The following is a 115343-nucleotide window of genomic DNA, read 5'->3' on the forward strand; positions in this document are numbered from 1 at the left end:
ATAAAAAAACGTGTAGATGAAGAAAAAAAGCAATGGCAAGAAGAAGGCTTGGACGACAAACAAGCTAATGAAAGAGCTTTGTACAGAGTTTTTGGTTCGAAACCTGGTGCTTATGGAGCTGGATTACAAGGATTAATTGATGGTAAAAACTGGACTACTTCTGATGATTTAGCTCAGGCATACATTAACTGGAGTGGTTATGCCTATTATGGTAAAAAAAATAGCGGAAAATCTGCTCACGAAACCTTTAAAAAACGATTGTCTTCTATAGAAGTCGTAATGCAAAACCAAGATAATAGAGAACATGATATTTTAGATTCTGATGATTATTATCAATTTCAGGGAGGAATGACAGCAGCTGTGAATACCATAAAAGGTTCACAACCTGAAACGTATTTTGGAGATCACTCTCGCCCCGATAATCCGAAAATTAAATCTTTAAAAGAGGAATTATTAAAAGTATTTAGATCGAGAGTTGTAAATCCGAAATGGATGCAAGGGATGCGAGATCACGGTTATAAAGGTGCTTTTGAAATGGCCGCTACAATGGATTATCTTTTTGCGTATGATGCTACTACCAATTTAATAGAAGATTTTATGTACGAACAAATTACCGAAACTTATTTGTTTGATGATGAAAATAAAGCTTTTATAGAGGAGCATAATCCTTGGGCATTGAAAGATATGTCTGAACGTATGTTAGAAGCTATTCAAAGAGGTATGTGGGAAAATCCATCTGAAGAAACTATAGAAGATTTAAAGGCCATTTATAAAAAATCGGATGCTGTTATGGAGTAAATATTGAAAGGGAACTTAATATTCGACACTATCCTAAAAACTGTGTAAGTTCAAAAAATCAGGGTTAACTTATTTATAGTTTAATCCTGTTTTCAAATATAGCTAAAAATTGGTTTAGAATAATTCCCCAATTTCTAATTGGCATTTTCCATTTTTTAGTGCTTTCTCTTACTGCTAAATATACAGATTTCATCACTGCATCATCAGTTGGAAAAGAGAGTTTATTTTTGGTGTATTTTCTAATTTTTCCGTTTAGATTTTCTATTAAATTTGTGGTATAAATAATAGTTCTAATTTCCACTGGAAAATCAAAGAATACGGTAAGTTCATCCCAGTTATTCTCCCAACTTCTAATGGCGTAAGAATATTTAGATTCCCATTTGGTTTTAAAGTCTTTTAAGGCAGCTCTTGCAGCTTCTTTTGTTGGAGCTGTATAGATTTGTTTCATATCTTTTGTAAAGGCTTTTTTATCTTTCCAAACAACATAGCGACAAGAGTTTCTAATTTGATGAACTACACAAATTTGAGTAGTTGAATTCGGGAAAATGGTTTTTATAGTGTCTGTAAAACCGTTTAAATTATCGGTTGCAGTAATCAGTATATCTTGAGTTCCTCTGGCTTTTATATCAGTTAAAACACTCATCCAGAAAGCAGAAGATTCATTTTTACCCAACCACAAACCTAAAACTTCTTTTTTGCCATCTGTTCTAAGCCCAACAGCAATGTAAATGGTTTTGTTAATTACTTTAGAGTTTTCTCGTACTTTAAAAACAATTCCATCCATCCAAACAATTAAATAAGTAGTCTCTAATGGTCTATTTTTCCAAGCGATAACATCAGTGGTGATAGCGTCAGTTATTCTTGAAATTGTGGAAGTAGATACATTAAAATTATAGAGTTCTCGGATTTGTTCTTCGATATCAATATTGCTCATCCCTTTGGCATACAATGAGATAATAACATTTTCGACACCATCCGCAGTACTTTGTCTTTTCTTTATAATCATTGGATTAAAAGAACTATTACGATCTCTTGGCACTTGTATTTCTGTCTCCCCTAAAGTAGTTTTTAGCTTCTTTTTAGTGTAGCCATTTCGTAAGTTATTTGCTTTACTTTTTTGATGTTTATCATAATCTAAATGAGCATCGAGTTCGCCTTCTAAAATCTTTTCAACTCCTCGTTTGTGAAGTTGTTCGATGAAGCTGGTTAGCTCTGATCCGTTGTTAAATTGTTTTAAAAAATCATCGTTTAATAAATCTTCTGGTCTCATAAGTATATAAAATTTAAAGTTAATAAAAATAAAAAACTTACACACTTTATGAGACAGTGCCTTATATGTAACTAACTACTGACCTCTATAATTATAACTTTTACTATATACTTAACAACGATTTTTTATGATAAAACTCTGCAAACTTTATTAATAAATAGTTTTCAACCTCTTTTTTTGTTTTATCATTTTCTAACATCTCAAATACTTTAGATAGGTATATTCCTTTAAACTCAGATAAAATTCCTTCATCATTTACTATGTCAAGATATTTTAAGGTTTTTAGTTGCTGTAACATATAAACATGTCCTTTGTATTTCTGCTCTCGTCTTTCTAGGAACTGTTTATCCTTTTCTAGAATTTTATCACCCTTTTTTTCATAAGATTTCATGAGATTTGATAACCTTAAATAATATTTTTGCACGGTAGCATCTAGTTTACTAGCATCAAAATATAATTTCTTTAAACTTTTAAATGCTAATTCATGATAGGTATCTATAAAAGATTTATTATCATGTAAGTACTTTAAATAATTTAGGGCTACACGTTTATAAGATTTATTTTTTTGCCCTTCATTGGTATGCATATCTATTTCTAATAAATTTAAATTATTTGCAATAGAAGTAATTTTTGATAACTCTTTAAATTTAGTTGAATTTGTTAAGGCTACAATTTCTTCACTAATTTTGGCATGATTACCGGTATAAGTATACTCTTTGTATGAAAACTGAAACTCTTTACTTGGTTTCTCTATTTTAACATTTGGCGCTCTTTTTCTTTTCTTTAGTTTAGGCATACCAAGATCAAATGCATATGCATAACCAAAAGTTAGAGTTAATTCATTTAAACTACTATTATTGGTGATACTTCTAAACAACTGAACAGCCGTTAAAGTTAAATTATGTTTTTCTGCTATGGTAGTAGATGCATTTGCTCTAAAGTTTAAAACACCTGTTTTTATTTCTTTATTGGTGTTTTTATTATAAATAACACCAAATGTAGAGTTTAATTTATTTTCAAAAAACCTTTTATTAGCACTTACTCCAGTACCCCAAGATTTACTATCGTCTCTACCAATGTCGCTATAATTATAATTAAATGAAGTAGAAATATTTAGTTTATTTTCTGGAAAACCAATTGTGTAAACTGCATTTCCATTATGAAAATTATTGGCTTGCCCTACCCTAATAATATCATTTTCTTTGTTTGCAGAAGAAGCTAAAGAATAATTTAAATTAATGTTTTGAGTATTCTTTTTTGTTTTTGGAAGTTGCCAATTTAAATTGATATTAGAGTTTTGAGATAATTGCTTATAATTTAAAGCCTCTAAATCTTCATCGGTTAAATCACTATCATTAATATCATCGAACTGATTTAAACTTTTATTTGTAAAGGTTGAAAAATTAGAATACGATCCTGTAAGAACAATAGCGTCTGTAATTTGATATGTAGCATTTAAAGCACCTATATTTCTGTTTGTTCCTTGTGTTTTTTGATTGTTTAAATTATCTTTTTGATACCCAACATTAAAAGATAAATTTACTTTATTGTTAAATAAAGTTCTTGAAGCATTTAAGGTAATATTTTCAAAATCGTTATTAAAATAATAGGCTCCTAGAGTTTCGTAGCCAGGTTCTATACGCTCAAAACCAACGCCTAATTTCATTTCTGCTACATTTACCTCTAAACCCGCTTTTAGTGCCGAATAAAATTCTGTTGATGATCTATTGTTAAACAAATAGCTTGCTAAACCAGAACCTTTATCTGTACTTTTATCGGCACGTAAGTCTTGTGTAATAGCGGTAGATGCATATTCTGCATATAACTTATAATCTTTAGCAATGGTGGTTTCTCCTTCTATACTAACCACTAAATTTTCTCTTGGTTTTATGTTTCTTTCTTCTGGAATGTTTGAAATAGAATTTATAGCATCTTTAGCATAAAAACCTGTAACACCTAATTTATATTTGTCTTTATTCCATTCTAATTTAGTACCATACCCCATTCTTTTATATGCAGGTAAAGTTCTTTCTTCGCCATCATCTTCTGTAGCTTTTAACAACCTACCATACATGGCACTAATTTTAAAACTTCCTCTTGGTGTTAACTCTACTCCTCCACCCGTAAATTGATGTCCATTTAATGTGTAAGGAGAAAAATTCATGTTTACATCTCCTAAATGTGCTTGTACCCATTTGTATTTTGGGTGAATACTTAACCTGTTAAATTTAAAGGGTGTTTGATACCCAAAATTGCTACCTTGGTTAGAGAAACTATAACTTAAGGGCATGCTAAAGGTTAGCCAACTTATATTTATATTACCTTGTAAAAAATAAGTAAACGGAGCTCTTGCACTACGTGAATTAGAACTATAATATACTCCATTAGTAGAAATAGCGCCGTTTATTTTTAAAGGGCTATTTCTAATCTTATCTATGGTTCTACTACCTATATTTTCTAGGTCTTGAGCAACTGTAAATGTTGTTATAAAAAGTATTAAAATAAGATAAAATATCTTACTTGTAAATTGGTTTCTCAATTCTCTTTTTTTTAGTTATTGAAAATGTTTCAATAAATAGTTTACTCTACTCTTAAAAAAATAAGCAGTAAAATAAAATTACTTGTCATTTCTTTTTTAATTTTCGTAACCTAACTCTATTATTATCTTAACAAACTATATTATGCTACCTTTTTTTAATTCCCTTATCCTTGTCAGGATTAAGAAATGTAATTCTCTTCTTTCTTAAAAACAAATAAGTTTCCATTGTTATCTAATTGATACAATTCGGTTTCTGTTAATTTAGGAATATTTGTTCCTAAGTTCTGTTCTTCAAAAATATGCAACCAATCGATTTTATGTGTAATTCTATTTAAAGCAAATAAGCAGTCTTTAGACCATTTTTTATCGTTATCTTCTTGCTGCATCATGGCAGTTAAAAACAGATGGGTATCCGTAAATGGGTTATTATTTAGTTGCTTAATAAAAATAATTTTGTTTTTTTGTAATTCTTCAGTAATATTTACAAAATGAATAGCATTAGTTTTTAAATCTAGTTTTATATAATTATTGTGTAATGCACCAATTAGTTTTTCAGAATTTTTATCTAAAACAAAGTTAACCCCGTCAAGAGTAAGACCTTTGGTTTGAGAATCCAAACTTATATTTGAAAGATCAAACCAGCTGTTTGTTATTACGCCTTTTTCTATATTTACAGCTATTAATTTGCTGTTTGATGTTATTAAAAAAACTTCATTTTTATGGATTCCTATAATTTTACTTACATTATCACCTAACTCTAAGTCCCAATTTAACTCACCATTTTCATAGTTAATAGATGCAAAACGGTCTTTATTAAAGAAACCAATAGCGTTGCCTTTAAAAACTAATTCTGAATTAAAATTTTGAATTTCAAATTCTTTACTCAAAAAATTTCTATCCATATCATATACACCAAATTCCCATTTCCATTTTCGATTTTCTCTTCTAAAGTTCACTTTACATAAAATTTTATTTTCAAAAATTGAATTCGTAAAAAAAGGAGTTTTAACTTCAACAAATTTTTCATTTTTCATATAAAATCTCACACCTTCTTTATTAAAAAAGTATAGTCCTTCATTAATGAACCAGAAACAATCACTCTCAACATCATTAAGTATAATATTATCCTTTTCAATCAAATTACCATTTTCATTAAAATAAACTATATTTTTATGACTTTTTAAACCTGAAATATTTTTCCATTTTTTTATTAATCTATACATATTATTCAACTTTAATAAATTTAAAAAGATTGTTATCCATAGTTTCTATCATATCCAAAAAATCATTTTTCATTTCTACTTTAGTTAAACTTGAATCAAATAAATCATTCCTTAAGCTAGCATTACTCCATATTGCATCAAATGCATTTTGAGCATTATTACCATCTTGAAACATTTCTTTAAATTGAGTTTTCATATTTGTTAATGCAGTAGCTTCATCTGCCCAACCGTGTGCTTTCAATTTCTTAAAATTAACTATCCATTCGAAGTTATCAAAATTTGATATATTTCTAAAATAACCATCTATAAGTTGGTTCACAGTTTGTGTACTGTTTTTTAATTTATTACTTATAAAATTTACGTTTTTAAGTTCTATATATTTTCCTGAAGAAGTCAGAATGTCAAATTGTTTAAAAACTCCATTAATTCCATTTGTAAAATTAGCACCTAAACTAGCTACATTAGAGCTATTTAAACCTTTTCTTTTTAGAACTTCTAAAGTTTGATACATTTCTGCAAGAATACCTAACCCTTCATTTGAAATAGGCGTACCATCTAATTTACTTCTCTTCATCCAACTATAAAACTTTTTCGCACCAGCTTGGCTTACATCAAAATTTTTGACAAAATATTCAACTTCTTCTAGAAAAACATCCATTTTTGAGTAATATCTACCTAAACCACTTGCCGTACCTGCTGCATCACAATGAAGTATTTTATTTTTCTCTAAAATTATACTTAACTCATCAACCCAATTACCATCTAATCTATTTCTAAAAGGCAAATCATCTATTAAAGTTTTTAGCTTATTTAATGTAGGTACATCTTTTGTAAACACTCTTGTTCGTTCAAAAGCATCAAACATAAATATCCATGATTCTAGCCCATTATTATCATCTATAAATAATTTTAACACTTGCCCTACATCATCATCTGCTAAATCATCTGCCAGACCTGAAATTGGACAAGTATTTTGAGCGAAAAACTGAAAACTTAATAGATATAATATTAATAATACTTTTTTAAAAATATTTAATTTCATCTGCATAATTTTTTAGTTACAAAATGGTCTATTAGGAAAATTTTCTCTCAATCTTTTCCAAGAGTTCGCTAAATTAAGTTTTCTAGCATCGTTTTCAGCTGCATTAAATATTGCTTTAAAGGTATCTCCACTTTGATTAAACTCTAATTTAAAAGCATCTATTTGTGAAGATGACCAACCAGGTGAATTATCAAGAAAACTAAATAACCTGTTATTAGCAGCAAGTGCTTCATCAAAATGCTTTCCAATTTGCTCTTTTACTTCGGTTGTATTTAATGAATTATATACATCATCAGCCTTTGCAGAATATTCTGTTAAAGGAGAAGTAACAACAACTTCATCAGCATGGTTTACTTGATTCTTAAGTTTTTTAAATAAAACTACTTCATTATCTACTTTTTTTGCTGCTATAACAAAAACATTACTACCTGCTTTTAAATATGCTGTTCCAACTGGTAAAGCCAACCCTAATGCAAAAAAGGAAGCTTGTGTAGTATCTCCTCGTGCAGTTGAATAAACTAACCCTAAAGAATCACCAACTGAATCAACATATGGTATAGGTATCAGACTCAAAACGTCAGCTAAACCATAAACAATTGGATCGATTACACTAAAGCTATCGAAATCATAAAAATGTAAATTAGCATCTAGATTATTAAACCCACTTAAAATTGTGAAATTCTGGCCAAAACCAAAATATGACGTTTTACTAGCAAAATAAGAATTAGCCGCATATTCATCTAAAATATATACTTCTCTAAATGTCCCTATATCATTTAAAGTTGGTGTTGTCCACTCACTTTGTTTAGTTATATCTTCATGTTCTGAAGCAAACTTATACTTTTGTTTAATTTCTTCTTTTTTAGCATTATAATCATCTATAAATGAAGATATTTCATCATCTGTAGGAGACTCTTTCATGGAAAAACTAGAAATAATAGTTGATAAATTAGATTTTAAATTTTTAATTTGTTGAACATATTTAGATTCAAAAATATTTAGAACATTAATTGCATTTTTACCATTTTCATTAATTCTTTTAACAAGAACTTGTACATGTTCTCCACTTGCTTTTATATAATATTGTCTTACATAAAGAGGTTTCTCAATAGCTTTAAAAACTTCTATCACTCCTTCAAAAATACTATTTCCTGAGTTTTGACTGTAAGTACTAGTAACAATTCCCTGCTCACTCTCTGCATAACCTATGTTATAACAAGAATCTCGATTAAATAGTCCAACACCAAAAATTGATTGATAATCAGAAACAGGAATTATTATATTAACAACTTTTTTATTTCCTACAAAACTAGAATTAGTTATTGCTTGTTGAGCCATATCTTGTAATAAATAATCTAAATAATATAAATTATTTTCAATTTTAAGAAAGGTTACAGTTACAAATGTATCTGGTTTATTAAATGATAATAAATGTAGTTTATCTTCAAGCATATCAAGTTGTGTTGGATCTATATACTGTGAAGTTTCTGAATTAGCAAATTGAATATGTTTATAATTCCCTTTTGACCTAATTTCAGTATACATGGTACTTTCAATGCCATTAGGAGATAAAGCTCGGTCTAAGGCATCATTAACTAAAGTTTGATGACTGTTCATTATTGTTTGATGCTCTGGGTTTGTTTCTGGCTTTAAATAGGTAAATTGATTACAAACTCCTCCATCTGTATTAGTGCTAGAATCAGCACAAGATATATTACCTTTCAATTCTATATTACTATCAGTAAACAAAAAATTATTTTGTTTGTTTTTTATATAACCCCAAGTTGTTTTATAATAAGTATCATCTCCACATCCACCTGCATCTCTAAAGAGATATACATCTTCATTATCATCTAAATTAGGGAATTTAGTTATTAATAAAGGTGAAAAACCTGCTTTTAAATAATCATCTTCTTCCGCAACATAAACTCTATTATTGTTATTAATATCAACAATCCCAGGAACAGAACCATTTGATATTTGAGAATTTCCTGCTGGATCATATATTTTATTAGAACTATTAAACGAGAATGGTGTCCAGTTAGCTGTTAACCAAATTTTGCCAGCTAATTCAACTTCCCCATCACCCTCAAAAATACCAATATGTATATTTGGGTTGTGCATACTTTGCCACTGAACATATGGTAAATGGGTTGCCAAATTGGTATAATCCATTAACCAATTGGTAGCGTTTTCACTCCAACCATAACTATGTGTAGAAAATGGGTGTTTTAGTTGGAAAGCACCATGCCCTAACTCATGCGCAATTGTTTTTGTAGTTGCTGCATAAATATAACCAAACTGTCTGCCAATTGGCATAAGTCCTTTTTCACCAGGAGTACTAGGGTTTTTATCTGTAATAATTAAATAATAGGCTGTTGCGTTGTAATCTGGTCTTGTTTTTAAAGCAGTATTAATAGTTTGTTGTTGACTTGTATAATTGGCTAAAAACCCGCTTTCGCCACTTTCTATGGTAGTACCAGAAGCGTAACTATCTAGATTAAAATCGTTAACTATGGTAATATTTAAATTTACCATGGCTTGCTGGTAAACTGCTCTTACTTCATCTTTTAAAGTATTTATGTTTGTAGTATTTGATGTATTTACAAGAACAACATCTACTTCTTTTTGTTTTGCTTGGTATTGTATAAAGGCACCTGCAATTTCATATTTTTCGCCTTGTTTTATGACTGCTTGGGTTTCTATACTTGCATCGGTAAAAACACCTCTTAATTTTAATTTATACGTAGTTGTACTATTCGTAAAAGTACTATCTACTTTAGGGATGCTAACACCGTTTTTAGTTTTAAAAATAATGTCTTTTGGTGCAATATTACTATCACTAATATTTAAATTAGCTATAATATAATCATCTGCATCTTTAGCAACAGATTTGTAAGGAACATAGTAGCCACTTCCTAAATTTTTATACAAATTTTGGGTTTCGCTTTGGTTGCTTTCGTAAGCATCAAAACCAAACACATTATCTGAAGACTTTGTAAACGTTACCGTTACACCTTGTGCACTAATACTTGTTGCCTCTCCAGAACTATTTACTCCGTTTGTATTTTCTGCAGTAGAGCTTCCGCCTTCTGCTTGCGGTCCTAGGTTATTTACATTTCCTTCTTCATCTACAGTCCAAACTTGCCCATTGCTATCTGTAATTGTATAATCTTCACCTCCTGGAAATTCTATAATTTGTCCGTTTGTTCCAATCACTAAAATATCTCCATTAGGATCTATTTGTATATCACTTATAGGAAAATCTATTTGCTTAAAATTTTCTTGCCCATTAGCGCCATTAAATAGATCACCTACATCTTCTACATTACCCCAAGTTGGGTCGTAGCTTGTTTTTATGATACCATCGTATAATTGATAATCTGTATTAATTTTTATTCCGCTAAACTCTACGGCTATTTTGGTATCTGCTAAATAAGGGACTACAATAAATCCTTTACCTGTAAAATTACCATTACCGCCTTCTATTACTTTTATTGTTACCGGAAAATCACCTGCAGTAAAGGTTTCGTTTACACCAATATTACCTAAAGGAGTAGAATTTGTAACTTCTATTACTGGTACAATACCACAACTATACGTTATAGATTCATCTAACGTAGGTGTTGTAAATTGGTTAATTGTACTATAACTATAAGCTTGGTTAAAATCTACCAATTCATTACAAGTACCTCCTACTCTAAAATCGTAAGTTACACCGTCTTGTAAATTAGAAATTTGTGCTTGGTTATTATATGAAAATATTTCGAACCATTCTGCATCAGGTACATCTGATCGTTTGTATTGTAAATGATATTTTTTATGCTCAGTGCTTGTTTGCCAGGTAATTTTTACACTACCAGAATTTAAGGGTTCTGCTAATACAAAACTAGGAGGATAACAAACATTTGTATACGAAAAGTAATGTATTTCACTATAACCGTTATTTCTAAATACAGAATTTTCACTTAAACCAGTAGTAGATTTAGCACGTACACGCCATGCATATTTTTTACCGGGTAATAATGTAGGCTTGCTTATGTTGTATAGTAACGTGGTAGCATTTGTAGTTTCTGTATAGTAATTTGGTGATGCTAAGAAAGCTGCTTGCGGATCCATTTGGTTGTCCCAAAGTTCTCTCAATTCAAACTCGTAACTTACATTCGTTGCGTTTATATGTCTTGGAGTCCATTGAAAGATAATATTCATGGGATCTATATCTGACAACTGATCTCCATTATTAGGTAAATTTAAAATAGGCGGATCGTTTAATATTAAAAACGTACTAGTACAACCTGTATTTGGGTTTGCTATTTGTTGGTTTGTTAAAAAATCATACACTTCCCAACAAAAGCTATAAGTACCATCTGGTAACGGATTATTATATTGTTGAGGAGATATGCCTACTAAATTTTGTAACTGAAAATAGGCAGATAAATCTAAGTTAGAGAGTTGATTTAAAGTTCCTCCGTTTAAAAAAACTAAAGGAGCTCCTATTACTGTATTTGTAGACTGTATATTACGTCCATTACCTGTAATATGTAATTTTAAACGAACTTGTCTATTGCTTATACTTATATCTGTTAATAATAAGTTTAATCTAAATTTTACTTCTTGAGAAGTTACATAATCATTTAATTTTGTGGGATATGGAGGTAGAATTGTATGCACAACTTGCACAGGATATTGCTGTGCAGATGCAAAAAAAGTAAAAAGTAAACAATAAAAAGTAAACCCTTTTTTAACAGACCATTTTCTTGCCATAGAGAGACTGTCTGTTAGAAGTTGTTTTTTTATATTTTTAAAAAATTGTATCATTTGCAGATATTTTTTTAGATGCTGAAATAAGTTTGGTTATACATATTCTAACTTCTTTATTCTTTTTGTACTTTAATGTCACAAATTATATATGAATTTGTTCCATCTACTACATATTCTTTTATTTTAATAGCTCCTTTACGGCCAGTATAAGTTTCAAAAAGCACCACCCTTGGCACTAAAGAATTATCAAACTCTTCTAAACCACTTGGTGTATCTGTAATTACCAAATTATCTAATAGAGTGTCTTCTGTAATACTATTAAATTGTTCTGTTGATAAAGAAACATTGCATTCACAAGATTCTTGAACATTTATAAACTTTGTATAAACTGCATTTGGTATAGCATTAAATGTTGTTGTTTGAGCTTGTGTGGGTGAAACAAATTTATTGACATTAAAATTTTTATTAAAACCAAAGAAAGGAATATCAATTAAATGTCCATTTTCTAAAGTAACTTCATCTTGCGTATACACACTTCTTGTTATTGTAGAAAAGAATGCGCCAATAGTATTTGAACTATGTGCTGTATTTATACCTAATTTAACGTCTGTAAAAAGTCTAACATTTGTGTTGGCATAAACTATAATTTCTTTTGTTTTGGTTGCTGTTTTTTTTCCGTTATCTCCAATTAATTTTATAGTATAAGTACCCGGAGTATTAAATGTTACAGTTGGTGTTTGATCTACCGAATTTATTGGCACACCGTTAGAAACTTCCCATTGATAACTTGTAACACTTACAGAGTTATTAAGCATTGTTATGGTTACAGGTGCTTGATAATCATCATCTTTAAAATCTACCTCCCAATCAAAATCTACAAGAATATCTGGGGCTACGGTAATTATTGATTCTTTAGAGAAAGTTTCTAAACCATTAGATACAGTTACTTTAATTAGATGATCTCCTGGTGTTTCATATACAATATCTACTGGATTTTTCTCGTTAGAACTTTCTGGTATACCACCTATAAAAGTCCAATTATAGGTTAAATAGTCTCCGGCTGTAGAATTTTTTATTTTAACACGCGCTGCAGGATAATTATTTTCTATTATTTCAGTAGAAAATTGAATATCGATCCCTTCTAAAACTTTAATTTCTTTTTCAAAAAAGGCCTCTTCTCCATCAACATTCGATGCTTTTAATCGTATTAAATATGTCCCTGCTTTAGAATAAGTTATGGTACCCGGATTCTTGTCTGTAGAATTCTCTGGTGTTCCTCCAGTAAAAGTCCAACTAAAAGTATCTGCATTTTCAGTTTTATTACTAATATAAACCTGAACGGGTGCAGAAGCATCTTCATTAATTAAAGTTGTTACAAATGACGCATTTACTACTAGCGCAGTTTCTTCATAACAACCTACATTTAATATAAGTATTATTATTAACAAAAAACATCTTTTTAATATGTGTTGTTGCAACTTCATTAATTAATTATTACTTTTTTAATTTGTGTTTTATTTGCTGTTTCTAATACTAGAAAATAGGTTCCGATAGCTACATTTGTAGAGAATGGTATAGAATATTCTTCTCTAATTTCTGTTACGGGTTTCTCTAAAATAAATTCGCCATAAACATTAAACATTCTAAGCAATATAGGACTCGGTTCTGCTAATAGAATGGTTGCTTCAAAAATACCATTATTGGGGCTCGGAGAAACTGTAAAATCTAAAATAAATGGTAAATTGGTATCTCCTGGATCTGGTAGATTGCTACTTTCTTCAATAACAATATTTTTAAATTTTTCTTGATAGCATGATCCGTATATAGACCTTAAACCAATTTCATAAGAATTTACTTCTGTAAAAATAAGTGTTATAGAATTCTCATTTTCTTCTACAATTGTAGCACTTTGAGGAACTATCCATTCCGATGAATCTCCAATAGGACTGCTAACATTAAATATAACTACTTCTTGATTTACATAAGCCTGAGAGGTCATTAAAAACTCTGAGCCAACAATTGTATTTGAATTAATAATTTCTATACTATCGGAAACCACACAGCCTAAACTATTAGTAATGCTAGCCGTATAAACGCCTGTTTCTGTTAAAGATACATTTGAACTTGTGCTAAAAAAGCCTGTATTTGATTCCCAAAGGTAAGTTACATTTGCTTCATCTACAGCTATATCTAGTTCTAGAGATTGTCCTGTGCATAACGTTTTATCTTCACCTAAATTTATCATTATTGGTTCTAAACTTTCAATGGTAAATTCTTTTATTACCTCGCATCCTTTCTGATCTGTTACCGAAACAGTATAAACGCCAGAGCATAAATTACTAATAGACGCAGTTGTATCATTTGTATTCCACAAGATTGTGTATGGAGCAACGCCATCTGTAATTGTTAAATTTATTTCACCGTTACAAGCGTCAAAACAACTTATTTGCTGTACCTCCGATTCTACATTTAGCACTATCGGTGCTTCAATTCTATAAGATTCTGTTAATCTACATCCAGCAGCATCTACTACAATAAGTATATAATTACCAGGCGTAACATTCGCTATTGTTGCCGTATCATCTCCAGTATTCCAACTGTAAGTGTAAGGCATAGTACCTCCTGTAATTTGGGCTTCAATAGTCCAGTCATTATCTATTCCGCAAGATGTATAAGAAGAAGTCAAAGTACTTTCTAAAACCATCGGTTCCGTCAGTTCAAAAAGAGCACTTTCTTTACTATTTCCATTAGCATCTTCAACTACTACATAATAAGTACCAGCTCCAAGATTATTCTTACTTATGCTACTACCGATACTGATGGCAGATCCTTCTTTAAACCAATTATAAATATATGTAGAAGCGTTAAAAGGAATTCCGCCTGATACGGTAGCTCTTAAACTTCCATTTTGAGAACCATTACATAAAATTATATTTTGAGCATTTATATTTACGGCTAATGGTGTAGGTTCGGTTATTGTATAACTGCCTGTTGTTGTACAACCTTCTGCATCAATAATACTTACATTGTAAACTCCTGCACTTATATTTTCTAAAAATGCTGATGTAGAAGCTTGTGTTTCTCCTGCTTCATTTTTCCATACAATGGTATACGGAGCTGTTCCTCCAACAATTTCTAAAGCTATAGATCCGTTTGATAACCCAAAGCCAGTGACTGCTGTTTCTGTGTAAGAATCAATTTCTAAAAGAGTTGGCTCAGTAATTTCTATCTCAATAGTTTTTCTTAAACCATTACTATTAAAACTACAGCTACTATTATCTTGAACCTGAATTTTATACAATCCGCTACTTAGGTTATTAATAAGTGTGGTGTTTGTGCTATTAAAAGAAATCCAATTACTAAATGAACCTGTGTTTTCTTTTATTCTGTATTGATAAACTCCAGATCCTCCGGCAGCAGTCAACCCAATAGAACCATTTGCAGATTCAAAACAAGTTAAATTTTCAGAGCTACTTGTAACTTGTATTTCACTTGGTGCAATCACCTCAAAAACGGCACTTTCAATTGTGTTTCCTCCAGCATCTGTTACAATTACATAATAATTACCTGCAGATAATCCGTTTATTCTTTTTGTATTTCCTATTTCATTTCCAGAAATATTGTCATACCAAACAAATGAATATAATTCTGATCCTCCTGTAGCAAATGCTTCTAAACTTGTAGTATCATTAAAACACAAAATAGTGTTCTCTTGAACTACATTTACGGCTAATGATGTAGGTTCAGTTATTGTATAACTGCCTGTTGTTGTACAACCTTCTGCATCAATAATACTTACATTGTAAACTCCTGCACTTATATTTTCTAAAAATGCTGATGTAGAAGCTTGTGTTTCTCCTGCTTCATTTTTCCATGCAATGGTATACGGAGTTGTTCCTCCAACAATTTCTAAAGCTATAGATCCGTTTGATAACCCAAAGCCAGTGACTGCTGTTTCTGTGTAAGAATCAATTTCTAAAAGTGTTGGCTCAGTAATTTCTATCTCAATAGTTTCTCTTAAACCATTACTATTAAAACTACAGCCACTATTATCTTGAACCTGAATTTTATACAATCCGCTATTTAGGTCATTAATAAGTGTGGTGTTTGTGCTATTAAAAGAAATCCAATTACTAAATGAACCTGTGTTTTCTTTTATTCTGTATTGATAAACTCCAGATCCTCCTGCAGCAGTCAACCCAATAGAACCATTTGCAGATTCAAAACAAGTTAAATTTTCAGAGCTACTTGTAACTTGTATTTCACTTGGTGCAATCACCTCAAAAACGGCACTTTCAATTGTGTTTCCTCCAGCATCTGTTACAATTACATAATAATTACCTGCAGATAATCCGTTTATTCTTTTTGTATTTCCTATTTCATTTCCAGAAACATTGTCATACCAAACAAATGAATATAATTCTGATCCTCCTGTAGCAAATGCTTCTAAACTTGTAGTATCATTAAAACATAAAATAGTGTTCTCTTGAACTACATTTACGGCTAATGGTGTAGGTTCAGTTATTGTATAACTGCCTGTTGTTGTACAACCTTCTGCATCAATAATACTTACATTGTAAACTCCTGCACTTATATTTTCTAAAAATGCTGATGTAGAAGCTTGTGTTTCTCCTGCTTCATTTTTCCATACAATGGTATACGGAGCTGTTCCTCCAACAATTTCTAAAGCTATAGATCCGTTTGATAACCCAAAGCCAGTGACTGCTGTTTCTGTGTAAGAATCAATTTCTAAAAGAGTTGGCTCAGTAATTTCTATCTCAATAGTTTTTCTTAAACCATTACTATTAAAACTACAGCTACTATTATCTTGAACCTGAATTTTATACAATCCGCTACTTAGGTTATTAATAAGTGTGGTGTTTGTGCTATTAAAAGAAATCCAATTACTAAATGAACCTGTGTTTTCTTTTATTCTGTATTGATAAACTCCAGATCCTCCTGCAGCAGTCAACCCAATAGAACCATTTGCAGATTCAAAACAAGTTAAATTTTCAGAGCTACTTGTAACTTGTATTTCACTTGGTGCAATCACCTCAAAAACGGCACTTTCAATTGTGTTTCCTCCAGCATCTGTTACAATTACATAATAATTACCTGCAGATAATCCGTTTATTCTTTTTGTATTTCCTATTTCATTTCCAGAAATATTGTCATACCAAACAAATGAATATAATTCTGATCCTCCTGTAGCAAATGCTTCTAAACTTGTAGTATCATTAAAACACAAAATAGTGTTCTCTTGAACTACATTTACGGCTAATGATGTAGGTTCAGTTATTGTATAACTGCCTGTTGTTGTACAACCTTCTGCATCAATAATACTTACATTGTAAACTCCTGCACTTATATTTTCTAAAAATGCTGATGTAGAAGCTTGTGTTTCTCCTGCTTCATTTTTCCATGCAATGGTATACGGAGTTGTTCCTCCAACAATTTCTAAAGCTATAGATCCGTTTGATAACCCAAAGCCAGTGACTGCTGTTTCTGTGTAAGAATCAATTTCTAAAAGTGTTGGCTCAGTAATTTCTATCTCAATAGTTTCTCTTAAACCATTACTATTAAAACTACAGCCACTATTATCTTGAACCTGAATTTTATACAATCCGCTATTTAGGTCATTAATAAGTGTGGTGTTTGTGCTATTAAAAGAAATCCAATTACTAAATGAACCTGTGTTTTCTTTTATTCTGTATTGATAAACTCCAGATCCTCCGGCAGCAGTCAATCCAATAGAACCATTTGCAGATTCAAAACAAGTTAAATTTTCAGAGCTACTTATAACCTGTATTTCACTTGGTGCAATCACCTCAAAAACGGCACTTTGTTCTTGAATATTTTCGGCATTTTTTACAATTACATAATAACTACCAGCTGAAACATTGTTTAAAATTTCACTATCTTCTCCAAGAGATTCATTGGTTTCTGAATTCATCCAAATATAACTATTTCCTCCTACTCCTCCTGTCGTTACAACCTGTAAGATTGCATTTGAATCCCCAAAACAACTAATGTTTTCGGTTTGCTCTATATAGGCTATTAATTCACCTGGATTTGTTAAACTATAAACTTCTTCATGAATACATCCTGTATTATCAGTTATAATAATGGTATACACTCCTTCTGATATATTGGCAATTCCGTTGGTGATTTCATTAGAATTAAAAGTTTCTACCAAAACTGTACCTGCGCTATCTAACCATTGATAAGAATATGGAGCCTCTCCTCCAATTATCTGAATAGAAATACTACCATCAGCATTACCTTCAGAAGCTCTAATTAAGCTTACAGAATCTACATCAAAACGTGTTGGTTCTGTTATTGTAAATGATTTGGTTACAAAACATTCTTCTGTGCTATCTGTTACGGTTACTACATAAGTTCCGGCTGATACACCTGAAATGTCTTCTGTAGTTTGTCCTGAATCCCATGAATAACGATAAGATTCTCCAGATGCTAACGTACCTCCTGTTACAGAAATATCGATAGCACCTGTATTCCCTCCATAACAAGATACATTTTCAGTTTCTCCTGTAATGATGATTTCTAAAGGAGCTGCTAAATTAAAATCTTTTCTAACACTATTATCATTACTATCTTTTACAATAACGTAATAATCACCTGCATTTAAGTCATCTCCAGATGTAATTGAAACATCATCAATAGTAAACCAACTGTATCTATAATCTTCTCCAGGAAGTAAAACTCCACCAGATCCGGTTGCTGTTACTTGACCTGTACCATTATAACATAAAATACTTGTTTCTTCTAAAACAACTGATAAAGCTGATGGACCTTCTAAATTAAATTGTTGTGTAATCTGACATCCGGTTCCGTTATTATCTTTTATTAAAACGGTATAAATACCTTCTGGTAGGTTTTCTAAATTACCATTTGTATCAGAAAGTGTCTCTCCCAATCCATTTGTCCAATTGTAAGTATAACCTGCAATTCCTCCTGAAACCGTTAAAGAAATACTTCCATTAGAAAGTCCGTTTGCTGTGGGCGTAACTATAGTAGAAGCACTTATTAAAAGTGCACTCTCTGGTTCTGTTATTGTAAATGATTTGGTTACAAAACATTCTTCTGTGCTATCTGTTACGGTTACTACATAAGTTCCGGCTGATACACCTGAAATGTCTTCTGTAGTTTGTCCTGAATCCCATGAATAACGATAAGATTCTCCAGATGCTAACGTACCTCCTGTTACAGAAATATCGATAGCACCTGTATTCCCTCCATAACAAGATACATTTTCAGTTTCTCCTGTAATGATGATTTCTAAAGGAGCTGCTAAATTAAAATCTTTTCTAACACTATTATCATTACTATCTTTTACAATAACGTAATAATCACCTGCATTTAAGTCATCTCCAGATGTAATTGAAACATCATCAATAGTAAACCAACTGTATCTATAATCTTCTCCAGGAAGTAAAACTCCACCAGATCCGGTTGCTGTTACTTGACCTGTACCATTATAACATAAAATACTTGTTTCTTCTAAAACAACTGATAAAGCTGATGGACCTTCTAAATTAAATTGTTGTGTAATTTCACATCCGGTTCCGTTATTATCTTTTATTAAAACGGTATAAATACCTTCTGGTAGGTTTTCTAAATTACCATTTGTATCAGAAAGTGTCTCTCCCAATCCATTTGTCCAATTGTAAGTATAACCTGCAATTCCTCCTGAAACCGTTAAAGAAATACTTCCATTAGAAAGTCCGTTTGCTGTGGGCGTAACTATAGTAGAAGCACTTATTAAAAGTGCACTCTCTGGTTCTGTTATTGTAAATGATTTGGTTACAAAACATTCTTCTGTGCTATCTGTTACGGTTACTACATAAGTTCCGGCTGATACACCTGAAATGTCTTCTGTAGTTTGTCCTGAATCCCATGAATAACGATAAGATTCTCCAGATGCTAACGTACCTCCTGTTACAGAAATATCGATAGCACCTGTATTCCCTCCATAACAAGATACATTTTCAGTTTCTCCTGTAATGATGATTTCTAAAGGAGCTGCTAAATTAAAATCTTTTCTAACACTATTATCATTACTATCTTTTACAATAACGTAATAATCACCTGCATTTAAGTCATCTCCAGATGTAATTGAAACATCATCAATAGTAAACCAACTGTATCTATAATCTTCTCCAGGAAGTAAAACTCCACCAGATCCGGTTGCTGTTACTTGACCTGTACCATTATAACATAAAATACTTGTTTCTTCTAAAACAACTGATAAAGCTGATGGACCTTCTAAATTAAATTGTTGTGTAATTTCACATCCGGTTCCGTTATTATCTTTTATTAAAACGGTATAAATACCTTCTGGTAGGTTTTCTAAATTACCATTTGTATCAGAAAGTGTCTCTCCCAATCCATTTGTCCAATTGTAAGTATAACCTGCAATTCCTCCTGAAACCGTTAAAGAAATACTTCCATTAGAAAGTCCGTTTGCTGTGGGCGTAACTACAGTAGAAGCACTTATTAAAAGTGCACTCTCTGGTTCTGTTATTGTAAATGATTTGGTTACAAAACATTCTTCTGTGCTATCTGTTACGGTTACTACATAAGTTCCGGCTGATACACCTGAAATGTCTTCTGTAGTTTGTCCAGAATCCCATGAATAACGATAAGATTCTCCAGATACTAACGTACCTCCTGTTACAGAAATATCGATAGCACCTGTATTCCCTCCATAACAAAATACATTTTCAGTTTCTCCTGTAATGATGATTTCTAAAGGAGCTGCTAAATTAAAATCTTTTCTAACACTATTATCATTACTATCTTTTACAATAACGTAATAATCACCTGCTATTAGGTTGTCTCCAGACGTAATTGAAACATCATCAATAGTAAACCAACTGTATCTATAATCTTCTCCGGGAAGTAAAACTCCACCTGATCCAGTAGCTGTTACTTGACCTGTACCATTATAACATAAAATACTTGTTGTTTCTATAACAACTGACAAAGCTGATGGACCTTCTAAATTAAATTGTTGTGTAATCTCACATCCGGTTCCGTTATTATCTTTTATTAAAACGGTATAAATACCTTCTGGTAGGTTTTCTAAATTACCATTTGTATCAGAAAGCGTCTCTCCCAATCCATTTGACCAATTGTAAGTATAACCTGCAATTCCTCCTGAAACCGTTAAAGAAATACTTCCATTAGAAAGTCTGTTTGCTGTGGGCGTAACTATAGTAGAAGCACTTATTAAAAGTGCACTCTCTGGTTCTGTTATTGTAAATGATTTGGTTACAAAACAATTATTACTATCCGTTACTGTAAGTGTATAATCTCCTGCATATACACCTGAAATATCCTCTGTAGTTTGTCCAGAATCCCATGAATAACGATAAAATTCTCCTGCTGTCAAAGTACCTCCTGTTACAGAAATATCGATAGCACCCGTATTCCCTCCATAACAAGATACATCTATTTGGATAGAAGTAATATCTAATTTTTCAAGCACATTTAAAGTAACATCACTACTAACAGAAACACCATTACGATCGGTAACCTTAACCCCATAACTTCCTGATATAATTTCTTCAAGTATTTGCTCTGTACCAATAGAAATACTTGGTTCATCTATTTTGTACCAAATAAATTCATACGGCTCTTTTCCTCCTGTTGGTTTTGCTTTTAAAGTAGCATTTTTATCGTCAAAACATAAATTAAAATGTGTTTGCTCTATTTCTACTGTTAATAAATCAGGCTCTCCTATTTCAAAGGTTTTAGTTATTTTACAACCATTCCCTAAATTATCTACGACTTCTAACTTATAAAGACCTTTACTAAGATCTGTAATTTGATTACCAGTAGCGGCAAGCACTTCATCTTCTAAACCTTCAAGTATTTTTGTCCATTTATAAGTGTAATTCGGTATCCCTCCAGCTACTACCACTTCAATACTCCCATCATTTGCTTGAAATTCTGTGACATTCGTAACGGTTTCAGCATCAATTTTTAAAATTGTTGCTGGTTGATTAATTACAATATTTTCGAATTCTTTATAACAACCATTGCTATCTGTAACCCTAACTTGATAACTACCAGGAGAAAGATTCTCAACGATATTGGTCGTTGAAGGAATAATATTTGTTGTACCACTTTTTGTCCATAAATAAGTATAATCTTCATTTAAATTAATAGTACCGCCAGAAACATTTATTACTATTTTACCAGAAGATTCTCCAAAACAACTAATATGTGTAAGTATAGGTGCTGCAATAGTAATTTTTACTGGTTCTATAAATGTAAAAATTTCAGATGTTTTACTAATATAATCATCGCTAATTTTTACTTTATAAAGCCCCGAATTAATCCCAGAAATAAATGCTTCTGTTTCAGTTAGTTCAGTTTCTACACCTTCTTCTATTTGATACCATTGATAAGAATAATTACCAATACCTCCGTTTGCAGAAGCTATTAAACTACCAGTACCTTCGAAACATCTAATATCTGATTGTACTTGTACAGAAACCGTTAATTCAATAGGTTCAATAAGTTGTATTATTTCAGAATTGGTAGCACATCCATTACTATCTGTAGCAGTTAATTGATAAAAACCATCACCTAAACCACTAACATCTTTTGTTGTAATACCTAATGGAGTTCTAATTCCTTCTTCAATTTTAAACCATTCATATAAATAACCTTCAGAACCACCAGCTACTGTAACATTATTTATAGCCCCATCTGTACTATTATAAGCCGTTGGGTCTATTACATCGTTATCTAAATCGATATCTATTGTTATCTTAGTTTGTGGTTCTAATATTTTAAAAGACACAATTTCTTCGCAAACATTAGCGTCTTTTACTGTTAAGATATATGTATCTGGTTTTAAATTCTCAATATTTATTGGGTTATTAATTGTTATTTCATTGGCAACTTCAAAATCATCACTTCCCTTAAGAATGTAATTATATATTTCGATTCCTTCGTTTATTATTGATGAACCTCCAGATACTGAAAATGTTATTTTACCATCTTTAGAATCTTTACATAACACATCTTGCTTTGTATATGAAATAACTATTTTATTCGGTTTTGTTATCGTAAAAGTATTTTCTGCAGAATACTCGTTAAAATCTTTAATGATTACTTTATAAACACCAGCATCTAAACCTGTAGCTGTTATAGAATATTGATTAATACTTGTAAAAGTTCCTGCAATTTGCTTAAACCATTCATACGAATAATCGGCACTATCCACTAAAATACCTCCTGATCCTTCTGCTTTTAAAATACCATCAGTAAGATAAGAACAAGAAATATCTTGTTCTTTTATTATTTCTACAAACATTGGCTCAGGATCTTCAATAATAAATGTTTCTGTAGTAGAGCATTCTCTTGTACTGTCGGTAACAGTTACCATGTAGATACCCTGTTCTAAACCAAATAAATCTTCTTCCGAAGCAAACGGGACACCATTTTTAGACCAATTTATACTGTAAGTATTACCTGTTCCACCAGAAACGGTAATTGCAATAACACCGTCATTTCCATTGGCAACACTGGTTGGTTGAAAAATGTTTGTTATGATTTTTACAGCAGACTCTGGCTGTATAACATTAATACCTTCTTCATCTAAATTAACTGCTTTCTTAACCGTACAACCATTTTTATCGGTAATAATTACATTATAAACACCTCCTCTTAATTGGGTTCTGTCTTCATTAAACTTTTGCTCACTTTCATCACTCCATTGATAAGTATATGGCGGTGTACCGCCAGAAGTGGTAATATTAATAGCACCATCTTCTCCGTCAAAACAAGTAACATTTGTTACATCACTCGTAAATTTTAAAGCAGAAGGTTCTTTTAAATTTCTAATTTCTGAAATAGCTGAAACACTTATTTCAACATTACCATTTCTATCGGTTACCTCCACTTTATAATCACCAGCTACTAAATTATTTGCTGTTTGCCCAGTTTCTGAAAGCAACTCGCTAGAACTTCCATTTACTTTATACCATTTGTAAAGATATGGAGCTATACCACCAGATGTTTGTGCTGTTAAAGAACCACTATCTCCAAAACACTTTATTTGTTGTTCTGTTGTCGGTTCTAAAATAGTGACTAATAATTCTTCTGGTTCGTCTAATGTATATCTTTTAACACTAGAAGTACACCCTAAATTATCTGTTGTTTTAGTATAATTAACATCTTTTACAGTTAAACGATACTCACCTGCTTTTGCATTTTTTAAAATTATATTCCAATAATCTATACCTGTTGGATTTTCTTCATAAACATATTCAAAATCTGACCAATCTTCCCAAGTTGTTGTATTTGGATTAAAATATTGCCAAGTAAAATTATAATAATTATCATTTACTATATCAAAATCTTCATCAAGTTCTCTAAAAGTTGTTCCGCCACTAATTTTAGCTGTAATTCTACCGTCTGACCTACCAAAAGCTGTTGGTTCTGCAACACCACCGTTAGCAATAGTACCCATTGTTATACTTACAGGAAAATCTGGTTCAGTAACAATTATTGAATCTTCAAAGACATCAGGTCCATAAGCAATAATTACATTACTCGCATTTCTTGTAATAACTTTAGCAATACAGCCATTGGCATCTTTTACCTTAATTATATATGAACCAGCACCTATAGTAATGGTTTCTTTAACAAAACGTCTTTTTATAGTTATTGGGTCTATTGGATCAATTGGGTCTATTGGACCAATCGGATCTATTGAATCAATTGAGGTAACAGCATTTGCCTTATTTTTTGAAGTTTTAGGTAGATATGGACCTATCGGATCTACTGGGTCGCTAGTTTCTATTGTTATTACTCTATTTGTAAAAGGTACCCAACAATCTATGGATGTAGATGTTTTATTTAATCCCGTATTACCAACTTCTGTAATACAATAATAATATTGATTGGTTGCAGCTGTAAACTCACCTCCCCAAGCTTTAATTTCTAGGGTTCCATCACTACCTCCATAACAATACACTTGTTTTATTACTTCTGCCTCAAATTCTACAGGTAATGGTTTATTTATTGTAAATGTTGTTGTATGGTTTGCATCTCCTGTATATAATTGATTTGTTTCTCCTGTACTAAAATTCGTAACATAAGTTCCAAAAACTTTAAATTCGTAATTACCCTGAGATAAACCACTTATAGTGTATGAGTTGTCACCTTCTAAGGTATAATTTACTCCATCTGGTTGATAAACCAAACTAACCGCATCTGGAAGATTAAAATACTCATCTGTTGTATTATTCTTTAAAACGTAGGTAATCTTTTCTCCTTCTACTAATGAGCGATCAAAGTTAATTTTTACAGATCCATCTAAAGAATCATAACACAAAACATTACTAGACTGAGAAAAAACGTACGGAGCAGATTTTTTTATATCATAATAAATCTGATTTTCTGAATATAAATTATCGCAAGAATTCACTCGAAAATAAATTTCTTTTCCTAACACAGTATTTTCATCAGAAATAAAGTCTGATAGTTTTATTCTAAAAGAAGATCTACCATTTACAACAGTACCATTTACTGTATTTGGCATGTCAATCCAACTACCTGGTAAAGGATATCCATTACCTACTATTTGATATTCCCAATTATAAAGTGTATTATAAAAACCGCTTGAATTGTAAGCAGTAGTTACAGTAAAATCATTATTAAACCCAATTAGAGTATTATTGGGTTGTGTTAAATTGATTATTGGACGAGAAGAGTAATCAAAATTTATTTTATCATTTTGAAAACCACTATGAGAGTATGTATAACGCTGTTGTAATCTACAGCCGTTATTTAAATATAAAGAATTGTTCCAATTAGCATTTCCTGTTGAACCAAAATTTACAAAACCAGAAATATGAAACCTTATTGGCCTTTTATTTCTTTGTAAAACAATGTTTGTAGCAGCCTGATACGTATCATCTCTTATATCCCTATAAAAAACTTGTTCACTAGTATTGTCTGAATAATATAATTTAATCCTCATATTTGAGGATGTCTTATTTTTTACATTACGATCAACTTTAAACCAAAAATTTAATTTAATTTCATAATTCTGCTGACTATATATATTATTAGCAAAAAAAAGTAAAACGAAAATAATAATCTTATTTTTCATAGCCTTAAAATTTAACTTCAACTTTTTTTACTTTAGAATATGAACCATCATTTTCTGTAGCTCTAAAGTGATAAATATATACTTGATTTGGGTATACATCCTTATCTACTGTTCTTTTTACCGTTACAGGTAACACACGCCAGGTAGTAGGTTTTTCACCCTCTACTTGCTTATATATAGTATATTCTGCTATTTTTTTGGTATCTGCTCTCCAAAATAATTCTATATAATTATTTTCTCTGTTTACAATAAAATTAATCTCTTTAATACTACTAGCAGGTGTTAAGTTTACTACTTTAATGGTTAAAGGAGAGGAAGGTAGTGACTCTAAGCCGCTTTTATCAATAGCTTTTATAGCATATCTATATGTTTTATCTGCCTCGACTTTGGTATCTTTAAAACTCTGAATTGTACCATCAGTTACTCTATATATTTCTTTCCAGGCAAAAGCATCAGTCATGTTTTTACGCAATAAAATATGTGTTGCATTCTCTTCGGACGAGTTTATCCATGTTAATTGAACAGCTCCTTGATCTATTTTATAGTTTGAAAAAACAGGAGCAGTTGGTGGTATTACATCTGGTTTTTCTAATATTAAAACTTCTGACATTTCAGAATGATTAAAACGCTTGTCTACAGCTACCACTTTATAATACACCTTCGCATTTAAATTAGCAACAATTACCGTATCTATAAATTTATTATTTTTAATCGGTGATATTGTTATTTGAGACGGTTCTTCTTTTTCCGTAAAACCTCTAAATACACGATACCCTAGAATATCTTTTTCCGTATTTGCTTTCCAATTAAAACGGACAATTCCTAAACTATCTATTTTCCCTTCTAAACCAACTGGTTTCACTGGTGGTGTAGTGTCTATAGCTTGAACAAGTTTACTAAACGATGTTTTTTGTTGTTTAGCAGTAGTACCAACAGCAGTTATTGTAAAGTAATTTGATGGATCTAAATTAGAATACGTAAGACTACGCTGGTCTGCAGGAATATTGTCTACAACTACTTTGTATGGACCAGAATCTTTTTCTGCATGGTTTAATTGAAATTTTGCCGTAACTTTTTCTCCCTCTTTAGGAAATTCCCAATAAATAATGGCTTCATTTTCTGAGTTGGTAAACTTAAAATCACTAATTTTTGGTGTAAAAGGTAAAACAGGTTTACCTACGCCCGAAATTGTATCTGAATAAGCTCCGGTTTCACCAAATGAAGAAATACCATTTACTCTATAAAAATATTTTTTATCATTTTGTGCTAAAGAATCTACATAATACATTCGTTTAGCAGGTGCGTGAGGCTTGTCATTTATATTTAATAAAGGCTCTTTATTTAACTGTTTAAAATCAATTCCATTTTCTGAACGCTCTAAATTATAAGAAGTATAAATGGTTTTATACAAAGCATATTCCCAAGTAACAATTACATTTTTATCACCAAAAATACCTTGTAAATCAGTTGGAGAAGGCAGCGGCTCATAATCTTTTAACCCTGCTATAATTGCAGAACTTTTTACATTTAAGACTTCTTTAGGTAGCGCTATTTTTATTTTATAAACATATTCTTCATTTTCTAATAGTTCTGTATCTTCAAACCCCCAACCTGCTTTTTTAGCTGCATCAAAATTCATATCTGCAGCAAAAAGAGCAAAAGAAAAACGTTGTTGTATCTCTTGAGATTGATTTACAATCTTTGATAATTGTCCTCCGGAAACACCTCCAACTTCAAAACTTTCGCCATAAATAGCTTGTGCTATTATTGCTGCATAATTATTGCTAGCTACAATATTTTGCCAAGTTTCTAATGGCGCTGCCTTTATTGTTTTTTGCCATAATATTTTAGGTATTGGTAAACGATTACCATCTTTAGAAAATAAATATTTTTCTAAAACAAAACCACTTTTATTTGTTTTTTGCCACGCAATTGGTTGATCTACTCCCCAGCGTAACAAAACTTTATTTTCTTGTACTCTAGATAATATTCTTACCGTAGGCAAACTATCTTTAAGTTTATTTTGCTGAGCATTACTTATAAATGATAACAATAAAATACTACTTACTACAAAAACCCTATTTATTAATTTTCTTACTTTCATTTCTATCTAAAATCATTAGGGTTTTTAAACTTATATATGGCACTAGTACCATTTAGACCTCCAGGTAACTTGTATTTTAAAGTAGTTTTATAGAATCCATAACGCATAAATAAATAATCTTCATCTAAAAAATTAAGAATAGGACTTCCTGAAGGAATTAATCCATTTGTCTGATTATTTACAATTTGAGACCTTATATCTACCCAATCATGTTTATAAGCTAAACCTAAATTATATCTAAAAGGAAATGTTGTTCTTAAACTATTTTGATTTATTTCGTACTCTAAATTATTAAGGTAACTAGATATTATTGGCAAAGCGAATTTAGGAGGTGTCCCTAAAATTTCATCATCTCTATTAATAAAAGTATATTGACCTCCAAAAGGGTAATTGGAATATAATGGAGGATTAATATCATCTGTAAAGTATGCATCATCTAATGTAGCTTCTATACCAACCAAAGCAATATTATCTGTATAGTTTGTTCCCAAAAGTTCTACTACATCAAAAGGTTCATGGTCTTGTATACTCGTAAACAAATGAATAACATCAGAATAATAAATATCCCAATTATAATTCTGTGTATTGATTGTATTTATTTTTTTCTTAAATGTTTTATGTTTAGACGTTCCAAATTGATATGTTAATCGTTCAATTTCTCCGTCTTTAGATAAGTTTTCTGCATCATTGTTTCTAATAATTGTTTCTACTTCTGCTACCGTATTATCATAAGAGCTAGAACTTTCTTCTTCAGGATTATTATCTGAATTACTAGTGCTTGTATTAGAACTACCTTTTGGCCTACTCGCAACTTGCATAGTGTATTGAGATTCTTGATAAACATTTGGTAAATCGTATGTTATTTTATTATCAGTAGTGTCATAATTAAAAACAATATCACTAGATGGTGGGTCGTTTTCTTTTTTAAATTTAACAAAACTCTCCCACTCTTGATCTTCAAATAGATAATCTTGCCCTCTTGTTAATTGAATATATCCTTGATCGTACTCATCTTCAAAAAAGTATTTTTGATCTACAACTGGATACGAATATGTAATATTACTTAAAGGTATATAATTTGGTGCACCACCAGTAGTAAAGGTTCGTTCTTCGGTTTCTATTGCTGGTTGACCATCTATCATTATTGGTTTAAAAATACCATTAACTCTTTCTTTAAAACTAACTTTAACACGTACGGTATATACTTCATTTGGAGGTAGAATATCTGAAGAGACAAAACTAACTCTGTCATTATAATTAGACCATTCTTTTTCTCCTACTACTTCTTGTCCGTTATGCAACAGCACAAACTCTTCTAAATCTATTCGATATAGTTTATCTCCATCATCTTCTGGTATTATTATAGGCTCGCCAACTTTCATGCTAAAAGCAGCTTGTGGTATTGCAAATACATCAATATCACTTGTACCGTCTTCAGGAGAAACATCTGTTATAATTTTCATTCCACCTAAAGGTGAAGCTCCTTCAAAAATACATTCTTCTCCAATAGTCAGTTTAAATCTAAATTTACCTTTAATTAAGCCACCTAAAAGGTTATAATGTCCTCCTAAATATCCTCGCATCCAAATAGGATTTGGCGCTTTTGCTTGTAATAACATTGCTGCACCAGCTTGAATTATTGGGATTTTTTTATTGATAAAAAACAGTTTTATTCTAATACCTAACTCACCTTGTAAATACACATAAGCTTGTCCGTTTGCATACCACCCATTAATACCTACTTGATCTCCTGTATTAGAACACTCTGCTTCTCCATAATCTCTTAACATAACATCAAAACCAGCACCGGCTTGAAAATTTGCATAAAAAATAAGGAAATTTAAATCTCCTGTATTAATACTCAAATGAGAGCCAAAAGCAAATCCACCTCCTTGAGCTATTAAAGCTTGTGAGTTTTCACTTCGCATATAATCTAACTCGCTAGCATCTACTCCTAAAATTTGAGCTACCATTGGGTCTGGTGGCGGAGCACTCGGTAAAACAGAACCTACCATAAAATATCCATCTGTTCCTACTTGTAAAGACCCAACTCCTATACTTAAACTTATCGGGCTTGTAGGTGTACCTATATAGATATACCAAAAACCATCTGGAGCAAAATGTAAAACAGCATTACCTCCTCCGGTTATTAAACCTCCTGGAGCATTCACCGAAGCGTCTAATTCTCCATGAAGAACATCATTGTTAAAATCATAAGTTATACCCAGTTTAGCACTTATTGCCATTTGGTCTGTAGCTGTTTGAGGAAAATCAGTTTCTGCTTTATCTAATAAATTTTGCCCTACCCAAGTACTAGCTACATTCTCGTTAGTTACTCCTAAAAATTTGGTTTTAGCTACAGTATTAGCTTTTAACTTAGTCATTAAATCATTTACGTTAGACAAGCCTGGTATGTCTACATTCATAAAAGTTCCTTGACCATAAAATCCTAAAAAATCGATACCTCCATTGGTATTAAAAGCTATTTCAAAACCAGCTCTACCTTTAAAAACTTCATCTTTTACAGCATTAAAAATCACCATAGCTTTTAATCCTAAACCAACGGTTTCATCTGGAGTATACCCGATGCCTGTAGGTGAAAAAGAAGAACTAAAATCTGTACGTTTCATTTTGTAAGATGCGCCACCAGAAAAACCACTCAGGTTTAGAATACCGGTTCCTACCGCTAAACCATCTACCATTGCCTCAAATTGCCAATACCTAAATGTTGTTTTACCAAAAATTCCCTTAGCTCCTACTTCAATCCCTAAACCTTTAAAATTTGCTGTTAAATTTCCAGAAAAACCATCACCATACTCAGGATCATCATTCATTATATTTAAACCTCCTTTTAATGTAAAACCGTTTAAATCTGCATCAATTAAGATGGCATCTAATTCTACACCCTGAAATTTCCATTTTTGACGATAATCTTCTTCTTCAAATACTCCTTTTACAGCTAAACTTGTTTCTGCAGAAAACCCATTATTCTCACCCATTAAATTAAGAGCTAAATCAAAATGTAAATCGGCGTTAGTTTCATTTGAAGTAATACCAATATTGGATATAGAAACAGGAAAACCAGCAACCTTAACGTCTCCATTATACCCCATAAAATCTACCGCAAAGACAGGCGATTCTGTTTGTAATATCAAATTTTGAAACTCTACACCTTTAAACTCAACCAACTTTGGTTCTGTAGTATTAGTAGATGTGGTTTCTTCTTCTTCAGTACTTTGATTGGCACTTATAGATATGTTTCCATGTAATGTTGCTTTTGGTCTAAACTGCCCATCTCTAACGGCTAATACTATTTCACTATTTGGTAGTAATTGCCCCTTTGCTTTCCATAAATTAAAATCAATAATAGAATCGCTACTAACTGTTAACGAATATTCCTCTTCAGAGATTAATCCATCATATCTAAGCCCCACATTATCTGGAGTATTATTTTCTCCTTCTTTTTTTGAAATAGGTAATAATATCCGTCCGTCAAATGCGGCACCCATTAGTTGACTGGCTGCTAATGAAACTTCTATATGGTCTAAAGAATAAGCCCAAGCTTTACTAACATTGGTTCTACCTTCATCTAAGGTAAATAAATTATCTCCATAAAATGTACCAGAAACCCCGTAATTATCTATAATTAAATGATGAGCTCCAAAAGTTACACGTTCATTATCTCCTCTAGATATAGTACCAGAAGTCATAAATTCGGCAGGCATTTTAACTTCTACAGAATTTACATAAACACCTCTCCAAGTATCTACATTAGGCAATAACAAACCATTTTCTTCATAATAATCTGGAAATTCTACAGTTGCATCATTTCTTAAATCACTAAAATCTAATACGGCCTGATTTACGGCAAACTGAAAGTTACCTTTATAGTCTTCATTATTACGTTTTTGTGCTAAAACAAAAGGCTGTAAATCAATAGGTACCAAGATATCATTCCATCCGGTTGCTGTAACATTAAACTCACCTTTTACACGATACGGAACTTGTAAAACTTGTGTGCCATTTTCTGTTATGATCGTTTTATTAACCATTGTTTTAGATTCATCTACCGTACCAGCCTTTACACCTTCTGTTTCAACAGGTATAACCAAATCTCTAGAGAATTCTACAACACCTTGTATACCCATTTTCTTAACACCTTCACAACCAATGGTTACATATGTTTTATTTTCTATATCACCTGTTGTATAATTAAAACCGCCTTTAAGTGTCAATAGCCATTTACCAGCATTAAAAGGTATATTTAAATCTCCTAACAATACTAAATTTGCATCACCAACAATTCCTCCTTGATGTGACAATTTAACATTATCTGCACCAAAAAATAATTCAATTGGTTGAGAGTTGCTATCTGTTTGTGGTAACTTAACTCTAGCAAATACGGTTAACTCTGTATGGTCTTTGGTAATTATCGCTTTTGTAATACCTATAGAATATTCTATACTATTTTTTATGTGCTTAACTCCAACTGGTAATTCTTTTATATCTTCATTAGTAAAAGAATCTACCCAAGAATCATGTTCTTCAATAACAGTAAAAGAGGCACTTGCTAAATCTCTATTCTGAACAATAGTATCTGAAACAGGGAACCACTTTTTAATATTACTCCAACTAAATTCTGGTTTAGAATCCTTATGTAGTTGTTTTTTTATCCGATAAGAGCTATCTAAAATAACAAGCTTTTTTTTAACCAGCTTGTAATCTATTTTAGATTTAGTATTAGTAAAATTGGTTTCTCCGGATATTTGGAGTACAAAAAAAAACAAAAAGATAGAAAATATTTTTTTTTTCATAGTCTCCATTAAAAAATTAGATTTGCTAAAATAAATGTTTTAAACTTTATCAAAATTTTAACTTATCCTTTTTTATTAACATTAAATTTAACCGTTAGGTCGGTATCTATTCCTAAAAATTTTATCGATTTAGATCTTTTATAAATTTTGAAGCCTTATTTTTTTTGTAAAGAATGATTGTTCTTGTTTACTTTTTTTAACATTAAAGTATAGGAACAGATGCTTAAATTAGCATAAACACAATGGATCCTAATATATGTAGTGCTATGATTTATGATAAAGATATGCCTGAAATTAAATTTTATATACATCAACGTAAAAGACATCTTAGAAAACGATAATTAGTTTTAAAGATAGATATTCTAAAATTTTCAAAAAGACCTAGTTATTCTAGCTGATTTTTTAGTATTTTAAATATAAAATATGATTGAGGTTGGTATGCTTATCAAATATTTTTCGCTATTTATTTAAGCTGATAAAAAGAAGAACTAACCTCTAAGAATTAAATTATTCTAGAGCAATAAAAATTTTGATAACATTTCTGGGATTAAACTTACTTGTTTAAATTTCTCTATTTTATCACTCGTATATTTTTATACTATTTATATCAACATAAATAATTATACATTGTAATTATAAGTATATAAAATATGAATATTTTATACTACAATAACTTAGCCATACCTTCTTTAATAATTTCTGTATTTCTAATTTTATTCGCAGTGTTTTTAGACTCTTGATCTTGTATCATTTTTCTCATTAAATTAATCACCACTTTATCAAAATTAAACGATTTGTATTGGTTTCCTTTTACCACCATATCGTCTACGATATTCTGTATTGCTTCAGAATTATTACTCTCTGAGATTTGTTTAAATGCTTTTTGATACAAAACTTTGGTTGCATCATCTCCCGTTAAAAACATACCAGACAACACGTTTTTTGCGATGAAAGGCAATTCTTTTTTATCATTTTCTTCAATATAAATTCGTGTTAAAGGCGTTGCTAAAATCTTTCTAATTTCGTCTGGTAATTCTCTAGATTTAGCTATTGCCATTGGCTTGTCTACATAATACATAGCTACCAAAGCTTTACCAATTACAGAATATGATTTACTTTCTAATCCTTTTACAAAAATAGATTTTAACTCAGGATCTGTTAATTTCCCTAACGTTTCTATAGCCGTTGCTTGTACCAATGTTTTTTCGTCATTATTGGCTATTCTCATAATTTTAGCAATCGCATCTTTTTTAGAAAACTTGTTTATTAAATCGATGTTTTCTAAGGCTAAGATTCTAATTTTAGAAGATGCATCGCTCATAGCAGCTTCTACAGCATTAAAAGCATCTTTTTCTTCTTGTTTTTTAGCTACTTCTAACAATGCCTCTCTTCTATGTGCATAGTTTTCTGCATTTTTTAACTGAAAAATATAATCACTCAGTACTTTGTTTTCTGTAATTTCACACAATAAAACGCCGTCTGCATTCACCTGAATTAATGTTGGTTGTTTTGTATACGGAAAGGTAAAAGAAGCATCATTTTTATCTACAAAAACATTATGTCTTACTTTTTTACCATCTTCAAAAATATCAATGGCAAAAGGAAACTTAAACTCATTTGCATTTAATTGTTGTAGGTTAACCGTTACTGTTTTCTGAATGGTATTATAATCATAAGAAACTTCTATTCTTGGATGTCCTGCTCCAAAATACCATTGGTTAAAAAACCAATTTAAATCTTTACCCGTAATTTTTTCAAATACTAAACGTAATTGATGTACTTCTGCAGCTTGGTATTTATTTTCTGTTAAATAGGTTTTTAAGCCTAAGAAAAAAGCATCGTCACCTAGGTACTTTCGCAACATGTGTAATATTGCTCCACCTTTGTTATAACTAACTAAATCGAACATATCTTCTTTATCGACATAATTGTAACGTACCAAATGTTTGTCGTTATTTTGTCCGTTTAAATAAGACTGACTATCCTCGTACAAATGCATATCTGCATCTAATTTTCCGTATTTATATTCTCTCCATAAATACTCGCTATAATTAGCAAAAGATTCATTTAGCGTTAAATTAGACCAACTTTCTGACGTTACTAAATCTCCAAACCAATGATGAAAAAGCTCATGTGCAATGGTGTTTTCTTGTATATTTTCATCAATTAATTGTCCTGGTGTTTGGTACGCTTGTTCTCCATGAATTACTGCTGTTGTGTTTTCCATTGCCCCAGAAACGTAATCTCTACCTACAATCTGGCTATACTTGTTCCAAGGATATTCTACGCCCAATTTATCAGAAAAGAAACCCATCATTTCTGGTGTTAAGCCAAAAATATCTTTAGCATACGGTGCATATTCTTTTTCTACATAATAGTTTACAGGAATATTTTTGTAAGAATCTTCTATAACTTCATACGCTCCTACTCCCATAAAGAATAAATATGGCGCATGTTTCTGATCCATTTTCCAGTAGTCTGTTCTATTGGTTCCGTTTTTAGTCTGAGTTACTAATTTACCATTAGAAAGTGTTACAAACTTATCTGGAACGGTCATATAAATTTCTTGGGTTGTTTTCTGATTCGGACTGTCTATTGTTGGAAACCAGCAGCTGCTTGCTTCCGTTTCACCTTGTGTCCAAATTTGGGTAGATTTATTCTTGTCTAAACCATCTGCATTTATAAAATACAAGCCTTTTGCATCGGTGATAGCAGCACTTCCTTTTTGTTGTACTTTTTCCGGACGAGCAGTATATTTTATATAGATAGTGTATTCTTCGTCTTTTTTATAGGTTTTTGGTAAATCGATTATCATTTGTAAATCATCGTAATGATACTCTAATTTCTGATTATCTATAGAAACTTGATGAATAAGCATTGCTTTGGCATCTAACGTAAGTTTGTTAGTTGTATAAAAATGAGGTTTTAAGGTAACCCAAGCTTCTCCGTTTAGTTGTTTTTCTTTAAAATTAAAATCAACCTTTAATTTTGTGTGAACGAGATCGTTAATTTTATCTCTTTCGGGTTTGTAGGTATCATAAGTTTGTGAAAAACTAACCAAACTCATCAAAAGGAAAACAAAAAACAGCACTTTTTTAATCATCATATATTGCATTTTCATAATTTCCAAAAGTAAGAAATATTAACAATGTAGCTGTTAATGAGCAGTTAAAAATAGTTGGTAGTTACAATAGCCGTTTTTAGTAAAAAAGAATATCTGCTTATTATAAATATACAGCATAGAAAATATGCAATTTTATTATTTCGAACGTAGAGAGAAATCACATAAAGTTATCTACACATTGGTTTTCTTTATTACGAGATTTCTCCTTTCATCAAAATGGCAATTAGAAGTAGTATTCATTTTTTTTTTAAGATTTTAATAACTTATACTTGATAAGTATTAATAAAAAAGCTGTAACCTCATAAGAGATTACAGCTTTAAATTAACTATTAAAAAGATTTATTTTCCACTAAAAATAGCACTAAATTTTTCTAAATCTAAATTGTCTTTATCAAATTTAATATTGTTCATCATTGCTATAATCTTAGCAGGATTCATGTGATCGCCTAATAAACGAGCAACACCTACTCCAACTTCGTCTCCATAACCAAAAGCAATCACTTCGTCTATAGAATCTGTATTTCCAGTATAATACAAGTTTACATGCATTCCTTTTGTTTTCATAGACATTAAAGATTTATACTCTTTGTTGTCTTTAAAAATACTTTTTAATGTTGTTTTTTCAATTTCATACGTTGGTTCATTTCCTTTAAAGGGCAATGCAACCACGTTTATTTTTCGAATACTTTTTAGCGTTTCTTTTACATCTTCAGAAACAGCCTCTGATTTTAATTGTAAAAAACTAGTAGGAATATCAACAGTGATAAAACCAGTTTTTTCTTGACTTTCTACTAAGTATCCTTGTAATGATTTTTCATTTTTACAAGATGTTATCATTAAAACAAGTAATAAAAGAGAAAATATTTTGGTGATGTTTTTCATAATAATGTAGTTTGGTGTGATAAAATTTAAATTGCCGTCTCCTTGAGCGCAGTCGAAAGGTCTTGTTTATCTAAAACTTCATAAGTTCTCGACTGCACTCTAACTGACATATTTTTACTTTTATTTTCCTTTAGAAAAAGTATCGGCTAATTCAGACATTTTATTAATATCTATGTTACCCGTTAAAGAAACCACTACAGCCTCTGCGTTTCCTTTTGTTTTTTTATCAATACCTTTAATAAACATTAAAACTTCACTCACAAAATCTTTATTCTTTGTTGTTTTTACATAAATTTTAACGTGAGAACCTTCATCTTTAATTCTCATTAATTGTGTTAAATTCTGTTTTTTAATGGCGTCATTTGCCATTGCCTCCATTTTGTTTGCGATACCAACATCTTTGGTAGAAAACATTTTAAATTCTTTTAAATCTTGAATCATTTGAAAGACTTTCATCCCTTCATTATCATCAATTTCTACATTTTTAAACTTAGAGATTAACTCAAAAGCATCTTTGGTAACAACTACCATATCTATGCCATCCATATCTTCTAAAGAATCAAAAAAGGACTGTGCGCTGGTTACCATTGGTGCAACCACTAACGCTATTAATATTGCTATTTTTTTCATAATTTCTGTGTTTACTTAATTTTACTATTATCTACTTGGTTTATTTTAAGATCTTGTTTACGGTGTTCTCATAAGTATATAAGGTGGCAACGGCTTGTTCTCCTTTTTTAAGGTTTGCAGATAAAAGTCTTAACCCTTTACTTATTTGATCGAATTGTTTTTTTGCTTGGTATCTATCGTATTCATTTTTACCAATAAATACACTAAATAATAAGACTATTGATGCTGCTACAGATAACCATTTTAAGTTTCTCTTTTTAGATCTCTTAGGTTCTAACTGAATGGTTTTTGTAAAAGTTTCTTCTTTGCTAATAGCAAAATAATTAAACATGTACTCATATTCTTGCAAATGTGGTGCAACATTACCTCCTGTAAAATAGTTTCTTAAGGCTGTTTCTTCTTGCAAAGACGTTTCCGCGTTTTCGTATTTTTCTACTAATTTTTCTATGTTAGCTAACTCCATAGTTATGTTTTTTAATTAATTGTTCTCTTATTGTTTTTCTTGCTCTAGATAATGCCACTCTTACTGCTGTTGGTTTCATATCTACCATTTTACAGATTTCATCAAAATCATATTGTTCAATATCTCTTAACTGAATAATAACTTTTTGTTGCTCTGGCAAGTTTTCTATCAATTGGTGCACTTGGTTTACACTGTCTCGATGTTCTACTTGTTTATCTAAAGACGTATCTTTTTCTTTATAATTACTGTGTATTAATGTTAAATTACTTGCCTGCTTCGATTTTAAACGATCATAACAATAATTTTTAGTCATGGTCATTGCAAATGCTTCAACATTTTTATAATCAGCAATCTTCTCTTTACTTTTCCACAATTTAAATAACAATTCTTGCGTGGCATCTTCTGCTTCTTCTGTAGAAACTAAAAGTCTTTTTGCTAAACGAAAAACCTTGTCTTTAAACGGCAAAACAACTTTTAAAAAGTCTGACTGTTTCATTTGGTTTGGTTGATTTTTTTGTTGCAAACAGATCTTTATTATCGGGTTTACATAATTAAGACGATACAACATATATTTTGTTACAACATATTTTAATAATAATACTATTTCTGTTTATATTGCGTTCTCTTTTATAAATAAGAAATATATGAAGTTAACATTTCTCCCTAGAATACTAATTGTTTTTATAATTTCTGCACTCTTTTACAATTGCTCTAAGACAGAAGATAACATACCTAAAGATATCGAAGTACAAGACTTTGTTTGGCGAGGTTTAAACGCCTATTATTTATGGCAAAGTGATGTTCCTGATTTGGCCGATTTACGTTTTAATAATCAAAACGAATTAAATAGCTACTTAGAAGGATTTTCATCACCAGAAATTTTATTTGACAATTTATTATACACAGAAGAGAATGGTTATCCTGCTAATGAAAAGGGATATGACCGTTTTTCTTGGATTGTTGATGATTATATTGCTTTAGAAAATGCTTTTCAAGGCATTACGTTGAGTAACGGAATGGAGTTTAATTTATTTTTTGAAAATGGAAGTACCACCAATGCTTATGGTGTAGTAAGATATGTAGTACCAAGTTCTAATGCAGAAACACAAGGTATTTTAAGAGGGATGGTTTTTAAAGCTGTAGATGGTACTCAAATAACCAATACCAACTATAGAGATTTACTATTTGGTGCAAATACAGATTACACCATTAATTTGGCTGACTATGATGGAGGAAATCCTACTTTAAACGGTACTTCTATTGCTTTAAGTAAATCTCAATTACAAGAAAACCCTGTAGCAATTACAAAAACGTTTAATGAAGGTGGTAAAAAAATTGGTTATTTATTATACAATCAGTTTGCAAGTTCTTTTGATGGTCAATTAAATGCTGCTTTTGGAACCTTTAAAGCTAATGGAGTTACAGATCTAATTATAGATTTACGTTACAATGGTGGTGGTTCTGTACAAACAGCCACTTATTTAGGTAGTATGATTGCAACAGAGCCTAATACAGCGGTTTACTCTCAACAAGTATGGAACGAGAAAGTAATGGAAAAAAATAATGCTAGTGATTTTTTAAATTATTTTACAGATAATATTACAAATACAGATCAAAATGGCAATGTTATTTTAGACGAACCTATTAATAGTTTGGGCCTTTCTACCGTTTATTTTATTGTTACAGAAGATACCGCTTCTGCATCTGAATTGGTTATAAATGCCTTAAGTGCTTATATTGATGTAAAATTAGTAGGTACACAAACTGTAGGAAAACAAGTAGGTTCTATTACGTTATATGATTCTGAAGATTATAGAAGAAATGGTGCAGACTTAAACACCAATCATACCTACGCAATGCAACCGATTGTATTAGAAATAAAAAATGCAAACGGAGAAAATAATCCTAACGGATATACCCCAGAGATTGGACTTGCAGAAGATTTTGGGCAAATTTCTGGTAACGTTAACTTAGGTGTTTTAGGTGATGTTACAGAGCCTTTATTAGAAAGAACAATTAATTATATTGTTTCAGGATCTAAATCTACTGGTAAATCTGTTATTTCTATTAAAAAAGAACAACTTACCAATTCTAAATTACAAAAACCTTTTGCAAACGAAATGTATGTAGATTTAAAGTAATTAAAATGATACTTATAAAAAAAATCCAGTTTTAAACTGGATTTTTTTTATGCTAAAAAGTTTGGTTTTAGAGTTATTATTTTTTTTTAACAAGTTTCGATTAATTTAATTAAAATATGTTTTTCAGCTAGCTCGAGCGTCTCTCGTGTTCATACCTCAATCAAATCTAAATCTATCTCTAAAATTGTTGAATCGTCTTTACCATAATTTGTGGCACTACTTATATATACAATCAAATACATCTATCCTATATTTATGGTAGCAATAACTAATAAAATAAACTTCAGGTTTTTCTCCAAATTTATATTTTCTGCTCATTTGTTTTTTTATTTATGCAATTTTTTAATCTGGATATTGCACGAGCGAGACGCTCGCGCTAGCAGATATTTATTGAAAAGATAATTTGTTCAGCTAACGCGAGATTACTCCGATTTTAGAGTGGTTATTTTATTAAAAATTTTGATTAAAGTTTGTTATCGCTAGCGCGAGCGTCTCGCTCGTGCCCACACAATACCTAATTCAAATCTATCTCTAAGATTGTTGAATCGTCGTTACCATAATTTCTTGCGCTGCTATATTTCCAATCTATAGGATCAGTTACAAATCCAGTTTCTACAGGATTATGATGTATATATTTTAACTTTTGTTCAAATACTTTTAATGACCAAATTTCAATTGGCTGATTATGTTGTTGCCAAAACTGTTTATGGGTAATATTACTATTCTTTTTTCCTGCACGCTCAAACATCCAAAGCATCCATTCTTTCCTACTTTCTTGTGGATTCTCTTCAATCAGTTTCAACATTTTTTTTGAAGTGAACCCTTTAAAATCTCGAATTAACCCCGAAGGATTATTTAATGCAGAACGAAAAATTAAATGAATATGACTTGGCATAATACAATAACCATAAATTTCCATTCCTTTATGCTTTCTACAATAATCTAAAGATTCTATAATACACCAAAAATAAGCGTCTCTTGTAAAAACATCTATCCAGTTTATGGTAGTAAAACTAATAAAATAAGCTCCAGATTTTTCTCCAAATTTATATTTTCTGCTCATATATATAAGTTTATTATGTTTATCCGCTGGCGCGAGCGTCCCGCTCGTGCCCACAAAATATAAACATACTATTTTAGAAAAAATACAACCACTATCAATGACTCAAACAAGCGTTGCGAAAATCGTTTGTTGTACTTTATTTGTTATTTCACGAGCGGGACGCTCGCGCTAGCAAATGATTAATATAAGTACGATAATCAATTAAATATCATAAACATTATATCTGAAGGCGTAAAAAAACAAACTAATTAACTTACAAATTTAAGTCCTCTAAATCATCTAAACCAACTTCTATTTCTTGATCCGTTAAAACATCAGGTCTAAACTCGCTCATTAATTCTTCTTGCTTAGATTTTGCGTATTTATAACCAGATTTCCACCATTTTCGCATTAAAACTTCATCAAAAACTAAAGAATTTGTTGTTAAAACGGTTGGTGTATAATATAAGTTTAGTTTAATACCTTTATTGGTTGCTGCTAATTTACCAATGGTAATATTATGACGCTCTACATGTACCAACATAAAATCGAATACATCAAATAATAAAGAAAACGGGTTTGTAGCTGGTAATTTATTAAACTGAGTAACTTCTGTTTCTAAAATAATGGCATCTATTTCGGTAGCTCCACGTAAAATGGCTTCTCTAATAGGTACTAAAGAGCCAAAACCACCATCTGCATACTGGCAATTGTTTTTTTCTAATAAACTCATAAACGGCACATAGTTGCAAGAACCCCAAATCCAATCGCAAAAATCATCATAAGTACACTCATTTATAGATTTATATTCTATTTGGTTTGCTGTTAAATTAGAAACCGTAACCACAACCTCTTTGTTATTTTTTCTAATTTCCTCATACATTTCTCGGGTAACCTTCCTTCTAATTAAAGAACGTAGGTTTTTACTTTCCCCAAATGTTTTTCTTCCATTTAAAAAATTCCAAAAAGTATTTAAATGTCGAATGCTAATTACTTTTTCTCCGGCTACTTTTTTAATTTTAAAAGGATTATTACTAAAAATAGTTTTCTGATTTACATTGGTGTATAATTCTTTTAAATCATCTAATCTCCCTAAAGCCAAGTGAGACACCATTAAACTACCTGTAGAGGTACCTATAAATAAATCATAATCTTTATTTTCTTTCTTCATTAAATATTGCGCAACTCCACCTGCAAATGCTCCTTTACTCCCTCCTCCAGAAATTACCAACGCTTTTTTCATTATATAAAAATGATTTGTTTAATTTAGTCCTATAAAAGTATCAAAAATGAAGAGAATAATCCTATTTATTTTTGGTTTCCTAGTTTTTATCTCTTGTAAAGAAGATTATCAACCTAGAAAAATCAATGAAATAAGCGTAAAAGAGTATCTAATAGACAGTGTTAGCATTCGTGCAATTCATGCTATAAATGAATTTGAAGTAATCTATGCAGGCTCTAATGGTAGCATTGGTTTCTTTTCGGATGCAACAACAACTAAATTAAAACCAACTGTTTTAAAAATTAAATATCAAGATAGTATCATTCCTAATTTTAGAAGTATTGCTTCTAACGGAAAAGCCATTTTTGCTTTAAGTATTACAAACCCTGCTTTGTTATATCGTATTTCTGTAGGACAAGCAAATTTAAAATATACAGAAACGCATGATAAAGTTTTTTATGATGCACTACAGTTTTTTGATGACAACATACATGGAATTGCGGTGGGAGACCCAACAGAAAATTGTGCTTCTATTCTTTTAACTTTGGATGGTGGAAATACTTGGCACAAACTACCATGTTCTAAATTACCAATTTTTAATGAAGGTGAAGCCTTTTTTGCCGCCAGCAATACCAATATTAAAACCATAGGCAGCTCAGTTTGGATTGCTTCTGGTGGTACTAAAGCACGTATTTTAAAATCGGAAGATTACGGAAATACTTGGCAAATTTTTAATACTCCTTTTATTCAGGGTGATGGACCACAGGGAATTTATTCTATAGATTTTGTTGATAAAAAAAACGGAATAGCAATTGGTGGCGATTACTCTAAACCATTAGAAAACAAGGCAAACAAAGCTATTACGAAGGATGGCGGCCTTACTTGGACTTTAGTTGCCAATACCCAAAACCCTAATTACAAAAGCTGTGTACAATATGTACCAAATACTAACGGAAAAGAGGTCTTTGCTGTAGGAAAAACAGGAATATCATACTCAAATAATGGAGGTCTTAGTTGGGCAAATGTTAGCAATGAAGCTTATTATTCCATTCAGTTTGTAGATAGAAATATTGCGTGGTTATCTGGTAATAACAAGTTAGGGAAATTGGTTCTCAAATAAAAAACATCCAAAGAAAATAGTGCTATAAAATTCTTATTAAAACAAACACCTTTTAAATTTTTATTTCACTTTAAAGTAAAAAAATAAAACTAGTAATTACAACTCTGTTTAGTTAACAAACATGAATAACACAAAGGTATTTACATGATTATAAGCATCTTATAATTATATGAAATTTCTAATAAAATTCTTAAAAATAAATGCTCTAATTAGTCCCAAAATCTTTACCTTTAATATACGTAACCAACCTTATTAAAAAAGTATATTTGCCGTCGATTTAAATTTGTGGCACTACTAAATACCACTGTATCCTTAATAATCGGATGCAAAAGTAGTATCTGTTTTAGCCTCATTTTTTTATACTATGAATCATTTAAAAACAATTTATTATGAAACAATTAATTACAGCTTTAGCAGCTATTTTAATTAGCACAATTACTTATGGACAGTTTCAAATTTCTGCAAGTACTGGATATTCTATGAGTAGCGCAGGAATGAAATTAGGAGAAAAAATTAATACAACAGGTACAGAAAACACCTACGGAAGTTATGGTGAAGGTTTAAATTTTCAAGTAAGAGGAACGTATTATATTACTAATAAATTTGGAGTAGATTTAGCTCTTGGGTATTTAAGAGGTGCAGACAAAACCGTTTCTGAAGTTAACTTACCTAGTCAGAATACAAAAGTTGATGCCATAGCAAGAGCACGTGCTTTTGGTGCAGCAGCTTCTATGGTGTATAAATTTACAGATAATTTTTACGGACGTTTAGGTGCTCTAGTAAAAGTTGGTGGAAAAACAGAAGCTATTGTGTATAGTAAAACCCCTTTTACTAATGAAGCTGCTGCTAAACAAGGATTACCTAGCGGATCTTATTCTGAAACCAATTATGTAGAAGATTTTCACGGGCATTTTCCTTTAGGTGTTGTGGCTGCTTTGGGGTATGAGTTTAACTTAACCAACAATCTTAATCTTTTTGTAGAGGCCGAGTATTATGGTATCAGTTTAAAAAGAAAAGATTCTGAAATTCAAGAATTTAACTTAGATATTTTTACACCAGATGGTAACATTGTAGCTAATAAAACTTTAGCAGATTTACCATTAACAGATCAAGGTATTTATAAAAACACCACTTATGTAGATGAATTATCACATACTGAAACTGACAAATCTAAAAAGTTATCACAAAAAGTACCTTACTCTTCTTTCGGTATTAACTTTGGTATTACTTACAAGTTTAAAAGTTCTGATAAATAATAATTACCCTTATTAAATATCAATACCCAAGAACTATAATGTTTGTACATTATAATTCTTGGGTATTTTTTTTGAAATAATTAGAAATGATAACTTAGGTTAGCTCTCCGTTACTTCTAATCTATTTTTCATTTTTTGGATGTCTAAATTTCTTAATAACACCAATAAATTGGGATATCGGCGCTTATGATATCCTAAATCATCTATTAGAAACTCTTTAATTGCTTGCTCTTTAGACCAGATATCAACAACCATTCTGTAAGCTACTATAATTGTTTCTGTTCTATCAGATCCACGTCAACAATATCACTATTGTATATTTTTTTGGGAATCGAAATCAATATTAGTAATGTCTTTTTGCATCGTTTTATTATTATTATTTTACATCCTTTAAAGTTTTTCGAATCAATTCACTATCCCAATGCTTGTCGTATTCTACAATACCTCTTTTAAAATCTTCATTTAAGAATTTTTCTTGCTGTTCTAATTCCTTTTTGGCTTTAAAAATATAATTACCATCTTGTTTCGGTTCAGAAGCTAAACGCCTTAAACTATCCTCATCGTATTTGATAAAGTTTTTAACTTGCCTGCTAATGGTATATTTTCTAAAGCCCATTTTACTCAGCACATCTTTTGCTAAAGTTAACGAAGTTTCTAAAGATTCTCTATATACATTTTCATTACCAAGATTCAATAATTCATACGCATCGTACCTGTTTTTTGTACGAATCATTAATTCTACATGTGGATATTTATCTTTAATTATTTTACCAATCGCTTTAGAAACAGACAGTTTATTGGTGGCACAAATAACAATTTTGGCTTCTGCAATACCTGCAGATTCTAATAAATCGAGACGAGTTGCATCACCATAATACACTTCAAAGCCCATTTTTCTAAGAAAATCTACACGATTAGAATCGTGATCTAAAATGGTAGCTTCTACCCCATGCGAACGTAAAAAACGTCCAATAGTACTTCCAAAGTGCCCAAAACCAACCAATATAATTTTTTGAGATTTTGCAATATGATCCATCGGTCTTTTTACAGATTCTTTGGTACCTATTTTTGGTAGAACAAAACGTTCATTAATAATACCAATAATTGGTGTTATAGACATACTTAGTGCCGTTATTACCAACATCATATCCATTTGATCTTGCTCTAAAATATGGAGTCCAGAGGCAAATGAAAGTAATACAAATGCAAATTCACCAATTTGAGCCAAACTAAATGTAAGTAACAATTTTTGATCTAATTTTAAGTTAAAAATGCGTCCTGTAATAAATAAAACAAGGGCTTTTATGATAATAATGGCAATTAAAATTCCGCCTATTTTTAACGGATTATTTGCAATTACAAGAAAGTTAATAGAAGCACCTACAGCCATAAAAAACAACCCTAAAAGTAAATTTTTAAAAGGTTCTAATGTACTTTCTAATTCGTGTTTAAATTCACTGTTAGATAATACAACACCTCCTAAGAAAGCTCCTAAAGCAGGACTTATCCCTACAAATTCCATTAAAAATGAAATTCCGAATACAATTAAAAAAGCCGCAGCAATTAATAGTTCTCGTACGCCTGTTTTTGCCACTTTACGTAACATAGGTACAATTAGATAGTTACCCGCGACTATAATTAAAACTACGGATAAAATAATAGCCAAGGTTTGTAACCCCATTGGAAGTTGATCTAATAAATTAGCACTTTCACTATGTGCTTCTGTGGATACATTTGCATCTGTATTGGCTAAAAGCGGAATAAAGCCTAACATGAAAATAACAATAATATCTTGAAACAATAAAATAGAAAATGAAGACGTACCAAAGTTTGTTTTCATTAATCCTTTTTCTTTTATCGTTTGCATAGCAATGGCTGTAGATGATAAGGCAACAGCCATAGAAATTACCAAAGCTACTTTCCACTCAAACCCCAATAGCGTAAACAAAAAATAAGAGAGTAACATGGTGCCACCTACTTGTATACCTCCCATACCTACAATGGTTTTTCGCATTTTCCAGAAATTTTTGGGTTCAATTTCTAATCCTATTAAGAAAAGCATCATTACCACTCCAAATTCTGCAAAGTGTAAAATATCTTCCCCTTCATTTCCTATAAATCCTAGAACATAAGGACCTATTAAAACACCCGCTAATAAATAGCCAATCACAGAACTTAGTCCGAATCGTTTTGCTATAGAAACACAAATAATGGCTCCTGCTAAAAATATAATGGCTTGAAAAAGTAAACTTCCTGTCATTTGTTATGATGTTTTTAGTGCTGGAATATCATTTAAAAAAGTACGATCCATACAGTTTTCTATAGTAAAACCTTGCTGTAATAAATCTATTAACTTACTATATTGATTTGCATAGTCTGCCAAAGCTTCCTTATTTAAGTTATGAGTTCCCATAACTGCAAATGGCGGTAAATAACTCATACCACAAGAGTTTGCGGTTTGCTCAAAAGGTCTTAAAAACTGATTTACGGTAAAACTATTGGTTCCTTTAGAACAATAAACTTCTTTAGAGCCACCAGTGGTAATTACATTTAAGCAAATTTTATCTTGCAAGGCATTGGCATCTGGCCCATAAGCCCAACCAAATTCTAAAACCATATCAATCCACTGTTTCATTAAAGGCGGACAACTAAACCAGTAAAAAGGATGATGCCAAATAATAACATCATGCTCTTTTAATAATTCTTTCTCTTTAGCTACATCAATATGAAAATCTGGGTAACGTTCATATAAATCAACAAAGGTTACTCCTTCTTTATCTTTAATTTGATCTACCAAAATGGTGTTGGCTCTCGATTTTTCAAACTTCGGATGTGAAAACAGAATTAATATTTTTTTCATGTGGTAAATTTAGCTGAAAATAAATAAGCGAATAAAATTAATAACAAAATAACAAAATAACAAATCACTTAAAAACAACTGAAAATGAAGATATTAAAAACACAACACCTGTTTAAATCGTTTAGACAACCGATTATTTTTTTTTAAAACATTGTTATAAAAGAAAGTTTATAAGTTACAAAACTATAAGATTACACTTAACTTTACCTATTTAAAACACAAAAGACAACCAAATGGTTGCCTTTTAAATATATATAGCAGAAGAAGGTTTCTAAATTACTTTATGATGATTAAAACTACGCTCTTTTCTTTTGGTTCTGTATAAAGTAAAGGTTGCCATTACACTCCATATTAAATTAGAAACAAAAGACGGTATGGCGTTATAATAATAACAATTAATGGATATTAAAAGGGCTCCAAATAAATTTAAATATTTAGAATAATTTACATATTTATTGTTTTCTACGAGTGTTAACCCGTAAGCAAGAATTAAAAAGCCCGATCCAGACCATCCTAATACATCAATTACAATTTCATTTCTTTTAATTTTTATCAATAATTGTGATTGTAACATGCCGCAAATTTGCAGCAATACAATAAATATTTTATGATAAAAAAGCAGCTATAAATGGTAATTTTTAGCCATTAAATAAAAGTGGTTTAAAACTTATTTCTAAATTCTTTAGGTGTAATAGTTTGATGTTTTTTAAAAAATTTTACAAAATTAGTAGGTTCCTCAAAACCCAGTGTATATCCTATTTATTTTACACTATCAGTGGTATGTACAAGCAATCGTTTGGCTTCTAATAAGATTCTGGCACCTATCATTTGTTTTGGTGTAATTGCCATTATTTTTAAAGTTGCACTACTTAAACGCTTTTGAGTAACATTTAATTGAAATGTATATTTGCTAACCGATTTTTGTTCTTTAAAATGTTTATCTAGCAAGTCTCTAAAGTTAATAACATTCTCTAAATCAGCTCCTTTATTAATTTGTGTGCTGTTTTGATTTTGTCGCTCTCTTTCTGATAAAAGTAACAAATTTTGTAAATAATTTCTAAGAATATCCGATTGATAATTGTCGGGGTTAGTTGCTAACTCTTTTTGCTATTAAGTCAAAAAAACTACTAAAAACAGGTATTAAATCGTTTACTTCAATGGTAGAGATTGTATGTAAATCATTAAAAAGCATACTACTTCTTAAAAACTTAGTATCATAATCCGTTTTACAAAAAAAGTTATCTGTAAATAAAAGCGCAATGCCTTCTATAGGCTCTAAAGCATCAAAACATTGTACGCTATTTTTATCAACGAATAAGATAGAATTTGGTTGTATTTTAATAGGATTAAAATCTACGATATGTGTAGGGCTTCCTTTTTTAAACCATATAATTTGATAGAATCTGCTCTGTGAGGTATCGTTAAATCATCAAAATAATTGGTATATAATTCTGCTAAGTTTACAAGCTCAAATTCATAAGGTAATCCTTTTTTAAAAACATATTTTTTAATTTCCGAAATCACTTTTTAAATCATTAATTACGATAACAAATGTATGTTATTTTGAATCAAAAAAAAGAATTGTTTTTTGTTAATAGAACCAATATTAGAGAGACTTACCATAAATCTAAAATTTAATTTTAGTATCTTAAATTTAAAAAAGATATTTAATTAACACAATTTTAAATACTTCTTAGAAATAATTCTTAAATTTGTATTTAATTATGAAACAAGTATTCCATAAAATAATGTCTTTTGTTATGGCAATTGTAGTGTTATTCTCTACAATGTCTTTCACTTTAAGCATGCATTATTGTGGCGAAACTTTAGTAGAAACTGCTATGTTTCATAAAGCAGAAGGTTGCGGTATGGAAATGCAAAAACCTGCCACTGAAGATTGTGTAATTACAAAAAAGGATTGCTGTAATGATGAGCAAGTAGTTGTGGAAGGTCAAGATGAATTACAACTTCAAACAGACACTATTTCTTTTGAACAACAACTTTTTATTGCATCATTTGTTTATACATATATCAACCTTTTTGAAGGTTTAGAAAACAATGTATCTTCATACGAAGCCTATCAACCACCTCTCATAGACAAGCAACTCTTTAAGCTTGACGAGACGTATTTAATCTGATTTTTTTAACAATAGACTGTATTGTCCAATGATTCACTTCATTTGGATGATTTCTTGTATTCGATGTTTTTCTAACATCACTTTCTAATTGTTTTAAATATCAGGCTTTATGCTAAATAAGATTATTAAATATTTAATAGAGAATAAAATCGTATCGGTTTTATTATTGGTCCTTTTTATTGGATGGGGAACTGTAAACGCTCCTTTTAATTGGGATACTGGCTTTTTACCAAGTAATCCTGTGGCTGTAGATGCCATTCCAGATATTGGCGAAAATCAACAAATTGTATTCACAAAATGGGATGGTCGTTCTCCACAAGATATTGAAAATCAAATAACCTATCCTTTAACAACCACTTTACTCGGTATTCCTGGAGTAAAAACCATTCGTAGTTCATCGATGTTTGGTTTCTCTAGTATTTACATCATTTTTGAAGAAGACATTGAGTTTTATTGGAGCAGAAGTCGAATTTTAGAAAAACTAAACTCCTTACCTAGCAATTTATTACCAGAAGGAATAAATCCTGCTTTAGGGCCAGATGCTACAGGTTTAGGACAGATTTATTGGTATACTTTAGAAGGACGTGATACCGACGGAAACGTTACTGGTGGTTGGGATTTACAAGAATTACGCAGCATACAAGATTACTATGTAAAATACGGTTTATCCTCTGCAAGTGGTGTATCCGAAGTGGCTTCTATTGGTGGTTATGTACAAGAATATCAAATTGATGTGAACCCAGAATTGATGCGTCAATACAACATTGGATTGAATCAAGTTGTAAAAGCGGTTAAAGAAAGCAATAAAGATATTGGAGCACAGACTTTAGAAATTAATAAAGTTGAATATCTAGTTCGTGGTTTAGGCTATGTAAAATCGATTGAAGATATAGAAAATGCAGTCGTTACTTCTAAAGACTTTACGGCTATTAAAATTAAAGACATTGCTAAAGTTTCTTTAGGTCCTGCCGCTAGACGCGGGATACTAGACAAAGAAGGCGCAGAAGTTGTTGGTGGTGTTGTAGTGGCAAGATATGGCGCAAACCCTATGGAAGTCATCACGAATGTAAAAGCCCAAATAGAAGAATTAAAAGGTGGTTTACCTTCTAAAGTTTTAGCAGACGGACGCACCTCTCAATTAACAATCGTTCCTTTTTATGACCGATCAGAATTAATTGCAGAAACTTTAGACACACTTAGTGAAGCATTGACTCTTGAAATATTAATTACCATTTTGGTGATTATTGTGATGGTCTTTAATTTAAGAGCTTCTATTTTAATTTCTGGCTTGTTACCTGTGGCTATTTTAATGGTGTTTGTAACCATGAAACTCTTTAATGTGGATGCCAATATTGTGGCATTATCTGGTATTGCCATCGCTATTGGAACCATGGTTGATGTTGGCGTCATACTCGCCGAAAATATGATTCGCCATCTCGATGAGGAAAGTGAAAAGTGGAAAGTGAAGAGTGAAAAGGTAAAAGTGGAAAGTGAAAATGAACGAGATAATGTTATTCCGACAGAGCGAGGTACGAGCGACGAGGAATCTTATAACAACAAACTATCCATAAACGAAGTTATTTACAACGCTACTTCAGAAGTTTCTGGCGCTATTTTAACTGCTGTTTTAACAACTATTATCAGTTTTGTGCCTGTATTTACAATGATTGGTGCCGAGGGTAAATTGTTTAGACCTTTGGCGTTTACAAAAACAATGGCGTTATCAGCTTCTTTAGTGATTGCTTTGTTTATAATTCCTCCATTTGCTGCTTTTTTATTCCGTAAAACAACGCTAAAAAACTCATTTAAATACATTGTAAGTGGTATTTTAATTGTTGCAGGAATTGTAATTATTATCAGCGGATTTTGGTTAGGAACTATTTTAGTCGCCTTCGGAATTTTGTCTTTATCGAGTTTGTATTATAATAAAACTGAAATTAACTTTTCTTTTTTCACTTTTCATTTTTCGCTTTCTAAAAACTTTGTAAATATCATTATTTCATCAATTGCCATTGTATTTCTCTTAGCCGAATATTGGAGACCTTTAGGTTTTAATCGCAGCATCTTTATCAACCTTATTTTTGTAGCTATTATTTGCTTCGGAATTTTAGGAATATTCTCTGTTTTTAGAAAATATTACGGACAAATTTTACAATGGGCTTTGGCCAACAAAATGTTGTTTTTAATGGTTCCAATAACAGTTCTTATTTCTGGAATATACATTATGAAAAACACAGGAAAAGAATTTATGCCTTCTTTAAATGAAGGTTCTTTCCTACTAATGCCTACTTCTCTTCCGCATGCTGGAGTTGAAGAAAACAAACGTGTGTTACAGCAATTAGATATGGCGGTTGCTACCATTCCAGAAATTAAAACAGTGGTTGGTAAAGCTGGTAGAACAGAATCTTCTTTAGATCCTGCTCCTTTGTCGATGTATGAAAACATGATTCAGTATAAATCGGAATACATGCGTAATTCCGAAGGAAAAAGACAACGTTATAAAGTGAATGCCGATGGTTTGTTTGAGTTAAAAACGAATGTCATTCCGACAGAGCGAGGAACGAGCGACGAGGAATCTCATAATCTTGCTAATAACAACAAAACAAAACGTTTTATTACTTCAGGAACATCCGTTGAAAACGCTCAATTAATAGAAGACAACGACGGAGAATTCTATAGAAACTGGCGACCAGAAATTAAAAATCCAGATGATATTTGGAAAGAAATCATTAAAGTTACCAAGTTACCTGGTGTTACTTCTGCACCGAAATTACAGCCCATAGAAACGCGATTGATAATGTTACAAACAGGTATGCGTGCACCCATGGGAATTAAAGTAAAAGGACAAGATTTAAAACAAATTGAAGCTTTTGGGTTGCAATTAGAAAGTCTTTTAAAACAAGCTGAAGGTGTTAAAGTAGAAGCTGTTTTTGCGGATAGAATTGTTGGGAAACCTTATTTATTAATTGATATTGATAGAGAAAAAATAGCACGCTATGGCATTTCTATAGAGGATGTACAAAGTATACTAAAAGTTGCTATTGGTGGTATGGCTTTAACTCAAACGGTTGAAGGCCGAGAACGTTACGACGTTCGCGTACGTTATCCTAGAGAATTACGTGGCAATCCAGAAGATATCAAAGACATTTATATTCCTGTAGAAAAAGGGAATCCTGTGCCATTAAGTGAATTAGCAACTATTAAATATGAACAAGGTCCGCAAGTGATTAAAAGTGAAGATACTTTTTTAGTGGGTTATGTTTTGTTTGATAAAATAGATGGTTTTGCAGAAGTAGATGTGGTAGAAAATGCGCAAGCTTTATTTCAACAAAAAATAGATTCAGGGGAATTAACGGTTCCTAAAGGCATCAGTTATAAATTTACGGGTACTTATGAGAACCAATTGCGAGCAGAAAAAACACTAGCAGTTGTTGTGCCTTTAGCATTGGCTATTATTTTCTTGATACTGTATTTTCAGTTTAAATCGGTAACCACTTCTTTAATGGTATTTACCGGAATTGCAGTTGCATTTGCCGGTGGTTTTATTATGATTTGGTTATACGGACAAGATTGGTTCTTCAATTTCAGTTTCTTTGGCGAGAATATGCGAGATCTTTTCAATATGAAAACCATCAATTTAAGTGTGGCCGTTTGGGTTGGTTTTATTGCCTTATTTGGAATTGCAACAGACGACGGAGTTGTCATGGCAACCTATTTAACGCAAACTTTTGATCGTGAAAAACCATCAGATAAAATGAGCATTAGAGTTGCTGCTTTAGAGGCTGCTAAGAAACGTATTCGTCCGTGTTTAATGACAACTGTAACTACTATTTTGGCATTATTACCTGTTTTAACATCCACAGGAAAAGGAAGCGATATTATGATTCCGATGGCAATACCGATTTTTGGAGGAATGGTTATTGACATTACCTCCTACTTTATCGTGCCGGTTTTATATAGCTGGAGAGAAGAGGTTCTTTTAAAAAGAATAATGAAAAAAGAGAATAGAAAATAGACTTAAAAAACAAACCATGAAAAATAATAATTATATCGTACAGAAAGTAGTCTTGCTTCTTGGTTCTTTATTCTTTGCTCTACAAGGAAATTCTCAAGAACTAGAAACTTACATTAATAAGGCTTTAGAAAATAATCCTGAAATTCAGAAATTCGAGTTACAGTATCGGATTGCTTCCGAAAAAGTAAATGAGGTAAACACCTTACCAAACACCGAATTTAGTGCAGGTTATTTTGTGTTAGAACCAGAAACACGAACAGGAACGCAACGTTTTAAAGTATCGGCAAAACAAATGTTGCCTTGGTTTGGAACCATTACTTCTCGTGAAAATTATGCGAGTTCTTTGGCAGATACCAAGTACGAAGACATTGTAATCGCCAAACGAAAACTGATGGTTTCCGTATCTCAATCGTATTATAAATTATATGTAAACAAAGCCAAACAAGCTATTTTAGTTAAAAACAGCAAACTGCTTAAAACTTATGAAACATTGGCATTAACATCGATTGAAGTCGGTAAAGCTTCTGCAGTAGATGTTTTAAGATTGCAAATGCGTCAGAATGAATTAGAACAACTCAAATTGGTTTTAGAACAACAGTATTTAGCAGAACAAACCGCTTTTAATAAGCTTTTAAATAGAGAAAATACTATTAAAATTGATGTTGTTGATGCGTTAATAATGCCTTCCGAAGATTTTGAAATCAATACTAAAAACCTTGCTTTGCATCCCGAATTGTTGAAATACGACAAACTGTTTCAATCTGTAGCACAATCCGAATTAATGAATCAAAAAGAAAGTCACCCTTCCTTTGGTTTTGGGTTCGATTATATCAATATTAATGCAGGACCTGACATCACTTTTAGTGAAAAAGGTAAAGATATTTTGATGCCAACTGTGTCGTTATCTATTTCGCTTTTTAATAAGAAATATAAATCGAAAACCAAGCAAAACGAGTTGCAACAACAAGAAATTGAAGCACAGAAACAAGAACGTTTAAATACTTTAGAAACGCTATTAGACAAGGCTGTAACCGATCGAGTTTCTGCAAGCATTACGTATAGAACACAAGTTAAAAATATACAGCAAGCCAAAGATGCAGAAGATATTTTAATTAGAAGTTATGAAACCGGAACCATTGATTTTAATGATGTTTTAGACATTCAAGAATTGCAATTAAAGTTTCAAATGAATCAGATTGAATCGATCTATAATTACTACATTCAAACAACAAGTATTAACTATTTAATTCAGTAAAAATGGGACATACATTACTTATAAAAAATATGGTTTGTGCCAGATGTAAATCAACTATTATAGAATTATTGGAGCGTCATGGTTTAGATATTGAATCCATCGAATTAGGAAAAGTGGTTGTAAAACAAGAGTTGAAAAATAATTATGATGCGATTAAAAATAGACTTAAAGATTTAGGTTTCGAATTGATTGAAGATGAAGTTAAAGTTTTAATAGAGCGAGTTAAACTAACTGTAATTCAATGTATTTCAGAAAACAATTCTCATCATATTATTTCAAAAATAACAAAAGAGATTGGCAAGAATGATTCGGCTATAAGTAAACTTTTTAGCAAATCGGAAGGGATTACACTAGAAAAATACATCATCAATTTAAAAATTGAAAAGGTAAAAGAATACATTCAATTAAATCAATTAAATCAATTAAACTTTTCTGAAATAGCATACAACCTCAATTATAATACTAGTAGTCATTTAGCAAAACAGTTTAAATCGGTAACAGGAATGTCTATGTCTGAATATAAAAAATCACAAGATTGGGACCGGAAAGAATTAGACCAAATTGTATAAAATATAACCAGAATTAGAAAAACTTATGCTTTAAAACAGCGATACATTTGTTACTAAAATATAAAGAACACATAAAATGAAACATACATATCACATACACGGAATGACTTGTAACGGTTGCCGTGGACACGTTGAAGAAACTCTTTCTAAAGTTAAAGGTGTTTCTAAAGCTATAGTTAATTTAGAAAAAGCAGAAGCTACTATAGAAATGGATTCTCATATTTCTTTAGAAACCTTCCAAGAAGCATTAAAAAACGATGGAAACAGGTATAGTATTCATAAGTTAGGCGATCATAAATATACCGAGAAGGAAGTTTCCACTTCCGCAGAAAACGAAATGAAACATACCTATCACATACATGGAATGACTTGTAATGGTTGTCTTGGACACGTTGAAGATATTCTTTCAAAAGTAAATGGTGTTTCTAAAGCAACTGTAGATTTAGAAAAAGCAGAAGCTACCATAGAAATGGATTCTCATATTTCTTTAGAAACCTTCCAAGACGCATTAAAAAAGGATAGTGATACTTATAGTATTCATAAGTTAGGAGAGCATCACCGTATAAAAGAGGTTAAAAAAGAGCTTCCAAAAGGAAAAGGAACCGGTGTATTTTATTGTCCGATGCATTGCGAAGACGATAAAACGTATGACAAAGCGGGAGATTGTCCTGTTTGCGGAATGGATTTAGTTGAAGAGCAAAATTTATCCATTAACACCACAGAACAATGGACTTGCCCAATGCATCCTGAAGTTGTAAAAGATGAAGCAGGTTCTTGTCCTATTTGCGGTATGGATTTAATACCTATGAAACCAGATCTTTCTGCAGAAGAGAAAACCTATAATAAGATACTAAAAAAGTTTTGGATTGCAGTGGCATTCACATTACCAATATTTTTTATTGCGATGAGTGAAATGATTCCGAACAATCCATTATACACTATTTTAGAGCAAAAACAATGGAATTGGATTCAGTTTGCATTGTCTTTTCCTGTGGTTTTTTATGCCACTTGGATGTTTTTTGAACGTGCTTACAGAAGTATCAAAACGTGGAACCTGAATATGTTTACACTTATCGGAATTGGTGCAGGTGTATCTTGGTTATTTTCGGTATTCGGACTATTTTTTCCGGATGTTTTTCCTGCGCAATTTAAAACAGAATCAGGCGCTGTACATGTTTATTTTGAAGCAGCAACGGTTATTTTAACATTGGTGCTTTTAGGTCAATTATTAGAAGCGCGTGCGCATAGCAAAACAAATTCAGCCGTAAAAGAATTGCTAAAACTAGCGCCTAATAAGGCGATAAAAATAGTAGATGGAGAAGATGTAGCAGTCAGTATTGATAAAATTGAATTACACGATATTCTAAAAGTAAAACCAGGAGATAAAATTCCTGTAGATGGAATTATAACTGAAGGAAATACCACTATCGACGAATCTATGATTTCTGGAGAACCGATTCCTGTAGATCGCTCAGTAGGCGATAAAGTAAGTGGCGGAACCATTAATGGAAATCAAGTTTTTTTAATGAAAGCAGAGAAAATTGGTAGCGATACCCTACTCTCTCAAATTATTAAAATGGTAAATGATGCGAGTAGAAGTCGTGCACCCATTCAGAATTTAACCGATAAAGTCTCTGGTTATTTTGTCCCAGTTGTCGTTTTTATTTCAGTAATCACTTTTGGAATTTGGGCCATTTGGGGGCCAGAACCTGTTTATGTTTATGCCTTTGTAAATGCTATTGCGGTGTTAATAATTGCTTGTCCTTGTGCCCTAGGACTCGCCACACCAATGTCTATAATGGTTGGCGTTGGTAAAGGCGCACAAAATGGTGTATTGGTTAAAAATGCCGAAGCACTAGAAAGAATGGCAAAAGTAGACACCTTAATTATTGATAAAACAGGAACTATTACCGAAGGAAAACCTACGGTAGAAAAAGCAACTGCTTTCAATACCATTTTAAGTGATAAAGAAGTGTTACAATATATTGTGTCTTTAAATTCTAATAGCGAGCATCCTTTAGCCGAAGCCACAGTAAAATATGGTAAAGCTAAAAATACTGAAATTCTAAAATCGGAAGAATTTAGTGCCATTACAGGAAAAGGTGTTGAAGCTACTATTAACAATAAGAAAGTGGCCTTAGGAAACCCTAGAATGATGGTTTATGCCCATGCAGAAATCACTTCTAAAATGGAAGAAGAAGTTAAAGCCTATCAAAAACAAGGTAAAACGGCTTCCTATTTATCAGTAGATAAAAAAGTTGTTGGTTATGTGGTTATTGGTGATAAAATAAAGGCAACCAGTGCAAAAGCAATTAAATACCTACAAGATAAAGGGATTGCAGTTATTATGCTTACTGGTGATAATCACGATACGGCACAAGCAGTAGCGTCAGAACTTCATCTTGCCGATTTTAAAGCAAGTATGTTGCCTGAAAACAAACTAGAAGAAGTGACTAAATTACAAGAGCAAGGAAAAGTAGTTGCGATGGCCGGAGACGGAATTAATGACGCACCTGCATTGGCTAAAAGTGATGTTGGTATTGCCATGGGAACAGGAACAGATGTAGCCATAGAAAGTGCAATGATTACTTTGGTTAAAGGTGATTTACATGGTATTGTAAAAGCACAACATTTAAGTGAAGCTGTTATGAAAAACATCAAACAGAACTTGTTTTTCGCCTTGTTTTATAACACTATTGGAATACCAATTGCAGCAGGTGTTTTGTTTCCATTTTTCGGTATTTTATTATCACCAATGATTGCTGCTTTAGCCATGAGTTTTAGTTCGGTTTCTGTAATTGCAAATGCCTTACGTTTAAAAAATATTAAAGTTTAACTATAAAATTAAATTCAAATGGAAAATTCAAATCAACATTCAAACAAACATAACGGAATGAGTAATTACACAAAATTCTTTTTAATGTTAGGGCTATCTTTTATAGCAATGTACATTACAATGTATTTAAATACGTATGAGTTTGACCACGTGTATTTTAGTTTAACTCGTTTTTATATGTCTTGTTTAGGTATTTCAACTATGGCAGTTGTAATGTGGTTTTTTATGCGAAACATGTATCAAAACAAAAAGAAAAACATAATTATTTTATTAGGTAGCTTGGTGCTTTTTTTAGGTGCTTTAGGGTTAGTGCGTAACCAAAAATCTACAGTTGATGATGTTCTTTGGATGAAAGCAATGATTCCACACCATTCAATTGCAATTTTAACAAGTGAGCGAGCAGACATTAAAGATCCAGCAGTTAGAAAATTAGCAGATGATATTATTAAAGCACAGAAAAAAGAAATTGAAGAAATGAAAACGATGATTAAACGATTAGAAAATGAAAAATAAAAATATAGTAATTTATTTAGGAATACTTGCTTTTGGGTTGATATTAGGGTATTTTTTCTTTGGAAACTCTTCTAACAAAACAACTCATAAACATACAGAAGCTACAGAAACAAATCAAATGTGGACTTGCTCAATGCATCCTCAAATTATGCAACCAGAGGCTGGAGATTGCCCTATTTGCGGAATGGATTTAATTCCTGCTGCAAGCAGTGCAAAAGGATTATTATCAGATCAATTTAAGCTTTCTAAAAACGCGATGGCTTTGGCCAATATTCAAACATCAATAGTAGGCAAAAATGTTTCTAATGAAGATTTTGGTGTTGTTTTATCAGGAAAAATTACCGAGAATGAGGATGAAACAGCAACAATGCCTGCCCATTTTAATGGTCGGGTAGAAAAATTGTTTGTAAATTCTTTAGGAGAACGTGTTAAAAAAGGACAAGCAGTTGCTCAAATTTACTCACCTGAATTGATTGCAGCACAGCAAGAATTAATTACAGCTTATAAATTAAAAGCATCGCAACCACAATTGTATAATGCCGTTAATAACAAGTTTAAAAATTGGATGATCCATGGTAAGCAATTAGAGGAAGTGGAACAAACCGGACATGTAAAAAATAGCTTCACCATTTATTCGCATGTTTCTGGAGTGGTTACCGAAATCGCTATAAATGTAGGTTCTCATATTATGGATGGAAAACCAATTTTTAAGGTTTCAAATCTAAATACTGTTTGGGCAAATTTTGATATCTATGAACATCAAATTAGTCAATTTAAAAAAGGTCAGGATATTGTGGTAACAACTAAGGCATATTCTAATAAAGAATTTAAAGGAAAGGTCGATTTTATTGATCCTATTTTAGATAGTAAAACAAGAACGGTAAAATTAAGAGTTGTACTAAATAATAAAAACGAACTTTTTAAACCAGGCATGTTTGTGGAAGGTAAAATTAAAGCAGTTGATTCTTCTGATAAAAAAGAAGTATTAACCATACCTTCTTCGGCTGTTTTATGGACAGGAAAACGCTCTGTAGTCTATCTAAAAACAACCCCCAATGAACCTCTTTTTGAAATGCGTGAAATTACTGTAGGGAAACAAATAGGTGAAAATTATCAGGTTTTAGAAGGGCTAAATAATGGTGATGAAATTGTAACCAACGGAACCTTTACTGTAGATGCTGCTGCCCAATTACAAGGCAAAAAATCGATGATGAATAAAAAAGGAGGTAAAGTAATGACGGGGCATGAAGGTCATTTAGGTATGAATAATAACTCTTCCGAGGTTAAAAAACCTTTAAATAAAAATGAAAGAATAAAGGTCTCTAAGGAATTTAAAAACCAATTGCAGGTCGTTTTTAATGATTATATTAAAATAAAAAATGCGTTAGCAATAAATGACATTAAAGAACTTAAAAATCAATCTAAATTATTATTAAAAAATGTAACTAACGTTGATATGAAGTTGTTAAATGATAAAAAAGCACACCAACATTGGATGTCATCAGAAAAAGAAATAAAAGCAATGGCTAATTTAATGTTAAATACTGCAGATATAACAATGCAAAGAACTTACTTTAAGCATTTATCATCTAAAATGATAAATATTTTAGAAGTTTTTGGCGTTAATAAAGAAGTATATCTTTTATTTTGCCCAATGTCTGATAATAATAAAGGTGCTTATTGGTTAAGTACAACAGAAAAAGTAGTAAACCCTTATTTTGGTGGTGCTATGTTAACTTGCGGAGAAGTAAAACAAGTAATAAAATAATAAAAAATTAAATACTAATAATTAAATCTAAATCAATGAAAAAAGTAATTTTAAGTTTAGCTATTATAGCTACAGTCGGTTTTACAAGCTGTAAAAACGAAACCAAACAAAAAACAAATACTACAGAAGTTTCTAAAGAAGTAGCAAATGCTACGCTAACTTTTGGAGTTAGAGGAAACTGTGGAATGTGTAAAAGCACCATTGAAAAAGCTGCCAATGCTGTAGAAGGTGTTGCCAATGCTAATTGGAGTATTGATAAAAAGAAAATAGAAGTATCTTTTGATGATGCAAAAACAGATGCTACTGCCATTCATAAAGCTATTGCAGCTTCTGGTTATGATACAGAAAAAGAATCTGGAAGCGAAGACGCATATAAAGGTTTGCCTGCTTGTTGCCAATATGATCACGAAATGGCAATGAATCAATAAAATTGATTCTATAAAAAGCGTAAAAAACCTATCAATATAAATGATGACACTATCCTAAAAACTGTGTAAGTTCAAAAAATCAGGGTTAACTTATTTATAGTTTAATTCTGTTTTCAAATATAGCTAAAAATTGGTTTAGAATAATTCCCCAATTTCTAATTGGCATTTTCCATTTTTTAGTGCTTTCTCTTACTGCTAAATATACAGATTTCATCACTGCATCATCAGTTGGAAAAGAGAGTTTATTTTTGGTGTATTTTCTAATTTTTCCGTTTAGATTTTCTATTAAATTTGTGGTATAAATAATAGTTCTAATTTCCACTGGAAAATCAAAGAATACGGTAAGTTCATCCCAGTTATTCTCCCAACTTCTAATGGCGTAAGAATATTTAGATTCCCATTTGGTTTTAAAGTCTTTTAAGGCAGCTCTTGCAGCTTCTTTTGTTGGAGCTGTATAGATTTGTTTCATATCTTTTGTAAAGGCTTTTTTATCTTTCCAAACAACATAGCGACAAGAGTTTCTAATTTGATGAACTACACAAATTTGAGTAGTTGAATTCGGGAAAATGGTTTTTATAGTGTCTGTAAAACCGTTTAAATTATCGGTTGCAGTAATCAGTATATCTTGAGTTCCTCTGGCTTTTATATCAGTTAAAACACTCATCCAGAAAGCAGAAGATTCATTTTTACCCAACCACAAACCTAAAACTTCTTTTTTGCCATCTGTTCTAAGCCCAACAGCAATGTAAATGGTTTTGTTAATTACTTTAGAGTTTTCTCGTACTTTAAAAACAATTCCATCCATCCAAACAATTAAATAAGTAGTCTCTAATGGTCTATTTTTCCAAGCGATAACATCAGTGGTGATAGCGTCAGTTATTCTTGAAATTGTGGAAGTAGATACATTAAAATTATAGAGTTCTCGGATTTGTTCTTCGATATCAATATTGCTCATCCCTTTGGCATACAATGAGATAATAACATTTTCGACACCATCCGCAGTACTTTGTCTTTTCTTTATAATCATTGGATTAAAAGAACTATTACGATCTCTTGGCACTTGTATTTCTGTCTCCCCTAAAGTAGTTTTTAGCTTCTTTTTAGTGTAGCCATTTCGTAAGTTATTTGCTTTACTTTTTTGATCTTTATCATAATCTAAATGAGCATCGAGTTCGCCTTCTAAAATCTTTTCAACTCCTCGTTTGTGAAGTTGTTCGATGAAGCTGGTTAGCTCTGATCCGTTGTTAAATTGTTTTAAAAAATCATCGTTTAATAAATCTTCTGGTCTCATAAGTATATAAAATTTAAAGTTAATAAAAATAAAAAACTCAGGATTTGAACAATCCTGAGTTTTTAAAACTTACACACTTTATGAGACAGTGCCTTATATTCATTTATTTTTTTATTTTATATTAATTAAATATTTAAACAATACCAATTAAGGGTACTTTTACATCATTCCATACACATTGCCACTTCACCACTATCGTCGCTTAAGGCAAAGCGTATTCCATTACATTTTTAAAAAAACTTCTAGAAAGAAAAAATCAAAGAAAAATAGTAGTTTAAACTTCTCTTTTACCAAAGCAAAGTAACATAACGCAGAACATTATAGTACATTTTTAATTATGGATTATCCAGTGGATGATTTAGCAACCAAGACAGAACCATCTATTACAGTTACTTTTTTATAGCCTAAACCAATTTTGTTTTATTAGGTTGTTTTCTAGTTGAAGTTCTGATTGTTTACTCATATTCTTTATTGTCATTGCGTTTATTCTCGTCATTGCGATGCACGAAGCAAACTCAAGCAATCTGTTTGTTTTCTTACTTAAATTTTTAATTTATCAAATTTCCAAACAAGAAGTTGGTACTTATACCAAAAATATTTACACTTTTATCAAATGTACCAATGTTTTTATATTGAAATTCAAAATTTATAGTTGGTTTACCTTCATTGTCTTTTAAACTAATTGGTATTCCAACTTTCCAGTTTGTTCTTTTGTATTTACCAAAATTAAATTCTACAGCAGGACTAAAACCAAAATCACCAAATTTTGAAGTGATAAAGAAAAAAGCCGGTTCTAAAATTAAAGAAGTAGTAATAAACTCATCATAACTTGTTACATAAACATCTTCTGTAGTAATGATTAAATTATTGTTTGTTGCAGCAGTTGAAGTTTGAAACTTTTTTGCTGATAAATTATTTACCATTATTGTGTTGTTATTTTTAACATTAACAATGGCTTTAAAAAACATACTTTTTCCACTAGAATAAGCTCTCATATAATTACCAGAAAGAGATGCATTAATATTATAAAATCTGTTTTCTTGATATGTAGTATTTTCATCTGAAGTAATGTTATAAGTTAATCCTCCAAAGGGTGTAAAAACTTCTAAAGAAACCCATCTATTAGAAATAAAATTATACATTTTGTTTTCTTCTAAATAGTCTATTTCTTTTTGTGCTAGTTCTTCATAATCAGTATTATGTTTTTCTTTTAAAACTTTATCATAACATTCTAAATCATCATCAAACTCTCTACTTTCTTTATGTTCTTTTTTAAAATTATTTAGTTTTTCTTTATTATTTTTTACAGCTGCTTTATTATAAGTGTCAAAAAGTTTTTTTCTATTATTATCAATGGCCTCTCGTCGTTTCTTTTTACTGCTAGATGTAAAATCTATAGTACCATTACCTATTAAGGTAACCTTGTAAGTTGCTCCAATATTATCATTTAAAAACTTACCTTCTCCATCAAAAATAGTAGCAAATTTATTTGTTGCTTTAAATTTTAAGGCACCAGAGAAAATCCATTTTAACTTGTCTAATTTTTCTCCTTTTCTAGAATCTATATTAAAACCTAAAGTAATAGATTTATCATCATTATCTAAACCAAAGAAATACTTTTGTAGTGAAAGATCGTTTGAACCACCAAAAGAAGTGCCTACTTTATCTGCAAATAAAAGATTTAACATTTTATCATTAAATAGTAGAGTGTCCTTATCAAAAATTCTATCTAAATTATATTGTTTTACAGGACTTGTATATTGCTCATATACCTGCGCTTTTGTGTTGAAACTAATTACTAAACAGGTTATTAATGTTAGTATTAATAACAAATAATTATTCTTTTTCATTTTAAGTAGGTTTTTTTGGTTAGCTATAAAGATATTCTTTTACTTTGCTTATTTTATACCTACAATTAAGTGTTTTTTTTAACAAACATCTGCTGCAACAATCCTTTTTTTAACCCTTGTGTTTTTTCTATTTGTGGTTTGTACGTTTTCTATTTTTTGTATCTATAGTACTTAAATAATTAGCTGTTTTTTGTTGTTCTTTTAGGGATGGAATTTTTATTTTTTCTTTTGAATAATCCTTAAAATAAATATGTAAAATATTGCTTCCAATTGAATATTTTTAAAATTGATATTATTTAAAACAGAGTATAAAAAATATAAATTAACTTTTATTTTTGGCTTAATTTCGTCTAAAACACTTAAAAAAGAAGACTTTGATTCGCACAATAAAGTTCTTCCAACTCCAGCTCCATCTTTTACAATTGATATAAATTGTTCCTTTTCTCTATAAAAATCTATACTTTTTATAGAGCCAGAAACTCCATATAATTTATAATCTCCAAAATTTTCTTCTATCGCATTTGCAGAAATATTTGATGATTTTTTTGTTGCTATTCTTTCCAACTTCTTCTCTTCCCAATCAGGAAAAACCCGTTTCATTTTGTGAGATTGCTTCGTTATTTGTTCTCGCAATGACGTCTGGTTAAAACGCAATTGCTGACTACACAATTGTTGCATTACTCCTTTTTTGTAGTTTTCTAATAACTGCTTTTTAGTAACGTCTATAAATTAGTGTGATAAACAAGCAATTTATTTTTTGTTTAAAATTAGAGATTTTGAAGGAACAAACAAGAGAAAATTTGATTCCTTTTTTAGAGGTGTAAAAATAATAATTTTGGTATTTATGTATTAACTTATAAGGAGTCTGCTTATACTGAACAATAGTATATAACAGACTCCTATTTATAAATAATACTTGTAAATTAATAAAAACTATTTTTTAATTTTATTAAAGGTCCTAACCACTTTTTAATTAAAAAATTATATTTTAATGATTCGTTTAGTTATTCTGTTAGACTTAGATTCTATAACTAAAATGTAAGTTCCTTTTTTAAGATTACTTATATAAAGTTTGTATGTTTTCTTAGGCGTACTAGGTGATAAAGTTTTTACTAAATTTCCTAAAATATCATAAATTAAAATTTTGGATACATCTGCACTAATATTTGTAAGGTGTAAGATTCCATCTTCAACTGGATTTGGATATATTTTAATTTCTGCTGCACTAGTTTCTTCCAGAGTACTTTTAGAGAATGTAGCTTCTTTATTTAAAGCGATACAACTTGGTGCTATATTGCTATTACTACAGTAAATTGTATGCGTACCAGATTTAGAAACGAGTACTAAATTACCAGCATCTTCTGTAACCCAGTAATCATCATCAAGTCTTGCTACACCAGAACCAGAAATGGTAATATCTGGTTGAGCATTATTAAAATTTGCCGTACTTACATTTCTTAGATCAATATAAGATGAAGGTTGTCCGTTATTTGTATTCATAGAAAAAACATAAAGTCCGTTTGCACCAGGAATCCATTTAATTCTAATTTTTTTTATGTTTGATGAATCTGGACCTCCTGAACCTAAAACATAAATAGTATTAAATGTAATGTTATCATAAGCTGGTAAAGTATTTACCCTTGGCGTGTTAAATTTACAATCTGAAGTAGCATTACCATCACTATCTACTGTAACTTGCACTGTTGATGATTTTGTTGATGCTCCTTTATCATCTATAGCTACAACATTAAAAGTATAAGTTCCTGCAGCTATATTTGATAAAGTATATTTAAAAGGGAACGAGCTATCTTCTCCTAATTTAGCAGCCCCACTATAAAATTCTACCTTACTAATAACACCATCAGCATCATTTGCTAAAGCACTAATTTGTAAATTACTACCCGCATTTACTGGAGTGGTACTAGTTGGAGAAGTTATTGAAACCGTTGGAGATTGATTGTTATTTTCTGTATCCGAAGGCATACCTATTCTAGTTGTAGCTACTTTAAAATCATCAAAATAAGCATAGACATCCTTAGTAGGTTGAAAAGTTTCATCAGAGCCTCCAAAAAAGGAAGACAAATAAAATGAATTTATATGGATATCTTCTTCGCCAACTTGTCTGTAATCTTCAGCATTTGTAATATTTAAGGCTAATTTACCATTTAACCAACCTTTCATTATACCGTCTTTTTTACCTGGTGTATTCAGTTTATAATACATTTCTACATGTTGCCAAGTACCTTTAGTAAACTTAACTTGATCTTCTTGCGGCGCATTATTAGGCTCTATAATAGGGTCTAGTAAGCTCCAATTAATAGATGCTTTGTATCCTGGTCTGGTTGGTTTTGTATTATAATGAACATAAGTTTCTATAAGCCCATTATTACGCCACATTAAACGTAAGGACATGTTTTTTTCTCTAGTTTGATAAGATAAACCTGGTAGTTTTCCGCCCGCTCTAAATTCAAAATCTGATGGAAAATAAATCTTATAACTAAAATATAATTCGTCATGCTCCTTACCATCATTAAAATATACTTTCGTATGAATACCGCTTTCTCCTGTTTTTACTTTTCCCTTTGGATAGTTTACCTTTAAAGAATTGCCTTGATTTTCTAAGCTAACTATAGACACACGTCCTTCATCTGCACCTTTGCAGAAAGAAACTGCTAAGGCCTCTTTTATTTGATCTTGGTTATATAGACCTGTAGTTAAATCATTTAAATTATTTTGGTATACATCTACTGTTTGAGCATTTGCATTTGTTACTGTAAATAGTAACAAACCAATGGTTATTACCGCAATTGAAATTTTTTGTTTCATAATAATTAGTTAAAGTTAGTTGATAGTTATTAGTCTGGTTTTTACTATTTTTAAGTTTGGATTGTAGTTAGGTTATTTGTAAAAAATAGTTTTTAATTTTTTATACCAGTATTTTACAAAAATAATTAATTTCAAATAGAGCTTATGATTTTAGTTTTTTAATTTTTAGATATATACAAAAACTTTACTAAACACCCATTAAGTATCTTTTAATCAACTTATTAATTAATTTTTTTAAAACAAAAAACAATAATATTACTGTATCTACAAATACTATAAAAAAACACGAAACTCGCTAGATAATTTTCTTGTTTAAAATGACCAGTATTTGTCAATCATATCTATATCCAAACTATTTTGAATATAATACTTGTAGTCATAACCTTATGTTTTAAAAGAAATGAAACATTTTCTAGCCATATTTTTTATTAGCAATTTAAATAGTTAAATATAAAATAGGTTATAATTAAGTTTCTTATTATTAGTGTTTTAAAATAGGTTATTAACCATTAATAACTAATTACAGCCACATCCCACTTCTCTCCTATCGTTGTTTTATATCTTATAAAATAAATTTATTGGTTCCGCCAGAGTTTCCTCTTTTGGCTAATTGGTTGCTTCAGATTTCTTCGTTCATCGCAACAAGACTTCGCAATTTCGTTTATAAAAATAGTTTTATAAACAAGCAATTTATTTTTTAAAATTAGAAATTTGGAAGGAACAAACAAGAAAAAAAATGAGTCCTGTTTTACAAGGACAAAATACTTGCATTAATAGCATTATTAAGCACAGAAGGTTCACTACCTGGACCAATACTTAGCAATTTAGAACCCGTTATAGGACTTCCGTTAAAAGGTCTAATATGCACAGTACCATCTGGAGTGCGTTCAAAATACGTGTACTGGGTATTGCCCTTAATTTTAGTACATCCTTTTATTCTAAGAATACTTTTGGGCAATGCAGCACAAATGGTTTCAATACATTTTAAGTTTGGTAAATCTGGTAAATCTACAGAGCAAGAAGCCCAATGTGCTTTTTGATGATCGAGTTCTTTTGATGTATTTTTAGAAGGTAACAATTCTGGAAGTAATAAAGCATCCAAATTATCTATAGTGATTACTTTGGCAAAAGGATTTAGTTTATTTAATTGCGCTATTACGTGCGTTTTTCTATTTTCCGATACGTTTGTATAATGTGTTAAAACTAATAAAGATGAAACCATAATCTGATTTGCTTCTAACTCATTATGTTCTCCTCTTTGTTGCCAGTTTTTAACATCAACCACAGAAATCTGAATTGGCGGTAAAAATCGATCATGAAGTCCCACGCCTAAAAATTCCATTAAAGAACACGCATCTGATGTTCCGTTGGCTTCAATTAACGTAATTCCTTTTTCTCTTTTAGGAATTCTATTTACCGTGTTTCTAAGTTCTACAATACCGCTGCAACAAATACAACTCCCCATTAAAGGTTTTATGCTATTTAAACCTAACTTTTTTGTAAATTGTTGTGCATCTATAGTTGCGTTTTCATAATCGTTAAGAATAACAAACGGATGCCAACCTTTGTTAATATAACTTTCTATTAAATATTTTAGTACTGTAGTTTTACCTGCTCCCAAAAACCCAACAACGGTAATAATAGCTTCCATATTTTTTAGTTCTAATTTAATTCTTTCTAAATATATAACCTTATTTTAAAACGACTTCTTAAATTATTTATTGGTTTCTAAGTTGCTTGTATTTACTTAAATTTTACACCTTTACACTCTTTTAAAATATAATTAAAATGCTCAACATCATCTTTATTTAGTTTTAAGATGCCTGTTATACTAACAATATCATCTGTTTTAAAGTTTTGTTCATTTATAAACTCAAATTCTATGGCAGATTCTGGACCTCCTTCTCCGCAAAAATAACAAGATGCCATGGGACCTTTAGATAACATAAATACATTTTCTTTGGCTACAACATCTAAAAAATAGCCTGTAATTGTTATTTGTTTTCCTTCTAAAGCTTTTACCGAAGCAGAAAATGTAGGATACATAAAATAATCATCGTATTCAGAAAAATATGTATCTGTAAATGTTACTTTAGATAAGTCTTGCCAAGTCACTTTTTGTTGACAGAAACAGCACGAACAAATAAACAAAAAAAACACATATATCCCTTTACTTCTCATTACTTAATATTATTGATATGTTCATTTTTATGATTGGATATATTGCTAATGAAACCGATACAATTACCATGGTTAAAATTAGAAATCCAGTTTCCAATACATCATTTAAAGACAAGGCTTTAAGTATATTTTGATGATCAATTGATTCCATAAAATAAAATACAGAATACAATACTATTTTCAGCAATAAAAAACCAAGTAAAAATGAAGAAAACACAACGATAAATCCTTCATAAAAAATCATTTTTATCAACTGAAAATTACTAGCTCCATAAGTTCTTAAAATTGCCAAATCAAAAGCACGTTCTTTTACCATTTTATAGAGACTTATAAATATGGTAATACAAGAAATAACAAGAATTAGATAGGCAATTAAAGAAATAGTTTGAAAGCCAATACTGGTATATTCATACAATTTATGCAACTCGTATTTAGGTAAAGCAGCTTGCATATTTGTTTGCTTATTAATACGTCTAGGAAAGGTTAACAATCCTCTAGGGTTTTTAAAATTGATTAATAAGGAGGTTATTTCTTTTTCATGATGATGCTCTAGATGATCGTGTTCTTCTTCCTCATGATGATGCACCTCCCAAACACTTTCTAAATTGGTAAGTATTAAACGATCAATTACCTTTTGTGTGGGTTTTAAAACCCCAACTACCGTAAAACTTTCTTGATGTATTTCGATATTATTTTCTATGAGTCCGTGAGAACTTAATAGCGTATCTCCTATTTTAATGTTTAATTTTAGAGCGACAGCATTTCCTAAAACTACCTGCATAGATTTTTCTACGTTATGCCCTTTTTCTAATTCGGCATTATAAAGAGCGGTAAACGTATTTGTTGTTCCTACAATTCTAAATCCCTTATAATTATCGCCATAAGAAATGGGTACGGCAGATTTAATCATAGGATTTTTACTTAATTTTAGGGCTTCTTTGTATAAAATATTCCCTGTGGGATTATCTAAATGCAATACCGAAGCTAAAACCAACTGTAACGGACTTCCTTTAGCACCAACCACTAAATCTATGTTGCCTAAATTATTTTCTAATTGATTTTTAAAAGACCTTTTTAATTGTTGAATTCCTAAAAGTAAAGCGATACTTAAGGATAATATTAGAACACTTAAAAAAGTGTATAATGGTTTAGACTTTATATTTTGTAAACTAAGACTCCAAAGATTCATAATTCTATTGAATTTTGGAAGCATGATTTTATTCTTTGATCGTGCGTAATTACAATTAAATTGGCATTGGTTTGCTTTACTTGATCTATTAATAAATCAATTACAATTTTACAGTTTTTATCATCTAAACTAGAAGTAGGTTCGTCTGCTAAAATAATTTGTGGATAATGTACCACAGATAAAGCAATACCTAATCGCTGTAACTGACCTTCACTAAGTTGGTTAATTTTACTTTTTTTATGATTAGACAAGCCTAATTCTTCTAATAAGGTTTCAATCTTATTTTTATTGATAGCTGTTTTACTAAATAAAAGACGTGCTTTTAAATTATCAAATACATCTAAAGATTGAATGGCGTGTTTTTTCTGAAAAACAAGTCCTATATTTTTACCTCTAAATGCATCTAATTGGCTACTATTTAGTGTATTTAAAGCTACATTATCTATGTATACACTTCCTTTAACAGGTTTTAATAAACCCGCTAAAAGATGTAAAAGTGTTGTTTTACCAATACCAGACGCTCCTAAAATCAATAAATTTTCTCCTTTTGCTAAGGCGATATTAGGAAAACTGAAAATAGTTGTTCCTTTTTTATATTGATATTTAAGATTTTCTGTTTGTATCATTTTAAATTAAAATCTACCTTATCTAAATTGCTATACCGCTATTGGCCATTGATCATTTTTAGGAAATGATTTATTTTTCCATACTTGTAACTCTTGAGATGTGAGTAAACAATCTTCTAATTCAGCAATCATTCCGTCTTTATCTAAATGTTGTCCAATAAAAACCAATTCTATTTTTCTGTCGCCAAATTGTGCATCCCAACCAGATTCTATTTGCGTTATATTTTCATTAAAAGTAGCATTATCAATTCGTTTAGAAAAAGGCATAGATGCCCACCAAACACCAGCGCTATCTGCTTTACAAGAACCACCTGCAGAACTCCAAAGCAGTGCTTGATCGGATCTTGAAGCCAGCCAAAACAACCCTTTACTTCTAATAATATTTTGAGGAAAACGTTGATTTAAATAGGTTAAAAAACGTTCTGGATGAAATGGTTTTTTACTTCTAAAAACAAAAGAACTTATTCCGTATTCTTCTGTTTCTGGTACGTGTTCGTTTTCTAATTCTTTTAACCATCCTGCAGATGCTTCAGCTTTTTCATAATCAAACAAACCGGTGTTTAAAACACTTTCTAAAACAACCTTAGATTTTTCTGTAACTATAATACTTGCTTCTGGGTTTAGTTTCTGAATAATAGCACGTAATTCTTCTAATTGATCTTCAGAAATCAAATCAATTTTATTAATAAGGATAACATTAGCAAACTCAATTTGATCTGTTAATAGGTTTACAATCGTTCTATCATCTCCTTCTATATTGGTTAATTCTCTTGTAGCCAAATAATCTGCACTAGAAAAATCTTTTAAGAAATTAAAAGCATCTACAACAGTTACCATAGTATCTATATAACTAAAACGACTTAAATCTATCTTGCCATCTTCACTTTCAAAAGTAAAAGTCTGTGCTACAGGAATTGGTTCGCTAATACCTGTACTTTCAATTAATAAATAATCAAATTTGTTTTGTTTAGCTAACTTTTCTACTTCCACCATTAAATCTTCTCTTAATGTACAACAGATACATCCGTTAGACATTTCAACTAGCTTTTCTTCGGTCCTAGAAAGTGTATTTTCATTTTCAATAAATTGAGCGTCAATATTTACTTCACTCATATCATTTACAATAACGGCTACTTTTAGGCCTTTTTTGTTGTGTAATACGTGATTTAATAAGGTAGTTTTTCCAGCACCTAGAAAACCACTTAATACAGTTACAGGTAGTTTTTTCATTTTAAAAAAATATAATTGTTATGCTTCTATTTTGTGTAAATGATTCATTTTTTCTATTAAATCTCCAGTAATAGCAACCACTGCCGGTTTAGGAATAGTATCTTTATCAAAAGGCCATTTACTTGTAGGGTTCTTTTGCATAATATTATCATCATAGTAAAAATATTTACCAAGTATAAAATCAAAAAATAATTTTCAAACTTCAATGCTTTTTTTTAGGTTATCTTTTTATAATTTTTGATCTGTTATTACTTTTAAGAATTCATTTCTAATTGAAGTTTTTGAAAAACAGCCACCGTATTCTAAAGTTGTTGTAAAGCTACTTTGGTCTTTTATACCTCTTGATGAAACACAAAGGTGTTTTGCTGTTACCGAAACAATAACATCTTTAGTACCTAAAACTTGTTGTAAATCATTAAGAATTTGAAGTACCAACCTTTCTTGAACCTGCGGACGACGTGCGTAATAATCTACCAAACGATTAATTTTAGACAAACCAATTACTTTGTCTTTTGGTATGTATGCCACATTAGCATGACCTATTATTGGTAAAAAATGATGTTCGCAAGCAGAATCTATGGTGATATTTTGTTCTATCAGCATTTTCTGATATCCGTACTTGTTTTCAAATGTTGAAAGTTTTGGTTTATTAGCAGGATTCAATCCATAAAACAATTCTTTTACATACATTTTTGCAACACGATATGGAGTTCCAGACAAGCTGTCATCGGTTAAATCTAGCCCCATCTCTTTCATAATCATTTTAAAATGATACTCTATATTCTTAATTTTTTCATCATCAGATGTATCAAATGCATCTGCACGTAAAGGTGTTTTAATGTTTGATGAAAAATGATTATCTCCTACGATTTCAATTTGTTCTTTTTCCTTCATTTATACAGCATTTTGTGTTATTGCATTGGCAATATTTCTTATTATATAAGTGTAAAATTATTAATGCTATTGTTGGTATATATATAAATTTATCATTTAAATAAAACCATTCATTTTTTTCGTTAATTATCACCATCAATAAAGAAAAAAAACTAAACCATAAGGCCGTTTTTATCCAATTTTTAGAAGTTGTTTGTACAGAACGTTGTACAGCAAAAAAAGAGATTATTAAGAATACATAATCTAAAAATCCCCACCAACTGGGCACGCCAATACTTTGTGCTAAAAAAATAAACGGAGTAGCAACACAATGAATAAGACAGAATGTACTTGCTATGGCTCCTATACTATCTGATTTTTGTTTTATAAATATCATAATTTACCTTAATACAACTAAGTTGCAAATATAACATTATTAACAACTAATGCAACTTAGTTGTAGTAAATATGAATTTATTTTTTTTTGCCCTTTAGTTACGTTATATTTGTGTAATGGGAATTTTAAGAAAAACAAAATCTGTTAAAATATTGCTTGATGAGTTTGAAAAAAAAGCAACCGCTATTTCTGTGGTTACTTTAATAGAGCAACTTCATTTACAGATGAATAAAACGACCATATATCGTATTTTAGAAAAACTAGAAGATGATGGTTTATTACATTCATTTTTAGGAAAAAACGGACATAAATGGTATGCAAAATGTAAAGATTGCTCTCATACCGAACATCATGATGTGCATCCACATTTTCAATGTTTAGATTGTGGAAAAGTAGATTGTTTACCAACAGATGTTCTTATTCCTAATATTCCTAATCGTAAAGTTGTTGTATCTCAAGTATTATTGCTAGGAAAGTGTGAAGAATGTTTTAAATAAACTTTTCTTCATTGTCATAGTTCTAATTTTCTAATATTTTAAACCACCTTTTTACCAATTGTACATTTAAGTAATGTTGTCTATTAATTTTTTAAAAAAATTAACGTTTTTTAAGACATAATTATCCTTTTATACACTAATTTCGCGCCCTTAAATTAAGTATCAAGAATCTCAAAAAAAAGGAGATAGCAACCTGCAATAACGAGCAAGGTGCTAAATAGATAAGCCAATTAATTGGAACCAATGTTAACTCATACTTCTACTTATAAGCTGCTATGTCCTTTTTAGAATGAAAAAAGTAACATGGCAAATTCAAAAAAAATTACCCCCAAATTTAGCGCATTAATTCCCTTATTCGTATTTGTATGTACGTTTTTAGGTGTTGGTATTTATCAAAACGATTTTTATGCATTACCTGCTCCTATTGCAGTGATAGCAGGTATTATTGTAGCATTTTTAATGTTTAAACAATCTATAAATTCTAAAATTAAAACGCTGCTAAAAGGTTGTGGAGATGATAAGATTTTAACCATGTGTTTAATCTATTTATTAGCAGGTGCCTTTGCTACCATTACAAAATCTACAGGTAGTGTAGATGCTATTGTAAACCTTGGGTTAGATTATATTAACATACAATATATTTACTTTGGTATTTTTATAATTGCTGGTTTTTTATCAGTTTCTACAGGTACTTCAGTTGGTGCCATTGTTGCTTTAGCACCAATTGTTATCGGTATTGCAGAAAAAAGTAGTGTAGATTTATCTATACTTTGTGGCGCATTATTAGGCGGTAGCATGTTTGGTGATAATCTATCTGTAATTTCTGATACCACCATTGCTGCCACTCAGTCTTTAGGTTGTAAAATGAGTGATAAATTTAAACAAAATATTAAAATTGCTGTTCCCGCTGCGCTATTTACCATTGCAATCTTAATTATTCAAGGTTTAGGATTAAAAGATGTAGCATCTGAAACTGTAACGTATAGCTATTCTGTACTAAAAATAGTACCTTATATATTGGTGATTACCTTATCTATACTTGGTGTTAATGTATTTGTAACCTTATTGTTGGGTGTTCTTTCTGGTGTCTTTTTAGGTTTAATGTATGGAGATTTCACACTTCTTGAATCGACTAAAATAGCCTATACTGGTTTTACAAGTATGACAGAAATTTTCTTATTATCCTTGCTTACAGGTGGATTAGCGGCTTTGGTGAAAAAAAATGGTGGGATTGATTTTATACTTCTTAAAATTAAGACACTTATAAAAAGTAAAAAATCAGCTCAATTTGGCATTGCAACTTTAGTAAGCACCATTAATATGGCCATTGCCAACAATACTGTGTCTATAATAATTGCTGGTCCTATTGCAAAAACGATTAATGATGAGTACAATTTAGACAATAAAAAAACAGCATCCATACTAGATATATTTGCCTGTATTACACAAGGTCTTTTACCTTATGGCGCACAAGTTTTAATGATATTAAGTTTCTCTAACGGAAAAATAGATTACCTAGATTTAGTTTCTAATACATGGTATTTAGCCTTGTTATTTATATACACTTTATTATTTATCAGCTTTAAGCCACTACGATTGGGTACTAATTAAAAACAGTAGCTAAATTATTTAAATACTGTTTTATTTTAAAGAAACTCTTTTAGAAAGTAGTTCCCTATTTAGGCTAATTCTAAATATTGCAATAAGTGTTGTTTTAATATTAAACAGTTGTACTTATAGGTTAAGCATTCGTTTTTTTCTTTTAGTTTAAACGGAGAATTCTGTACATTGGTTTTATAATATTTCTAATAGGCTCTTTAAATAGAGTGCACTAATTATTTTTTAAACATAAAACAAGTGTTACGATGTTTAAGGTTATTCAGTAAAAATAAGAAGGAGTTTAGTTTATTATATCATTAAATAGGTAAATTGTGGGGAGAGCAGGATTCGAACCTGCGAAGACGTAGTCAACGGAGTTACAGTCCGTCCTCGTTGGCCGCTTGAGTATCTCCCCTGTAATTTACTATTTCAATAAACATCAAAATTACTGGCGTAATTTATTATTTTTAAAGCCGTTAGTAGGCTTTATATATTACAAATATTAATTTAGAAGTACTTATAAACAATATCATTAAAGAGTAAATTGTGGGGAGAGCAGGATTCGAACCTGCGAAGACGTAGTCAACGGAGTTACAGTCCGTCCTCGTTGGCCGCTTGAGTATCTCCCCTTTATTTATTATTTTAATGAACTTCTAAATTACGTATGTAATTTGTTGTTTTTTAGAGCCGATGGAGGGACTCGAACCCACGACCTGCTGATTACAAATCAGCTGCTCTAGCCAGCTGAGCTACATCGGCTTTTTGTTGTAAAAACAACCCATTATTTCTAATGGGTTGCGAATATACAAAGTTTTAATAAATGTAATTAAAATATTATATTTTTTTTTCAAGATTACGTTTAAATAAAATATTCTGTACCATTGTATAATTATTTGCAGATACGCTATTCTTGGTAAACTTGTATCTAAATGAAGATGTGTACTAATAAAATTAATACTTGTACAAACGGACTATTTCTTCCTAATTCTAACACAATAATTTTAATAGCTTGCAATGATTTATTTAATCAATTTTTTTAAAACTAAATACAAAATAAAAGCAACGATAAATGAATCAAAAAAAGAGATAGACGTTAATGTAATGATGTTGTAAGTTGCTAAAAAGGCTATTACACAGCTAAAAACCCAACTTATAATTGCTGATAAATTATAATTTGGTAAATCATATTTTTGTTTTCTAATAAAAAAGCAATCTGCAATAAAAATAGCAGAAATTGGTGGAATTAAAATACTTAATATATTTAATATTTTTATAAAGTAACTTGTAATTTCTATTAGAGCAATAAAGGTTCCTATAACGCTAGAAATAATATATAATATCTGTGCTTGTGTTTAAAAGTATAAAATTTTATAATTATTATTGCATAAAAAATAGATGATTAAAAAAAATCTTTTATTTCTTGCAATTAGCTTCTTTTCTACAGGGATATTTTCGCAAATTAATGTTACCATATCTGGTATAGTCATCGAAAAAGAAACACAACAAAACATTCCGTACGCTAGTGTACTTATAAAAAAAGAAAAAGACAACGCTTTTATATCAGGAACTGCAACCAATGATACAGGTCGTTTTACACTTGAACAAATTAAACCAGGTACCTACATTTTAGAAGTTTCTATTATGGGGTTTAAACCCCAAACACAAACTATTTATGTAGGTAGTCTTTCTAAGTTTTTAGATATAAAAACCATCGAACTTACTGAAAATAGTATTTCTCTTGATGAAATTGTGGTAACATCTGCAGAAAATGAAATCAGTAGTAAAATGGATAAAAAAACCTATTCATTAAAAGATAATATTAGTCAGAATGGAGGCTCTGTTTTACAAGCAATGCAAAATTTACCGAGTGTTACGCTACAAGAAGGAAAAGTACAATTAAGAGGAAATGATAAAGTTACGGTACTAATTGATGGTAAACAAACAGCCTTAACTGGTTTTGGAAATCAAAGTGGGTTAGATAATATTCCGGCTTCTGCTATTGATAAAATTGAGATTATTAACAATCCTTCTGCAAAATATGATGCCAATGGAAATGCAGGAATCATCAATATTATTTTCAAGAAAAATAAAGTACAAGGTTTTAATGGTAAAGTTGGTTTTACAGGAGGTTTAGGCTCTTTATGGGAGCGTAAAGCAAATTTACCAGACATTAGACCACAGTACACTTTTACACCAAAAATTAATCCGTCTTTGTCTCTTAATTATAGAAAAAATAAGGTGAATCTATTTTTTCAAGGCGATTATTTGTACACAGAAACGTTGAATAAAAACGAATTTGTAAATCGTGTTTACGATGACGGAACCATTATTAACAGACAGACCAAAAGAAATAGAGATACCAAGTTTACAACACTAAAGTCTGGTTTAGATTGGAATATAAACGACCAAAATACCTTAACTGTTTCTGGTTTATTTGGAAGCGAAATTATTATTGATAATGGTGATGAACCTTTTGTTGATCAAAACAATGAACGCTTGTATTTATGGAGATTTTTAGAAGATGAAGTTAAAACAACCGTTATGGCAACTGCCAGTTATCAGCACAAATTTGAAGAAGCAGGCCGTTTATTAAACATCGGTTTTAATTATACGTTTCACAGAGAGGATGAAAAGTATTTTTTTGAAAACATACGCCCTACTTTTACTGGTTTAGATTCTTTTGTATTGCTTTCTGATGAGCAAGTTTATGATTTTAATATTGATTATATAAAACCGCTAAAACATGGTAAGTTCGAAACAGGAATCAAACTAAGAAAAAGAAACATACCTATTAATATGGTTTTTTTTCAAGGACAAAACTCACCAATTGATGCAGGTGCTGGTGGTTGGGCAGAATACAAAGAAATCATTCCTGCGGTGTATGGAAATTATAGTTTTGAAAACGAAAAATACGAAGCAGAAATTGGCTTACGTTTAGAATATGTCGATTTAAATTATCTTGTAAATCCAGATCACAACACATACTCTAGCGACGGATACAATTATACAGAACCTTTCCCAAATATGCGATTTGCCTATAAAATGAATGAAAACAATAAGGTTTCCTTATTTTACAATCGTCGTGTAGATAGACCTAATGAAGTTGACATCCGTATTTTTCCAAAGTATGATGATGCAGAATTAATAAAAGTAGGAAATCCAGATTTGCGTCCACAATTTACCAATCTTATTGAGTTTGGCTATAAAACCAATTGGAAAAATGGGAGTTTATACGCAGCATTATACCATCGCTTTGCTGATGGAACTATTACCAGAATTTCTTCTACAGATGGCACAAGTAATATATTTTATGCCATTTTTCAAAATGCAGGAAAAAGTTTTAACTCAGGCTTAGAAATGGTTTACGAACAAGATCTTACAGATTGGTACTCTATGAATATTAATGGAAACCTTTATCAAAATCAAATTAATGCTTTTTCAGTTGAAAATTTATACCCACAACCCAATACCTTTTTTGCAGCCCAACAAGCCATTACTTCTGGGAGTTTAAAAATAAATAACACCATGCAACTTTCTAATAAAGTAAATGCACAATTGAGTGCAGTATATTTAGCCGCTGATATTATTCCGCAAGGAAAAATAAAGTCTCGGTTTTCTTTAGATTTTGGTATTAAAAAGAACATACAAAAAGGAAAGGGAGAAATCTTCTTAAACGCAACCGACCTTTTAAATACTATGGTAGTAAAAACAGAAATTACCGGAGATGTTTTTAGTTATACAAGTGCTAATTATTCAGAATCGCAAGTAATACGATTGGGGTATAGCTATAAGTTTTAGAATATTAATTGCCTTAAAAAAACCATATCCTTTTGTAAGTATTGGCACAGTATTTGGACTATTATCAATATAAAAACAGATACAATGAAAACCAAAATTTTAACAGTCATCCTTATTACATTTGTTGGTTTTATAGGAATGGCGCAACAATCGGTAGCGTTGTTAGCGGACCAAAACCCTAACTATCAAACTAGTTTACATAAATATACTGCGGCAAACGAGGTAAATTCTAAAACCTTATTACAAAGTACTACGGTACAAGAAACCTATACAGCCATAGATCCTATGGAAACAAAAAGACAACGTAAAGAACTTAGAAAGTATTTTAGATCTCAACGTCCGTTATGGAGGCATCAAGAACGTTTAGAACGCGCCAAAAACCCTGCAACTTATTACAGCAGTGGTTATAATGGTTTCCGTAACAACTACAGATACAATCGATTTTAAAACGGTTATTTAAACAGCAATTCTTTATTGAATTTAGGGGTGTTAGGGTATTTGATTTTTGATTAACTTTACATACTAGAAAAAAATATATTATATAAAAAGATGAGAAAACAATTTGTTATTATAGGTTTAATTATAAGTGCATTAACCTTAGGTTCTTGTGCTAGAAAAGTAATTCGTGTAGATACTGATACGCAAATAGATGTAAGCGGTAGATGGAATGATACCGATTCTAGATTGGCTGCGGAAGAGTTAACCGCAGAAATATTAAATGGAGATTGGCTTACCAATTTTATGCAAGCAAACGGCGGTAAAAAACCTGTTTTAATTGTTGGTTTGGTTAGAAACAAATCTCACGAGCATATAGAAGCTGAAACATTTACAAAGGATATAGAAAAAGCGTTTATAAAAAGACAAGTAGCCAGAATAGTTTCTGGTGGCGAAATGAGAGAAGAATTAAGAGGTGAACGTGCAGATCAACAAGACAATTCGTCTCTTTCTACCATGAAAAAATTTGGTTTAGAAACAGGAGCAGATTATATGCTACAAGGTAATATCAACTCTATAGTAGATGCGCATAAAAGACAAAAAGTCACCTATTATCAAATAGACTTAGAGCTTACAAATATTCAAACAAACGAAAAAGTTTGGATTGGTGATAAGAAAATTAAGAAGTTTATTAAAAACTAAGACTGTTTAAATGGTTTTCCTTTTTTTAGGAAAACCATTTTTTATACAATAGCTGTTCCTTTTTACATGAAAAAAGCATCTCTAAAAATTGCATATTGCACCTTTTTCTTTATCGTTTTCTTATTTTTTAGTAGTTGCGCTTCTTATAATACGAAGAGTCAAAAATTTCAGGCAGCACTACAACAAGGCAATATAGAACAAGCGTTAAATGATATTGATAAAAACTCTTTCTTAAAAAAGAATAGAAATTCGCTGCTATACTTTTTAGAAAAAGGAAAAATTGCTTACTTAAATGATAATTATGAATTAAGTAATACCTTTTTAAATAAAGCCGATTTTTTTATAGAAGAAAACAAAAGAGCTTTAGGTAGTGCTGTTTTAGGTGTCCTTTTAAATCCTGAAAAAGAAACGTATACAGGAGAAGATTTCGAGAAAATTGCAATTCACTATTACAAGGCTTTAAATTATATTTTTCTACAAAAACCAGATGATGCTCTGGTAGAAGCAAAAAGAATTAACCTTCAGTTACAACAGCTTAATGACAAATATCCTGAAGGGAAAAAAAACAGATATAGTTCGGATGCTTTTGCGTTAAACTTACAAGGTTTTTTATACGAGGCTTCTAGTGATGTAAATAATGCCTTTATTTCGTATCGAAATGCGGCAGATTTATATTTGGCTAATAAAGGTTCTTTTATGGGAACTCCCCTACCCGAACAGCTTAAAAATGATGTGTTACGTACCGCATCTTCATTGGGTTTTACCAACGAATTGCATCGATATGAAAAAATATTTAACACCACTTATAATGTAAATAAAGTGCCTACAGAAGGAGAATTAATTCTTTTTTGGGAAAACGGCTTAGTGCCATTTAAAGAACAAAATTTCTTTAGTTTTACGGTTTTGCCAGGTAAAACAGATGGTATTGTTTACATTTATAACAAAGAGTTAAATTTAACATTACCGATTCCGATTAGTACCGATTATAATAGAAAACAGTCGTTTTCTGATATCAATATTTTTAATGTTGCTTTTCCTAAATACATTGCAAGAACTCCTTATTTTTCTGGAGCAACTATTGTAAAAGATGCTACTCAACTTGCAGACTTTCAATTGGCTCAAAATTACGAAGATATCGCTTTTAAAACACTAAAAGATAGAACCTTAAGAGAAATTGGTAAAACAGCTATTCGATTAGGAACTAAAAAATTATCAGAATCACTTTTAAGAGATCAAAATAAAGATTTAGGTGCTGTATTAGGAATTTTTAATGCCTTGTCTGAACATGCAGATACACGTAATTGGCAAAGTTTACCCAATGCTATTTATTATACTCGAATTCCATTAAAAAAAGGAGATAACACTATTTCTATTCTTTTGAAAGCTACTGATGGAACTATTAAAGAAGAGAAAGTGACTGTTGAAGGAAGAAAAGGAATTCAATTTAGAAAGATAATAACACTTCAATCTTTTTAGTTTAAGTAAACCTATTTTACATTATGACCTTTATTAACTCTAAAATCTCAATTCGAGTGATTTTTTTAGGTACGAAAAATTGTATCGAGAACAATTTAATAACTTAAAACTCCTATTCTCTGTACAAAATTTACGCATTGTAATTGTAAAATTCACTCGAGTTCTCAGAGTTTCATCAAAATGAACAACAGGTACAAGAATGTCTTTAGTATCCATAAAAAAAGCCAACATCAAAATAAACTTTTAAGCTATATCAAACTTATTTACCTTAAAATCTAAAGTGATAAAGAATTATAAAAACGTTATTTCTTCAAAAAAAACACATAAAAAACTGATTTTATTAGTATTGTAAAAAGAGAAGAAAAAAAGAACAAGTATTTAAGCTTTAACATCTATTTTTTACAATATTATTTTTAACTTGCAGTAAGAATTTAAAGTTTATAAAATTAACTTTTAATTAAATTTAGTAGCATTTCTAAAAATACTGAACAGAAAAATATGGTTACAATTCCATTTAAGATCAACAATTTTGAGGTATTCAGCTCTATTAAAATAAGATTTAAATAATTTTATGAAGAACTTTTTAGTCATTTTAATAACTGTACTCCTATTTTATTCTTGTTCTCAGCAATCTAAAATCAGTAAGAATTTTAATTGCAAACCAACTAGCTACCAAAATTTAGAAGAAGTAAAAGATGTTAAAAATTTGTTTTCTATAGAAATACCAGAAACTTGGAAAACAAATTTATATTATGATACAGTACAATCTTCTATTTACACCGCAGATACCACCAAACAATTAACAGAATCTTTACTTTTAGATGTTACCTATATCCATAAAAATATTAATTTTGATACCTCTTTTAAATTAAAGCAAGAGCAAGAAAATTTATCAAAACGTCTTATTAAAGTAAAATCTGAAGAGACTTCTTTCTTAGAAAAACCTTCTTATTACACCATTTCTAAAGGAGAAAAGGGCGCATTTAACTATCAAGTTTGCCTTTTATTTATCAAACTAAACGAACAAAGTTTTATACTTGCAAAAGCAGAAGTTTACGGAGATTCATTAGTAAATACAAGATTGTGCAACGCATTTGCACTTATAGAAAAAATTAAAATAATTCAATAAAATGATTGAAAAACAACATATCACAGATAGATTTATAAAATACGTTACCATAGATACAGAATCAGATCCTAACAATCCTGCTTTTCCAAGTACCGAAAAACAATGGGATTTAGCACATGTTTTAGTAGAAGAACTGAAACAAATTGGTATGAAAGATGTAGATTTAGATGACAATTGCTACATTATGGCAACTTTGCCTAGTAATTTAGATTACGAAGTACCAACCATTGGTTTTGTTGCACATATAGATACAAGTCCAGATTTTACAGGTAAAAATGTAAAACCTCAAATTGTAGAAAATTATCAAGGAAATGTAATTGTTTTAAATGAAGAAAAAAACATCGTTTTATCTCCAGATTACTTTGATGATTTATTGCAATACAAAGGGCAAACCTTAATTACTACAGATGGTACTACCCTTTTAGGGGCCGATGACAAAGCAGGTATTACAGAAATTGTAACTGCAATGGAATACCTAATTCAGCATCCAGAAATTAAACACGGTAAAATTAGAATTTGCTTTACTCCTGATGAAGAAGTTGGTAAAGGGGCTCATTTATTTGATGTTGCTAAATTTGGTGCAGAATGGGCTTATACTATGGATGGAAGTCAGATTGGTGAGTTAGAATATGAAAACTTTAATGCTGCAGGAGCAAAAGTGACGATTACAGGAAAAATTGTACATCCAGGTTATGCAAAAGGAAAAATGATCAATTCTATTTTAATTGCAAATGAATATATGGCTGCACTTCCTGCAAATGAAGTTCCTGAAAAAACAGCTGGTTATGAAGGTTTCTTTCATTTACATGATATTAACGGTAATGTAGAAGAAACTGTTTTAGAGTACATTGTTAGAGATCATGATTTAGATTTATTTGAAAAGAGAAAAGATCTAATGCATAAAATTGCCTTAGATTTTAATGAAAAATACAATCAAGAACTTATTAAAGTAACCATTAAAGACCAATACTTTAATATGAAAGAGAAAATAACTCCGGTAATGCATATTGTAGATATTGCAGAAGAAGTTATGAAAGATTTAGAAATTACACCTTTAATTAAAGCAATAAGAGGTGGTACAGATGGTTCTCAATTATCTTATAAAGGTTTGCCTTGTCCTAATATTTTTGCTGGTGGACATAATTTTCATGGTAGATATGAATATGTACCTGTAGAATCTATGATAAAGGCAACAGAAGTAATTATTGGAATTGCAGAAAAAGTCTCTAAAAAGTTTGCATAAAAAAAGAGTCTTCAGTAAACTGAAGACCCATCATATCATAGCATGATACTATAAGTGTAAACTCATAACTGATAAAGCCCCTAATCTCGATCAGAAAAATATTGCTTACAGGAACAAAATTAAGCTTTTTTATTATGTAATCCTAATGGTTTAAAACAATTCGGGATTTTTTCCTTTGACTCCATCATAAAAAGAGTGAAATACCTCAAAATCAGTCTCTTTGCTTTCTGTGGTATAATAAGGCTTAGAGATTTTTATTTTTTTATTTTTAAAATCTAAGGTTGCCATTACTACGGGAACCTTAGCTCCTTTTGCGATGTAGTAAAAACCTGTTTTCCATTTATCAACTTTTTGCCTGGTTCCTTCGGGAGAAATACCCAATCTAAACTCTTCTTTTTCATTAAAAATAGCAATAACAGCATCTACCATATTATTACTTTTTGTTCTATCTACTGGCGTGCCTCCTAAAACTTTAAAAAAAAAACCAAAAATACCTTTAAAAAGAGAAGCTTTTCCTATAAAATGAATCATTGTTCCAGAAGCCATTCTAGACAATATGGCAATAGGAAAATCTACCCAACTAGTATGAGGTGCAGCTATAACTACATATTTTTTAGGTTCTTTAGGGAAATCGTTTTCTAATTTCCAACCTAAAAGGGTAAATAATATAAATCTTGCAATTGTTTTCATTTCGTTTTGATCATCAAATGACGAAATTAAGCATTAATTATCTTTCTTATCTGAATTATGAGGAACTTTAGTTTAGAACAGTTCTTTATTCAATAAAAAATGAAACAGAAGAATAAACTTATTTTACCTTAAAACTTTTACAAAATGACCTTCCGACGACTTAAATGCACCTGAAATAAAACGGCAATTAAGAAATATGAGTTTTCAAATGTTGACAAAGATTAATCCGTTACAATATTTATTACATTTACATTATTAAAATTTATAGGATGAACGAATTGATTATTTACGTTTTAATTACACTAACTTTTAGTGTAATCGGTTTCTTTATTGGTAAACTTTTAGCCAAATTAAATTTCGAAAAACAAAAAGGAAATACCGAAAAAGAAAAATCTGCTTTAGAATTTGAGGTTTTAAAAACGAAAGAATCAGTTAAAAATGCCGAAACTAAAATAGAAGATTTACAAAGCGAATTACGATTTATTCAAAAAGAAAAAGAAAATCTAATTTCTGATAAAACGCGTTTAGAAACCGAGTTTAAAAACGTTACAGAAAAGTTAGAAAACAATAAAAATGAAGTCGAAAAATTACAAGAGAAATTCACCAATAATTTTGAGGTTTTAGCGAATAAAATATTAGAAGAAAAATCAACAAAATTTACCCAACAAAACAAAGAAAGTTTAAAAATAATTTTAAATCCGTTACAAGAAAAAATTAAAGTTTTTGAAGATAAGGTAGATAAAACACACAAAGAAAGTATCGATTATCATGCCGCTTTACGTCAGCAAATTTTAGGTTTAAAAGAGATGAATTTACAAATGAGTAAAGAAACCATTAACCTAACAAAAGCCTTAAAAGGTGACAATAAAACACAAGGAAATTGGGGTGAATTAGTATTAGAGAGAGTTTTAGAAAAGTCTGGGCTAGAGAAAGATAGGGAGTATTATGTGCAGAAAAGCTTTACTAATGATGACGGTAAGAGAATACTACCAGATGTTGTCATTCATTTGCCAGATAACAAGAAAATGATTGTAGATTCTAAAGTTTCTTTAACTGCTTATGAGCAATTTGTAAATGAGGAAGATGAAGTCTTAAAAGCACAATTTTTAAAAGAACATGTGGCATCACTTAGAAGACATGTAGAGCAATTAAGTGCTAAAAAATATGAAGATATTTATAAAATTGAATCGCCAGATTTTGTCTTACTTTTTATCCCCATAGAACCCGCTTTTGCAGTGGCAATTAATACAGATAACAATTTATATAATAAAGCATTTGAAAAGAATATTGTTATTGTAACCCCTTCTACCCTTTTGGCAACTTTAAGAACCATAGATTCTATGTGGAATAATGAAAAGCAGCAAAGAAATGCTTTAGAAATAGCAAGACAAGCAGGTGCTTTGTATGACAAATTTAATGGTTTACTGAGTGATTTAGTTGGTATTGGTAAACGTATTGATGATAGTAAAAATGAGTACTCTAACGCTATGAATAAGCTTTTTGAAGGAAGAGGAAACTTAATTACTTCTGTAGAAAAGTTAAAGAAAATGGGTGCAAAAGCTAAAAAAACAATTCCAGAGAATATTATTAAACGTGCCAATGAAGTTGATGAATAGCTAATGAGTTACTATTTTGCTGATTGTAGTTAACCTAAAGCTTTCTTATTTTTTAATTTTGAGGTAATTATTAACCTATATAAAATAAAAAATATGTCTGATATAAAACATGAAAGAGGTTTACACCCTTTAAAAGGAACCGTAAAAACGGATGAAAAAGATTCGGATAACAAGAAAGAAAGTATCCTTGCAAAAATTAATAAGACTAAAGATAAGGATGAATTAAAAAAACAGATTCAGAGTGCGACTGATGATGCTGATGAAATTTCAGGAAAAATTGAAAGTTCAGAAAAAAAATAGCTTTTACTTAATGAGTTAAAATATTAATTGATACGATTAATATCTATGTATAAATCTCTTTAAATTTATACTATTATTAACCAGTACTATTGTAAGTACATAAATAAAATAAATATGAACTCAGATACAGCAAAAGGAAATTGGAAACAAATAAAAGGAGAATTTAAAGAAAAATTTGGTCGTATTACCAATGATAAAACTACAGAAGCAGAAGGTTCTTTTGATAAGCTAGTAGGAGAAATTCAAGAAAAATATGGTGAAACTCGCGAAGCCATAGAAAAAGAAGTAAAAAGTTGGTAAACAACTTTTGCTATAAATTAAAAAAAGCATCAAGTTAATTCTTGATGCTTTTATATATTATATTTATTTGTAAGAGTAAATACTTAAAAACCACTGTGTGTTTTACATTACAAATAATCTTCTTGCACTCATCATATGAGCAACACGCTCACCAATTTTGTGTAAAGCTTCTTCATTATCAGCATTTTGTATTGCTTCATCAATAAAGTTAACAACCGCTTTCATATCCTCTTCTTCTAAACCACGCGTAGTAATTGCAGCAGTTCCAATACGGATTCCTGAAGTTACAAACGGGCTTTTATCATCAAAAGGAACCATATTTTTGTTTACTGTAATATCTGCTTTACCTAATGCAATTTCTGCATCTTTACCAGAAATATCTTTGTTACGTAAATCAATTAACATACAGTGGTTGTCTGTTCCGCCAGAGATAATGTTATATCCTTTAGCAACAAATTCTTTTGCCATTTCTGCAGCATTTGCTTTTACTTGTAATTGATATTCTAAAAATTCATCTGTTAAAGCTTCTCCAAAAGCAACAGCTTTAGCAGCAATAACGTGCTCTAATGGTCCTCCTTGATTTCCAGGAAATACAGAAGAATTAATTAAAGTAGACATCTTTTTAGGCTTTCCGTTCTTTAACGTTTCTCCAAAAGGATTGTCAAAATCAGTACCAATCATAATCATACCACCTCTTGGTCCACGTAATGTTTTGTGAGTTGTAGTAGTTACAATATGACAATGAGGTATTGGGTCATTTAAAATTCCTTTGGCAATTAAACCTGCAGGATGAGAAATATCTGCCATTAAAATAGCACCAACACTATCTGCAACTTCTCTAAATTTCTTAAAATCGATATCTCTAGAATACGCAGAAGCACCAGCAATAATTAATTTTGGTTTATGCTCTTTAGCTTGTTGCGCTAAATGATCGTAATCTATAATTCCGGTTTCTCTAACAACTCCATAAAAAACTGGGTTGTATAATTTACCAGAAAAATTTACTGGAGAACCATGTGTTAAATGTCCTCCGTGAGATAAATCAAATCCTAAAACAGTATCTCCAGGTTTTAAACAAGCCGCATAAACAGCTGTGTTTGCCTGAGAACCAGAGTGAGGTTGTACATTTACATATTCTGCACCAAATAATTCTTTAGCTCTGTCTATAGCAATTTGCTCAATAACATCAACTACTTCACATCCTCCATAATATCTTTTACCAGGATATCCTTCAGCATATTTATTGGTTAAAATAGAACCTTGGGCTCTCATAACATCATCACTTACAAAGTTTTCTGAAGCGATTAATTCTAATCCATTTAACTGTCTTTCTTTTTCTTCCTGAATAAGGTCAAAAATTTGGTTGTCTACTTGCATTGTTGTTGTTGTTTTTAAAGAAGCAGTAAAAATAATAAAATCAAGTTTGTAAAAACATCTTTTAACTATATTTTATCATTTTTTGTTATTATTATATATTTAAGAGTAAAGTACTGTTAAAAATACATTTTTCATTGTTTTTTTATTTTGAAATGAAAAAAAATTATGTAGGTTTGATAAAAAATAAATCTCATTTAAAATGATCATAACAGCAAATAATCCTAATAGAAAATCTTGGTTAAAAGCAAGTAAAGATTCAGATTTCCCAATTCAAAATATTCCTTTTGGTGTTTTCATCACTAGAGATGATATTATTACCATTGGAAGTAGAATTGGCGATTTTGCGATAGACTTGGGTGCTTTTCATCAATTAGGTTATTTTGATGGAATTCCATTAACAGATGATATTTTTCTACAAGATAATTTAAATGATTTTATTGCTGATGGTCGTAAAACATGGCGTTTGGTTAGAAATAGGATTGCAGAAGTTTTTGATGTTACCAATGGTATTTTAAGAGATAATGCAAACCATAAAGATAAAATTATCTTTAGAATGGATGAAGTAGAAATGTTGTTACCTGTTGCTGTAGGTGATTATACAGATTTCTATGCAAGTAAAGAACACGCTACCAATGTTGGCTCTTTATTTAGAGACCCAGAAAATGCTTTGCTACCAAATTGGCTGCATGTACCTATTGGGTATCATGGTAGAAGTTCTTCTATCATTCCTTCTGGAACAAAGTTTAGAAGACCTTACGGACAAACAAAACCAGAAGAAGGAAGTAATACTCCGGGATTTGGACCAACAAAATTATTAGATTTTGAGCTAGAAATGGCATTTATTACTACAGATGCTAATGTTTTAGGTGATAGAATTCCTATTGAAGAAACAGAAGAGTATATTTTTGGTTTGGTGCAATTTAATGATTGGTCTGCAAGAGATATACAAGCTTGGGAATACGTGCCATTAGGCCCGTTTTTAGGGAAAAGTTTTGCATCAACAATTTCTCCTTGGATTGTAACTTTAGATGCCTTAGAGCCTTTTAGAGTAGACAATCCAAAACAAGTTTATGAGCCTCTTCCATACTTAAAACAAGAAGGAAAAGGAAGTTATGATATTCACTTGCAAGTGGGCATTAAACCAGAGAATGGTGTAGAAACAATTGTTGCCAATTCTAATTTTAAATATATGTATTGGACCATGGCGCAACAACTTGCACATCATACTGTTAATGGTTGTCCGGTAGAAGCTGGAGATATGATGGGTTCTGGTACCATTTCTGGCCCAACAAAAGATAGTTATGGTTCTATGTTAGAATTAACTTGGAGAGGACAAAACCCTATCAAATTAAAAGATGGTACAGAACGTAAATTTATAAATGATAATGATACCGTAATTATGCGTGCTCATTGTAAAAACGACAAAGTACGTATTGGTTTTGGCGAATGTGTAGGAACAATTTTACCCGCCAAATAACTAAATAGCAACTTACTAAAAACACTAAATTTTATACATATAGAATTTTAAAAACCTTACTCTTTGTGAGGTTTTTTTTTGCTTTTTATGGAAAATAATAATTTTCTTTAAAACTACAATGATTAGAAAACCTAAGTTTATTTATATTCTAAAACTATTCTATTATTTTTTTCAATAAGAGAAAAACATTTCGTTCTAAAACATCTACAGAACCATCTGCAAAAAAGACATTTTTAATATCTTTTAATAGTTGTTCTTTTTCTACATTGGTGTATTTATTTTCAGCTAAGTAAGTTTTAATTTTTTCCATAGCTTGATAATCATTATCGTGTACAATTTCTGTATGTATGCTATTAAATAAATCTTCTTTCACTTTCGATAAAATATAAGTGCTTTCAGACTCCGTTTCTATATAATTACTTTGTGCTGCGTACAATAATACGTAGGTCTGAAATTCTTCTTTAGTCCAATTGATGTACATGGTATTTTATTTTTAAATTTCTATTGGTAAATTTTCTGTACTTCCCCACTCTGTCCAAGATCCATCGTAAACTGCGTAATTTTTAAATCCTGCTATTTCTGCACCTAAAGCCAATACAGAAGCCGTAATACCTGTTCCGCAAGAAAAAATAAAAGTTTTATTTTTAGGATTCATTTGATTAAAAATTACTTTTAATTCTTCTTCTGGTTTTAGAAGTCCATCTTTTATAATTTCACTAAAAGGCAAACTCACAGAATTAGGAATATGACCTCCTTTTACATCACTTCTTGGTTCTGGTTCTGTGCTGTTAAAACGACCTTTAGAGCGCGCATCTGCAATTAAAATAGTTTCAGTATCAATTGCTTCTAGAACACTCTTTGTAAATTTAACCTTTTTAGGTTGATAATCCACTTTAAAATCACCTTTTAAGCGTGTATTATTTTGTTGTTTTTCAACAAGATACTTATTTTCTTTCCATTTAGGGAAACCACCGTCTAAAACAGCAATATTTGTAAAGCCCATTAATTGAAACATCCACCAAACTCTTGGTGATGAATAAATTCCTAAATCATCATAACAAACAATAATACTATCTTTATTGATCCCTAATTTTTGTGCTTTTACCTCAAATTCTTTGAATGATAAGATGGTATTGGGAAAAGGTGCAGTTACATCAGAAAATGTATTTTTTATATCAAAAAAAATGGCACCTTTAATTTGAAATCTTTCTTCAGAATTAAAGGCGCTAGATTTCTCGGTTACTTTAGGAATTGTACAATCTAAAATAACTAGATTTTTATCATCTAAATTAGCCTGTAGCCAATTTACGGAAACAATGGGTTTTGTTATTTTTAAAGTCATAAAGTTTAAAAATTAAATAAGCGTTCTATTAAAGTGAAAATAGAACGCTTAGATTTATATATTTATTATTGTATATCTGAATACTATTTTACTTCATCATAATTATCATCCCAGTCCTTAGGTTTAGGATCTTTTAATTTATCTAAAGATTTTGCAACAATCATAGCTACAGTAGCATCTCCTGTTATATTTACAGTAGTTCTCATCATATCTAAAGGTCTGTCTACAGCAAAAATTAAAGCCAACCCAATTGGTAATAACTCTGCCGGAAAACCAATAGATTCTAATACAATTACCAACATTACCATACCAGCACTTGGCACTGCTGCAGAACCAATAGAAGCCAATAAAGCAGTAAGTACAATAACTAATTGATTAGAAAAAGTAAGTCCTTCTGGCCAAATAACCTGCATAATAAAAACAGCTGCAATGGCTTGGTATAAACTTGTTCCATCCATATTTATAGTTGCTCCAACGGGCAAAACAAAACCTGCTACTTCTGGGTCTACTCCTAAGTGTTCTTCTACCCTTTCCATAGTTACAGGTAAAGTTGCTGCACTAGAACTTGTAGAAAATGCTAATAATTGTGCTGGACTTATTTGTTTTAAAAACCAAATTGGCGATTTTTTAGTATAAACACTAACCAAAATTAAGTAGAAACCAATCATTAACAATAAACCTCCAACAACACAAAGCGCATAGACTAAAAGTTTTAAAAGAATCTCAGTATCATCAAAAGCAATAATAACATTAGATAACAATGCAAAAACAGCATACGGAGCAAAAAGCATAATTAAATCAACCATTTTCATGACTACTTCATTAAGCGAGTCAAAGAAATTCATTAATGGTTTTGCTTTTTTCTTTGGAATTAATAATAAAGAAATTCCAACAAATAAAGCAAAAAAGATAATTTGAAGCATATTTGCGTTTCCTAAAGAGGTAAAAATATTACTCGGAAAAATATCTACAAGAGCTTGTAATGGTGCTGCATCTTTTTGCGCACTTGCTTTTGTTAATTTATCAACAACATCAGATGACGTTTCATATTTAAGTTTTATTTTCTCTATAGTTTCTGCAGACATACCTGCACCTGGTTTTACTACATTTACAATTCCTAAACCTATTACAATAGCAACTAAAGTAGTTAACATATAGATAATCATGGTTCTAAACCCCATTTTTTTAATTTTAGAAATATCTTTTAAATCAGAAATTCCTTTAATTAAAGATGCTAAAATTAAGGGTACTGCAATTAGTTTTAATAAATTAATAAAGATGGTTCCAAAAGGTTTTATCCAATCTGTAACAAATCCTTTCCCTCCATCAACTGTATTCATTATAAAACCAAAAATGATTCCAAGAATCATCCCTATTAAAATTTTCCAATGTAGTGCTAGTTTTTTCATCAAATAGTTTAAAAATTAAGATTTTTGAAAGGTAAAAAAAATATTAAAAGAATGTGTGACTTTATTCGTATATTGTGTCATAAATTTAGAAAACATTCATATTAATTATTAAAAACATAAAAATGGCAGGTATTTTAGACATACTAAATAGTGATTTAGGAAAACAAATTATTTCTGGAGTTTCTGGATCTACAGGAAATGATTCTAGTAAAACAAGTAGTGTTTTAACAATGGCTTTGCCAGTTTTAATGAAAGCTATGGAAAGAAATGCTTCTACTCCAGAAGGTGCAGCAGGATTAATGGGCGCATTATCGGGTAAACATGATGGTAGTATTTTAGACAACCTTGGTGGTTTGTTTGGTGGTGCTGGTGTAGATGAGAGTGTAAAACAAGATGGTGCTGGAATTTTAAGTCATATTTTAGGTAGTAAACAACAAGGTGTTGAGCAAGTTATTGGTCAGAAATCTGGTTTAGATGCTGGTTCTGTAGCTAACATCTTAAAAGTTGCTGCTCCTTTATTAATGGGAGTTTTAGGAAAACAATCTCGCGAAAATAATGTTTCTGATTCTTCTGGTTTAGGAAGTTTATTAGGCGGGATGTTAGGAGGTAATGAAACTGCAAATGAGCAAAATTTCTTAGAAAAAATATTAGATGCAGATGGTGATGGAAGTGTTATTGATGATGTAGCAGGAATGCTTTTAGGTGGTGATAAAAAAAGTTCTGGAGGAATTGGAAATTTACTAGGTGGACTTTTTGGAAAATAAATTTCTAAATTAATAAACATAAAAAAAAAGCTCAAACTTAATAGTTTGAGCTTTTTTAGTTATATGATTTTACTTTTATAACAAGATTTATAAATTTCTTCATAAACTGGTAAAATATTTTCTAATGAAAACCTTTTCGTATGTTCTCTGGCATTATTTTTAAAAATTTCTAAAGTTTTATCATCTTTTAAAATAGAAATGGCATTTTTTGCCATGTCTTGAACATCACCTAAATTACTTAAATAACCAGTTACTCCATGTATATTAACTTCTGGTAAACCTCCTGTATTTGTAGATATTACAGGTGTTCTTGCTGCCATAGCTTCTAAAGCAGCCAAACCAAAACTTTCTGTTTGAGATGGTAATAAAAAAACGTCGGAATAACACAAAACCTTAGCCACCTCAGAACTATTACCTAAAAAAAGTACGTCCTTAGAAATTTTTAATTTATTCACTAAATTTTCTGCATTTATTCTTTCTGGTCCTTCACCAACTAATAATAATTTTGAAGGAATTTCTTTCTGAACTTCATAAAAAATCTTGATGACATCTTCTACTCTTTTTACAGGTCTAAAATTACTAATATGTGTTAAAATGCGTTCATGTGGTTTTGCAATTGCTATTCTATTGCATTCTGTATCATGTGCATTATCATATTTATTAACATCAATAAAATTGTAAATGACTTTTATATCTTTAGTGATATTAAATAACGTATTAGTAGTTTCTTTTAAGTTGTTAGAAACTGCAGTTACTACATCAGAATTATTAATACTAAATTCTACCGCCGTTTTATAGGTAGGATGACTACCTACTAAAGTAATATCGGTTCCATGCAAAGTAGTTACAACTCTAATATCTAAACCTTTTTCTTTTAACATTTGCTTTGCCATATATGCTGCATAGGCATGTGGTATTGCATAATGTACATGTAAAACGTCTAAGTCGTGTTTTCTTGTAACTTCTACCATTTTACTAGACAATGCCAACTCATAAGGTTGATATTCAAAAAGAGGGTATTCTTCGATAACAACTTGGTGAAAATGTAAATTATGCGTTAAAAAATCTAAACGAACTGGCTGGTTATAGGTAATAAAGTGTACTTCATGACCTTTATCTGCCAATGCCATTCCTAATTCCGTTGCTACAACTCCACTTCCTCCAAATGTTGGATAACAAACAATTCCTATTTTCATTCTATATTCAAATATTATATGATTCAAAAATTAAAAAGATTGACATAACATCAACTTGTTAGTGGTAAAGATAAAGGTATTCTTACAGTTCAAATCAAAATAAAATCATAAAAAAAAGAGCTTTTCAATAGTAATGAAAAACTCCTTTTTGTATATTTTTTTTGAATCTTTTAATTCATTTTTAGTAATCTCCTAAAGTTGCTGGGTTTTGAGCCAATGCATTTTCTAACTGCTCATCACTTGGTGCTTTACCATGCCATGCATGTGTGTGCATCATAAAATCTACACCATTCCCCATTTCTGTATGTAATAAAATACAAACTGGTTTTCCTTTTCCTGTTAAAGCTTTTGCTTCTGCTAAACCTGCTAATATTGCAGTAATATCATTTCCTTTTACAACATCTAAAACGTCCCATCCAAAAGCTTCAAATTTTGCTCTAATGCTTCCCATTGGTAAAACTTGGTCAGTAGAACCATCAATTTGTTTTCCGTTTAAATCTATCGTAGCAATTAAGTTATCTACTTTTTTTGCTGATGCATACATAATTGCTTCCCAGTTTTGCCCTTCTTGCAATTCACCATCACCATGTAAAGTATATACTATTTTATCGTCTCCATTTAATTTTTTTGCTTGTGCAGCACCTAATCCAACAGACATTCCTTGACCTAAAGAACCAGAAGCAATTCTAACACCAGGTAAACCTTCATGAGTTGTTGGGTGCCCTTGTAAACGAGAATCTAACAATCTAAAAGTTGCTAATTCTTCTACAGGAAAAAAGCCACTATGCGCCAAAACACTATAAAATACTGGAGAAATATGTCCGTTAGAAAGGAAAAATAAATCTTCATTATTTCCATCCATTGTAAATTCTGTAGAATAGTCCATTACTTCTTGATATAAGCAAGTAATAAATTCTGCACATCCTAAAGAACCTCCTGGGTGACCAGAATTTACTTTGTGTACCATACGTAATATATCTCTACGAACTTGTTGCGTAAAATCTTGTAATTGTTGTGTCTTTGGCATTTTGTTATTTTAATTTGCACAAAAGTAATTTTTTATACACAATAGACAAAATAAAAATGAAAGTAAAAGAAAGGTTTGGTTATTTCTTTTTCACATAAATTTCCCACATTTATTATCTGTTGATAATTTAAACCTTTCTTTTTTACTTTGCTGTGTAAATATATTTTAAAAAAGAAGGTAATAAAAAAATGAGATGTCGTAATTCATGAATATAGCATACAAGGGATAAAAAGGAAACCTAAAAGCTTGACTGTTAAAAATTAAATAAAAAGTGCTTAAAAAATTAGAATAAAGTATTTTCGTAAAAAAAAAAGAAAATTGAAATATTTCCCTACTATAATTACTGTTTTTCTAATAATTTATTCAATTAATACCTGTAGTCAAACACAAGATTCTATAAACAGCCTCAATTTTGAGGAATTAACAGAAAAGTATTATGAATATAAATTTACAGATTCTTTAAAGGCGAAAAGAATAATAAAAATATTTTTAAAAAAGAGTAAAAAGCAAAAAGATACTATTAAAACTATTCAAGGATACAATTTTTTAAGTGACATTTTTAATGATGATAACATCTACTTAAATCATTTAGATAGTTTAATTGAAAAGACAAAAAAGAAACCCAATAAATTGTTCCCTGCATATTTATACTCTAGAAAAGGTCGTTATTATCTATATAATTCTAAAATAAATAAATCTTTAAAAAACTATATTTCAGCAATAAAACTCACTAATATATATAGAAATGATAGTCTAAAATATATTTTTAAGCAAAAAATTGGTATTTTAAAATATAGAAATAAAAACTTTAATGAATCTAAGAAGATAAATTTAGAGACTTATAATTTTTATAAAAAGAAACCGCAATTTATTAACCTTCATGAATATTATAATCTTTTATCTAATATTTCCGCAAATTATTTAAAAGAAAAGAAATATGATTCTGCTATTTATTTTAATAATAAATCATCTAAATATGCTTTAAAAAATAACTTTTTATTCTTTATACCTTTTTTTAAATACAGAAAAGGTAAAATAGAATTAGATCAAAAAAAATACCTACTAGCTATTAATAGTTTTAAAGAATCAATACCAGGTATTATAGATGATGAAAATTATTATATTTTATCTGAATCGTACAATTACATTGCCGAATCTTATTCTAAATTAGGAAATCTTGATGCAGCATTAAAATATAATTTCTTAATTGATTCTTTATACAGCAAAACTAAAATCACTCAAAAATCACAAAGAAATGCTTATCAGTTTTTAATAAATCATTATAAAGAAAAAAAAGATTTAAAAAACCAATTAAAATATATTGAAAAATTTTTAAAAATTGATAGTATTTTAAATTCTAGAGAAAAGAATCTTTCAAAAACTTTTTCTGAAAAATATGATAAAAAAAGATTAATTGCAGAAAAAGAGAAAATTATTTACAAATTAAAAAATGATATATCGACATTTCAAAAAAGTAAAAACTATTTCTTAGTAATATTATTTATTGTAATTATTTTATTTTTATACCAATATAATAAGAGAAAAATTCAAAAAAAGAGTTTTGATAAAATTATAACTGATTTAAAAAACAAGAAGACTACAATATTAAATGAAGGTGAAAGTAAAATTGAAAGTAATAATATATCCAAAGAGATTATAAATGATATTTTAAGTAAATTACATTCTTTTGAAAAAAGTAAAGGGTATACAAATTCTGATATTACTTTAAGTAAACTTGCCAAAGAATTAAATACTAATTCTAATTACTTATCAAAAATAATAAATCAAAATAAAGGTGTAAATTTTTCTACTTATATAAATAAATTAAGAATAAATTATACACTCTTATTATTAGAAGAAAATGAAGTAATTAGAAAATACACAATTGCTGCTATTGCTAATGAAGTAGGCTTTAAAAATGCTGAGTCTTTTTCTAAAGCTTTTTTTAAAGAAACCAAGTTAAAACCTTCTTTTTATATAAAAGAATTAGAAAACCAAAAAGTAGCTTAAGTTTTTTGCTTCTTTTTTTTTGCTGCAGGAAACAACACGTTGTTCAAAATTAAGCGATAACCAGGTGAAGTTGGGTGTAAATCTAACTCTGTTTTAGGATCTCCTACTCTGTGTGTATAATCTTCAGGATCATGTCCTCCATAAAAAGTAAACATTCCTTTACCTATGGTACCATGAATATAGCGAGCTTCTCTATTGGTTTTGTTTTCTCCTAAAACCAATACGTTAGATTTAACTGTGTTTCTATCAAAAGAAGTGGTTTGTCCCATAAAACCTTTTACTAAAGTAGTATGATTTTGAGTTAACATTGTTGGTACAGGATCCCACTTTGCAGAAAACTCTCCTAAAGAAAAATAGTCTGATGTTTTAGCAATTTTACGTTTACTCGTCATATCAATCGTAGAAAACTCATAAGTAGTTGGGTTTTTAATCAATTGATAATCCTTAAAAGCAAAGGTTTTATTGTAATTAATTTTTGATTGATAATTAGGTTCTGATGCATCTCCATCAAACATAGATTCTGCAATATCTACACCTTCTGCCGATAAAGCAATATCAAAACTATCGGTTGCAGAACACATCGCAAACATAAAACCACCGCCAATTACGTAATCTCTTATCTTTTTTGCTACAGCTAATTTTTCTTCCGATACTTTAGTAAAACCTAATTCTTTTGCTTGTTTTTCGGCCCTTTGCTTACCTTCTATATACCAAGGAGCGCTTCTAAATGCTCCATAAAACTTTCCATACTGTCCGGTAAAATCTTCGTGATGTAAATGCAACCACTCATATAAAAGGAGTTTATCTGCTAAGACTTCTTTATCATAAATAACATCAAACGGAATTTCGGCATACGTTAAAACCATGGTTACAGCATCATCCCAAGGCATTTTGTCTTTTGGCGAATACACGGCAATTTTTGGTGCTTTTTCTAAAGTTACTGCATCTTGATTAGAAGATGGTGATGATATTTCTTGTAATACAAGTTGTGCTTTTGCATCAGATATTATTTGATAAGAAACACCTCGTATTTTACATTCATTCTCTACAATTTTATTGTTTTCTATTAAAAAAGCGCCTCCGTCATAATTTAATAGCCATTTAGATTTTAAGCCCGCTTCTAATGAAAAGTATACAATTCCGTAGGCTTTTAAATGGTTTTTCTGATTATCATAACTCATAGGTACATAAATAAAAGATGCCCAAATAGAATTTGATAGTAGGAGAAAGGTTAAGATTGTTAGGATTTTTTTCATTTAATAAATTTATATATTATAATAATTCAATAAACTTACCAAAAAATGCATCATTATTTTTCCTTAATTCCTTTATAAAACTATTTAATTTTACAGAAGAAGCAATCGTTAAAATACTTGAAGCACTTTCATCAAATGATTTTGTGTTAGCAATTGTCGAGTAATTTACCTCCGATAAATTGAGAGTTCCATCATCTTTTAAAGAAGATTCATATAGAATTCCCTCTATGATAATTACAGGAATATAAATATTACAAAACTTTAAATTACTATTATTTGATTTTTCAACCAAATAATTACACGCATTAAGTAAACTTTTTGAGGCAGAATAAGCTAAGTCTTTAGATTCTTTAAAAGCTGTTACAACATTATATCCGCATTCTGTAATTGAAGGAAAAATAAATTTAAGATTTTCATCTTTCCTTTTTGCTTCGGATATTTTAGAAATTAATTTATCCGAATTTTTACTTCCTAAAATTTTATATCTCTTTGATTGTAGATTAAACAGATCTTTGTTTTTAAAAACAACCCATGGTTTGTCTGTACTTTTTTTACATTCGACAACATATGTCAAGTTAATCCAAACTCCATTAATAAATTTATTAGTATGAGCTATTATGTCAATTTCTCTATATTTGTTTAAATCGATGTCTTTATAAAGGATTGATTGAGATACATGAAACCCTTCACTTTTAAAAGCTTGGGCAACCTTCATTTCAAATGGATATCCATTTTTTAATATCCATTTTTCAATTTTTTTTTCTAATTCATTCATTTCATAAAAATATGAAATTAAAAAGGAACATCATCTACATCACTTCCAAAAGCATCTTTTGGGTCTACTCCACCTTGACCTGCAAAAGGATCTTCTGGGAAATCGGCATTCATAGAAGATTGAAATTCACTACTAAAACCTTCTTCTAAATCAGAGAATTTTGCTAAGTGACCTGTAAATTTTAAACGAATATTTTCTAACCCACCATTTCTATGCTTTGCAACAATAAATTCTCCTTGTCCTTCACATGGCGTATGTTCATCATCATCCCATTCTGTCATTCCGTAATATTCTGGACGGAAAATAAACGATACAATATCTGCATCTTGCTCAATTGCTCCAGATTCACGTAAATCAGATAATAAAGGTCTTTTAGATCCTCCACGTGTTTCCACCGCACGAGATAATTGAGACAGTGCAATTACTGGCACTTCTAATTCTTTTGCTAAAGCTTTTAAGTTTCTAGAAATCATAGAGATTTCTTGTTCACGGTTTCCGTTAGATTTTCCACCGGCAGTCATCAATTGTAAATAATCAATTACAATAATTCTAACATTGTGTTGTGATACCAATCGTCGTGCTTTTGCACGTAAATCAAATACAGAAAGAGAAGGTGTATCATCTATAAAAATAGGTGCATCAGAAAGTTTTTTAACTTTTACATTTAACTGTTCCCACTCATGTGCTTCTAAATTTCCTTTTCTTAGTTTTTCTGATGTTAAGCCTGTTTCCGAAGAAATCATACGCGTAATTAACTGTACAGAAGACATCTCTAATGAAAAAACTGCAACTCCATGCCCAAAATCAATAGCCATATTTTTTGCCATCGAAATTACAAATGCTGTTTTTCCCATACCAGGACGTGCAGCAATAATTACTAAATCCGACGGTTGCCAACCAGAAGTTAAGGCATCTAATTTGGTAAAACCTGTTTCTAAACCAGACATTCCTTCCGAATTACCAATTTCTTGAATCTTCGCTAATGCTTGCTTTACAAGTGAACCTGCATCTTCAGAACTCTTTTTTAAATTCCCTTGGGTAACTTCAAAAAGTTTTGCCTCTGCATCGTCTAATAAATCGAAAACATCGGTACTTTCATCATACGCATTTTCTATAATTTCACTAGAAATTGAAATTAATCTACGTTGAATAAATTTTTGAAGAATAATTCTTGCATGGAACTCAATATGTGCAGAAGAGGCTACTTTTTGAGTTAAACGGATTAAAAAGAAATCGCCACCAACAAATTCTAATTTCCCATTCTTTTTTAACAAGTTAGAAACTGTTAAAAGATCTATAGGTTCAGAATTTTGAAACAATTCATAAATTGCCGCATAAATTTCTTGATGTTTTTGATCGTAAAAAGCATCAGAACTTAAAACGTCAATTACGTCATCAATTCCTTTTTTATCAATCATCATTGCTCCCAACACAGCTTCTTCCAACTCTAATACCTGTGGAGGAAGCTTGCCCTTTTCAAGATTAACTAATCTTGATTTATCTATCTTTTTTCCTGCAACAGGAGTCGTTTTTTCCATTATTACAAAGGTACTTTTTTAGGTTGAAAATATTTTCTAAAAGTTCAATTTAATTTGTAAACATTTATTGTCTATAAAAATGTTATTATCTTGTTAATAACCAGTCAACTTCTAAATCGAATCCTTATTTTTACCAACAAAGTTGGATGTATTCTAAACGTTATTCAGCTTGTTTTATTTAATATAAACATAATTTTAATTAATTCTATTTTGTGAAAACAAATAAAAAACACATTCTTATCGCAATTCTTTTACCAGTTCAAATTCTGTTAATGAAATGGGCTACTGTAAATCCTGAATTTATAGAAAAATATTATTCAAACGGAATCTACCCTCCTATTTCATCTTTTTTAAGGATCATTTTAGGTTGGATTCCTTTTTCTGTTGGAGATTTGTTATTGGCTTTCGGCCTTTTTATCCTTATCCGTTCTATTTATCGATTGATTAAAACCAGATTTAAAAATTTTATTCCTAAAATTATACATTTTACAGCTTTTTTATCTGTTATCTATTTTTGTTTTTACCTTTTTTGGGGATTAAATTATTACCGTGAACCTTTGTCTAAAAACTTAAAGTATCATCAGCAAAAATATACTACAGCGCAACTAGAAAAAGTAACAAAACATATTATTAAAAACCTGAATCACTATCAATTTGAAATTACAAAAAATGATTCTCTAAAAGTCGAAAATCCGTATTCTCAAAAAGAAATGTATGCGATAGCCGTTACAGGTTATGATTATTTAGCTAAAGATTTTCCGCAATTAAAATATCAACATAAATCAGTAAAAAGTTCTTTAATGAGTTTATTGCAAACCTATAATGGAACCGCAGGATACTTGAATCCTTTAACCGGAGAAGCGCAAGTAAATGATAGAATTCCTAAAACAGGATATCCCACAACTACGTGTCATGAAATGGCACATCAAATTGGTTTTGCAGCAGAAAATGAAGCAAATTTTGTTGGTTTTTTAGCGGCTAATTATAATGATGATGTTTATTTTAAATACGCAAGCTATAGAATGGCTTTTGGTTATTGTATTTCCGAATTAAGAAAACGAGATCAAACTTTATCCAAAGAACTTTGGAAAACTGTAAACAAAGGAATTTCTAAAGATTTTAATGCGAGTTATCAGTTTTGGCAAGCCTATAAAAACCCTTTTGAACCTTTGGTAAAAAAAGGGTACAACGCTTACTTAAAAGCAAATAAACAAGACAAAGGTGTGCAATCTTATAATTATGTAGTAGATTTATTTATTAGTTATTTTGAAACTTCATCAAAAATCTAAATTTCTTAAATTTATGTTAAAATAACTACTTTTAACATTTCTATAAAAGGTTCTAATTAAATTAGAGCATTATACCAAATAACTAATTCTAACATCTATGAGAAAATTAATCTTATTTTTCTCCTTATTTATGGCTATTTCTATGCATTCGCAAGAGTATTTCCCAACAAATACAGGAGTAAAATCTACTTTTAAAAAAACAGTGGCTTTTAAAAATGCCACCATTTACATTACGCCACAAAAAATTATAAAAAATGGAACCTTATTTATAAAAGAAGGTAAAGTTTTATCTGTAGGTAAATCTGTATCTATACCCAAAGGAACAGAAATAATAGATTTAGAAGGAAAAACAATCTACCCTTCTTTTATAGATTTATATACTAGTTTTGGAATTGAAAAATCAAAAAAAGGTCCTTCTAGTAGCAGAAAAGAAAAACCGCAATATGATGCGACTAGATCCGGTTTTTATTGGAACGATCACATAAGGCCAGAAACCAAAGCTGCAAATTCATTTAAATTTGATGATAAAAAAGCAACAGAATATTTAAAAGCTGGTTTTGGCGTTGTAAATACACATGTACAAGACGGAATTGTTCGTGGAAACGGAATGTTAGTTGCCCTAAACCCGAACTCGTTAGATGCGTATAGAATTTTAGAAAACAGATCTGTTCAGTACTTATCATTTAGCAAAAGTACCTTGTCTAAACAGGCTTACCCTACTTCTAAAATGGGTGCGATGGCTTTATTACGTCAAATGTATTTGGATGCAAAATGGTATGCCGATGGCGATGCTAAAAATAAAGATCAATCTTTAGAGGCTTTAAATGCAAATAAAAGTCTACTTCAAGTTTTTGATGCTGGTGGTTGGTTAGATATTTTAAGAGCAGATAAAATTGGAGATGAATTTAATATTCAATACACCATTTTAGGTGGTGGAGATGAATATGAAAGAATTGATGAGATAAAAAAAACCAACGCAAGTTTAATTATTCCTATTAATTTTCAGGATGCATATGATGTGAGTAATCCTTTAATAGCAAAACAAATTCCGTTAAGTGATTTACGAAAATGGAATCAAGAACCAACAAACTTAAGTGTTTTGGCTGAAAACGGAATTCATTTTGCGCTAACCACACACAAGTTAAAAAAGATGGAAGATTTCCATAAAAACTTGCTAAAAGCAATTAAGTATGGTTTAGATAAGGAAAAAGCCTTAGAAGCTTTAACAACAATGCCTGCAAAATTATTAGGTAACACTACTATTGGAAACTTAAATGAAGGGAGTTCTGCCAATTTTATCATTACTTCTGGTCCCATTTTTGACAGTAAAACAATTATTTATGAAAATTGGGTTCAGGGACATAAAAATATTGTGAATGATATCAATAGCAAAGACATAACAGGTGTTTATAACGTAAACGTAAATGGAAAATTTTATTCACTTACAATTACTGGTGTTGGAGCGAAACAAATGGGTGTTATAAAAAAGGGTGATGAAAAACTAAAATCTACATTTTCTTATAAAAATGGATGGATTCATATAACCTTTAACGATGATGGTTATACGAGATTGGTTGGTCAAATTATTAATGTGGCTAATGTAATGCAAGGTACGGCTTATGATGAAGCGGGGAATGAATCTAATTGGTCGGCTTCAAAAACATTTAAAAAGACTTCTAAAAAAGCGGTTCTTAAAAAAGACAATGATGATACTTTACAGGTTTTACCTATCAGTTATCCCAATATTGGGTATGGTAATTTTAACCTGCCAAAACAAGAAACTATTGTAATTAAAAATGCTACCGTTTGGACTTCCGAAGATGAAGGTATTTTAGAAAACACAGATATTTTAATTAAAGACGGTAAGATTGCCGAAATTGGTAAAAACTTAAAATATAGAAACGCTAAAGTTATTGACGCAACGGGCAAACATGTAACTGCAGGAATTATAGATGAACATTCTCATATTGCTACATCTGCGGTAAATGAAGCTGGACATAATTCTACTGCAGAAGTTTCTATAGAAGATGTTGTAAACCCTAATGACATCAATATTTATAGAAATTTAGCAGGTGGCGTTACTTCCATTCAAATTTTACATGGTTCTGCAAATCCTATTGGTGGTCGTTCTGCAATCATCAAACTAAAATGGGGAGAAAACGCTGATGGTTTAATTTATAAAGATTCGCCTAAGTTTATAAAATTTGCTTTAGGTGAAAATGTAAAACAATCTAATTGGGGAGCAAATAATAACATTCGTTTTCCACAAACAAGAATGGGAACAGAACAGGTTTTTATCGATTATTTTCAAAGAGCTAAAGAATATGATGCTTTAAAGAAAAGTGGCAAACCATATCGAAAAGATATAGAAATGGAAACTTTAGCTGAAATTCTAAATAAAGAACGTTTTATTTCTTGTCATTCTTATGTACAATCAGAAATTAATATGTTGATGAAAGTTGCTGATAAATTCAATTTTAACATCAACACATTTACACATATTTTAGAAGGCTATAAAGTTGCCGATAAAATGAAAGAGCATGGTGTTGGAGCTTCTACTTTTTCTGACTGGTGGGCATATAAATACGAAGTTTTAGATGCAATACCGTATAATGCTGCAATTTTAGCAAACCAAGGAATTACAGTTGCTATTAATTCTGACGATAGAGAAATGTCTAGAAGACTGAATCAAGAAGCTGCAAAAACCATTAAATATGGCGGCATGTCTGAATTAGAAGCTTGGAAAATGGTAACTATTAATCCTGCAAAATTATTGCATTTAGACAATAGAACAGGTTCTCTTAAAATTGGTAAAGATGGTGATGTAGTTTTATGGAGCCATAACCCGCTATCTATTTATGCCAAAGCAGAAAAAACAATTATTGATGGAACCATTTACTTTGATATCGAAAAAGATTTAGAAAAACGAGAATCTATTAAAAGCGAGAAAAGTAAATTGTTAAAAATGATGCTTTCAGAAAAAATGAAAGGCGGTAAAACAGTGATGCCAACTAAAAAACGCAATCAGAATTTTCACTGTGATACAGAGTAAAAACCTAAAAAAAGATAAAATGAAAAAACAATATATATATAGTTTAGTAGGTTTCTTATTCTTTTTAGGAAACCTGACGGCACAACAAACGCCTGCTCCAAAACAAACCACAGCTTTTTCTATTGAAGGAGCAACAGCACATTTAGGAAACGGAAAAGTGATAGAAAATTCACTAATTATGTTCGAAAACGGTAAAATTTCTTTTGTGGGTTCTGCAATGATGCGAATTGCAAGAATGGGCACCATTATCAATGCAAACGGAAAGCATATTTATCCAGGTTTTATTGCAGCCAATGCATCTTTAGGTTTGGTAGAAATTGATGCTGTAAGAGCAACTGATGACGAAGATGAAGTTGGATCTATGTTGCCACATATTAGAAGTTTAATTGCATACAACGCAGAAAGTAAAGTGATAGAATCCATGAGACCAAATGGTGTTTTTATGGGGCAAATTACTCCACGTGGCGGAACCATTTCTGGTACATCGTCAATTATGCAATTTGACGCTTGGAACTGGGAAGATGCTGCCTTAAAAAAAGAGGATGCTATTCATATTAATTGGCCTTCTAGCTTATCACGCGGACGCTCATGGTTGGGTGAAAATCCTAATATAAAAGAGGATAAAAATTACATTAAGAAAATTGAAGAAATTACAACTTTCTTTACAAATGCTAAACACTATTTAGCAAGTAACACATCAACAGAAAACCTTCCTTTTAAAGCTACCAAAGGGTTATTTAATGGTTCTCAAAATATTTTTATCCATGTAAATGGAGAAAAAGAAATTACAGATGCTATAAAATTATTTAAACAATTAGGCATAAACAATATGGTATTAGTACATGCAAAAGGTGCTGAAAATGTTGCTGATTTACTTCTTAAAAATAAGATCCCTGTTATCATAGAAAGAGCACACCGAGTTCCGGATGGAGAAGATGATGATTATGATTTATCTTATAGAAATGCGAAAATTTTAATAGATAAGGGGATTACTGTTGGTTTAGGGATGGAAGGACAAATGGAACGCATGAATACCCGAAATTTACCTTTTTACGCCGGAACGTATGCAGCATACGGAATTGATAAAGAAGAAGCTTTAAAAATGATTACTTCTAATACGGCTAAAATTTTAGGAATTGATAACTTAGTTGGTACATTAGAGGTTGGTAAAGACGCTACGTTGTTTGTTTCTGAAGGTGATGCTTTAGACATGAGAGGAAATATTTTAACAGAAGCATTTATACAAGGAAGAAAAATTAGTCTAGAAACCCATCAAACCAAACTTTGGAAACGATATTCTAATAAATACAAAACGAAATAATTTCTGTAATTATAGTAAAAGTTAATAAATTAGACATTTTTCTAAAAACAATAAAAGTTTAAAAAACTCAGAATATTCTTAATTCTGAGTTTTTTAAACTTATACATTATATGAAATAATACCTTTATTCCTTATTTTTTTGCTCTAAGAGAATGGCTTTAGGAAACAGAATATTATTTTCTAAATGTATGTGCTGATGTAAATCTTGCTCAAACTCATCTAATTTGGCATACAAGGCTTTAAAAGTATTACACGCTCCTTCTGGTGGAGCATAATTATTAGAAAGTTGGTTTATTTCTTTTAGAATGTCTCCCGCATTTTCATGCTCTTCCTCCATCATTCTAATTGGATTGTTAACCATTCCAAAATGTTGTTTTGGAGTCTTAATACCCTCTTTTTCTGCCTTTACCAATTGCTTAATAAATGGAAATAAAACCGTTTCTTCTTTTATAAGATGAGAAGATAATTCATTAGCAACATCAATAAATAGTTTATTAATCTCAATCACTTCAGTATAATGATGCCCATGAACTTTTGCTACTTTTGCGGCATATTGTAAAATTAAAGGAATATTTTCTGTAACATACGTATGATGAGTGTTTACAATATGATCTACTAAAAAATCTAGTTTCCAGCTATCATAATTATATGCATTAGATGTTGGGTTATTTATGCTTAAGAGTTCTTTTTCCATTTCTTCAAAAGAAACATTGTGTTTTTTACATGCTTTTTCTATTGATATTCCTCCTCCGCAGCAAAAATCTATCCCATGTTTTTTAAATACATCTGCAGTTTTTATATTATACGTAACCACTTCTGCTACTGTATTGTCTTTTGTGATTTTCATTTTAATGAGTATTAATTATTTCTATAATTTTTTTAATTGTTTCTTTATTATCAACACCTAAACCTTCTTGTTGATGCACTAATTCTCCTCCTGGATTAAAAACACTTATAATGTTAGAATGAGAAAAGTCTAAAGGTGAAATCTGTTTGTATTTTACCGCTAAAACATTGGCAAATTCTCTAACACCACTTTCTGTACCTTGTAACAAAGTCCATTGTTGTCTATCTAAAAAATTTTCTTTTGCAAAGGCTTTTAATTTTTTTGGAGTATCATTAACAGGATCTATACTGACTAAAACAAATTCTACCTCATTTTTTAAATCTGTTGGAATTTTGTCTTCAATATTTCTCATATCTGCTGTTAACCTTGGACAAGCAGCTTTACAAGTTGTATAAATCATAACCATTACTAAAGTTTTACCTTTTAGTTCTTTTAACTCAATCTCTTTACCATCTTGTCTATTCCATTTTGTAGTTAAGTTAAAAATAGATTCTTCAGAAATAAAACTAGACAAAATTTTTGTTGCTACTTTAGATGTTGGCATTAATTTCATTTCACAAACAGGACAATTTCCTTTTTCTGAATAGACTTTGTCCCCTTCACATTTCATTGGGCATTGATACGTTACTTTATCAGTTTTTTTAGCTATTTTTTTATCACAAGAAACTAATAATGTAACTGTTACAACCAATAGTAATACATATTTAAGTGTTTTCATTTTTCTATTTTTTAGTATCTTTTACACATCTAAAACCTAAGTTTTTTATGGTGTATTTCGCTTTTAAACTCCCTCTAATTGCGTAACGCATAAACGCTGCATAATTCATTAAATCTGTTGCATTTACAGCTGCACTGCCACAAAATAAATTATTATCTGTGTCTACATCTTTTCTAGACTCTCCAGAAACCAATACCGAATTAAAATCTATAGTCCACTCCCAAACTAAACCATGTAAATCGTACACATTCCAATAATTTTTAAATGTAGACCCTATGGTTTGATTAAACGTTTTTGGCTTTTCATACCAACTTAAAATAAACTGATTATAAGCCTCTTCTCTTCTTGCATCGGGTATGGTTTTATTTGCCATTGCTACATATTCCCATTCATCTACTGTTGGCAACCTTTTTCCTTGATATTCGCAATAATCCTTTGCTGCAAACCAAGAAACTTGCGTAATAGGCGAATTTTCTTTTTGATTTTCACCTAAAATAGTATCCGATTTCCATTCGCGTAAATAGCTCTCATCAGCAAATAACTTAATGACTTTACTTCTTTGCCATTTTGGATATTTCTTTACAAAAGCTACATATTCTTTATTTGTAACAGGATACACATCCATTAAAAAATCATCTATCTTAACATTTAAAGAATCTCTACCATACAAAGGCAAATACTCTCCCCCATTAATTTGTACCATTTTAGATTGACAACTTGTATACGTTGCATTTAGGAGGAATAAACAAATTGTCAATCTTAAAATAGTTTTCATTGAATTTGAATTGAGATTATTAATGACTGTTTTTTACTTCTTTTACAGTGTTTACAGAAACATTGGTTTTATTATTTCCCCAAGAATTATAAACGTAAGTAAGTACATCTGCAACTTCTTCTTCAGTAAGTGTTTGTCTTGTCATTACACTGTTGTATTTTTTTCCGTTTACAGTAATTTCTCCTGTTTTTCCGTGTAAAACAATACCCACCGCTCTTTTAACATCAGCATTTAAATAGTCTGATTTTGCTAAAGGAGGAAACGCATTCGGAATTCCTTGTCCTTCTGCTTGGTGACAAGCAAAACAAGTAGTCATATAAATTTGTTTACCATCAGCTATTTTTTTAGCTAAAGGTTTTTCTACGTTACTTACAGCCACTTTTTTCTTATCATTATTTGGCATTGTTTGAATTGTACCTCCTTCTGGATGGTAAATTCCTTCTTGCTTAACACCAGAATATAATTTTTTATTTTCTTCTCCGGTTACTTTTAACATTCCTAAAGCCCCTTTATTAAAAGCTCTAAAAATAGCATGGTCTACAATAATAAATGTACCAGGTACTTCTACTTTAAACTCTACAATAGCAGCCCCTCCAGAAGGAATTGAAGTTGTTTGCACGTTTTCATTAATCATAGATCCTCCTTCTATATGTACTTTATCAAAGATTTCTCCAATAACATGAAAAGATGATGTTAAGTTTGGTCCGCCATTCCCTACAAATAAACGAACTGTTTCACCTACATTTGCAGTAATAGCGTTGTCTCCTGTTAAAGCACCAACTTTACCATTAAAAACTACATAATCTGCATCTTCTTTAATTGCTTTTGTCATATCAAAAGCTTGTAAACCTTTTTCATCAGTGGCACCTTTTGTATAAAAGTCTCCTTGCATAATGTAATATTCTTTATCTACTTTAGGCAAGCCTCCTTCTGGTTCTATTAAAATTAAACCATACATTCCGTTTGCAATATGCATTCCTACAGGTGCAGTAGCACAGTGGTACACAAACAAACCAGGGTTTAATGCTTTAAAAGAAAACGTTTTTTTATGACCAGGCGCTACAAAAGAAGATGTTGCTCCACCTCCAGGACCAGTTACCGCATGCATATCTATATTATGTGGTAATTTATTATCTGGGTGATTAGACAACGTAAATTCTATTTCGTCTCCTACTCTAGCTCTAATAAAACTTCCAGGTACAGAACCACCAAAAGTCCAATACACATATTGTACACCATCTGTCATGGTTCCTTCTTTTTCAAGAATTTCCATATCTATTAATAATTTCTTTGCGGTTCTATTGCCTACTGGCGCAGGTACAAAAGGCGGTGAAGTTAGTTCTGCATCTATAGTACCTTTAATATAAATGGAAGAATTATCTGCCATTGCTATTTCTTTTTTAGGTTCACTCTTACAACTTGATAGCAGTAAGCTAGATGCGACTAATAAATATACTGTTTTTAATAATTTCATTTTCTTTGATTTTAATGTTAGCTTAATAAAAGACTTTATACTCTTTTTATTTAAAACAAAATTAAACCTCTTCATTATAAATAAAAATGATAATTATCATATAAAAAGATATAAATATCTTTATATTTTTGTAAAAAAATTATGTTAACAAATTCAAGTAAATATGCTATTAGAGCAGTTCTTTATCTTGCAAATAATGCATCCGAAGAAAAGAAAATTGGTTCTAAACAAATTGCTGATGATTTAGATATGCCTGCCCCATTTTTAGCAAAAACATTACAAGAATTAACAAAAAAGGATATTATAAGCTCTGTAAAAGGACCCCATGGAGGATTTTACCTAACAAAGGGAAATGAAAAAAACTCCCTTTTTGATATTATAGACTGTGTGGATGATGCTGACAAACTGAATCAATGTTATTTAGGTCAATTAGAGTGTAGTGATGATAAACCCTGTGTAGTTCATCATTTATATGTACCTTTTAAAACTCAATTAATAGATAAACTTAAAAACAAAACAATTTTAGAAATGGCTAAAGAATTTGCTAAAAATAATAATATCATAAATACTTTATAGTTGAACTATGATAAAAGCTAAAACACAAAGTTTTGTAGCACTTTCTTATTTTTTAATTGCGTCTTCCTTAGGGATTTTATTACGTCTTTTCCCTATAACAGATGTAAATGCAAATTACAGATTTATTGTTCACACACACTCTCATGTAGCTCTTTTAGGTTGGGTTTATATTGGTTTAACAACTTTAATTTTTCATTTATTTATAAAGGAGGAATCAAAAAAAAGGTACACCAAACTGTTTTTATGTACACAAGTAACAATTATAGGGATGTTAGTCAGTTTTCCGATTACAGGATATGCTTTATTTTCTATTATTTTTTCTACCCTGTTTATCATTTGTTCTTATTGGTTTTATGCTTTCTTTAGAAAAAACAACAATTTTAAGAAGGATAGTTATGTCTTTCAATTTATAAATGCATCACTTATATTTATGATTATTTCTAGTGTTGGTCCTTGGTCTTTGGGCATTATTATGAACACTCTTGGCACAACCTCTCATTGGTATAAAAATGCTATTTATTTCTATTTACATTTTCAATACAACGGATGGTTTCTTTTTTGCCTACTTGGGGTGTTTTTACACTTTTTAGAAAAAAATAATCGTGTTATTTCTAAGAAAAAAATTACTACTTTTTTTTGGTTGATGATATTCAGTTGTATCTTTACTTTAGGTTTATCTTTTTTATGGATACAACCACCTATAACAATCTATATTATAGCACTATTAGGTATAGTTACTCAATTAATTACTTTAATACAATTTTATCAAATAATTAAAAATAAAAAAGCATTTTTAAAAAAAAATATATCCCCTTTTCCCTATAAATTAATCAGTTTTGTTTTTGTGTTATTATCTTTAAAAATAATAATGCAAACGATTACTGTAACTCCTTATTTTGCAACCCTATCTTATCAAATAAAAGATTTTGTAATTGGCTATTTACACTTGGTGTTTTTAGGAATTACAAGCCTAAGTATTTTATTTTTTTTACATCAAAATAAACTATTAAAAGTCTCTAAAATTTGGACTGTTATTTATCTGACAGGTTTTATACTTTCTGAAATATTGATATTTTATAAAGGCTTTTGTAATTGGCAACAAATATCAATTCTAAACAACTATTACATTATTTTAGTATTGATATCTGCATTATTACCAATAAGTATTTTAGGGATCTTTATTACTAATATAAAAGCTATTTATTCCACTCCAAAAGAACTTGTTTAGCAGATACTTCGCACTGATCTAAAGTGTCAGTTACATGCTTTAAAGTTGTTTTTGGGTTGATTAAACACATTCTAATAACCACTTGATTTTGTAAAACGGTAGTTACTAAAAGAGCTTCTTTAGAATCGACTACCTTAGAAGAGATTTCTTGGTTTAATGTATCTAATTCTTCTTCTGTTAAATCCTTATTTAGAGGATTGTATCTAAAGTTAATAATTGCTAAAGTTGCAGGAGAAACAATTTCCCAATTTTTACTTTTTCTAAGCGTATCTTCTGTTTTATCTGCTAAATCTATATTGTAGGTAATTGCTTTTTTAAATGCATTTAACCCATAGGTTTTAATGGACATGTAGAATTTTAAAGCTCTAAACCTTCTTGTTAATTGAATTCCGTAATCATAAAAATTAATTTCAGATTCGTTTCCTTCAATATCTCTTAAATATTCTGGTTTTTCACTAAACGTATTGCTTAACCAAGAAGCGTCTTTTACTAATAAACAACCAATTTCGTAAGGCTGAAAAAACCATTTATGAGGATCTACTGTTAAAGAATCTGCACGTTCTATACCACGTAAAATTCTACTTCCTTTTTTAGATAAAATAGCAGCTCCACCGTAAGCTCCATCAATATGAAACCAAAGATTTTCTTTTTCACAAATATCAGCTAAATCGTCTAAAGGGTCTACAGTACCTGTGTTTGTAGTACCTGCAGAAGCAATAATACAGAAAGGTTTTCTTCCTTCTAATTGATCTTTTGCAATTTCATTTTTAAGTTTATTAATGCTAAACTTAAACTCTAAATCTGTAGGAATTATTTTTACCTGCTCTTCCTTAAAACCTAAAACTCTTATTGCCTTAATGTTAGAAGAATGTGCTTGGTCTGATAAATAAATAACTGCATTCGAAAAATCTGGTCCACATTTTATTCTTCTAGCGGTTACTAAAGCTGTTAAATTTGCCATAGAACCACCACTTGTAAAAATTCCCCCTCCTTTTGTTACCGGAAAATCAAACATTTTAAGCAACCAATTTAAGGTAACAATCTCTAGTTCTGCAGCTGCAGGAGAAACAATCCATCCGCCAGAAAAAATATTGAATCCGGTTGCTAAAGAATCTGCCATTGTACTTATAAAGTTACTTGGTCCTGGTACAAACGAAAAAGATTTAGGATGCGTAGATATATTACTATTTGGCAATACATTTTTTGCCACAAAATCTAACACTTCGTCTGCAGGTGTTGCATTATCTGGTGCTTCACTTAAAAAAATAGAGTCCATTTCTTCTCTAGAAGCTTTGCTAACTGGTTTTTTATTTTCTTCATCTGCATAATGGTCTACAATTAGATCTACAATTTTATAGCCATAAGATTGCATTTCTTTTTTTGTTAAATGAAAAGGTGATTTCATGAAATTCTAATTTTTACGCAAATTACAAGAACTTAGAATTCTATTGAGGATAAAACTCAATTTTATTCGAATTTACCTCGATATTTAACAGTCTTAATCATTTTATAAAATTACAGATACCTATTATTTATTTATGATTTAAAGCCTAATATTTCGATAATCATATTGTTTTAACTTATTTATTTGTAATTATTTATAATAGTGACAAAAGTCATTTTTTATTCTTAATAAGTATACCAAATTTGTAATGAATTCAAAGCCTCTTATTGTGAAGGATCTAATGAATAAAAGTGTTGCAACGATTGTTACGAATAACATTAATACTGCCACTGTTTTTAAAAAATATAAGATAGACTTTAGTATTCATGGAAACCTGTTATTATCTAAAGCATGCCACAAAAAAAAGATTAATTTAAAGCAAATTATAAGTGATCTAAATGCGGTAAATAATAAAGTTTATTATTTAAAAGATTATAACTCTTGGGACTTAGATTTTCTAATTGACTTTTTAGTGAATATTCAGCATGAATATAAAGAAGAAAACATCTTATTATTAAAAGAGTACGGAGAAAAAGTAGCGAATCTTTATAGCCAAGAATATAAAGAACTCCTAAAAATTAACCGGTTAATACAGAAAATTGCAGACAATATTCTAGAGCATATGAGAAATGAGGAAAAAACAATTTTTCCGTATATAAAAAAACTGGTAGAGGCTAAAAATAAAAGAACATCAGTAAACACAAATAATTCTCCCTTAAATAGTCCTATAGAATCTATTGAAGATGAGCATGAAAAAGTAACTAAAATATTTAAGAAGATTTCTAAACTAACAAATAACTACAAAATTCCAGAAAACACGTGTATTTCTTTTAAAGTACTATATCTTAAGTTACAACAATTTGAAGAATTATTATTAAACCATATCCACATAGAAAATAACATTTTATTTCCGAAAGCTAAAAAATTAGAAAAATCTTTACTTTTAGATATTTAATTAAACTAATTTTCACTTATCTTTAATAGGTAGCCATTTTCTTTTCATTATTTTTGCGTCAAATTCATCAATTTGAAAAGAATACTTTTATTATTTATTATTTTTTCTTCGCTCAATTCTTTCTCTCAAGAAAAGAAAAAAATTCAATATTACGCAGAACAGCAAGAAGCTGATGAAGAAAAATACCCAGGAGCAACATTATTAATAGGTAATGTTAAAATGATACATGATGGTATTATTTTAACAAGCCAACAAGCATTATACTATAAAGATAAAA

The 115343-nt window shown here is 30.4% G+C and carries 82 protein-coding genes, 3 tRNA genes and 1 riboswitch (2 of these 86 cut by a window edge); of the genes, 33 read left to right on the forward strand and 52 right to left on the reverse strand.

The features are described from left to right. Positions 1–798: the end of a cobaltochelatase subunit CobN gene (gene cobN / locus GQR92_RS02080; RefSeq protein WP_158837568.1), read on the forward strand. It extends 2949 nt beyond the left edge of the window; only the last 798 of its 3747 coding nucleotides appear in the window; its start codon lies beyond the left edge, outside the window; the stop codon is at positions 796–798. Positions 799–871: 73 nt separating this feature from the next. Here the strand turns inward: cobN and GQR92_RS02085 are convergent, their stop codons facing one another. From GQR92_RS02085 to GQR92_RS02150, 14 genes are all read right to left on the reverse strand, one after another. Next, the gene (locus GQR92_RS02085; protein ID WP_158837569.1) at positions 872–2068 is read right to left on the reverse strand and encodes an IS256 family transposase; all 1197 of its coding nucleotides are present in this window, start codon (positions 2066–2068) and stop codon (positions 872–874) included. Positions 2069–2171: 103 nt separating this feature from the next. After that, complete coding sequence (locus GQR92_RS02090; RefSeq protein ID WP_158837570.1) at positions 2172–4607, reverse strand: hypothetical protein; 2436 nt, start codon at positions 4605–4607, stop codon at positions 2172–2174. A 179-nt stretch (positions 4608–4786) separates the two neighbouring features. Continuing rightward, positions 4787–5830 carry a hypothetical protein gene (locus tag GQR92_RS02095; RefSeq protein ID WP_158837571.1) on the reverse strand — a complete coding sequence of 348 codons (1044 nt, stop codon included), beginning with the start codon at positions 5828–5830 and terminating at the stop codon, positions 4787–4789. 1 nt (position 5831) lies between these two features. Then, on the reverse strand, positions 5832–6872 hold the full coding sequence (locus GQR92_RS02100; RefSeq protein WP_158837572.1) for a hypothetical protein: 1041 nt from the start codon (positions 6870–6872) through the stop codon (positions 5832–5834). A gap of 12 nt (positions 6873–6884) precedes the next feature. Continuing rightward, positions 6885–11690: a fibronectin type III domain-containing protein gene (locus GQR92_RS02105; RefSeq protein ID WP_158837573.1), complete on the reverse strand. Its 4806-nt coding sequence runs from the start codon at positions 11688–11690 to the stop codon at positions 6885–6887. A gap of 56 nt (positions 11691–11746) precedes the next feature. Beyond that, positions 11747–13081, reverse strand: a complete 1335-nt coding sequence (locus GQR92_RS02110; protein ID WP_158837574.1) for a PKD domain-containing protein — start codon at positions 13079–13081, stop codon at positions 11747–11749. Between the two features lie 35 nt (positions 13082–13116). Then, positions 13117–25656 carry a hypothetical protein gene (locus GQR92_RS02115; protein WP_158837575.1) on the reverse strand — a complete coding sequence of 4180 codons (12540 nt, stop codon included), beginning with the start codon at positions 25654–25656 and terminating at the stop codon, positions 13117–13119. A 136-nt stretch (positions 25657–25792) separates the two neighbouring features. Next, entirely contained in the window at positions 25793–27892 is a 2100-nt protein-coding gene (locus GQR92_RS02120) for a fibronectin type III domain-containing protein (protein WP_158837576.1), read from the reverse strand. 2 nt (positions 27893–27894) lie between these two features. Continuing rightward, positions 27895–32706 (reverse strand): hypothetical protein, encoded by a 4812-nt coding sequence (locus GQR92_RS02125; RefSeq protein ID WP_158837577.1) that lies wholly within the window; start codon positions 32704–32706, stop codon positions 27895–27897. A gap of 664 nt (positions 32707–33370) precedes the next feature. After that, the gene (locus GQR92_RS02130) at positions 33371–35812 is read right to left on the reverse strand and encodes a M1 family metallopeptidase (protein ID WP_158837578.1); all 2442 of its coding nucleotides are present in this window, start codon (positions 35810–35812) and stop codon (positions 33371–33373) included. Positions 35813–36169: 357 nt separating this feature from the next. Then, entirely contained in the window at positions 36170–36712 is a 543-nt protein-coding gene (locus tag GQR92_RS02135; protein ID WP_158837579.1) for a DUF4252 domain-containing protein, read from the reverse strand. A gap of 120 nt (positions 36713–36832) precedes the next feature. Further along, complete coding sequence (locus GQR92_RS02140; protein ID WP_158837580.1) at positions 36833–37342, reverse strand: DUF4252 domain-containing protein; 510 nt, start codon at positions 37340–37342, stop codon at positions 36833–36835. A 40-nt stretch (positions 37343–37382) separates the two neighbouring features. Further along, the gene (locus tag GQR92_RS02145) at positions 37383–37805 is read right to left on the reverse strand and encodes a hypothetical protein (RefSeq protein WP_158837581.1); all 423 of its coding nucleotides are present in this window, start codon (positions 37803–37805) and stop codon (positions 37383–37385) included. Further along, positions 37792–38301, reverse strand: a complete 510-nt coding sequence (locus GQR92_RS02150) for an RNA polymerase sigma factor (RefSeq protein WP_158837582.1) — start codon at positions 38299–38301, stop codon at positions 37792–37794. The genes GQR92_RS02145 and GQR92_RS02150 overlap by 14 nt, the downstream gene beginning before the upstream one ends. A 148-nt stretch (positions 38302–38449) precedes the next feature. On the opposite strand from GQR92_RS02150, the gene GQR92_RS02155 reads away from it, so the two are divergent. After that, positions 38450–39946, forward strand: coding sequence for a S41 family peptidase (locus GQR92_RS02155; protein WP_158837583.1), 1497 nt, complete (start codon positions 38450–38452; stop codon positions 39944–39946). Positions 39947–40460: 514 nt separating this feature from the next. On the opposite strand, the gene GQR92_RS02160 is transcribed toward GQR92_RS02155, so the two are convergent. Together GQR92_RS02160 and GQR92_RS02165 are read right to left on the reverse strand one after the other, a co-directional pair. Further along, entirely contained in the window at positions 40461–41009 is a 549-nt protein-coding gene (locus tag GQR92_RS02160; protein WP_158837584.1) for an REP-associated tyrosine transposase, read from the reverse strand. 253 nt (positions 41010–41262) lie between these two features. After that, a complete protein-coding gene (locus tag GQR92_RS02165) occupies positions 41263–42231 on the reverse strand; it encodes a patatin-like phospholipase family protein (protein WP_158837585.1) in 969 nt (322 codons plus the stop codon). 46 nt (positions 42232–42277) lie between these two features. Here GQR92_RS02165 and GQR92_RS02170 point away from each other — a divergent pair, with 46 nt between their 5' ends. Together GQR92_RS02170 and GQR92_RS02175 are read left to right on the forward strand one after the other, a co-directional pair. Further along, positions 42278–43330 (forward strand): sialidase family protein, encoded by a 1053-nt coding sequence (locus tag GQR92_RS02170; protein WP_158837586.1) that lies wholly within the window; start codon positions 42278–42280, stop codon positions 43328–43330. Between the two features lie 389 nt (positions 43331–43719). Then, complete coding sequence (locus tag GQR92_RS02175) at positions 43720–44586, forward strand: outer membrane beta-barrel protein (protein WP_158837587.1); 867 nt, start codon at positions 43720–43722, stop codon at positions 44584–44586. 376 nt (positions 44587–44962) lie between these two features. Here the strand turns inward: GQR92_RS02175 and GQR92_RS02180 are convergent, their stop codons facing one another. The 5 genes from GQR92_RS02180 to GQR92_RS17885 form a co-directional block, all read right to left on the reverse strand. Further along, a complete protein-coding gene (locus GQR92_RS02180; protein ID WP_158837588.1) occupies positions 44963–46846 on the reverse strand; it encodes a monovalent cation:proton antiporter-2 (CPA2) family protein in 1884 nt (627 codons plus the stop codon). A 3-nt stretch (positions 46847–46849) separates the two neighbouring features. Next, complete coding sequence (locus GQR92_RS02185; RefSeq protein WP_158837589.1) at positions 46850–47446, reverse strand: NAD(P)H-dependent oxidoreductase; 597 nt, start codon at positions 47444–47446, stop codon at positions 46850–46852. Between the two features lie 271 nt (positions 47447–47717). After that, positions 47718–48020: a CBU_0592 family membrane protein gene (locus GQR92_RS02190; protein WP_158837590.1), complete on the reverse strand. Its 303-nt coding sequence runs from the start codon at positions 48018–48020 to the stop codon at positions 47718–47720. A gap of 185 nt (positions 48021–48205) precedes the next feature. After that, positions 48206–48487 (reverse strand): hypothetical protein, encoded by a 282-nt coding sequence (locus tag GQR92_RS17880; protein WP_233269957.1) that lies wholly within the window; start codon positions 48485–48487, stop codon positions 48206–48208. A 312-nt stretch (positions 48488–48799) separates the two neighbouring features. Further along, positions 48800–48970, reverse strand: a complete 171-nt coding sequence (locus tag GQR92_RS17885; protein WP_233269958.1) for a hypothetical protein — start codon at positions 48968–48970, stop codon at positions 48800–48802. 200 nt (positions 48971–49170) lie between these two features. Between GQR92_RS17885 and GQR92_RS02200 the strand changes: the two genes are divergently transcribed. The 8 genes from GQR92_RS02200 to GQR92_RS02235 all read left to right on the forward strand — a co-directional run bounded on the left by GQR92_RS02200 (position 49171) and on the right by GQR92_RS02235 (position 60968). Further along, complete coding sequence (locus GQR92_RS02200) at positions 49171–49584, forward strand: HYC_CC_PP family protein (RefSeq protein ID WP_158837591.1); 414 nt, start codon at positions 49171–49173, stop codon at positions 49582–49584. Between the two features lie 109 nt (positions 49585–49693). Further along, on the forward strand, positions 49694–53599 hold the full coding sequence (locus tag GQR92_RS02205; protein WP_158837592.1) for an efflux RND transporter permease subunit: 3906 nt from the start codon (positions 49694–49696) through the stop codon (positions 53597–53599). 16 nt (positions 53600–53615) lie between these two features. Beyond that, entirely contained in the window at positions 53616–54854 is a 1239-nt protein-coding gene (locus GQR92_RS02210) for a TolC family protein (protein WP_158837593.1), read from the forward strand. 2 nt (positions 54855–54856) lie between these two features. Next, a complete protein-coding gene (locus GQR92_RS02215) occupies positions 54857–55423 on the forward strand; it encodes a helix-turn-helix domain-containing protein (protein WP_158837594.1) in 567 nt (188 codons plus the stop codon). A 76-nt stretch (positions 55424–55499) separates the two neighbouring features. Continuing rightward, a complete protein-coding gene (locus GQR92_RS02220; protein WP_158837595.1) occupies positions 55500–58259 on the forward strand; it encodes a heavy metal translocating P-type ATPase in 2760 nt (919 codons plus the stop codon). An 18-nt stretch (positions 58260–58277) separates the two neighbouring features. Then, a complete protein-coding gene (locus GQR92_RS02225; protein ID WP_158837596.1) occupies positions 58278–58772 on the forward strand; it encodes a DUF305 domain-containing protein in 495 nt (164 codons plus the stop codon). Continuing rightward, the gene (locus tag GQR92_RS02230; protein ID WP_158837597.1) at positions 58762–60540 is read left to right on the forward strand and encodes an efflux RND transporter periplasmic adaptor subunit; all 1779 of its coding nucleotides are present in this window, start codon (positions 58762–58764) and stop codon (positions 60538–60540) included. The genes GQR92_RS02225 and GQR92_RS02230 overlap by 11 nt, the downstream gene beginning before the upstream one ends. Before the next feature lie 35 nt (positions 60541–60575). Then, the gene (locus tag GQR92_RS02235) at positions 60576–60968 is read left to right on the forward strand and encodes a heavy-metal-associated domain-containing protein (RefSeq protein WP_158837598.1); all 393 of its coding nucleotides are present in this window, start codon (positions 60576–60578) and stop codon (positions 60966–60968) included. Positions 60969–61062: 94 nt separating this feature from the next. Here GQR92_RS02235 and GQR92_RS02240 read toward each other — a convergent pair whose 3' ends face one another. The 13 genes from GQR92_RS02240 to GQR92_RS02295 all read right to left on the reverse strand — a co-directional run bounded on the left by GQR92_RS02240 (position 61063) and on the right by GQR92_RS02295 (position 73431). Continuing rightward, the gene (locus GQR92_RS02240; protein WP_158837599.1) at positions 61063–62259 is read right to left on the reverse strand and encodes an IS256 family transposase; all 1197 of its coding nucleotides are present in this window, start codon (positions 62257–62259) and stop codon (positions 61063–61065) included. A gap of 548 nt (positions 62260–62807) precedes the next feature. Continuing rightward, a complete protein-coding gene (locus GQR92_RS02245) occupies positions 62808–64109 on the reverse strand; it encodes a hypothetical protein (protein ID WP_158837600.1) in 1302 nt (433 codons plus the stop codon). 127 nt (positions 64110–64236) lie between these two features. Further along, a complete protein-coding gene (locus GQR92_RS18140; RefSeq protein WP_158841917.1) occupies positions 64237–64380 on the reverse strand; it encodes a restriction endonuclease subunit S in 144 nt (47 codons plus the stop codon). Beyond that, positions 64326–64709: a hypothetical protein gene (locus tag GQR92_RS02255; RefSeq protein ID WP_158837601.1), complete on the reverse strand. Its 384-nt coding sequence runs from the start codon at positions 64707–64709 to the stop codon at positions 64326–64328. Before GQR92_RS02255 ends, GQR92_RS18140 begins: the two co-directional genes overlap by 55 nt. 381 nt (positions 64710–65090) lie before the next feature. Continuing rightward, positions 65091–66935 (reverse strand): polysaccharide lyase, encoded by a 1845-nt coding sequence (locus GQR92_RS02260; RefSeq protein ID WP_158837602.1) that lies wholly within the window; start codon positions 66933–66935, stop codon positions 65091–65093. Positions 66936–67683: 748 nt separating this feature from the next. Further along, positions 67684–68586 (reverse strand): GTP-binding protein, encoded by a 903-nt coding sequence (locus tag GQR92_RS02265; protein WP_158837603.1) that lies wholly within the window; start codon positions 68584–68586, stop codon positions 67684–67686. 92 nt (positions 68587–68678) lie between these two features. Next, positions 68679–69050, reverse strand: a complete 372-nt coding sequence (locus tag GQR92_RS02270; RefSeq protein WP_233269959.1) for a hypothetical protein — start codon at positions 69048–69050, stop codon at positions 68679–68681. 55 nt (positions 69051–69105) lie between these two features. Continuing rightward, on the reverse strand, positions 69106–70329 hold the full coding sequence (locus GQR92_RS02275; RefSeq protein WP_233269961.1) for an ABC transporter permease: 1224 nt from the start codon (positions 70327–70329) through the stop codon (positions 69106–69108). Then, on the reverse strand, positions 70302–70931 hold the full coding sequence (locus GQR92_RS02280) for an ABC transporter ATP-binding protein (protein ID WP_158837605.1): 630 nt from the start codon (positions 70929–70931) through the stop codon (positions 70302–70304). The genes GQR92_RS02275 and GQR92_RS02280 overlap by 28 nt, the downstream gene beginning before the upstream one ends. 30 nt (positions 70932–70961) lie before the next feature. Next, positions 70962–72161, reverse strand: coding sequence for a GTP-binding protein (locus tag GQR92_RS02285; protein WP_158837606.1), 1200 nt, complete (start codon positions 72159–72161; stop codon positions 70962–70964). Positions 72162–72179: 18 nt separating this feature from the next. Beyond that, positions 72180–72302, reverse strand: a complete 123-nt coding sequence (locus GQR92_RS18100; RefSeq protein WP_302849597.1) for a hypothetical protein — start codon at positions 72300–72302, stop codon at positions 72180–72182. A gap of 87 nt (positions 72303–72389) precedes the next feature. Further along, a complete protein-coding gene (gene folE, locus GQR92_RS02290) occupies positions 72390–73055 on the reverse strand; it encodes a GTP cyclohydrolase I FolE (protein WP_158837607.1) in 666 nt (221 codons plus the stop codon). Then, positions 73033–73431 carry a MerC domain-containing protein gene (locus GQR92_RS02295; RefSeq protein ID WP_158837608.1) on the reverse strand — a complete coding sequence of 133 codons (399 nt, stop codon included), beginning with the start codon at positions 73429–73431 and terminating at the stop codon, positions 73033–73035. The genes folE and GQR92_RS02295 overlap by 23 nt, the downstream gene beginning before the upstream one ends. A gap of 116 nt (positions 73432–73547) precedes the next feature. On the opposite strand from GQR92_RS02295, the gene GQR92_RS02300 reads away from it, so the two are divergent. Together GQR92_RS02300 and GQR92_RS02305 are read left to right on the forward strand one after the other, a co-directional pair. Next, the gene (locus tag GQR92_RS02300; RefSeq protein ID WP_158837609.1) at positions 73548–73928 is read left to right on the forward strand and encodes a Fur family transcriptional regulator; all 381 of its coding nucleotides are present in this window, start codon (positions 73548–73550) and stop codon (positions 73926–73928) included. A gap of 154 nt (positions 73929–74082) precedes the next feature. Beyond that, positions 74083–74182, forward strand: a riboswitch (SAM-I-IV-variant riboswitch). 49 nt (positions 74183–74231) lie between these two features. Then, positions 74232–75539: a Na+/H+ antiporter NhaC family protein gene (locus GQR92_RS02305; protein ID WP_158837610.1), complete on the forward strand. Its 1308-nt coding sequence runs from the start codon at positions 74232–74234 to the stop codon at positions 75537–75539. A gap of 321 nt (positions 75540–75860) precedes the next feature. Here GQR92_RS02305 and GQR92_RS02310 read toward each other — a convergent pair. The 3 genes from GQR92_RS02310 to GQR92_RS02320 all read right to left on the reverse strand — a co-directional run bounded on the left by GQR92_RS02310 (position 75861) and on the right by GQR92_RS02320 (position 76286). Further along, positions 75861–75942, reverse strand: a tRNA-Tyr gene (locus GQR92_RS02310). A gap of 132 nt (positions 75943–76074) precedes the next feature. After that, positions 76075–76156: transfer RNA gene (locus GQR92_RS02315), tRNA-Tyr, on the reverse strand. Between the two features lie 56 nt (positions 76157–76212). Further along, positions 76213–76286, reverse strand: a tRNA-Thr gene (locus GQR92_RS02320). 636 nt (positions 76287–76922) lie between these two features. Here GQR92_RS02320 and GQR92_RS02325 point away from each other — a divergent pair. The 6 genes from GQR92_RS02325 (at position 76923) to pepT (ending at position 84310) form a co-directional block, all read left to right on the forward strand. Next, positions 76923–79325 carry a TonB-dependent receptor domain-containing protein gene (locus tag GQR92_RS02325; RefSeq protein WP_158837611.1) on the forward strand — a complete coding sequence of 801 codons (2403 nt, stop codon included), beginning with the start codon at positions 76923–76925 and terminating at the stop codon, positions 79323–79325. 84 nt (positions 79326–79409) lie between these two features. Next, complete coding sequence (locus GQR92_RS02330) at positions 79410–79772, forward strand: hypothetical protein (protein ID WP_158837612.1); 363 nt, start codon at positions 79410–79412, stop codon at positions 79770–79772. A 102-nt stretch (positions 79773–79874) separates the two neighbouring features. After that, positions 79875–80462: a penicillin-binding protein activator LpoB gene (locus GQR92_RS02335; protein WP_158837613.1), complete on the forward strand. Its 588-nt coding sequence runs from the start codon at positions 79875–79877 to the stop codon at positions 80460–80462. Positions 80463–80528: 66 nt separating this feature from the next. Continuing rightward, positions 80529–81938 carry a COG3014 family protein gene (locus GQR92_RS02340; RefSeq protein ID WP_158837614.1) on the forward strand — a complete coding sequence of 470 codons (1410 nt, stop codon included), beginning with the start codon at positions 80529–80531 and terminating at the stop codon, positions 81936–81938. Between the two features lie 571 nt (positions 81939–82509). After that, on the forward strand, positions 82510–83067 hold the full coding sequence (locus GQR92_RS02345; RefSeq protein WP_158837615.1) for a hypothetical protein: 558 nt from the start codon (positions 82510–82512) through the stop codon (positions 83065–83067). A gap of 1 nt (position 83068) precedes the next feature. Continuing rightward, on the forward strand, positions 83069–84310 hold the full coding sequence (gene pepT, locus GQR92_RS02350; RefSeq protein WP_158837616.1) for a peptidase T: 1242 nt from the start codon (positions 83069–83071) through the stop codon (positions 84308–84310). 150 nt (positions 84311–84460) lie between these two features. Here the strand turns inward: pepT and GQR92_RS02355 are convergent, their stop codons facing one another. After that, positions 84461–85000: a 1-acyl-sn-glycerol-3-phosphate acyltransferase gene (locus GQR92_RS02355; RefSeq protein ID WP_158837617.1), complete on the reverse strand. Its 540-nt coding sequence runs from the start codon at positions 84998–85000 to the stop codon at positions 84461–84463. A gap of 269 nt (positions 85001–85269) precedes the next feature. Between GQR92_RS02355 and rmuC the strand changes: the two genes are divergently transcribed. From rmuC to GQR92_RS02370, 3 genes are all read left to right on the forward strand, one after another. Beyond that, the gene (gene rmuC, locus GQR92_RS02360) at positions 85270–86616 is read left to right on the forward strand and encodes a DNA recombination protein RmuC (RefSeq protein ID WP_158837618.1); all 1347 of its coding nucleotides are present in this window, start codon (positions 85270–85272) and stop codon (positions 86614–86616) included. A gap of 93 nt (positions 86617–86709) precedes the next feature. After that, positions 86710–86916, forward strand: a complete 207-nt coding sequence (locus GQR92_RS02365; protein ID WP_158837619.1) for a hypothetical protein — start codon at positions 86710–86712, stop codon at positions 86914–86916. A 114-nt stretch (positions 86917–87030) separates the two neighbouring features. After that, a complete protein-coding gene (locus tag GQR92_RS02370; protein ID WP_158837620.1) occupies positions 87031–87216 on the forward strand; it encodes a CsbD family protein in 186 nt (61 codons plus the stop codon). Positions 87217–87318: 102 nt separating this feature from the next. On the opposite strand, the gene glyA is transcribed toward GQR92_RS02370, so the two are convergent. After that, positions 87319–88593: a serine hydroxymethyltransferase gene (glyA, locus tag GQR92_RS02375; RefSeq protein WP_158837621.1), complete on the reverse strand. Its 1275-nt coding sequence runs from the start codon at positions 88591–88593 to the stop codon at positions 87319–87321. Positions 88594–88792: 199 nt separating this feature from the next. Here glyA and fahA point away from each other — a divergent pair, with 199 nt between their 5' ends. After that, complete coding sequence (fahA, locus tag GQR92_RS02380) at positions 88793–90070, forward strand: fumarylacetoacetase (RefSeq protein WP_158837622.1); 1278 nt, start codon at positions 88793–88795, stop codon at positions 90068–90070. 154 nt (positions 90071–90224) lie between these two features. On the opposite strand, the gene GQR92_RS02385 is transcribed toward fahA, so the two are convergent. The 3 genes from GQR92_RS02385 to GQR92_RS02395 form a co-directional block, all read right to left on the reverse strand. Beyond that, positions 90225–90551 (reverse strand): hypothetical protein, encoded by a 327-nt coding sequence (locus GQR92_RS02385; protein ID WP_158837623.1) that lies wholly within the window; start codon positions 90549–90551, stop codon positions 90225–90227. A gap of 12 nt (positions 90552–90563) precedes the next feature. Beyond that, on the reverse strand, positions 90564–91412 hold the full coding sequence (locus GQR92_RS02390) for a sulfurtransferase (RefSeq protein WP_158837624.1): 849 nt from the start codon (positions 91410–91412) through the stop codon (positions 90564–90566). A gap of 83 nt (positions 91413–91495) precedes the next feature. After that, the gene (locus GQR92_RS02395; protein ID WP_158837625.1) at positions 91496–92821 is read right to left on the reverse strand and encodes a dicarboxylate/amino acid:cation symporter; all 1326 of its coding nucleotides are present in this window, start codon (positions 92819–92821) and stop codon (positions 91496–91498) included. A 122-nt stretch (positions 92822–92943) separates the two neighbouring features. Between GQR92_RS02395 and GQR92_RS02400 the strand changes: the two genes are divergently transcribed. Next, positions 92944–93585, forward strand: coding sequence for a DUF937 domain-containing protein (locus tag GQR92_RS02400; protein ID WP_158837626.1), 642 nt, complete (start codon positions 92944–92946; stop codon positions 93583–93585). A 59-nt stretch (positions 93586–93644) separates the two neighbouring features. Here the strand turns inward: GQR92_RS02400 and bshA are convergent, their stop codons facing one another. Beyond that, a complete protein-coding gene (gene bshA / locus GQR92_RS02405; RefSeq protein ID WP_158837627.1) occupies positions 93645–94781 on the reverse strand; it encodes an N-acetyl-alpha-D-glucosaminyl L-malate synthase BshA in 1137 nt (378 codons plus the stop codon). A gap of 181 nt (positions 94782–94962) precedes the next feature. After that, positions 94963–95808 (reverse strand): transketolase, encoded by an 846-nt coding sequence (locus tag GQR92_RS02410; RefSeq protein ID WP_158837628.1) that lies wholly within the window; start codon positions 95806–95808, stop codon positions 94963–94965. Between the two features lie 318 nt (positions 95809–96126). Between GQR92_RS02410 and GQR92_RS02415 the strand changes: the two genes are divergently transcribed. After that, the gene (locus GQR92_RS02415; protein ID WP_158837629.1) at positions 96127–97818 is read left to right on the forward strand and encodes a helix-turn-helix domain-containing protein; all 1692 of its coding nucleotides are present in this window, start codon (positions 96127–96129) and stop codon (positions 97816–97818) included. On the opposite strand, the gene GQR92_RS02420 is transcribed toward GQR92_RS02415, so the two are convergent. From GQR92_RS02420 to dnaB, 3 genes are all read right to left on the reverse strand, one after another. Continuing rightward, entirely contained in the window at positions 97815–98999 is a 1185-nt protein-coding gene (locus GQR92_RS02420) for an asparagine synthetase B (protein ID WP_158841921.1), read from the reverse strand. The genes GQR92_RS02415 and GQR92_RS02420 overlap by 4 nt on opposite strands. 91 nt (positions 99000–99090) lie before the next feature. Further along, a complete protein-coding gene (locus GQR92_RS02425; protein ID WP_158837630.1) occupies positions 99091–99849 on the reverse strand; it encodes a hypothetical protein in 759 nt (252 codons plus the stop codon). Positions 99850–99866: 17 nt separating this feature from the next. Further along, positions 99867–101387, reverse strand: coding sequence for a replicative DNA helicase (dnaB, locus tag GQR92_RS02430; protein WP_158837631.1), 1521 nt, complete (start codon positions 101385–101387; stop codon positions 99867–99869). Between the two features lie 212 nt (positions 101388–101599). Between dnaB and GQR92_RS02435 the strand changes: the two genes are divergently transcribed. From GQR92_RS02435 to GQR92_RS02445, 3 genes are all read left to right on the forward strand, one after another. Continuing rightward, a complete protein-coding gene (locus GQR92_RS02435) occupies positions 101600–102676 on the forward strand; it encodes a DUF3810 domain-containing protein (RefSeq protein WP_158837632.1) in 1077 nt (358 codons plus the stop codon). Between the two features lie 97 nt (positions 102677–102773). Next, on the forward strand, positions 102774–105728 hold the full coding sequence (locus GQR92_RS02440) for an amidohydrolase family protein (RefSeq protein ID WP_199269172.1): 2955 nt from the start codon (positions 102774–102776) through the stop codon (positions 105726–105728). A gap of 19 nt (positions 105729–105747) precedes the next feature. Beyond that, complete coding sequence (locus GQR92_RS02445) at positions 105748–107049, forward strand: amidohydrolase family protein (protein ID WP_158837633.1); 1302 nt, start codon at positions 105748–105750, stop codon at positions 107047–107049. Between the two features lie 124 nt (positions 107050–107173). Here the strand turns inward: GQR92_RS02445 and ric are convergent, their stop codons facing one another. The 4 genes from ric to nirK are packed head-to-tail and all read right to left on the reverse strand — an operon-like array spanning position 107174 to position 110863. Next, positions 107174–107896: an iron-sulfur cluster repair di-iron protein gene (ric, locus tag GQR92_RS02450; protein WP_158837634.1), complete on the reverse strand. Its 723-nt coding sequence runs from the start codon at positions 107894–107896 to the stop codon at positions 107174–107176. A 1-nt stretch (position 107897) separates the two neighbouring features. Beyond that, positions 107898–108614, reverse strand: a complete 717-nt coding sequence (locus tag GQR92_RS02455; RefSeq protein WP_199269173.1) for an SCO family protein — start codon at positions 108612–108614, stop codon at positions 107898–107900. A gap of 4 nt (positions 108615–108618) precedes the next feature. Then, positions 108619–109389 carry a formylglycine-generating enzyme family protein gene (locus GQR92_RS02460; RefSeq protein ID WP_199269174.1) on the reverse strand — a complete coding sequence of 257 codons (771 nt, stop codon included), beginning with the start codon at positions 109387–109389 and terminating at the stop codon, positions 108619–108621. A 19-nt stretch (positions 109390–109408) separates the two neighbouring features. Then, the gene (gene nirK, locus GQR92_RS02465) at positions 109409–110863 is read right to left on the reverse strand and encodes a copper-containing nitrite reductase (protein WP_158837635.1); all 1455 of its coding nucleotides are present in this window, start codon (positions 110861–110863) and stop codon (positions 109409–109411) included. A 141-nt stretch (positions 110864–111004) separates the two neighbouring features. Between nirK and GQR92_RS02470 the strand changes: the two genes are divergently transcribed. Beyond that, a complete protein-coding gene (locus GQR92_RS02470; protein ID WP_158837636.1) occupies positions 111005–111439 on the forward strand; it encodes an RrF2 family transcriptional regulator in 435 nt (144 codons plus the stop codon). A gap of 7 nt (positions 111440–111446) precedes the next feature. Then, a complete protein-coding gene (locus GQR92_RS02475; protein WP_158837637.1) occupies positions 111447–112667 on the forward strand; it encodes a hypothetical protein in 1221 nt (406 codons plus the stop codon). Here GQR92_RS02475 and GQR92_RS02480 read toward each other — a convergent pair. Further along, positions 112636–114072 carry a pyridoxal phosphate-dependent decarboxylase family protein gene (locus GQR92_RS02480; protein WP_158837638.1) on the reverse strand — a complete coding sequence of 479 codons (1437 nt, stop codon included), beginning with the start codon at positions 114070–114072 and terminating at the stop codon, positions 112636–112638. The genes GQR92_RS02475 and GQR92_RS02480 overlap by 32 nt on opposite strands. A gap of 247 nt (positions 114073–114319) precedes the next feature. On the opposite strand from GQR92_RS02480, the gene GQR92_RS02485 reads away from it, so the two are divergent. Beyond that, complete coding sequence (locus GQR92_RS02485; protein WP_158837639.1) at positions 114320–115066, forward strand: DUF542 domain-containing protein; 747 nt, start codon at positions 114320–114322, stop codon at positions 115064–115066. Between the two features lie 72 nt (positions 115067–115138). Beyond that, on the forward strand, positions 115139–115343 hold the beginning of the coding sequence (locus GQR92_RS02490; protein WP_233269964.1) for an OstA-like protein. 1439 nt of this gene lie beyond the right edge of the window; 205 of the gene's 1644 nt are visible here — the first part of the coding sequence; the start codon lies at positions 115139–115141; its stop codon lies beyond the right edge, outside the window.

It is taken from the genome of Polaribacter sp. L3A8 (assembly GCF_009796785.1).
Lineage (GTDB): Bacteria > Bacteroidota > Bacteroidia > Flavobacteriales > Flavobacteriaceae > Polaribacter.

What these genes read in the sequence shown, in the direction of transcription:
- GQR92_RS02085 (WP_158837569.1), bottom strand. Translation starts at nt 2,068, where the DNA reads ATGAGACCAGAAGATTTATTAAACGATGATTTTTTAAAACAATTTAAC.
- GQR92_RS02095 (WP_158837571.1), bottom strand. Translation starts at nt 5,830, where the DNA reads ATGTATAGATTAATAAAAAAATGGAAAAATATTTCAGGTTTAAAAAGT.
- GQR92_RS02100 (WP_158837572.1), bottom strand. Translation starts at nt 6,872, where the DNA reads ATGAAATTAAATATTTTTAAAAAAGTATTATTAATATTATATCTATTA.
- GQR92_RS02105 (WP_158837573.1), bottom strand. Translation starts at nt 11,690, where the DNA reads ATGATACAATTTTTTAAAAATATAAAAAAACAACTTCTAACAGACAGT.
- GQR92_RS02115 (WP_158837575.1), bottom strand. Translation starts at nt 25,656, where the DNA reads ATGAGGATTAAATTATATTATTCAGACAATACTAGTGAACAAGTTTTT.
- GQR92_RS02120 (WP_158837576.1), bottom strand. Translation starts at nt 27,892, where the DNA reads ATGAAAGTAAGAAAATTAATAAATAGGGTTTTTGTAGTAAGTAGTATT.
- GQR92_RS02125 (WP_158837577.1), bottom strand. Translation starts at nt 32,706, where the DNA reads ATGAAAAAAAAAATATTTTCTATCTTTTTGTTTTTTTTTGTACTCCAA.
- GQR92_RS02130 (WP_158837578.1), bottom strand. Translation starts at nt 35,812, where the DNA reads ATGATGATTAAAAAAGTGCTGTTTTTTGTTTTCCTTTTGATGAGTTTG.
- GQR92_RS02135 (WP_158837579.1), bottom strand. Translation starts at nt 36,712, where the DNA reads ATGAAAAACATCACCAAAATATTTTCTCTTTTATTACTTGTTTTAATG.
- GQR92_RS02140 (WP_158837580.1), bottom strand. Translation starts at nt 37,342, where the DNA reads ATGAAAAAAATAGCAATATTAATAGCGTTAGTGGTTGCACCAATGGTA.
- GQR92_RS02145 (WP_158837581.1), bottom strand. Translation starts at nt 37,805, where the DNA reads ATGGAGTTAGCTAACATAGAAAAATTAGTAGAAAAATACGAAAACGCG.
- GQR92_RS02150 (WP_158837582.1), bottom strand. Translation starts at nt 38,301, where the DNA reads ATGAAACAGTCAGACTTTTTAAAAGTTGTTTTGCCGTTTAAAGACAAG.
- GQR92_RS02155 (WP_158837583.1), top strand. Translation starts at nt 38,450, where the DNA reads ATGAAGTTAACATTTCTCCCTAGAATACTAATTGTTTTTATAATTTCT.
- GQR92_RS02160 (WP_158837584.1), bottom strand. Translation starts at nt 41,009, where the DNA reads ATGAGCAGAAAATATAAATTTGGAGAAAAATCTGGAGCTTATTTTATT.
- GQR92_RS02165 (WP_158837585.1), bottom strand. Translation starts at nt 42,231, where the DNA reads ATGAAAAAAGCGTTGGTAATTTCTGGAGGAGGGAGTAAAGGAGCATTT.
- GQR92_RS02170 (WP_158837586.1), top strand. Translation starts at nt 42,278, where the DNA reads ATGAAGAGAATAATCCTATTTATTTTTGGTTTCCTAGTTTTTATCTCT.
- GQR92_RS02175 (WP_158837587.1), top strand. Translation starts at nt 43,720, where the DNA reads ATGAAACAATTAATTACAGCTTTAGCAGCTATTTTAATTAGCACAATT.
- GQR92_RS02180 (WP_158837588.1), bottom strand. Translation starts at nt 46,846, where the DNA reads ATGACAGGAAGTTTACTTTTTCAAGCCATTATATTTTTAGCAGGAGCC.
- GQR92_RS02185 (WP_158837589.1), bottom strand. Translation starts at nt 47,446, where the DNA reads ATGAAAAAAATATTAATTCTGTTTTCACATCCGAAGTTTGAAAAATCG.
- GQR92_RS02190 (WP_158837590.1), bottom strand. Translation starts at nt 48,020, where the DNA reads ATGTTACAATCACAATTATTGATAAAAATTAAAAGAAATGAAATTGTA.
- GQR92_RS02200 (WP_158837591.1), top strand. Translation starts at nt 49,171, where the DNA reads ATGAAACAAGTATTCCATAAAATAATGTCTTTTGTTATGGCAATTGTA.
- GQR92_RS02205 (WP_158837592.1), top strand. Translation starts at nt 49,694, where the DNA reads ATGCTAAATAAGATTATTAAATATTTAATAGAGAATAAAATCGTATCG.
- GQR92_RS02210 (WP_158837593.1), top strand. Translation starts at nt 53,616, where the DNA reads ATGAAAAATAATAATTATATCGTACAGAAAGTAGTCTTGCTTCTTGGT.
- GQR92_RS02215 (WP_158837594.1), top strand. Translation starts at nt 54,857, where the DNA reads ATGGGACATACATTACTTATAAAAAATATGGTTTGTGCCAGATGTAAA.
- GQR92_RS02220 (WP_158837595.1), top strand. Translation starts at nt 55,500, where the DNA reads ATGAAACATACATATCACATACACGGAATGACTTGTAACGGTTGCCGT.
- GQR92_RS02225 (WP_158837596.1), top strand. Translation starts at nt 58,278, where the DNA reads ATGGAAAATTCAAATCAACATTCAAACAAACATAACGGAATGAGTAAT.
- GQR92_RS02230 (WP_158837597.1), top strand. Translation starts at nt 58,762, where the DNA reads ATGAAAAATAAAAATATAGTAATTTATTTAGGAATACTTGCTTTTGGG.
- GQR92_RS02235 (WP_158837598.1), top strand. Translation starts at nt 60,576, where the DNA reads ATGAAAAAAGTAATTTTAAGTTTAGCTATTATAGCTACAGTCGGTTTT.
- GQR92_RS02240 (WP_158837599.1), bottom strand. Translation starts at nt 62,259, where the DNA reads ATGAGACCAGAAGATTTATTAAACGATGATTTTTTAAAACAATTTAAC.
- GQR92_RS02245 (WP_158837600.1), bottom strand. Translation starts at nt 64,109, where the DNA reads ATGAAAAAGAATAATTATTTGTTATTAATACTAACATTAATAACCTGT.
- GQR92_RS02255 (WP_158837601.1), bottom strand. Translation starts at nt 64,709, where the DNA reads ATGAAACGGGTTTTTCCTGATTGGGAAGAGAAGAAGTTGGAAAGAATA.
- GQR92_RS02260 (WP_158837602.1), bottom strand. Translation starts at nt 66,935, where the DNA reads ATGAAACAAAAAATTTCAATTGCGGTAATAACCATTGGTTTGTTACTA.
- GQR92_RS02265 (WP_158837603.1), bottom strand. Translation starts at nt 68,586, where the DNA reads ATGGAAGCTATTATTACCGTTGTTGGGTTTTTGGGAGCAGGTAAAACT.
- GQR92_RS02275 (WP_233269961.1), bottom strand. Translation starts at nt 70,329, where the DNA reads ATGCTTCCAAAATTCAATAGAATTATGAATCTTTGGAGTCTTAGTTTA.
- GQR92_RS02280 (WP_158837605.1), bottom strand. Translation starts at nt 70,931, where the DNA reads ATGATACAAACAGAAAATCTTAAATATCAATATAAAAAAGGAACAACT.
- GQR92_RS02285 (WP_158837606.1), bottom strand. Translation starts at nt 72,161, where the DNA reads ATGAAAAAACTACCTGTAACTGTATTAAGTGGTTTTCTAGGTGCTGGA.
- GQR92_RS18100 (WP_302849597.1), bottom strand. Translation starts at nt 72,302, where the DNA reads ATGCAAAAGAACCCTACAAGTAAATGGCCTTTTGATAAAGATACTATT.
- folE (WP_158837607.1), bottom strand. Translation starts at nt 73,055, where the DNA reads ATGAAGGAAAAAGAACAAATTGAAATCGTAGGAGATAATCATTTTTCA.
- GQR92_RS02295 (WP_158837608.1), bottom strand. Translation starts at nt 73,431, where the DNA reads ATGATATTTATAAAACAAAAATCAGATAGTATAGGAGCCATAGCAAGT.
- GQR92_RS02300 (WP_158837609.1), top strand. Translation starts at nt 73,548, where the DNA reads ATGGGAATTTTAAGAAAAACAAAATCTGTTAAAATATTGCTTGATGAG.
- GQR92_RS02305 (WP_158837610.1), top strand. Translation starts at nt 74,232, where the DNA reads ATGGCAAATTCAAAAAAAATTACCCCCAAATTTAGCGCATTAATTCCC.
- GQR92_RS02325 (WP_158837611.1), top strand. Translation starts at nt 76,923, where the DNA reads ATGATTAAAAAAAATCTTTTATTTCTTGCAATTAGCTTCTTTTCTACA.
- GQR92_RS02330 (WP_158837612.1), top strand. Translation starts at nt 79,410, where the DNA reads ATGAAAACCAAAATTTTAACAGTCATCCTTATTACATTTGTTGGTTTT.
- GQR92_RS02335 (WP_158837613.1), top strand. Translation starts at nt 79,875, where the DNA reads ATGAGAAAACAATTTGTTATTATAGGTTTAATTATAAGTGCATTAACC.
- GQR92_RS02340 (WP_158837614.1), top strand. Translation starts at nt 80,529, where the DNA reads ATGAAAAAAGCATCTCTAAAAATTGCATATTGCACCTTTTTCTTTATC.
- GQR92_RS02345 (WP_158837615.1), top strand. Translation starts at nt 82,510, where the DNA reads ATGAAGAACTTTTTAGTCATTTTAATAACTGTACTCCTATTTTATTCT.
- pepT (WP_158837616.1), top strand. Translation starts at nt 83,069, where the DNA reads ATGATTGAAAAACAACATATCACAGATAGATTTATAAAATACGTTACC.
- GQR92_RS02355 (WP_158837617.1), bottom strand. Translation starts at nt 85,000, where the DNA reads ATGAAAACAATTGCAAGATTTATATTATTTACCCTTTTAGGTTGGAAA.
- rmuC (WP_158837618.1), top strand. Translation starts at nt 85,270, where the DNA reads ATGAACGAATTGATTATTTACGTTTTAATTACACTAACTTTTAGTGTA.
- GQR92_RS02365 (WP_158837619.1), top strand. Translation starts at nt 86,710, where the DNA reads ATGTCTGATATAAAACATGAAAGAGGTTTACACCCTTTAAAAGGAACC.
- GQR92_RS02370 (WP_158837620.1), top strand. Translation starts at nt 87,031, where the DNA reads ATGAACTCAGATACAGCAAAAGGAAATTGGAAACAAATAAAAGGAGAA.
- glyA (WP_158837621.1), bottom strand. Translation starts at nt 88,593, where the DNA reads ATGCAAGTAGACAACCAAATTTTTGACCTTATTCAGGAAGAAAAAGAA.
- fahA (WP_158837622.1), top strand. Translation starts at nt 88,793, where the DNA reads ATGATCATAACAGCAAATAATCCTAATAGAAAATCTTGGTTAAAAGCA.
- GQR92_RS02385 (WP_158837623.1), bottom strand. Translation starts at nt 90,551, where the DNA reads ATGTACATCAATTGGACTAAAGAAGAATTTCAGACCTACGTATTATTG.
- GQR92_RS02390 (WP_158837624.1), bottom strand. Translation starts at nt 91,412, where the DNA reads ATGACTTTAAAAATAACAAAACCCATTGTTTCCGTAAATTGGCTACAG.
- GQR92_RS02395 (WP_158837625.1), bottom strand. Translation starts at nt 92,821, where the DNA reads ATGAAAAAACTAGCACTACATTGGAAAATTTTAATAGGGATGATTCTT.
- GQR92_RS02400 (WP_158837626.1), top strand. Translation starts at nt 92,944, where the DNA reads ATGGCAGGTATTTTAGACATACTAAATAGTGATTTAGGAAAACAAATT.
- bshA (WP_158837627.1), bottom strand. Translation starts at nt 94,781, where the DNA reads ATGAAAATAGGAATTGTTTGTTATCCAACATTTGGAGGAAGTGGAGTT.
- GQR92_RS02410 (WP_158837628.1), bottom strand. Translation starts at nt 95,808, where the DNA reads ATGCCAAAGACACAACAATTACAAGATTTTACGCAACAAGTTCGTAGA.
- GQR92_RS02420 (WP_158841921.1), bottom strand. Translation starts at nt 98,999, where the DNA reads ATGAGTTATGATAATCAGAAAAACCATTTAAAAGCCTACGGAATTGTA.
- GQR92_RS02425 (WP_158837630.1), bottom strand. Translation starts at nt 99,849, where the DNA reads ATGAATGAATTAGAAAAAAAAATTGAAAAATGGATATTAAAAAATGGA.
- dnaB (WP_158837631.1), bottom strand. Translation starts at nt 101,387, where the DNA reads ATGGAAAAAACGACTCCTGTTGCAGGAAAAAAGATAGATAAATCAAGA.
- GQR92_RS02440 (WP_199269172.1), top strand. Translation starts at nt 102,774, where the DNA reads ATGAGAAAATTAATCTTATTTTTCTCCTTATTTATGGCTATTTCTATG.
- GQR92_RS02445 (WP_158837633.1), top strand. Translation starts at nt 105,748, where the DNA reads ATGAAAAAACAATATATATATAGTTTAGTAGGTTTCTTATTCTTTTTA.
- ric (WP_158837634.1), bottom strand. Translation starts at nt 107,896, where the DNA reads ATGAAAATCACAAAAGACAATACAGTAGCAGAAGTGGTTACGTATAAT.
- GQR92_RS02455 (WP_199269173.1), bottom strand. Translation starts at nt 108,614, where the DNA reads ATGAAAACACTTAAATATGTATTACTATTGGTTGTAACAGTTACATTA.
- GQR92_RS02460 (WP_199269174.1), bottom strand. Translation starts at nt 109,389, where the DNA reads ATGAAAACTATTTTAAGATTGACAATTTGTTTATTCCTCCTAAATGCA.
- nirK (WP_158837635.1), bottom strand. Translation starts at nt 110,863, where the DNA reads ATGAAATTATTAAAAACAGTATATTTATTAGTCGCATCTAGCTTACTG.
- GQR92_RS02470 (WP_158837636.1), top strand. Translation starts at nt 111,005, where the DNA reads ATGTTAACAAATTCAAGTAAATATGCTATTAGAGCAGTTCTTTATCTT.
- GQR92_RS02475 (WP_158837637.1), top strand. Translation starts at nt 111,447, where the DNA reads ATGATAAAAGCTAAAACACAAAGTTTTGTAGCACTTTCTTATTTTTTA.
- GQR92_RS02480 (WP_158837638.1), bottom strand. Translation starts at nt 114,072, where the DNA reads ATGAAATCACCTTTTCATTTAACAAAAAAAGAAATGCAATCTTATGGC.
- GQR92_RS02485 (WP_158837639.1), top strand. Translation starts at nt 114,320, where the DNA reads ATGAATTCAAAGCCTCTTATTGTGAAGGATCTAATGAATAAAAGTGTT.